This window comes from Streptomyces sp. 5K101 (genome assembly GCF_046506645.1).
Lineage (GTDB): Bacteria > Actinomycetota > Actinomycetes > Streptomycetales > Streptomycetaceae > Streptomyces.
In genome coordinates, this window is sequence record NZ_JBKFFO010000009.1 from 171,989 (window position 1) to 284,104 (window position 112,116).

The window sequence follows — 112,116 nt, forward strand, 5'->3', positions numbered from 1 at the left end:
AGCGCACGGGCGGCGGCCGCAGGGTCGTCGGCAGTGAAGTCCCCGGCGCGCACGCCCTCTTCGACGATCTGCCGCAGCTGGCCGACCAGGACCTCCAGGTGCCGGTCCACCACACCGCTGTTCTCGTCGATGAGCACGCCGTACGTGGCGAACAGCTCGGGGTCGTCGCCCGCCTTATGGCGCTTGGCCTCGAAGAGCGCGGACAGCCAGTCGGCGACCCTCTCGGGGCCGGTGCGGTCCGGAGCCTCGATGATCTCGGCGAGGGCGACCTCGGTACGGGTGAGCCAGCGGTCGGTCACCGCCTCACGCAGCGCCGCCTTCGTGCGGAAGTGGCGGTAGACGCTGCCGTGGGAGACCCCGAGGGCCCGCGCGACGTCGACCACCGTGGCCTTGGCCGGGCCGTAGCGCCGCAGCACCTCCTCGGTGGCTTCGAGGATGCGCTCGGCGGTCAGGGTCTCGGTGGGCATGGGGTCGACAGTACCCGGCGGGGCGGCGGGGTCAGCGCTCGCTGTCCAGGTGGGCCATCTGGGCCGCCGGATAGCGCTCGCCGGCCGCGGCGCCGGCCGGAACCGCCTGCTCGACGGCCGCCAGCTCCTCGGTCGACAGTGCGACGTCCAGCGCGCCCAGCGCCTCGGCGAGACGCGCGCGGGTACGGGCGCCGATCAGCGGCACGATGTCCTCGCCGCGCGAGAGCACCCAGGCGATCGCCGTCTGCGCCACGCTCACGCCCTTGTCGTCGGCCACCTTGCGCAGCTGCTCCACCAGATCCAGGTTCCGCTGGAGGTTGTCGCCCTGGAAGCGGGGGCTCATCCCGCGGAAGTCGTCGGGCGCGAGGGAGCGGTCCCGGGTGAAGTGGCCGCTGATCAGCCCGCGCGAGAGCACGCCGTACGCCGTGACCCCGATGCCCAGCTCGCGCACCGTGGGCAGGATCTCCTTCTCGATGCCGCGCGATATCAGGGAGTACTCGATCTGGAGGTCGGCGATCGGGGCGACGGAGTCGGCCCGGCGGATGGTCTCCGCACCGACCTCCGAGAGCCCGATGTGGCGGACGTGGCCGGCCTCGACCAGCTCGGCGATGGCGCCGACGGTCTCCTCGATCGGCACGTCCGGGTCCACGCGGGCGATCCGGTAGACGTCGATGTGGTCGGTGCCGAGGCGCTGGAGGCTGTACGCGGCGAAGTTCTTGACCGCGGCGGGCCGGCCGTCGTAGCCGCTGAAGCCGCCCTCGACGGTGCGCAGCGCGCCGAACTTGACGCTGATCAGGGCCTGTTCGCGGGCGGAGGGGGCGGCGGTGCGCAGGGCCTCGTTGATCAGCAGCTCGTTGTGGCCCATGCCGTAGAAGTCGCCCGTGTCGAGGAGGGTGACGCCGGCGTCGAGCGCGGCGTGGATGGTCGCGATCGACTCGGCCCGGTCGGCCTCGCCGTAGAGAGCGGACATGCCCATGCAGCCGAGGCCCAGGGGGAAGACGCGCGGGCCGGTGCTGCCGAGGGGCCGGGTGGGGTGCGGGACGGAGGTCATGGGGGCTCCCATTCGTCAGGTCGCGTACGGAAGGTCTTGCCACTGACGACTATGGCATGTCTGATGACAGATTTCAATATCTGTCATTCACCGACGATCGGTGGGAAAAACAGATGCCCCACGGCCGGCCGCGCGCTACCGTCCCTGCCATGTCTTCGTTCTTCCAGATCTACGAGTGAGACGGCGGCAGCCTGCCCGCCACCCGGAATCCGAGTCACTTCTCACCCCGACGGGAGAACCCCATGGCCAAGAGCCGGAACAACCTCCTCGGCGTCGGCGGACAGCGCAAGAAGCTGTCCCGCGCCGACCAGCACGGAAACGGGCCCGCCCGCACAGCGGACCGCAAGGCGGCCGCCGACCAGAAGCAGGAGCTGCTGCGCAAGATGCGTGAGCGCGCCCAGGGCCGCCACGAGCAGTCGCAGGAGCAGCCGCAGGAGGACGCGTCCTGATCGCATGAAGGGGCCCGGACCGCGCGCGAGGCGCGGCCGAGGCCCCTTTCAGGCGTCACCGGGCGGACGCGGGCCTTTCACGCGTCACCGGCAGGCGCGGGCGTCCGCCTCGGCCGCAGGGGCGAGGAGCCGGGCCGTGCGGCGAGCGGATTCCTGTGCACGCCGGCCGCTGGTGAGCCCCCCGACGACCAGTACGCACAGGCCGCAGCCGGCGATGATCCACCAGGCGGGCCGGCTCGCGGCGACGAAGCCCTCGGTGGGAGCGGAAGTGGGGACTCCGGCAGCGAGAACGGCCCCGATGACGGCGACGCCGAGCGTCTGGCCGATCTGGCGGCTGGTGGAGGCGACGGCGGCGGCGACCCCGGCCTGGGCGCGGGGCATGCCGGAGACGGCGGTGTTGGTGATCGGCGTGTTGACCATGCCGAAGCCCAGGCCGAACAGCACGAAGCCGGTGAACAGCAGCACCTGCGAGGTCTCGGCCTCGAACGCGGCGAACAGGACCCCGCTCGCGGCCATGGTGATGCCCGCGATCAGCAGCGGCAGGCGCGGGCCCCGGCTGCTGACGAGCCGTCCCGACAGGGGCGCGGACACGAGGGTGAGGCCCGCCATCGGCAGCATGTAGAGGCCGGCGTGCAGGGCGGAGTAGCCGCGCACGTCCTGCAGGTAGAGCGTGTTGACGAAGAGGAAGCCGGCGAGCGCCGCGAACGAGCACACCGCGATGACGGTGGCCCCGCTGAACGGCGCGCTGCGGAAGAAGCGCAGGTCGATCAGGGGTTCGCGGCGCCTCGGCTCGTAGAGCAGCAGACCGGCCAGGGCGAGGGTCGAGAGCACGGCGAAGGCGGGGTCGGCCTCGATGATCGCGTACGTGAGCGAGCCGAGCAGCACGATCACGAGGAGCTGACCCACGGGGTCGGCCCGGCGGGGCCGGGGAGCGCGGGACTCGGGGACGTAACGCCAGGTGAGCAGCAGGGCGACGAGGCCGACGGGGAGGTTGACCCAGAAGATGGACCGCCAGCCGACGGAGTCGACGAGCAGCCCGCCGACCAGCGGCCCCGCGGCCATCGAGATGCCGACGACGCCACCCCAGAGGCCGATGGCGCGGGCACGTTCGCCCGGGTCCGTGAAGGTGTTGGTGATGATCGACATGGCCACGGGGTTGAGCATCGAGCCGCCGACGGCCTGCACCATGCGGAAGCCGACGAGCAGTTCGAGGCTGGGCGCCAGCGAGCAGAGCAGGGACCCGAGGGTGAACAGCACGAGGCCGGCCTTGAAGACCCGGCGGCGGCCGAAGCGGTCGGCGGTGGAGCCGGCGAGCATCAGCAGGGAGGCGAGGACGAGGGTGTAGGCGTCGATCGTCCACTGCATGCCCGCCACGGAGGCGCCCAGCTCGTCGCGCAGGGAGGGCAGGGCGACGTTCAGCACGGTGTTGTCGAGGCTGACGATGAGCAGGCTCGTGCAGCAGATCGCCAGGATCAGGATCCGGTGACGGGGGCTGATCTCCTCCATGGGTGCATAGTACGGCTAACTAAGGACTGTGCCGGTGCGCGACAATGGGGCCCATGACCACGCTCGCCCCTGCTGCCGCCACGACGCTCCGGATCGGCCCGCACACCGTGCAGCCGCCGGTGGTGCTCGCACCCATGGCCGGAATCACCAACGCTCCCTTCCGCACCCTCTGCCGCGAGTTCAGCGGCGGGAAGGGCCTGTTCGTGAGCGAGATGATCACCACGCGGGCGCTGGTCGAGCGCAACGAGAAGACGATGCAGCTCATCCACTTCGACGAGACCGAGACCCCGCGCTCGATCCAGCTGTACGGAGTGGACCCGGTCACCGTCGGCAAGGCCGTGCGCATGATCGTGGACGAGGACCTGGCCGACCACATCGACCTCAACTTCGGCTGCCCCGTCCCCAAGGTGACCCGCAAGGGCGGCGGCTCCGCCCTGCCCTACAAGCGGCCGCTGCTGCGGGCGATCCTCAACGAGGCCGTGTCCAACGCGGGTGACCTGCCGGTCACGATGAAGATGCGCAAGGGCATCGACGACGACCACATCACCTATCTCGACGCGGGCCGTATCGCGGTCGACGAGGGTGTCACGGCGATCGCCCTGCACGGACGCACGGCAGCGCAGCACTACGGCGGCACGGCCGACTGGGACGCGATCGCGCGGCTCAAGGAGCACGTCCCGGAGATCCCGGTGCTCGGCAACGGCGACATCTGGTCGGCGGACGACGCGCTGCGGATGGTGCGCGAGACCGGCTGTGACGGGGTGGTCGTGGGGCGCGGCTGCCTGGGGCGGCCGTGGCTCTTCGGCGACCTGGTGGCGGCCTTCGAGGGACGCACGGACGCCTACGCGCGGCCGTCGCTGCGCGAGGTCGCGGACGTCATGCTGCGGCACGCGACGCTGCTGGGCGAGTGGATCGGCGACGAGTCGCGTGGGGTCATCGACTTCCGCAAGCACGTGGCCTGGTACCTCAAGGGCTTCGCGGTCGGTTCGGAGATGCGCAAGAAGCTGGCGGTCACGTCGTCCCTGGACGAGCTCGGCGCTCAGTTGAGCGAGCTCGACCTGGACCAGCCGTGGCCGGTGGGGGCCGACGGGCCGCGGGGCAGGACGTCGGGCAACAACCGCGTGGTGCTGCCGGACGGCTGGCTGAAGGATCCGTACGACTGCGCCGGGGTCGAGGCCGACGCGGAACTGGACACTTCGGGCGGCTGAGCGCGCGCCGGCACCCGTCGTGCCGGTCCGGATGATGGAATTCCGTCAGGTTTCCCGGCGTGATTCTCGCCACCCCTGATAGGGGGCGCGCTCAGATGAGCGATATTCGGACGGCTGCACCTTTCAAAGGATGGCACTGAGTGCCACCCTTTTGGTCTTCGCCTTCTGTGTCGACCCATCACGCTGCGTCGACGGAGATCGTCGACTTCGTCGCTTAGCGTACTGATGGCTTCAGAAGTTGAAGACAGTGGCTGCCGCCTGCGGACTCCGGTGACACTTTCGATCTGCTGGCGGACGAGTGGTTAAGGCCGTATGACGCGCAAGTGGACGTACCGAGGTGCCTTCGATCTGGGTATGTTCCTCGCCGTCAGGGCAGCCACCGAGTCCTCGAGGAGTCGAGACCCGTGTCGGAAAACAAAGATCAGAAGTTCGTCTACGACTTCACCGAGGGCAACAAGGACCTCAAGGACCTGCTCGGCGGGAAGGGTGCGAACCTCGCCGAGATGACCAACCTCGGTCTCCCGGTCCCTCCCGGCTTCACGATCACCACCGAGGCGTGCAAGGTCTACCTCGAGAGCGGCGAGGAGCCCCCGGCGCTCCGCGACGAGGTGAGTGCCCACCTCGACGCCCTCGAGCAGTCCATGGGCAAGAAGCTCGGTCAGGCCGACAACCCGCTGCTGGTGTCCGTACGCTCCGGCGCCAAGTTCTCGATGCCCGGCATGATGGACACCGTCCTCAACATCGGTCTCTCCGACGAGTCGGTGGCGGGCCTCGCCACGCAGGCCGGCGACGAGCGCTTCGCCTGGGACTCCTACCGCCGCCTCATCCAGATGTTCGGCAAGACCGTGCTTGGCGTCGAGGGCGAGCTCTTCGAGGACGCCCTCGACGAGGCCAAGGCCGCCAAGAAGGTCACCGTCGACACCGACCTCGACGCCGCCGACCTGAAGAAGCTGGTCAAGCAGTTCAAGAAGATCGTCAAGGCCGAGGCCGGCCGCGACTTCCCGCAGGACCCGCGCGAGCAGATGGACCTCGCCATCCACGCGGTCTTCGACTCCTGGAACACCGACCGCGCCAAGCTCTACCGCCGCCAGGAGCGCATCCCCGGCGACCTCGGCACCGCGGTCAACGTCTGCTCCATGGTCTTCGGCAACCTCGGCCCGGACTCCGGCACCGGCGTCGCCTTCACCCGCGACCCGGCCTCCGGCCACCAGGGCGTCTACGGCGACTACCTGCAGAACGCGCAGGGCGAGGACGTCGTCGCCGGTATCCGCAACACCGTGCCGCTCGCCGAGCTCGAGTCGATCGACAAGAAGTCGTACGACCAGCTGATGCAGATCATGGAAACCCTCGAGACGCACTACAAGGACCTGTGCGACATCGAGTTCACCATCGAGCGCGGCCAGCTGTGGATGCTCCAGACCCGCGTCGGCAAGCGCACCGCCGGGGCCGCGTTCCGCATCGCCACGCAGCTCGTGGACCAGGGCCTGATCGACGAGGCCGAGGCGCTCCAGCGCGTCAACGGCGCGCAGCTGGCGCAGCTGATGTTCCCGCGCTTCGACGACACGGCGAAGACCGAGCTGCTCGGCCGCGGTATCGCCGCCTCCCCGGGTGCGGCCGTCGGCAAGGCCGTCTTCGACTCCTACACGGCGGTCAAGTGGTCGCGGTCCGGCGAGAAGGTCATCCTGATCCGCCGCGAGACCAACCCGGACGACCTGGACGGCATGATCGCCGCCGAGGGCATCCTGACCTCGCGCGGCGGCAAGACCTCGCACGCGGCCGTCGTGGCGCGCGGCATGGGCAAGACCTGTGTCTGCGGCGCCGAGGAGCTGGAGGTCGACACCAAGCGCCGCCGGATGACCGTGGGCGACCGGATCATCGAGGAGGGCGACGTCGTCTCCATCGACGGCTCCACCGGCAAGGTGTACCTCGGTGAGGTCCCGGTCGTGCCGTCCCCGGTCGTCGAGTACTTCGAAGGCCGCATGCACGCGGGTGCCGACGACGCCGACGAGCTGGTCGCGGCCGTGCACCGGATCATGGCCTACGCGGACCGGGTCCGCCGGCTGCGGGTGCGGGCCAACGCGGACAACGCCGAGGACGCGCTGCGCGCGCGGCGGTTCGGCGCGCAGGGCATCGGCCTGTGCCGCACGGAGCACATGTTCCTCGGCGAGCGCCGCGAGATGGTCGAGAAGCTGATCCTCGCCGACACCGACGACGAGCGCGCCGCTGCCCTGGAGGCTCTGCTGCCGCTGCAGAAGCAGGACTTCGTCGAGTTGTTCGAGGCGATGGACGGGCTGCCGGTGACGGTGCGTCTGCTCGACCCGCCGCTGCACGAGTTCCTGCCCGACATCACCGAGCTCTCGGTGCGCGTCGCCCTCGCCGAGGCCCGCAAGGACCCGCACGAGAACGACCTGCGCCTGCTCCAGGCCGTGCATCGGCTGCACGAGCAGAACCCGATGCTGGGTCTGCGCGGTGTACGCCTCGGCCTGGTCATCCCCGGCCTGTTCACCATGCAGGTACGGGCGATCGCGGAGGCCGCGGCCGAGCGCATCGAGGCCAAGGGCGACCCGCGCGCGGAGATCATGATTCCGCTCGTGGGCACGGTCCAGGAGCTGGAGATCGTCCGCGACGAGGCCGAGCAGGTCATCGCGGAGGTGCAGGCGGCGACCGGCGTGGAGCTCAAGCTGGCGCTCGGCACGATGATCGAGCTGCCGCGTGCCGCGCTGACCGCCGGTCAGATCGCGGAGGCCGCCGAGTTCTTCTCCTTCGGCACGAACGACCTCACCCAGACGGTGTGGGGCTTCTCGCGGGACGACGTGGAGGCGAGCTTCTTCACGGCGTACCTGGAGAAGGGCATCTTCGGAGTGTCGCCGTTCGAGACGATCGACAAGGACGGTGTGGGCTCGCTCGTGCGCAGCGCGGTGGCGGCGGGCCGGGCGACGCGTCCGGACCTGAAGCTGGGCGTGTGCGGGGAGCACGGCGGTGACCCGGAGTCGGTGCACTTCTTCCACGAGGCGGGCCTGGACTACGTCTCCTGCTCCCCGTTCCGCATCCCGGTGGCGCGCCTCGAGGCGGGCCGGGCGGCGGCCCAGTCGACGGGCAGCGACTCGCGCTGACGCGGGCGGTGCTCGGCCGATGACGTCCGAGCACCCAGGCGTCCGAGCGCGGACACATACTCCGGGGCCGTCATCCGGGAGCGGGGCACGAAAACCCGCAGTCCGGAACCTCGACCCTCACCGGCATCCCGGTGGCGGTCCCGGAACCCCAGCGGAAGGGGCAGGCGCCCTGTGCGAGGCGCCTGCCCCTTCCGCTTCGTCGTCTGGCGGCCCCGTCCGGTGAGCGCGGTCCGATCGAGCGCGGTCCAGCCGAGCGCCGATCGTCGAGCACTGCTCGGCGAGCCGCTGTTCTCCGCCGGGCGCTGCCCGCCCCGCAGGAAAGTCGCCCCTGCTGACCAGTCGTTCAGTTGAATTCCGTACGTACAACGGGAATCGAATTCTCGACATTTTCCGTACGAAGAAAACCGGCGGAGCGCGGCCGGCGGATCCCCACCCGCCGACCGCACTCCATTACCCGTGCCGGACACGGAGCCGCAACCTCCGCCACCGCCGCCGGACGCGAAGGCCCCCCACGGTCCTTGCTGCGTCACATCGGTGAAGTAGGTTTCATGCCCGACGCCGTACAGCCTTTCGGTTGCCCCCATGCTCCCGCGAGGCGTTTCAACTGTGGCTGAAACACCGTGGTAACAACCTGTGATTGCATGCATACTCAGTGATGGGGGGCGATTGCGGATGCAACAAGTGGGGGTTCGGTGCTTCGAATTCACTTCAACGCGGACGACCTGGCGAAAGTGCGCATGGCCGCCAGGCCCGACGCATTGTGGGAATCCATTCTCAGCTTCCACCGATTGCGCGACCGCAGAGGCGCTCTCACCTTCGGTGAATGGCGCTCCGAGGCCCGGGCCCGGTTGAAAGGTGAAACACGCCTGCTCGCCCAGCTCGTGCCGCCTCGGGGGTATTTCCCGGACTTCCTGACGCCCCGGGAGGGCCGTGACGGCCTCGACGCCGGGCTGGAGGCGCTCCGCGCCACTGCGCCCGCGCGGCTGCACACCGAGTTGGCCCTCGCGGTCGCCCACCGCTCGCCCCTGCACGTGCTGCCCGCCCGGCTCCTCGCCCTCGCCGAGGGCCGCGCGGAGGCCGTCGCCCGTCTCGTGGCCGCCCTGCGTGCCTACTACCGGGCCGCCGTAGAGCCGTACTGGCCCCACATCCAGGCCCGCGTCGAGGCCGACCGCGCCGTGCGCGGCCGGGCGCTGCTCGACGGGGGCGCGGGCGAGCTCCTCGCCTCGCTGCCGCCCGTGCTGCGCTGGCGTGCCCCCGTGCTGGAGGCCGACTACCCGGTCGACCGCGAACTGCGCTTGGCCGGGCGGGGGCTGCTGCTCCAGCCGTCGTTCTTCTGCCGCGGCACACCGGTCGTGCTGCGCGACGCCTCACTGCCGCCGGTGCTCGTCTACCCCGTCTCGCACGGGGCCGAGCCGGCCTTCGGCGAGTCGGCGGGACCCTCCCTCGGCCGTCTCCTCGGCCACACGCGCTCCGCCGTGCTCCAGGCCATCCGCAACGGCTGCACCACCAGCGAACTGGCCCGCAGGGCGGGGGTCTCCCTCGCCTCCGCGAGCCAGCACGCAGCGGTCCTCCGCGAGGCGGGGCTCGTCGTGACGCTGCGCCACGGCAACGCGGTCCTGCACACGCTCACCCCGCTGGGCGCCGCGCTGCTGCGCGGCGCCTCGGCGGAGCCCTCAGGGGTCCCCGAGCCCTACGCGCGGAACGGTCCGGTCACCTCGTAGGTGATGCCGCCCGAGGAGCTGCCCGTGGTGCCGCGCTGGCTGGAGAAGTAGAGCCGGCGCCCGTCGGGCGAGAAGGCCGGGCCGCAGATCTCCGAGCTCGACTGGCCGGTGATGCGCAGGAACGGCGCTATGACGTCGTCCGGCGTGATCACGCAGATCTCCATGTTGCCGCCGTCCTCGGCGACGAAGAGGTCGCCGGAGGTGGCCCCGGTCATGTTGTCGACACCGGTCAGCGGGGCGCCGCCGCCTACGACGAGGGAGTCGTCGTAGGCGAGTTCGTAGGTGCTGTTGAGCAGGTTCAGCTGCCAGAGGCGGTTGTCGCCCTTGGTGGTGAACCACACGCTGTCGTTGGCGTAGTGGCAGCCCTCGCCGCCGTTGAACAGCTTGGCGCCGGACACCTGGTCGCGGGTGGGGGTCGGGGAACCGTCGGGGTCCGGCACGGTCCCCCACGTGAAGGAGCCGGAGGTGGCCGTTCCGGCCTTGAGCACCTGGAGCGTGCCGGAGGACAGGTCGCCCCAGGTGGTGGGGACGAACCGGTAGAGGCAGCCGTCGGACGCGTCCTCGGTGAGGTAGATCACCTTGCGCACCGGGTCGGCCGCGGCGGCCTCGTGGTTGAAGCGCCCCATGGCGGACCGGCGTACGGCGGCCTTCACGCCCCACGGGTCGGTCTCGTAGACGTAGCCGGTGCTGACCTCCTCGCAGGAGAGCCAGGTGTTCCACGGGGTGGCGCCGCCCGCGCAGTTGCGGTTGGTGTTGGAGAGGATGCGGTAGGCGCCGGTGATCGCGCCGGTCGACGAGAACTTCACGGCGCTCGCGCCGCCGGTGGAGGAGATCTCCGAGTTGGAGACGTAGATCCAGCCGGTGCCGTCGGCGAAACAGGCGCCGCCGTCCGGGGCGTTGTGCCAGGTGTAGGAGGTGGAGCCGACCGTCCGGCCGGACCGGGCGATCACCCGGCTGGTGAACCCGGCCGGGAGCTGGATGCCGTTCGCGTCGGCCGTACCGAGCGGCCCGTACGGGCCGGCGCCGGGCTGCGCCGGAGCCGCGGAAGCGGCCCCCTGCCACAGCGTGAAGCCGAATGCGGCGGCCGACGTGCCGACGACCGCGCCACGCAGGAAACTACGACGTTCCACTTGTCACTCCAGAGGGGGATGACCAGCCCCGTGGCACCGGCCGGCACCACGGGGTCGCGCAGTCGGAGAACCTAGGAGCGGTGCATTGACGCCACGGCAACGGACAATGGCCCGGAGGCGTCGACTCCAGGAGTACCGGCGCGTTCGTTACCGGCCGTCACAGGAGCCCCAGGAGAGGGCCGAAACTTTTCCACGCGCGAGCGATGAGTACGGACCACCGTCCTCGTCTACCCCTACGAAGGCACCGCACGGCGGAGCACGCGACCAGAGCCCACGAGAGAGAGACGGCCATGCCCCAGATGATCTTCGTGAACCTGCCCGTGAACGACCTGCAGACCAGCAAGGCCTTCTGGAGCAAGCTCGGCTACTCCTTCAACCCGCAGTTCAGCGACGAGAACGCCGCATGCCTGGTCATCAGCGACACCATCTTCGCGATGCTGCTGACCAAGCCCCGGTTCAAGGACTTCACCAAGAAGGAGATCGCGGACGCCGCCGGCTCCACCGAGGTGATCCTGGCCCTGAGCGCCGAGAGCCGTGAGAAGGTCGACGAGCTCGTGGACGCGGCCCTCGCCGCCGGCGGCTCGCCGGCCAACGAGCCGCAGGACTACGGCTTCATGTACGGCCGTTCCTTCCAGGACCCCGATCACCACATGTGGGAGGTCGCGTGGATGGACATGGAGGCGGCGGCGGAAGCCATGGCACAGGGCGACTGACTCCGGCGGGGGAGGCGGCGGGCCGGTCGTGACGACCGCGTCACGGCGGGCCCGCCCGTTGGTACAGCCCCGGTGTCACGCCGAAACAGCGCACGAACCACCGGTGGAAGTGGCTCTGGTCGGCGAACCCCACCGCGACGGCCGCGTCCGCCGCCGGCGTACCGGCCGCCAGCAGCCCGCGCGCCCGCCGCAGGCGCACCAGCCGCTGCCAGTCCGACGGCGACATCCCGTACTCGGCCCGGAAGGCCCGGTACAGGGCGAACCGGCTGCAGCCCGCCGCCTCGGCGAGCGCCTCGGCCGTCACCTTCTCCGCGTACGTCTCCTCCAGTAGCGCACGCGCCCGGCGCGCCGCGAGCCGGGCCGGCCCGTCGCGGCCCGGGACCCGCTCCCGGGGCGGGCGTGCCGTGCCGCGGGCGACCATCGCGGTGACCGCCGCCGTCAGAAGCTCGTCGCGCACCAGGGGGTCCGCGTCGCCGACGAGCGCGGTGTGCAGCCGCAGCAGGGCGTCGCGCAGCACCGGGTCGCTCAGCGCCGGTTCGGGGAACAGCGGCATGACCGCCCGCCCGCCGGCCATGTCCGCCAGCGCGTCGCGGACGACGTCGGGGCCGATGTGCACGATCCGGTACTGGTAGCCGACGTCGGCCGCCGCCTGCCCGTCGTGCGGCTCGTCCGGATTGAACGCCATCACCATGCCCGCGCCGCTGGTGTGCGCGCCGCCCCGGCAGTGGAATCGCTGGGCCCCCGCCTCGGTGATCCCGAACGAGTACGCGTCGTGGCTGTGGGGGTGGTAGACGTGGTCGAAGAAGTGGGCGCGCATGGCCTCCAGCGGACGGTCCGGGTCGCGCCAGTAGCGTGCCCAGCCCTCGCCGGGCGTCCCCGGTGAGCCGTGAGCGGTGTCCATCCCCTCATTGTGGTCCCCGCACGAACGTACAAGACGGGGGAGGGCGGGCGGGGCGACGCTGGTCGCATGACATCGGCCAAGACGGCGTACCCGGTCAAGGGCAAGGACAACCCGTATCTGCTGCTGACGGTGACGATGGTGCTGTGGGGCAGCGCCTTCAGCAGTTCCAAGGTGGTGGTGGAACAACTTCCCCACGGCGTCGCGGCGTTCCTCCGCTTCGGCGGCGGTGCGCTCGCCCTGCTGGTCGCCGTGCGCCTCTTCGGCCGGCGCGGCGTACGGGTTGCCCCGCGCGACCGATGGAGGGCGGCGCTCGCCGGACTGCTCGGCGTCTTCGCGTACAACCTGAGCTTCTTCTGGGGGCTCTCGATGGCGCCCTCGATGGACGCGGGTGTGATCGTCCCGGTCATGAGCCCGGTCCTGACGACCGCGTTCCTGCTGCTCACCCGCAGGGAGTCGGCGGCGCCCGCGCGTATCGCGGGGCTCGGCCTGGGCGTGGTGGGCGCGGTGGTCTTCTTCGTCGGGGCGGGCACGGGCGGCGGGGGCGCGACTCGGCTGACCGGGGACCTGTTGTTCCTGCTGAGCGCCGTCTGCTGGGCCTCGTTCACGCTCGCGGGACCGCGCGTGCTGGCCGGCATCGAACCGCTGCGGGCCACGACGTACGCGACCTGCGCCGGGGCCGTGGCCCTCGGCGTGTTCTCGGCCCCCGAACTGGGCGACGTGAGCTGGGGCGAACTGCCCTTCAGGACATGGCTGAACGTGGTGTTCCTCGCCGTCGGGCCGACCGCCCTCGCCAACCTGCTCTACTACCGCGGAGTCGGCGCGGTCGGCCCCGCCTCGGCTTCCGTGATGATGTTCCTCGTGCCCGTCTTCGGCAGTTCGGCGGCCATCGTCTTCCTCGGCGAGTCCTTCGGCGCCGTCCAGGCGGCCGGTGCCGCGGTGCTGCTCGCCGGCGCGCTGCTCGCCGTCACCCAGGGGCGCCTGCCGGGCCACCGGGGCCCGGCAGGAGAGGGTGCCGCTCACGCGCCGCGAAGAGTCAGGGCAGTGACAGACGACGCGTGAGCGGAGCCGGGGGAGTGACCGCCGTCAGTGGAGGCGGACCTCGTAGGCGGTCACCGAGACCGTCTCGTCGTCCAGGCAGCGCCCGGACGCCAGGTCGAACCGCTGCTTGAGCAGCGGCGACGCGACGAACGGCCGGCCCGCCGCGGTGCCGATCAGGCCGCGCGAGAGCACCTGCGCCCCGGTGAACGGGTCGCGGTTGTCGATCGCGTACGGCACGCCGTCGCGGTCCAGGAACAGCCCGGCCTGGCGGCCGTCCGGCAGCAGGGCGGCGACCCCGCGGCCCGGCGTGAGCCGGGACAGCGGGCACACGGTCAGCCACTCGTCGCCGATCCGGAGCTGGATCTGCATGTCCGTCGACAGCTGCGTCTTCTCAGGGGCGATGGTCATCGGGCGGCAGTACCTTCCAGGGCTTCGTCCAGGGGACGGATGGACAGCAGGGGCAGATCGGGCTTGACCTGGTCGCGCTCGGGCACGAACTTCACCGTCGGGTCCGGCACGTCGGGCGCGTTGACGAACGACACGAACCGCAGCAGCCGCTCCGGGTCGTTCAGCGTCTCGGCCCACTCGTCCCGGTAGCCGGCGACGTGGTCGGCCATCAGGGACTCCAGCTCGTCGCAGATGCCGAGCGAGTCGTGCACGACGACGTCGCGCACGTGGTCGAGGCCGCCCTCGATCCGCTCCAGCCAGGCCGCGGTGCGCTCCAGCCGGTCGGCGGTGCGGATGTAGAACATCAGGAACCGGTCGATCAGCCTGATCAGTTCGGCGTCGGACAGGTCCTGCGCCAGCAGGTCGGCGTGGCGCGGCGTCGCTCCGCCGTTGCCGCCGACGTACAGGTTCCACCCGTTGGCCGTGGCGATCACACCGAAGTCCTTCGACTGCGCCTCGGCGCACTCGCGCTGGCAGCCGGAGACCGCCGACTTCAGCTTGTGCGGCGAGCGCAGGCCGCGGTAGCGCAGCTCCAGGTCGATCGCCATGCGGACCGAGTCCTGCACGCCGTAGCGGCACCAGGTCTGTCCCACACAGGACTTCACGGTCCGCAGCGCCTTGCCGTACGCGTGCCCCGACTCGAAGCCCGCGTCCACCAGCCGTCCCCAGATCTGCGGCAGCTGGTCGACCCGCGCGCCGAACAGGTCGATGCGCTGGCCGCCGGTGATCTTCGTGTAGAGGCCGAAGTCGCGCGCCACCTCACCGATGACGATCAGCTTCTCGGGGGTGATCTCACCGCCCGGGATGCGCGGCACGATCGAGTACGAGCCGTTCTTCTGCAGGTTGGCGAGGAAGTGGTCGTTGGTGTCCTGCAGCGCCGCCTGCTCGCCCTCCAGCACGTAGCCGGAGGCGCCGATCGTGGGCGCCAGCGAGGCGATGACGGAACCGACGGTGGGCTTGCAGACCTCGCAGCCGTTCGTGCCGCGCGCCGCCTCCCGGCCGTGCCCGTCCAGCAGTTCCTGGTACGAGGTGATGCGCAGGGCGCGCACGATCTCGTACAGCTCCTGGCGGGTCTGGGAGAAGCAGCCGCACAGGCCCTTGTCGACCTCGACGCCCGCGGCCTCCAGCTCGGCGTTGACCAGCTGGCCCAGCACCTTGACGCAACTGCCGCAGCCGGTACCGGCCTTGGTGCACTTCTTGACCTCGGGGACGGTGGTGCAGGAGTGCTCGGTGACGGCCCCGCGGATCGTGCCCTTGGTGACGTTGTGGCAGGAGCAGACGACCGCGTCGTCGGGCAGGGCGGCCGGGCCGAGCGCGACCGGCGCACCCGAGCCGGCGGGCAGCACGAGTTGTTCGGGCGAGACGGGCGGCACCGAGCCGGTGAAGGCGCGCAGCGTGCCGTACGCCTCGGCGTCGCCGACCAGGATGCCGCCGAGCAGCGTGCCCTCGGGGTCGATGACGAGCTTCTTGTAGACACCGGCGCGGGAGTCCGAGTAGACGACGTCGAGGCAGCCCTCGGCCGTGCCGTGGGCGTCGCCGAAGGAGGCGACGTCCACGCCGAGCAGCTTCAGCTTGGTGGACGTGTCGGCGCCAGTGAACGAGGACACCTCGCCCTCCAGCGCGGCCGCCGCCGTCTCGGCCATCTCGTAGCCGGGCGCGACCAGTCCGTAGACCCGCCCGTCCGAGGCGAGCGCGCACTCGCCGATGGCGAACACGGCCGGGTCGGAGGTGCGGCACTGCTCGTCGACGACGATGCCGCCGCGCTCGCCGACGGCGAGGCCCGCGTCGCGGGCGAGCTGGTCCCTGGGCCGTACGCCCGCGGAGAAGACGACGAGGTCGGTGGGGAGGACCGAACCGTCCGACAGGGCCATGCCGTTCACGGCGCCGTTCTCGCAGGCGGTGACCTCCTGGGTGCCGACGCCGGTGTGGACGGCGAGCCCCATGTCCTCGATGGTGCGCAGCAGCGCGGCGCCGCCGCCCTCGTCGACCTGCACCGGCATCAGGCGCGGCGCGAACTCGACGATGTGCGTCTGAAGCCCGAGGTCCTTGAGCGCGCCCGCCGCCTCCAGACCGAGCAGACCGCCGCCGACGACCGCTCCGACGCGGGCCGTCTTGGCGTACTCCTCGATCGCGAGCAGGTCCTCGATGGTGCGGTAGACGAAACAGCCCTCGGCGTCCTTGCCCGGCACCGGCGGGACGAACGGGTAGGAGCCGGTCGCCAGCACCAGCGTGTCGTACGAGAGGGTCAGGCCGGAGCGCGCGGTGACCGTGCGGGCGGCGGTGTCGATCGACTCGGCCGGGTCGCCCAGGTGCAGTTCGATGCCGTGCTTCGCCATGAAGCCGTCCTCGACCATGGACAGGTCCTCGGGCGTGTTCCCGGAGAAGTACGAGGTGAGGCGGACCCGGTCGTAGGCGGGGCGGGGTTCCTCGCACAGCACGACGACCCGCGCCCGGCCGGTGACGCCGCGGTCGGCGAGGGCCTCCAGGAAGCGCTGGCCGACCATGCCGTGGCCGACGACCACGATGGTGGGGCTGATCGCGGGAGTGGACGTCGCAGCCATGTCAGAGGCCTCCATCATTGGTGAGCAGGTGGAGCAGGGGCACGGAGTCGGGAAGGGCCTCGTCGCCCTCCCAGGCTCGGGCGAGTGCGCCGACCGACGCGAGATCCCCGAGCAGCACCCCGCCGACGAGCCGGTCGCCGCGGACGACGACCTTGCGGTACGCGCCCCGGGTGGCATCGGCGAGCTGGACGACGTCGTCGCCGGGACGGGGTGTGGGGTCGCCGAAGGCGGCGAGGTCGAGCGGGCTCGTCGCCGAGGCGAGCGTGAGCCGGGTCAGGGCCCGGGTGCCGGTGTAGCGGGCGGTGGTGCCGGACCTGAGCACGGACGCGAGGACGTCGGCCTGTTCGATGGCCGGGCCCGCGAGGCCGTGGACCACGCCGTCGTGCTCGGCGCAGTCGCCGATGGCGTGGATGTACGGATCGGAGGTGCGCAGCTCGTCGTCGACGACGATGCCCCGGCGCACCGTGAGCCCCGCGTCCGCCGCGAGCCCGACGCGGGGGCGTACCCCGCAGGCCAGCACCACGAGTTCGGCGTCGAGCGCGAAGCCGTCGGCGAGCACCACGGCGCTCACCGCGTCGTCCGCGCCGGTGCGCAGTCCGCGCACCCGGCACTCGGTGTGCACCTCGACGCCCAGGGCCTCCAGGTGGCTGCGCAGCAGCGTGGACGCGGAGACGTCGAGCTGGCGCTCCATGAGGTGCTCGCCCTGCTGGGCGAGCACCACCTTGCCGCCGCGCTCGGCGAGCGCCCGGGCCGCGGAGACGCCGAGCAGCCCGCCGCCGACGACGACGGCCCGGGTGCCGGGGCGGACGGCCCGCGACAGGGCCGCGCAGTCGTCCAGGGTGCGGAAGGGGTGCACGCCCTCGGGGAGGCCGGGGCCGATGCCGCGCAGCGGCGGCAGTACCGGGTTGGAACCGGTCGCGAGGACCAGCCGGTCGTAGCCGACCGTCGTGCCGTCCGCGCAGTGCACGAGCCGGCGTTCGCGGTCGATGGACGTCGCCCGCACGCCGCGCCGCACGGGCACCTCGGGCAGGGCGATCACCTCGGGCCCGTACCGCCCCGCGAGCACCTCGGCGAGCAGCACCCGGTTGTACGGGGCGTGCTGCTCCTCGCCGATGACGGTGACGCGAACGCCCGTGCCCAGCTGCCGCGCGAGCCGCGCGCCTGCTGTCCCGCCGCCGATCACCACGATGTCCGAAGTCATGCAAGCAGCGTGCGTCGCCGGTGTTACCCGGCAGGTTCCCTTCTGTTTCCCGCGCGGAACGCTGCCCTCAGCGGGGGCGCCGGGCGGGTGTGAGGGGCCGCCGCTCACAGGCGGCTGCCCGCCCGTCACGCAAAGCTCAGCAGACGCTCAAGAAACAGAAGTCCGTTGGACGCTGCATGCAGCCCGTCCATAGGGTCACCATGTGCCCGACATATCACTGACCACGCTGGTCGTCCTCTGTCTCGCCGCCGCGGCGGCCGGCTGGATCGACGCGGTGGTGGGCGGCGGGGGACTGCTGCTCCTGCCCGCCCTGCTGCTCGGACTGCCGAACGTCTCGGCCGCCAACGTCCTCGGCACCAACAAGGCCGTCGCGATCGTCGGCACCACGGGCGCGGCCGTCACCTATGTACGCAAGGCGCCCGTGCAGGTGAAGACAGCCGTGCGGATCGGACTCGCGGCCGTCGCGGGCTCCATGGGCGGCGCCTTCTTCGCGGCCGGGATCAGCAGCGACGTCCTGCGCCCCGTGATCATGGTCGTGCTGCTCGGGGTGGCGGCCTTCGTGATGCTGCGGCCCACTTTCGGCACGGTGACCGACGAGGCGCGCCGCCGTGTGAGCCGGACCCGCACCGTCGCGGCGATCGTCCTGGTCGGCGGCGGTATCGGCTTCTACGACGGCCTGTTCGGGCCGGGCACGGGCACCTTTCTGGTCCTGGCGCTGACCGCCGTGCTCCACCTGGACCTGGTGACCGCCTCCGCGACCGCCAAGATCGTCAACGTCTGCACCAACGCCGGCGCGCTGGCGATGTTCGCGTACCAGGGCACCGTGCTGTGGCAACTGGCTGCGGTCATGGCGGTCTTCAACCTGGCCGGTGGCATGATCGGTGCCCGGATGGCCCTGCAGAAGGGCAGTGAGTTCGTGCGCGGTGTGCTGCTCGTCGTCGTCTTCTCCCTGGTCGCCAAGCTCGGCTTCGACCAGTGGAACGCGTAGGGCGGGCCGTCCCTCGGACCCTGCCGTCCCGGCGCGCCCTGCCGCTGGTCTCCCCTCCGGAAGCCGGCGGGGAGCCGTAAACGGCTCGCACCCCGCCCCCGTCGGCTCGGGGCCGGACGGGAGCGGGGGCTCGGGCGGTGCGGGATCCGGGGGAACCGGCCCGTCAGCTGTCCTGCGCGCCGCTCGCCCGGCGGCGCAGGAGCAGTGTCCCGCCGACGGCGGCCGCGGCGATGACCGCCGCGCCCGCCGCGATCTGGGTGGTGTCCGGTCCGACGCTGCCGCCGGCCCTGGTCGGCGGGGAGCCGAGACCTGTCGAGGCGACGACCGGCGCGGGGCCGGTCACCGGGCGGGCGATCGTGCGCATGGGAGTCCTCCGGGAGCGCGTGACGCGGAGTCCGTCTGTTTCGAGGTAATGGCCGGGCCGCGCCGCATGCCTGCTGATAGCGCATCAGATTCACCGGCCCGGAACGGTGTGTCGTGCTGGACGCGCCGCGTTGTCGCAGGTCACCGCCGGGGGCTGCGCATTCGGGTGGCATGCCCTCCGGGCGCGCTGAACGGGTGAGCCCCACGGCCGCTTGACCTCAACCCAACTTGAGGTACCACGCTCTTCCCCATGGACCTCAACACGCCTGAGAACACCGCCGTCACCTCTGCCGACCGGGCCCCGCTCCAGCTCGCCGTCATCGTCGGCAGCAACCGCGAGGGACGCTTCGGGCCCGTCGTCGCCGACTGGTTCCTCTCCCGTGCCGCCGGTCGCGAGGACTTCACCGTCGACCTCGTGGACCTCGCCGAGACGGCACTGCCCACGTCCCTGTCCTACAGCCCGTCGCCCGCCGTCACCGCCGAACTCGCCAAGGTCACGCCCAGGCTGGCCGCCGCCGACGCCTTCGTCGTCCTCACCCCCGAGTACAACCACTCCTTCCCCGCCTCTCTCAAGTCCCTCATCGACTGGCACTACGGCGAATGGCAGGCCAAGCCGGTCGGCTTCGTCTCCTACGGCGGCGTGTCCGGCGGGCTGCGTGCCGTCGAACACCTGCGGCAGGTCTTCGCCGAGCTCCACGCCGTCACCGTCCGCGACACGGTCTCCTTCCACAACGCCGGCGCCCACTTCGACGACGAGGGCAACCACCGCGACCCGGCCGCCCCCGACGCCGCCGCCAAGACGATGCTCGACCAGCTCGCCTGGTGGGGCACCGCCCTGCGGTCCGCCAAGGCCGCGCACCCGTACGCGGCCTGAGGAACGGACCGGGCGCGGGCGGGCGGCGCGAAGGGGACCGGGTGATGCGTACCGTGGCAGGCACGGGCGCGTCCCCGTGCCCCAGCCGCCTACCGAAGGAGCCCCCGCCGTGGAGCAACAGCCCGCCGCGCCTGAGCTGCTCGCCGTGCTGACCACCACCGACAGCGCCGAGAAGGCGCACGAGCTGGCGCAGGGCGCGGTGGAGGCCAGACTTGCCGCCTGCGCGCAGGTCTCCGCACCGATTACCTCCGTCTACCACTGGCAGAACGCCATCGAGCGCGCCGAGGAGTGGCAGATCCTCTTCAAGACCACCCCGGCCTGCTACGACGCCCTGGAAGCACACCTGACCGCCGCGCACGACTACGACACCCCGGAGATCATCGCCTTCCCGGTGGTCCGCGCGAGCGCCGCGTACACGGCATGGGTGCAGGCGGAGACGAAGACGCCGTGACCGAGCAGCTGCCCTTCTTCGTCTACGGCACCCTGCGGCCCGGCGAGCCCAACCACGACCTGTTCCTCGCCGGCCGCACCTGCGCCGAGGAGCCCGCGACACTGCCAGGCGCGCTGCTGTACGACGGGCCCGGCTACCCGTACCTGGTCGAGGACGGGCGGGAGGGCGGACAGGTCGCGGGCGCGTGCGTGACCGTCGCGCCCGGGGAGTACGACCGGCTGCTCCGGACGCTCGACCAGCTGGAGGACTTCATCGCCCCGGGCCACCCGCGCAACGTGTACGAGCGGGTGGCCCGCGAGGTGCTCCTCGCGGACGGCACCGCGCTGCCCGCCTGGGTCTACGTCGCCGCCGGAGGCGTGGCGCGCGACCTCGCGGCACGCGGCCGGCGCATAGCGGGCGGCGACTGGTGCGGCCGTGCGGGAGCGGCGGGGGTGTGAACGGGGCGGGTGACGGGTCGGCGCCGGTCGCCGGGGGCCGCGCGCACGGTGACCGGGCTGGTGCCGCGCCGACGGCGCGGACGCCGGACCGGGCGGACCTGAGAGGGACCGGCCCGCCGCCTCCGCAGGGACAGGGCGGACCTGCGGCCGGTCAGGCCGCCGCCTCCACGCGGACCGCGCAGACCTTGAACTCCGGCATCCGGGACGTCGGGTCGAGCGCCGGGTTGGTCACCGTGTTCGCCCGGCCCTCGCCGGGCCAGTGGAACGGCATGAACACCGTGTCCGGCCTGATCCCGTTGGTGATCCGGGCCGGCCCCACCGCGCGCCCGCGCCGCGAGACCACCGCCACCGGGTCGCCCTCCGCGGCGCCGATGCGCTCGGCCAGCTGCGGATGCAGCTCCACGAACGGGCCCGGCGCCGCCGCATTCAGCTCGTCGACGCGGCGCGTCTGCGACCCCGACTGGTACTGGGCGACCACCCGCCCGGTGGTCAGCAGCACCGGGTACTCGGCGTCCGGCTCCTCCGCGGCGGGCCGGTGTCCCACCGGCACGAACCGCGCCCGCCCGTCGTCCGTGGCGAAGCGGTCGAGGAACAGCCGCGGCGTCCCGGGATGCACCTCCGCCCCGTCCTGCGACGCGGGCGCCGGGCACGGCCAGAACACCCCGTCCTCCTCGGCGATCCTGCGGTAGCTGATCCCCGAGTAGTCCGCGAGACCACCCGCCGATGCCCGGCGCAGCTCGTCGAAGACCTCCTCCGGGTCGGCGGAGAAGCCCTTCTCGTGGCCCAGCAGTCCCGCGAGGGCGCCGAGCACCTGGAGATCGCTGCGCACACCGGGCGGCGCGTCGACCGCGCGGCGCCGCAGCAGCACCCTGCCCTCCAGGTTGGTCATCGTGCCGGTCTCCTCTGCCCACTGCGTCACCGGCAGCACCACGTCCGCGAGTGCGGCGGTCTCCGACAGGACCACGTCGGCCACGGCCAGGAAGTCGAGCGATGTCAGCCGCTCCTCGACGTGCGCGGCGCGCGGCGCCGACACCACCGGGTTCGAGCCCATCAGCAGCAGCGACTTCACGTCCGTGCCGAGCGCGTCCAGCAGCTCGTAGGCGCTGCGCCCCGGGCCCGGCAGCGTCTCGGGCGCCACACCCCACACCTCGGCGACATGGGCCCGGGCCGCCGGGTCGTCCAGCCTGCGGTAGCCGGGCAGCTGGTCGGCCTTCTGGCCGTGCTCGCGGCCGCCCTGCCCGTTGCCCTGCCCGGTCAGACAGCCGTAGCCGGACAGCGGCCGGCCGGCCCGGCCGGTGGCCAGGCACAGGTTGATCCAGGCGCTGACCGTGTCCGTGCCCTTCGACTGCTGCTCGGGTCCGCGTGCGGTGAGCACCATGCCGGTGGGCGCGTCGCAGAACATCCGTACCGCCTCGCGCAGCTGGGGCACGCCGACGCCGGTGATCCGCTCGACGAGCTCGGGCCAGTGCGCCATCGCCGCGGCGCGGGCGTCCGCCCAGCCGCTCGTGCGCTCCTCGATGAACTCCTCGTCCGTCCGCCCCTCGGCGACGACCAGGTGCAGCAGCCCGAGGGCGAGCGCCAGGTCGGTGCCGGGGCGGGGTGCCAGATGGAGGTCGGCCTGCTCGGCGGTCCGCGTGCGCCGCGGGTCGACGACGATCAGTGCGCCGCCGTTCTCCTTCAGTTCCGTCAGGTAGCGCAGCGCGGGCGGCATGGTCTCGGCGAGGTTGGAGCCGACGAGGATCACGCACCCGGTCCGCGGGATGTCCTCCAGCGGGAACGGCAGACCGCGGTCCAGGCCGAACGCCTTGTTGTGCGCGGCGGCCGCCGACGACATGCAGAAGCGGCCGTTGTAGTCGATCTGCGAGGTGCCGAGCACGACCCGGGCGAACTTGCCCAGTGTGTACGCCTTCTCGTTGGTGAGCCCGCCGCCGCCGAAGACGCCCACCGCGTCCGGGCCGTGGGCCTCGCGCGTGCGGCGCAGTCCGTCGGCGATCGTACGCAGAGCCTCCTCCCAGGTGGCCGGCTCGAGCCGGCCTGTGGCGTGGGATCGGATGAGCGGCTCGGTCAGGCGCACCCGGGAGGAGAGCAGGGCGGGGGAGGTGCGGCCCTTGCCGCACAGCGCCCCCCGGTTCACGGGGAAGTCCGGGCGTTCCACCACCTCGACGACCGCATCGGCCGCCGTGCCGCCGCGCAGATTCATGCCGCACTGCAGGGCGCAGTAGGGACAGTGGGTCGGGATGGTCTCGTCGCGCATGACGCCCAGCGTGGAACATCCTTGTTACGCCGACGGGCGCGGCGCATTACGACCGGGGTACGCCGCCCTCCGCACGCGCCACCGTTCCCGGTGAGGCCCGGAGGCTCCGATGCCCCGCGCCTGGGGCGCTGACACGCGGCATCGCCGGACGCTCGCATCCGCGCGCCGGGCGCGCGACAGTGAGCCGCATGACGAACGACGACGCGGCAGACCTCCTCGCCCGGCACTCCGAGGCGCTCGCCCTCTTCACCGACCGGGTGCACGCGGTGCGCAAGGACCAGTGGGACGATCCGACGCCGTGCACCGAGTGGACCGTACGCGACCTGGTCAACCACCTCACGGCCGAGCAGCTGTGGGTGCCCGACCTGGTCACCGACGGGGCGACCGTCGAGGACGTGGGCGACGCGTACGACGGCGATGTGCTCGGCGCGCGCCCGCGCGCCGCGTGGGATGCGGCCGCACGGGCGGCCCGCAAGGCGTTCGCCGCGGACGGCGCGCTGGAGCGGACCGTGCAGCTCTCGTATGGCGAGACACCGGCTGTCGCCTACTGCTCGCAGATGACCGCGGACGCGGTGGTGCACGCCTGGGACCTGTCCCGGGCGATCGGCGCGCCCGAGCGGCTGCCCGACGCGCTCGTGGCCTTCGCGCTGGAGGAGGTCACCCCGTACGCGGACCAGCTCGCCGCGTCGGGGCTGTTCGCGCCGCCGATCGAGCCGCCGCCGGGCGACAGCGCCCAGTCCCTGCTCCTGGCGATGCTGGGCCGCCGGGGCTAGTGCGCCCGGCCGCGCCCGGCCGCCTCCAGGGCCTCCCGTACGCCCGGCTCCTTCGCCCCGAGGAACGTCGGGTCGGGCCGCAGAAGGGCGTCGAGCGACCCCTTGCCCGCCGCGAACACCTCCCGGACCCCGCCGTAGTACCAGGTCACGTCGTGCGGCTCGGCGACCCCGACGCCGTACGACTCGACCCCGGCGGAACGGCACAGGGCGACGGCCCGGCGGATGTGGAAGCCCTGTGTCACCAGCACCGCGCGCTCGACGCCGAAGATTTCCTTCGCCCGGACGCAGGAGTCCCAGGTGTCGAAACCGGCGTAGTCGCTGACGATCCGCCCGTCCGGCACGCCGCGCTCCGTCAGATACGCGCGCATCGCGTCGGGCTCGTCGTACTCGACCCGGCTGTTGTCGCCGGTGACGAGGACGACCTTGACCTTGCCCGCGCGGTAGAGCTCGGCGGCGGCGTCGAGGCGGTGGGCAAGGTAGGGGGTGGGCCGGCCGTTCCACAGACCGGCCCCGAAGACCACGGCGACGTCCTGCGCGGGCACGTCGGCGACGGCGCGGACCCGGCTGTCGGCGACGGCGTGCATCCAGGTCGCGGGCGCGAGCGCGAGCACGCAGCCGAGCATGACGGCCTGGACGGTTCGCCGCTGAGCGCGGCGCGAGATCTTCCGGAAACCCCTCACGGGACGTCAGACGCGGGTCCCGGGAAAACGGTTCGCCCCGTGCCCTTCCTGTGGGCATGATCACCGCCGTGACGGACGACAGGGCGCTGCGAGCGGCCCACAACAACGCAGCCTGGTGCGAGACCATGTGCCGCGCCCACGGCCTGCCGGGCGCCTTCGCCCCGCGCGCCTGGACGAACCCCCGCAGGACGCCGCCGCTGTATCCGGACGCGGTGACACTGACCCCCGACGCATCCGCCGCCGACGCCCTCGCCGGCATCGACACCGCGTCGCCGGGCGCCTCGGTCAAGGACAGCTTCGCGTGCCTGGACCTGACGGCGGCGGGGTTCGAGTTGCTCTTCGAGGCACAGTGGCTGTACCGCCCGGCGGGCCTGCCCGCGCCCGCGGCGCAACAGGAGTGGTCCCCGGTGGCGACGGCCGCGGAACTGGCCGAGTGGGCGACGGCGTGGGACGGCGGCCGGGGTCTCGACGGCGTGTTCCGCACGGAGCTGCTGTCCGACCCGGCGACGACCGTCCTCGTGGCACGCGACGGGGACGGCCGGGTGAGCGCGGGAGCGGTGCTGAGCACGAGCCCCGGAGCGGCGGGGATCTCCAACCTCTTCACCTCGGACGACGACCTGGACGCGGCCTGGGCGGGCTGCGTGTCGGCGGTGACCGCACGCTGCCCGGACGTCCCGGTGGTCGGCTACGAACACGGCGACGACCTGGCAGCGGCGTTGGCCACGGGCTGCGAGCCCGCGGGCGACCTGCGGGTCTGGACACCTCGGCGGCAGCGCGCGAAGCGCGGTACGGCGCCGTGCCCGTCAGGCCACAGGGCCACGGGGTCTGCGGCGGAGCCCCATGCAACCCACCCGCGGCCGACAGGCCGTAGGGCGCGCGAAGCGCGGTACGGCGCCCGTGCCCGTCAGGGCACAGGGCCAGCGGGGCCTGGGGCGGAGCCCCGGTTTCGGGAAGGGGCGGGGTGGGGGACGGCCCCGCGCAGCGGCCCCCTGCGCACCGCCCCCACCCCCACCGTGAGCCCGGTGAAAACACCCGTCACCCCCGCGCAACACACCGGCAACCTACGGCCGTCACCATCGGTTCATGACGGAGCCGGAAGACCTTCGTGAGTCCCTGCCCCTCCAGCCCGCGATGCCCCGCGACAGCGCCGCGCAGTTCGACACCACCGCTCAGCTGCTGACGCGCATCACCGCTCAGCTCGGCACCCAGCTGAGTCACGTCCGACTGAACGGAACCCGCAGCGCATGCCCCAGGCCTACCAACGCCCGTCCGAATCCCACCCGGCCCAGCCCCGGCCGGCCCTCGTCGCCGTAGCCCACGGCAGTCGCGACCCGCGCGCCCTGCGCACCGTCTCCGCGCTGCTCGAACGGGTCCGCGAACTCCGGCCCGGTCTCGACGTCCGGCTCGGGCACATAGAGCTGAACGAGCCGCTGCTCCCCGACACCCTCGCCGGGCTGCGGGGCGCGCCCGCCGTCCTCGTGCCGCTGCTCCTCAGCCGCGGCTACCACGTGAAGCACGACCTGCCGCAGGCCGCCGCGGCCGCGCCCGGCGCCGGCGCGGACATCCGCATCGCCCGTCCCCTCGGCCCGCACCCCCTGCTGGTCGAGGCCCTGTACTCCCGGCTCACCGAGGCCGGCTGGCGCGACACGGACAGCAGCAGCCGCAGCACCGGCGTCGTCCTCGCCTCCGCCGGGTCGCGTGACCCCGAGTCCGCCGAGGACACCCGCCGCATGGCGCAGATGCTCGGCGAACGCCTCGGCGGCGTACCCGTCGTCGCCGCGTACGCCTCCGCGCTCGCGCCCACCGTCCCCGCCGCCGTCCGCGCGCTCACCGCCCGCGGCCGGCACCGGATCGCCGTCGCCTCCTACTTCGCCGCACCGGGCCTCTTCGCGGCCCGCAGCGCCGCCGCCGCACCCTGGATCGCCGCCGACCCGCTCGGCACACACCCGGCGCTCGCCCGCCTGCTGCTCCACCGTTACGACGAGGCGCGCACCCGCCCGTACGCCCTGCACGCCCAGGAGCTGTCCGCCGCCTGAGCAGCCGCCGGGGCGGCGGCCCGCGGCCTTCCTGGTCCCCTCTGTCGGCCCCGCCGGTTACCTTCGGTGCATGGATGGCACTGGCACCACCGGCACCAACGGCAACACCTGGCCGCCCGACCCCCAGGCACCCACCCCACACGCCCGCGAGACGCCCGCTCCGGGGACCGGGACCGGGATCAGGGCCAGGACCCCCGAGGCGTACGCCTCCGATTCCTCCGCACCCGACGGCTACGGCACCGCGGACGCCGAGCGCTTCGCGCCCGAGCCGGACAAGCGGCCCGGTCGCACGGCCTTCCAGCGCGACCGCGCCCGCGTCCTGCACTCGTCCGCGCTGCGCCGCCTCGCCGGCAAGACGCAGGTCGTCACCCCCGGCACCCGCAGCCACGCCTGGGACGCCAGTCCCCGCACCCGGCTGACGCACTCGCTGGAGTGCGCCCAGATCGGGCGCGAGCTCGGCGCGGCGCTCGGCTGCGACCCGGACCTCGTCGAGGCGGCCTGCCTCGCCCACGACCTGGGCCACCCCCCGTTCGGCCACAACGGCGAGCAGGCGCTCAACGAATTCGCCGAGGACTGCGGCGGCTTCGAGGGCAACGCCCAGTCGCTGCGGCTGCTCACCCGTATCGAGCCCAAGCGGTTCGTCCCCGTGGACGGCCACGACGAGCCCGTCAGCGTCGGGCTCAACCTCACCCGGGCCGCGCTGGACGCCGCCACCAAGTACCCCTGGCCGCGCGGCGGACACCCCACCGACCCGTCCTCGGGGAAGTTCGGGGTGTACGAGGACGACCTGCCGGTCTTCGCCTGGGTGCGCCGCGGCGCACCGGCGCACCGCAAGTGCTTCGAGGCGCAGGTCATGGACTGGTCCGACGACGTGGCGTACTCGGTGCACGACTTCGAGGACGGGCTGCACGCCGGGCACATCGACCCCAACTGCCTGCTGTCCCCGGCCGAGCGCGAGGGGATCTGGGCCGTCGCCGTGGGCCGTTACGTGTCGAAGGACACCGACCCCGAGGAGCTGTCGGAAGCGCTCGACCGGCTGATCGACGAGCCCTGGTGGCCGCACCACTACGACGGCTCGGCCGTCGCCCAGGCCCGGCTCAAGGACGCGACCAGCCAGCTCATCGGGAGGTTTGCGCTGGCCGCCGAGGGCGCCACCCGCCATGCGTTCGGCAGCGGCGGGCTCACCCGGTACGAGGCCGAGCTCGTCGTCCCGCCCGCCACGCGCAACGAATGCGCCGTCCTCAAGGCCGTCGCCGACCGCTATGTGATGCAGCGCGCCGAGCAGGAGGCGCTCCGCGCCGACCAGCGCATCGTGCTGGCCGAGCTGGCCGGCGCGCTCACCGCCCGGGCGCCGGAAGGACTGGAGCCGCAGTTCCGGGCGCTGTTCGAGGCCGCGCCCGACGACCGGGCCCGCAAGCGCGTGATCGTCGACCAGATCGCCTCGCTCACCGACGCCTCCGCCCGCACGCTGCACGCCCGCCTGCTCCTGCGCCGCTGACCCCGCCGACACCCGCACCCTGCACGCCCGCCTGCTCCTGCGCCGCTGACCCCCGCGACAGCGGCTCCCCCGAGTACGGTGATCGTTTGTCGATTCGTCCGGTTTGACACGCCCGAGGGGCACTCCCTCTTCCGCCGCCACGCTCGGTGCGGGACGCTCGCTGAAGGCCGAGCGGCGCAGAGACAAACAGTGCAGGGACTCTAGGAGGCATCACGTGGTCGACGCACATCGGACCTTCGTCATCGTCGGCGGTGGACTGGCCGGGGCCAAGGCCGCGGAGACCCTCCGCGCGGAGGGGTTCACCGGGCGAGTGATCCTCATCGGCGACGAACGCGACCACCCGTACGAACGGCCGCCGCTGTCCAAGGGCTTCCTCACGGGCAAGGAGGAACGCGACAGCGTCTTCGTCCACGAGCCGGGCTGGTACGCGCAGGCGGACGTCGAGCTGCACCTCGGCCAGCCGGTGGTGTCCATCGACCGCGCGGCCAAGTCCGTCCGCCTCGGCGACGGGGCCGTCGTCCACTACGACAAACTGCTGCTCGCCACCGGCGCCGAGCCGCGCCGCCTCCACATCCCCGGCACCGGCCTCGCCGGAGTCCACCACCTGCGCCGGCTCGCCCACGCCGACCGGCTGCGCGGCGTCCTCGCCGCGCTCGGCCGGGAGAACGGCCACCTGGTCATCGCGGGAGCCGGCTGGATCGGCCTGGAGGTCGCCGCCGCGGCCCGCGATTACGGCGCCGAGGTGACCGTCGTGGAACCGGAGGCCACCCCCCTCCACCAGGTCATCGGGCCCGAGCTCGGCCAGGTCTTCGCCGAGCTGCACCGCGAGCGCGGCGTCCGTTTCCACTTCGGCGCCCGCCTCACCGAGATCACCGGCCAGGACGGCATGGTGCTCGCCGTGCGTACGGACGACGGTGAGGAGCACCCCGCCCACGAGGTGCTCGCTGCGATCGGCGCCGCCCCGCGCACCGCGCTCGCCGAGGGCGCGGGGCTCGCGCTCGCGGACCGGGCGCACGGCGGCGGCATCGCCGTCGACGCGAGCCTGCGCACCTCGGACCCCGACATCTACGCGGCCGGTGACGTCGCCGCCGCCCAGCACCCGCTGATCGGCGCCCGCCTGCGCGTCGAGCACTGGGCGAACGCGCTGAACGGCGGCCCGGCCGCCGCCCGCGCCATGCTCGGCCGGGACGTCAGCTACGACCGCGTCCCGTACTTCTTCTCCGACCAGTACGACCTGGGCATGGAGTACAGCGGCTGGGCGCCCCCCGGGTCGTACGACCAGGTCGTGCTGCGCGGCGACGTCGGCAAGCGCGAGTTCATCGCATTCTGGCTGAGCGGGGGCCGGGTGCTGGCGGGGATGAACGTCAATGTGTGGGACGTCACCGAGACCGTCCAGCAGCTCATCCGGTCCAAGGCCCGCGTGGACGCCCAGGCGCTGGGCGACCCGAGCGTCCCGCTCGCGGAGCTCGGCGGCTGAGGGCGCTGTCCCCGCGCCACCGTAGAATTCACGCGTGGCAGGCAGGATCAACGATGACGACGTGAAGGCGGTGCGGGACGCGGTCCCGATCGACGCCGTCGTGTCCGAGTACCTCCAGCTGCGCAACGCGGGCGGCGGCAACCTCAAGGGGCTGTGCCCCTTCCACGACGAGAAGTCACCCTCCTTCCAGGTCAGCCCGAGCAAGGGACTGTTCCACTGCTTCGGCTGCCAGGAAGGCGGCGACACCATCGCCTTCGTGATGAAGATCGACCACCTGTCCTTCTCGGAGACGGTCGAGCGCCTTGCCGCCCAGGCGGGCATCACCCTGCGCTACGAGGAGGGCGGGTACAACCCCACCCACCAGCGCGGCGAGCGGATCCGCCTCGTCGAGGCGCACAAGATCGCCGCCGAGTTCTACGTCGGGCAGCTCGACGGCCCCGAGGCCGAGATCGGCCGGAAGTTCCTCGCCGAGCGCGGCTTCGACCAGGCGGCCGCCCAGCACTTCGGCGTCGGCTACAGCCCGGCCGGCTGGGACCACCTCACCCGCTACCTGCGCGGCAAGGGCTTCAGCGACAAGGAGCTCGTCCTCTCCGGCCTCTCCCAGGACGGCCGGCGCGGCCCCATCGACCGCTTCCGCGGCCGGCTGATGTGGCCCATCCGCGACATCACGGGCGAGGTCGTCGGCTTCGGCGCCCGCAAGCTGCGCGACGACGACAACGGCCCGAAGTACCTGAACACCCCCGAGACCGCGATCTACAAGAAGTCGCACGTCCTGTACGGCATCGACCTCGCCAAGAAGGAGATCGCCCGCACCAGCCGGGCGGTCGTCGTCGAGGGGTACACGGACGTGATGGCCTGCCACCTGGCGGGCGTCACCACCGCGATCGCGACCTGTGGCACGGCGTTCGGCGGCGACCACATCAAAATCTTGCGCCGGCTGCTGATGGACAACGCCACCGCCGAGGTGATCTTCACCTTCGACGGTGACGCGGCCGGTCAGAAGGCCGCGCTGCGGGCTTTCGAGGACGACCAGAAGTTCGCCGCCGAGACGTCCATCGCGATCACCCCCGGCGGCATGGACCCGTGCGAGCTGCGGCTCGCCGAGGGTGACGCGTCGGTGCAGAAGCTGGTCGAATCCCGCACGCCGCTCTTCGAGTTCGCCATCCGGCAGATGGTGGCCCGGCACAATCTGGAGACCCCCGCCGGGCGCGCCGCCGCACTCGACGAGGCCGCCCCCGTCGTCGCCGGCATCAAGAACATCGCGATCCAGCACGAGTCGGCCGTCCAGCTCGCCGGCATGCTCGGGATCCTCGACACGCAGTTCGTGGTCAAGCGCGTGGCGCAACTGGCTCGTTGGGCCCGAGAGCGCGGCCGCGGCGGCCCGGAGAGGCCTGGGCCCGCGCGGCCGCAGCAGCAGGTCCAGGCACCGTCGCCGCCCCAGCACGCGTCCGGGCCCGCGCTCAACCTGCGCAGCCCCGCCCACCGCACCGAGCGCGAACTGCTCAAGCTCGCCCTCCAGTACCCGGCCCTGGTCTCGCCGGCCTTCGACGCCTACGGGGTCGACGAGTTCACCGCCCCGCCCTACGCGGCCGTGCGCCAGACCATCGAGGACGCGGGCGGAGCCGAGCAGGGCGCCGGGGACACCCCCGGCTACCTGGCCCGCGTCCGCGACGCCGCGCCGAACGACACGGTGCGCGCCCTCGTCACCGAGCTCGCGGTGGAAGCGGTCCACGGCAGGACCGTCGACGAGGCGTACGCGGGCGAGCAGCTCGTCCAGGTCCGGCTGCGCGCGGTGGACCGCCGCATCCGCGACATCCAGGGCACGATGGCCCGCCTGGGAAGCACCCCCGACCCCGAGCGGTACGCGGCCGTGGCCAACGAGCTCTGGGTCCTCCAGCAGTACGCCCAGTCCCTCCGCAACCAGGGCGCGTCGGCGCTGTAGCAGCATCCACTCGGCCGGCTCGGCGAATCCGTCGGCGGAGAGTGACCCCGGCGGTCGGGCCGCCCTGGCCGGTCGTCCTCGGCCGACTCGCACGAGGTCCGTGTGCCCGCTCCTCGCGGCCGGTCCCGGAACGGGGCGCGACGTCAGGTTCCCCGCCGAGACGGCCCCAGGGGTTACCGTTCGTGCGCGAAGGTCGGGGCGAGCGCCGTCAGCAGCCGTTGCGCGTACACCCGCTCGTCGTCCGCGAACTGGGGATAGTCCGCGGCGAAGTGGTCCCACTCCACGTCGCGGACGGCTTCCTCGACGTCCTCGAACAGGACTGTCTTCCGGTACGGGTACGGCCATTCGCCGGTCAGCCGGAACACCTCGTGCAGCAGTTCGGGGCACAGCGGGTGGCGTTCCGCGAGCAGGGCGGCGTCGTAGAGGTCCTTGCCCTGCGCGTAGCAGTCGGTCAGCAGCCACTGGACCTTCCACGCCAGTGACAATTCCGGGCCGGCCGTCCGCAGCTCGGTGCCGGCGACCGTTGTGCGCACCGGCTCCTCGGGCAGGTGCTCGTTGAAGACGAAGTCGAGCTGCACCTGCCCGTCGGGCAGGCCCGGAACGGACCACGGCAGCACCATCCGGCGGCCCGGCACCCGGTCGTACGTCCAGATGTACTCGGACTCGGCGCCGCCCGCGTCGATCGTCAGCGGGCCGCCCCGCTCCTGGGCCGCGCGCTGGGCGGCCGACGCGATCCCGGCCAGCATGGTGCCGGTGCGCTCCTCTTCGATGTTCCAGTCGGCGGGCACGACCACGAAGTCGAGATCCTTCGGCTCGCGTGCCTCCCCCGGGAACCAGGCCGCCATCAGCATGCTGCCGCGCAGCACCAGCGAATCGGCCCACCCCGACCGGGAGACGGCGGCGAGGACCGTGTCGAGCGCGGCGCGCCGGGCCGACCGCCAGGCCGCGGCATCGGGCGTGACAGCGTCCAACGGCCGGAACGCCCTGGTGAAATGCTTGAGCGCCGGATCGAAGACCAGGTGCTGCGCGCCCTTGTGGTCCATGCCCACCCGCAGGGTGCGCGGCAGTTCCGTGGTGCGCCGCTCGATGTCCGCCCTGGACTCGGCCAGATCCTCCGGCCCACCCGGAATCGGCCGTCTGCCTGCCTGCGTCACTGTGCCGCCCCCTCCTCGATCCACCCGTCGTCCACCGACAGGTCACTGTCGTACAGCACGAACTCCCGCTCCTCGGAAAGGATGTCGTGACCCGCCGACCGCAACTCCGCGACCAGCGCGTCGCATGCCCCGCCCGCTTCCGCCGCGGACACCCCGTGACAGCGCTGCGTCACGAACCGCTCGTGCCGTCCGCCGCCGGACACCCTGCGCGCGTTCCACGACAGGTGCGCCCCGTGCCGCACGGCCAGCGCGGCGAGCGCCTCGCGGTCGAAGTCCCGGTCGAGCAGCAGCTTCACGTGGTGCTCGAAGTACCCGTCCGCGGCCGCCGCGACCTCCGGTGACCACGGCATGGTCTCGATCTTCACCCGCACCGGGGCGAAGCCGGCCGACCGCAGCCGTTCCACCAGCCGCTCCGCGGTGGCCCGTTGGGCCGCGAATCCGTCGTGGCCCTTCAGGGTCAGCATCGGCTGGGAGACCATCCGGCCCCGCGCCAGCTCGATGTGGGTCACCTTCAGCCCGGCGGCGTGCGCCCAGGCGTCCAGCCTCTCCTCCCCGCCGGCTCCGCAGCGCACGGTCACATGGGTCTCGTACTCACAGCTCTTGTGCACCGGCAGATACTCCCAGACTCCCGTACGCCGGGCACCCGAGTAACCGACCGGTCACGCACGGGTCGCAAAAAGTCACCGCACGCCCCTCGTGGCAGGGATGTGTCGTACCCCACACTGGGGGCGGTGCCTGAGCCCTCGGAGTTGCCGCACGCCCCCGGCCGGCAGCGAACACCCTGGAGGTCGCCCCCGTGCAGACCCAGACCCTGACCGAGACCGACGCCGCCGTGGCCGTCGCCACGGCCGCCGTCGAGCAGGTGCCCGTACAGGGCCGGCCGGCGCGGCACCCGGAGGCGGTGCCGGACCCCGCGGACGCGAGCGCGACCGCGGACGAGGCCCCCGGCGAACTCGAACTGCCCGAGCCGCCCCGGCCCGTGGCCCGCGCCGCCGAGGGGTCGGGGCCGTCCTCCGACCTGTTCCGCCAGTACCTGCGCGAGATCGGCCGCATCCCGCTGCTCACCGCGGCCGAGGAGGTCGAGCTGGCGCGGCGCGTCGAGGCGGGCCTCTTCGCCGAGGAGAAGCTGGCGAGCACGCCCGACCCGGACTCCCGGCTCGCGGTCGACCTCGACCGGCTGGTCGTCATGGGCCGGGTCGCCAAGCGCCGTCTGATCGAGGCCAACCTCCGCCTCGTCGTCTCCGTCGCCAAGCGCTACGTGGGCCGCGGGCTCACCATGCTCGACCTCGTCCAGGAGGGGAACCTGGGCCTGATCCGGGCCGTCGAGAAGTTCGACTACGCCCGCGGCTACAAGTTCTCGACGTACGCGACGTGGTGGATCCGCCAGGCCATGTCCCGGGCGCTCGCCGACCAGGCCCGCACGATCCGGGTGCCGGTCCATGTCGTGGAGCTGATCAACCGCGTGGTCCGCGTACAGCGCCGGATGCTTCAGGAGCGGGGCTACGAGCCGACGCCCGAGGAGGTCGCCGCCCAGCTCGACCTGCCGCCCGAGCGGGTCGGCGAGGTGCTGCGCCTCGCGCAGGAACCGGTGTCGCTGCACGCGCCGGTGGGCGAGGAGGACGATGTCGCCCTCGGCGACCTGATCGAGGACGGCGACGCCGCGTCGCCGGTCGAGTCGGCGTCCTTCCTGCTCCTGCGCGAGCACCTGGAGGCGGTGCTGTCCACGCTCGGCGAACGCGAACGCAAGGTGGTCCAACTGCGCTACGGCCTGGCCGACGGCCGCCCCCGCACGCTGGAGGAGATCGGCCGCCTCTTCGGCGTGACGCGCGAACGCATCCGCCAGATCGAGTCCAAGACCCTGACCAAACTCCGCGACCACGCGTTCGCCGACCAACTCCGCGGCTACCTCGACTGACGCGCCCCGCCCGCGCCCCTGCGTGTAGCGCCCCCCCGGGGGCCGCTGCCCCGAACCCGATGCCGCGTCGCCGCGCGGCCGCGACGTGGCCGGATCTCATACCCGGGGGTCGGGCGCATCCCACAGGGGCGAGCCGCGCCATCGGGGCCGCGGCGTTCCTGCCCGGCGGGACAGGCACTCCCACTGAGCCCGCGCAGCAAGGGCTCTCCGTGGGCAGCCGGGTCCGGGGCGGAGTCCCGGTTGTGGGGAGGGCCGGGATGGGGGCTACTCCACCTCGACCACCGCCTGCGCGAACTGCGCCGCGTACAGCCGCGCGTACGCCCCCTCCGCCGCCAACAGCTCCTCGTGCGTCCCCTGCTCGACGATCGACCCGTCCTCCATCACCAGGATCACGTCCGCGTCCCGGATCGTGGAGAGCCGGTGGGCGATCACAAAGCTCGTGCGGCCGTGGGCCAGGCGGGCCATCGCCTTCTGGATCAGCACCTCCGTACGTGTGTCGACCGAGCTCGTCGCCTCGTCCAGCACCAGGATCACCGGGTCGGACAGGAACGCCCGCGCGATCGTGATCAGCTGCTTCTCGCCGGCGCTCACCCCCGAGCCCTCGTCGTCGATCACCGTGTCGTAGCCGTCGGGCAGGGTGCGGATGAACCGGTCCGCGTGCGCCGCGCGAGCCGCCTCCTCGATCTCCTCCCGGGTCACCTTTCCCGAGGCGCCGTACGCGATGTTCTCCGCGATCGTGCCGCCGAACAGCCAGGTGTCCTGCAGCACCATGCCTATGCCCGACCGCAGGTCCTCGCGGGACATCTTGGCGATGTCGACCCCGTCGAGCGAGATCCGCCCGCCGGTCACCTCGTAGAACCGCATCAGCAGATTGACCAGCGTCGTCTTGCCCGCGCCCGTCGGGCCGACGATCGCGACGGTGTGCCCCGGTTCGACGGCGAGCGACAGGTCCTCGATCAGCGGCTTCTCCGGGTCGTAGCGGAACGCCACCTTCTCCAGCGACACCCGGCCCTGGGTCCGCTCGGGCCGCTCGACGGACGGCGCGTCCGGCTCCTGCTCCTGCGCGTCCAGCAGTTCGAAGATTCGCTCGGCGGACGCGACACCCGACTGCACCAGGTTCGCCATGGAGGCGACCTGTGTCAGCGGCATCGAGAACTGGCGCGAGTACTGGATGAACGCCTGCACGTCACCGATGGAGAGCGAGCCGGACGCGACCCGCAGCCCGCCGACGACGGCGACCAGCACATAGTTCAGGTTGGAGACGAAGAGCATCAGCGGCTGCATCATCCCGCTGTTGAACTGCGCCTTGAAGCCGGCCTCGTACAGCGCCTCGTTCTGCTCGGCGAAAGCCTGCGCCGACTCCTTCTGCCGTCCGAAGACCTTCACCAGCGCGTGACCGGTGTACATCTCCTCGACGTGCGCGTTCAGCGCGCCCGTCGACTTCCACTGGGCGACGAAGTGCGGCTGTGACCGCTTGCCGACCCGCGTCGCCACGTACACCGACACCGGCACGGTGACGAGCGCGACCAGCGCCAGCAGCGGCGAGATCCAGAACATCATCGCCAGCACGCCGACGATCGTGAGCAGCGAGTTGATCAGCTGGCCCATCGACTGCTGGAGGGTCTGCGAGATGTTGTCGATGTCGTTGGTGGCACGGCTGAGCACCTCGCCGCGCTTGGCCTTGTCGAAGTACGACAGGGGCAGCCGCGACAGCTTCGCCTGCACGTCCTCGCGCATCCGGTACACGGTCCGGTTGATCACCTTGATCGACAGCCGCGTCGACACCAGCATCAGCAGGCCCGCCGCCACGTACACGGCGAGGGCCGCCAGGAGCACGTTGCCCACGGCGGTGAAGTCGATGCCCTCGCCCGGGGTGAAGTCCACTTTGGAGAGCATGTCGGCGAGCCCGTCGTCGCCCTTCGCCCGCAGGCCCTCGACCGCCTGCTCCTTGGTCGTGCCGTCGGCCATCTCCCGGCCGACCACGCCGGCGAAGACGAGGTCGGTCGCCATGCCGAGGATCTTGGGCCCGATCACGTTCAGCGCGACGCTCAGCACACCGGCCGCCAGCATCCACCACAGCGCGGCCCGCTCGGGCGCCAGCTGTCGCAGCAGGCGTTTGCCCGAGCCCTTGAAGTCCATCGACCGCTCGCCGGGACTCTGGCCCGCCATCATCCGTGCAGCAGGTCCCCCGCTCATGCGGCCTCCGCCTCCGTCAGCTGCGAGAGCACGATCTCTCGGTACGTCTCATTGCCCTGCATCAACTCGTAGTGGGTGCCCGACCCCACGACCCGCCCCTCGTCCAGCACCACGATCCGGTCCGCGTCACGGATCGTCGACACCCGCTGGGCGACGATCACGACCGTCGCCTCGGCGGTCTCGCGCGCCAGCGCGGCCCGCAGCGCCGCGTCCGTCGCGTAGTCGAGCGCGGAGAAGGAGTCGTCGAAGAGGTAGATCTCCGGTCGCTGCACCAGGGTGCGGGCAATTGCAAGCCGCTGGCGCTGGCCGCCGGAGACGTTGGTCCCGCCCTGGGCGACGGGCGCGTTCAGCCCGCCCTCGAGGCCACGGACGAAGTCGGCCGCCTGCGCCACCTCCAGCGCCTGCCACAACTCGTCGTCCGTCGCGTCCGGCTTCCCGTAGCGCAGGTTGGTCGCCACCGTGCCGGAGAACAGGTACGGCTTCTGCGGCACGAGCCCGACCGTGCGCGCCATCAGCTCCTGGTCCAGCTCCCGCACGTCCACGCCGTCGACGAGCACCTCGCCGCCCGTCGCGTCGAACAGCCGCGGCACCAGCCCCAGCAGCGTCGACTTGCCGCTGCCGGTCGAGCCTATGATCGCGGTGGTCTCGCCCGGCCGCGCCACCAGATCGATGTCGCGCAGCACCGGCTCCTCGGCGCCGGGGTAGCAGAACTCCACGCCGCGCACCTCAAGACGGCCGCGGGCGCGCAGCTCACGCACGGGCGCGCTCGGCGGCACGACGCTGGAGTCGGTGTCCAGCACCTCCTGGATGCGCTCGGCGCACACCTCGGCACGCGGCACCATCATGAACATGAAGGTGGCCATCATCACGGCCATCACGATCTGCATCAGGTACGCGAGGAAGGCCGTCAGCGCGCCGATCTGGATGGCGCCGCTGTCGATGCGGTGCGCGCCGAACCAGACGACGGCGATGGAGGACACGTTCACCACGGTCATCACGGTGGGGAACATGAGCGCCATCAGCCGGCCGGTGGACATCGACACGTCCGTCAGCTCGTCGTTCGCCCCGCGGAAGCGCTCCTTCTCGTACGGGTCCCGGACGAAGGCACGGATGACGCGATTGCCGGTGATCTGCTCGCGCAGCACCCTGTTCACCGTGTCGAGCCGCTCCTGCATGGTGCGGAACAGGGGCCGCATCTTCTTGACGATCAGCGACACCGCGATGCCGAGGACCGGCACGACCGCCAGCAGCACGGCCGACAGCGGCACGTCCTGCCCCAGCGCCAGCACGATGCCGCCGACGCACATGATCGGCGCCGACACCATCAGCGTGAACGCCATCAGCACCAGCATCTGGACCTGCTGGACGTCGTTCGTCGTCCGCGTGATCAGGGACGGCGCACCGAAGTGGCCGACCTCGCGGGCGGAGAATCTCTGCACCCGCGCGAACACGTCGGCCCGCACGTCCCGTCCGAGGGCGGCGGCGGTCCGGGCCCCGTAGAAGACGGCCCCGATGTTGCACAGGACCTGGACCACGCTGATGCCGATCATCAGCGCGCCGACGGTCAGGATGTGACCGGTGTCCCCGGTGACGACACCGTTGTCGATGACGTCGGCGTTGAGGGTCGGCAGATAGAGGGTGGCGCTGGTCTGCAGCAGCTGCAGCGCCACCAGCAGGGCGATCGGTTTCTTGTACGGACTCAGATAAATCCGCAGCAGTCTTATCAGCACGTGCGGTCTCTCGGGCTCGGCAAGATCGGCGGTCACCTCATCTTCCGGCACCCGGTCGCCGAAACCCCAAGGGTTTTCCCCAAGCCCGAGTCAAAAGCGGATTGTCATACCGACGAGCTGAACGCCCCCGGGTGGATCTGGTCCCGCGTCGCCCCGTACTGCTGGCGCACCGCCTTGCCCACCGCGGCCTGCTCGCCCGCCTCGAAGACCTGCGCGGCAGCGCCCTGCCAGGCCGGCGGCGCCTGCGGGGACAGCGTCCCGCGTGCGGCCCCCAGCGCCCACGCCGCCTGCCGGGCCGCACCCAGGGCCGCGTAGTCCGCCGGCTGCGGCACGACGAGCTGCGTCCCGAAGATGGAGGGGGCGATGGCCTGGACGGCGGGCAGTTCGGCAGCCGCCCCGAGCAGGAACACGCGGCGCACGTCGACCCCGCGCCCGCGCAGCACGTCCAGCGCGTCGGCCAGCGAACAGAGCATGCCCTCGAACGAGGCCCGCGCCAGGTGCTCCGGCTTCATCGACTCACGCCGCAGTCCGCTCAGCGTGCCCGCCGTATGCGGCAGTTGGGGAGTGCGTTCGCCCTCCAGGTACGGCAGCAGCACCAGGCCGGACGAGCCGGGCGTCGACTTCAGGGCGAGCGCCGACAGCTCGGCGAGGTCGGCCGTGCCCAGCAGCTCGGCGGTCCCGCGCAGCGCCCGTACGGCATTGAGGGTGTGCACGACCGGCAGCTGCATCCCGGTCGCGTCGGCGAAGGAGGTGATCATGCCGGTCGGGTCGGCCAGCGCCTCGTGGTGCACGGCCATCACGGAACCGGACGCCCCCAGCGACACCACCGCGTCGCCGGTGCCGACGCCGAGCCCGAACGCGGCCGCCATGGTCTCCCCGGTGCCCGCCGAGATCAGCAGGCCCTCCGGCGTGGTCCCGGCGGCGTCCGCGGGGCCCAGCACCTCGGGCAGCGCACACGGGTGCCCGAGCGCGAGCTCGACGAGGTCGGAACGGTACGAGCCGGTGGCCGCTGACCAGTAGCCGGTGCCGGAGGCGCCGCCGCGGTCGGTGGTCCGGCGGGCGGGGCGGCCGAGCAGCTGCCACACCAGCCAGTCGTGCGGCTGCAGCACGGCCGCCACCCGCTGCGCGGCCTCCGCCTCGCTTCGGGCCAGCCAGCGCAGCTTGGCCACGGGCTGAGCGGCCTGCGGCACCGAACCGACGGCCTCCGCCCACGCCTGCCGCCCGCCGAGCGCGTCGATCAGATCGGCCGCCGCGACCTGCGCCCGCTTGTCGTTGCCGAGCAGCGCGGGCCGCACCAGGCCGCCCTGCGCGTCGAGCGTGATCAGGCCGTGCTGCTGGGCGGAGACACCGATGGCCTCCACGCCCTCCAGCAGACCCCCGCCGGCCGCCTCGCCGAGCGAGAGCAGCCACGCCTGCGGATCGATCTCGGTGGCCTTGGCCTCGACGGGATGCGGCGCGTACCCCTGGCGCAGCACTGCGCCTGTGTCCGCGTCGCAGACGACTATGCGTGTGAACGCGGACGAGCTGTCCAATCCGGCGACTATCCCCATGTCCGGAATTCTGCCGTACGCCGGGAGCGGTCTGGTCGTGTACCGCCGGTCCGGCGCCCGAAACGGGCGCTGCCGCCGGTTCTCCGGCGGCAGCGCGTGTCAGGTGTTGCTCGTTCCCCACTCGTCCTCGCCGCCGGAGCCCCGCTCCCGCAGCGCGCGCACCCGCTGGGCGACCGAATCCGGCACGCGGTCGCCGACCTTGTCGCTCACGGCGTGGAACGCCCTGCCCGCCGCCTCGCGTCCGTTGTGGGCCGCCGACTCGGCCGCGTTGCGCACCGCAGGGTTCTGGGAGAACTGCCGCACGGACCTCTTGAGCTGCTCGTAGCGCTCGCGGCCGGCCCGTGTGCCGATCACGTAGCCGATCGCCAGCCCCACGACGAACGTGAGCTTGTACCGCATGGGTGTCACCTTCCGTTGCGTCGGTGCTGCCCGCCTACCCGTCGAGGCCCGTGATCACCCGGTGCCGAACCGATTGGCGGAGCACCCCCCTGCTTGCGCTAATGTATGTGTCGCAGCGAGCGCACGCCCTCCGGAAGCACTGCCGGTAGGTGCGATCGGTGCACACGCAGCAATCCCCTGTAGCTCAATTGGCAGAGCAGCCGGCTGTTAACCGGCAGGTTACTGGTTCGAGTCCAGTCGGGGGAGCGCGATCCCCTGTAGCTCAATTGGCAGAGCATTCGGCTGTTAACCGGAGGGTTGCTGGTTCGAGTCCAGCCGGGGGAGCAGAGACGGAAGAGGGCCCCGACGAGGGTCCTTTTTCGCGTTCCGGGCCATTCCTCGTGTGATCCGGGCGACATCCGGAACCAGGCGGCACGCAGCGAAGTCCTCATGGTGGAGCGTTGCCGTCCGTGCGAGGCAGGAGATCGTATGACCGGCTATGCTGCGGCAGACGGCGCGCACAAATGTGCGCGACGCGCCGTTAGGGGCGGTAGCTCAGCCGGTTAGAGCAGCGGACTCATAATCCGTCGGCCGTGGGTTCGAGTCCCACCCGCCCCACCACTGAGTGGCATTGCGGTATCGTTCTGACCTGCATAAATGCAGGAGTGAGGGTCCTCGGTGAATCGCCGAGGACCCTCACTGTAGCCCCGAACCAAGATCAAGTGGACGCGCAGTGGACGCGGCGTGTCCGAAATGCAGTGAATGCCTGGTAGGTCGTGTATGGCCTAAGGGTGATCGGGATTGATGTCATCACGTGGCGGTCGAATCGCCGACCCAGCTTCTTTCGCTGACCCTCGCCGTGGAGCTCCCGCGATGAATGTTGGTGACGTACATCGGATATGTGCATGATGTCCCCAGAGTGGGTGGTGAGCATGTCCGTTACCCAGATCGACCTTGATGACGAGGCGCTGGCCGAGGCGATGCGCTTGATGGGCATGACGACGAAGAAGGAGACCGTCAACACGGCTCTGCGAGATTACGTGGCCCGTATCAAGAGGCTTGAGGCCGCGGAGAAGCTGGCCGAGCGGGGCGAGTTCGAGGAGGCCGCAGCTGCGTACGAAGCCGCTCAGCGCGCGCGTTGGGCGGCCTTTGAGTGATCACGTATCTCGTTGATACCTCTGCGCTGTGGCACCTGTTCCGTACCCCTGGGGCGCTGCGGCCCTGGGAGGGGCACATTGCTGCTGGGGTCTTCCATATCTGCGAGCCGACGCGCACCGCGTTTCTGTACTCGGCTACCAGCCCATCTCATCGCGACGAGTTGACCGGGGAGTTGGATGCTCTCTGCCAGCTCTCGCCGGTCCCGAAGAACGCGTGGCGCTGAGTCGATACCGTCCAGTACAAGCTCACCCAGCGCGGACAGCACCGTGCCGCTGGAGCCATCGATCTCCTGGTGTGCGCAACAGCGATCCACCACGGCCATACCGTGCTCCACGTCGACAACGACTTCGCCACCGTGGCGGCCGTGCTCAAGGAAGTGCAGCAGCGCGACGCCCGCGCCTGCCCAAGACAATAGCCACGGTGGTCGACCATGCCGCCGCCCGGCCGCATAACTCCCGCGCCACCTGGGATGTCTGCCAGGCAAGCCGCACCATGCGGCGCTGATGGCGCTCCAGCAGTCCGGGAATGTGCTCGCGGAAGGTCTGCCGCCAGCAACCCAGCACCGGACAGACCAGCCGCCGGACGCGCAGGTGGACGACGACCTGGCGGCCGTCGACCGGCACGTCCGTCACCGTCCGGCGGTGATACCCGTGCACCCTCACCGTCGGCGTCCGGCACACCGGACAACCGCCACATCCCGCGTGCGGGCCGAGACCACCACAGCGTCACCACCGTCCGCCACGTTCTCAACGACCAGCACCGACAGCCCGGAAATCACCATCCCCACAAGGGAGTTGACATCCATTACAAGATCGTGATCACGGACAGCTACGCGGCGTCACAACCGACTACAGGCCAGAGCCGATGACTGGAGAGGCCCGGGGCCGAAGTCGAAGCAGCGGGTCGGGTTGTCCACCAGGAGGTGGGTCCGGTCGGCTGGTGAGGGGGCGATGGTGGTGAGGAGGTCGACGAGGTCTCCATCGTCGGCGACGTAGCCGTGGGTGTTTGGGTGGGGGAAGTCCGAGCCCGAGACGGCCCGTTCGGGAGCGGTGCGGAACAGGAGGTGGGCCAGGGCGGCGGCGTCGGTCAGGTCGGGTGGGGTGATGGCGATGCGGTCGGCGCCGCTGAGCTTGACCCAGACGTGGCCGGTGTCCAGGAGTCGGCGGAGGGCTGTCACGGTGGGAGTGGAGGCCCTTGCGCAGGTCAGGGCGGCCCATGTGGTCGATGACGACGGGCAGGGGCAGGGAGCGGACGAGCTCTTCGTGGTCGGCGAGGCAGTCGCCGGTGACGTGCAGGGCGATGTGCCAGCCGTAGGGACGGACGAGGGCGACGACGGCCGCGATCTCCTGCGGGGAGGGTGCTTTGCCCAGGTGCGGGGCGAAGTGGACGCGGGTGCCGCGGACGCCGGCCTCGTGCAGGGCGGGCCACCTCGGCCGGGTCGGTGTCCGGGCGGATCAGGGCCACCCCCCGGTACTTCCGTTCTAGTGGTCGTCGCAACACCCCAGTTCAAGGGGGTGCGATGGACTCCGAGATCCGGGAGGAGCGGGGGAACTGCGGCCGCAAGCCTCTGGCCCGTGAGCGGGAGGAATACCTTCGGCTCGTGGATCTTGGGATAAGAAGGGTGCGGTGGATGTACGAGGGCAGGCCCATGGAGTCGGCCGTCGCCTATGACCTGCCAAGCATCGGGGAACGCAAGGATGTGGGCCGTCGACGGCACCTGGGAGCGGGTCTGCAGGCCGCACAGGCGCGGGGACGGCCCGCGACGGCGGGCGGGGTCGGGTGCGACAGTCCCGATGCGGAAGCGGCGGTCGCTTGACCTCCAGGTGGGGGCCTTACCCGCGTTGCGTCGAAAGCGTCGCATCGGTACACGCCCCCCGTCGCCGACTGCGTCCGTATCCCCCTGGTGCTGCACACAGAATCAGCACGGAGGGCGCCGTGTGGTCCGGCTCGGCGCCCTCCGCTGTCCGTCGTCGGTCTTTGCGCTATGACCAGGGCAGGACCAGGGCGCCCCAGGCAACGACGGGGCCGAGGGCCACGATTCCGCCGGTGTAGCCGATGACCTGGCGGTAGAAGCGGCGGGTGTCCACCCCACGGGCGTTACTGAGGACGAGTGCTCCGTTGGTCGAGAAGGGAGAGGTGTCGACGATCGTCGTGGAGACGGCGAGCGCGGCGATCAGTCCGGCGGGGGTGAGGTGGCTGGAGAGCAGCAGCGGTACGGCGATGGGGATGATCGCTGTGAGAATCGCGGTGGAGGAGGCGAAGGCGGAGGTGATGGCCACGGTGAAGCACAGCAGCAGGGCGACGAGGATCGGGGCGCCCAGGTTGGCGGCATGTTCGGAGATCTCCTCGATGATGCCGGCCTTCTCCAGCATCGCGATGTACGTCATCATGCCCGCGACCAGAAGCAGGGTGGACCAGCTGACACCGTCCACGGCCTTCTCCTGCCGCCTCATGTCCACCAGGGCCAGCAGGGCGCCGGCAGCCAGCGCAAGGAAGCCGATCTCCAAGTGGAAGCCGAGCGCGCCGACGACGAGGGCCACCAGAGAGGCGAGGGTGAGCCACTGCCGCCAATCGGGCCTGCCGGAGACGGCGAGGTCCTCGTCGTCGGTTGCCTCCGCGGCGCCCTCGACCAGCGGGGCGGGACGCTTGGCGAGCAGGGCGTAGGTGAGGATCGAGAGCACCAGGTTGATCACGAAGCTGGCGCTGAACAGCGCCACGGCGGAGACCTGAAGATCGGTCTTGTCGACGAGGCCGAGCACCAGCGCACCGGAGACGGCCAGCGGGGAGAACGCGCCCGCGTGCCCGCCGCTGATCACCATCATGCCGACGACCAGCGGGTTGAGCTTGTAGCGGTAGGCGAAGTTCATGCCGATCGGCGCGAGGATCGCGACCGCGGCCGGGGTGAACGTACCGAACGCCGTCAGCAGGGCGGCCACCAGGAACAGCACCCAGGGGATGAGCCCGACCTTGCCGCGTACCAGCCGCACCCCGGCCGAGACGAGCCATTCGATGGTGCCGTTGCGGCGGGCGACGGAGAACAGGTAGGTGACTCCGACGATGGTGACGAAGAGCTTGGCCGGGAACCCCTCGAAGATCTCGTCCTCGGTGAGGCCGAGCGAGGCGGTGCCGACCGCGAAGGTGGCGACGAAGGCGAGGATGCCCAGGTTGATCGGCAGCACGGTGCCGACCACGAACATCACCAGCAGGGCGCCTATGGAGATCACTTCAGCAGACATCTTTGTCCTTGGTGCGGTGGGGACGGGGGGCGCGCCCCGAGGGCGCGAGGGTATCCCGGTGCGGACGGCTGGGAGCCAGCCTGACCGAGGTGATGTTCGTCGCGGCTCAGGCGGCTTGCGGGCTGCCTGCTTCCGGTACGTAGATTCGGGCGTCGGCGAGCAGACGGGCCGCGCGCTGCACGGTGACCCGGTGCGGCAGGCCGTCCCTTACATCGGTGCAGCGGACCGCGACGACGCCGGCGGGCGTGCCGAGGCGCAACCACTCGTCGGTCGGGCCGCCCGCGGTCCGGCAGACCACGGACCCCTCCAGCAGCCCGGCCGCCGCGACGGCGACGGCGGAGGTCAGGCCGATCGCGGGGTGCGGGGCGTTCATGGTGAGCATGCGCACCGACACGTCGTAGTCCTCGGCACCGATCGGTTCACCGAGGGTGGTGGTGTACGGCACCGACGGGCCGACCAGGCCCACCTTGGGCACCGCGTCGCCCGGTTCCTCGCCCGGCTGGAGCAGCCCCATCAGGGGTGCGGCGGTATGACGGATGGTGCGCAGCCAGGGGACGTCTGCGCTCATCCGCTCCAGTGGCTCGGCACCGGTACGCCCGGCACTGGCGGCGTCGACAAGGACGACCGGAGCTCCTGCGGTCACCATGCTCACGCGTACCGGCTCGGCGGCGCCGACCCGCAGGTCCTGGGCGGCCTGGCCGGTGGGGAACGGGGAGCCGGTGGTGCCACTGGCCGGGTCGCGGAAGGTGAGGCCGACCGCGACCCCGCCGGCACGGGTGCCGGGTACCGTCTGGCGGCCGAAGTGGTGCACCACGCCTCCGGGGGTGTCGACGATCCCTTCGAGGACCGCGCCGGTATTGGTGTTGCGCATCACCACGCGCGTACGGTCGCCGGTGACCGGAACCATTCCTTTGGTCACCGCGTACAGGGCGACGCCGGTGGCGCAGTTGCCGCAGTTGCTCGTCCACTCCACCGAGCCCGTCCCGATGCCGACTTGAGCGAACAGGTAGTCGACGTCGACGCCAGGTTGGGGTGAGGCGCTGACCACGGCCGCTTTCGAGGTGGTGGGGGTTGCCCCGCCCACCCCGTCCAGCTCCACGGGGTCGGTGGCGCCGTACGCGGCGACCAGCAGCCTTTCGAGGTCGCCACGGTCGGAAGGGACTTCGACCTGGTTGAACAGCCAGCACTTGCTTGTGCCGCCACGCACCAGGGTCGCGGGAATGTGCACGTCTGAGGCTCTTCCTGGATCAACGGAGGTAGGGGGAAAGGGCCAAGGCAGCGGTTACGGGCGCATTGCGGGCCGGTGAACCGCTCGGCGATTGCGGAGACCTTCGCAGAGGCACGACTTTGAAACAATCGCAGTTCGCTTCACCTGGGTTTAGCTCAGCTAAAGTCGACGCCATGCTCAACGTGCGCCGTCTGCTGCTGCTCACCGAGGCCACCGAACGCGGTTCACTCACCGCCGCGGCGGAAGCCCTCGGCATGACCACCTCCGCCGCCTCCCAGCAGATGTCCCTGCTGGAGCAGGAGGCAGGGCAGCCCCTCATCGAGCGGCTGCCACGCGGTATCCGCCCCACCCCGCCGGGTGCCGCGCTGGCCGAACGCGGTCAGGCCATCCGCCGGGAGCTCCGTGCCGCCCAAGCCGACCTGGACTCCTTCACCGCCCTCGACCAGGGCACCTTGCGGCTCGGGTCCTTCCCCACGGCGAGCGCGTCCCTGCTGCCGCTGGCGCTCACGCGTTTCCGACGTCGCCACGCCGGCATCCGCATCGAGGTACGCGCCGGAGCCCTCGCGGAGCTCCGGGAGATGCTGCACACCGGCGAGGTGGAGCAGGGGCTGCTCTGGGACTACGAATGGAACCGCCTCGACGATCCGGCACTTGCCCTCACCCACCTGCTGGACGACCCCACGGTGCTGGTCGTCCCTGCCGACTCACCCCTGCGCACACATCCCTCCGTGCGCCTCGGCGACCTCGCCGACCAGGAGTGGATCATCCGCGCCGACAACCACCCCGTCGCCGACGTCCTGCGCCGAAGCTGCCGCCAGGCGGGATTCGAGCCGCGCATCGCCTACTCGTCGCACGACTACCAGGAGGCGCAGGCCATGGTCGCCGCCGGTCTCGGTATCGCGCTCGCACCCCGCCTGGCCCTCACCAGCCGACGCAGTGACGTACGCCTCCTGCCGTTCGCCTCCGACGTCCCGGCCCCCACCCGCCGCATCCTCCTCGCACGCGCCGCGGCAAGACCCGCCACCCCACCCGCCCAGGCGATGGCCCGCGTCCTGCGCACGGTGGCGCAGCGATTCACCGCCCCAGACCTGCACCGGGCCCAGCTCGGGGCGGTCCGGCGGGGCTGACGGTGCGCCACGAGCTGCGCCACCAGGCAGCGGTTCGCACTGGTCGTCGAGGAACGTCCGGGCGACTTGGCCGTTCGGCCGCCCAAGAACTGCACGCCCCTGACGGCCGCGGTGGAGACTCTGCCGATCCCGCGGGTTCAACTCCTCCTCCATGCCATGGCCGCAGCCTGCGTCGATGGCTTCGGTCTCACCCGTTCGAGTGCCGAGGGAAGGGGGCGAGTGGACCCGCAGTGGACACGCAGTGGACGGAAGGCCCCGGAAGGATCAGGAAGCCGGGGGAGGGGTCCGGAAGCGTCTAGCCTTTTGACCTGCGGAAACAGGCCGATCGGTGCAGGATCAGGAAGATCGCGGACGACCCGAAAAGGACTCATAATCCGTCGGCCGTGGGTTCGAGTCCCACCCGCCCCACCAGTGACGTGCCCTGACCTGCGGAAACGTCTCTTCAGTGCCTCTGAGTCACCTACTCGGCCCCAATGGAGAGAACCCGCTGCTCACAAGTACTGCCTGAGGTATCACGCCGGGTGTCTGGGCACCCTTGTCAAGGTTCTGACCTGCGGCAATAGAAACAAGCTCGGCTGCTGGGGGTTACGCAGTGAAGCCCAAAAGCAAGGTCCAGGGGACGCGCAGGGGACGCGAGGAAATGGAGCGGACCCGCAGGAAGCCGGGCGGCCTGACCGTCGGCGCCGTCGCTGTCCACCTCGCCCCCGCCTGCCGGGCCCCGCTCTCCGGTCACTGTTCGGCTTGAGGTGTCGAACGTCAAGCAGAGGGAGGTCGTCAGAGGCTCGGCCTGCCTTGTCGGGTATCAGATTCTCTGAGAGTATGAGGTCATGAGGACGATGACCGCTACCGAAGCGTCACGGAACTTCGCCTCCGTGCTGGACAGCGCGGAACGCGGCGAAACCATCGTGATCACCCGCGGGGGCAAACGCCTGGCCGTGCTCGGCCCGGCGCCCAAAGCCACGGGCCGTGCGGTGAAGGATGCTCTCCTGCCCTACGTCGACACCCTCGACGACGCCTTCGAGGGCGATGTGATGGCCACCCGTGATCTGCTGACCCTGGACGATCCGTGGAACGACTGATCCTGGACACCGGCGTATTGATCGCGGTCGAGCGCCGGAAAGTCGTCCTCGACCATGTGCTCGCGGACGATGACGATCCGGTGATCGCCGCCATCACGGCCGCGGAGTTGCTCCAGGGCGTCGAACTGGCCGACGACACCAACCGGCTTGCCCGCCAGTCATTCGTCGACGCCGTCCTCGCCACGGTTCCGGTCGAGGAGTACACCGTGGACATCGCGCGGGCTCATGCGCGACTGCTCGCCCACGTGCGCAGGGCCGGCCAGCCCAGAGGAGCCCACGATCTGATCATCGCGGCAACCGCCCTGGCCACGGCGCGCACAGTGGTCACCTACGGCAAACGAGCGCGCTTCGACGACCTTCCCGGTGTTCGTGTACGTCGGTTGTGACGGGCCCGGGCGAGCTGTCGTCAATTGTGCCTGTCGCGCCTGTCTCAGCCGCTGGCTGCCCACCGAGTGGCGGGAGTCATGGCATAGCAAGCGGAGTTGGGACGGGCTGAAGTGGGGGCGTGGTTCGTGTGTCGGCCTCCTGCCGCAGATCAGATGGTGCGGCTCGCCCGGCCCTGCCGCCCCGCGGTTGAATGCCGGTGTGGCACGGAAAGTTGTGGGGTTCGGCGAGGACGATCTGCGGTCGTTGGCCGGGGCTCGGTCCTTCGAACGGGGGCTGGGGTACCTGGATGCGGTGAGCGGTCTGGAGGTGGGGGACGGCTCGGTCACCGCCGTGGTGCACGGGACGGATTCCTACGAGGTGGAGCTCACCCTCGGCGGGGAGGACGGGCTCTCGGCATGGTGCGACTGTCCCTACGGGCAGGAGGGCAACTTCTGCAAGCACTGCGTGGCGGTGGGGCTGACCGTGCTGCGGCGGGCGAAGACGATCCCGCATCAGCGGGCCGCCGCACGGGCACGTGCCTCCGGCCTGGAAGCGTGGCTCACGGCGCTGTCCCGGGACGAACTCCTGGCGCTGGTGCGGGAGCAGATCGCCGAGGACCGCCGGCTGCGCCGACGCCTGGAGTTGCGGGCCGCCGCCGCTCGCTCCGACCTCGGTACGGTCCGGGACCGGATCCTGGCGCTGATCGACCCGAGGCCTTTCGCCCGGTACGGGTACATCGAGTACGCCGATGCCCCCGGGTACGCGCAGCAGGTGGCAGAGGCGGCGGCCGCGCTGCGCGCCCTGACCACCGACGGGCGGGCGGCGCAGGCGGTCGGTCTGGCCGAGGAGGCGATCCGGGTGCTGGGGGAGGCGTATGGGGAGATCGACGACTCCGACGGTGTGGTCGGTCAGGCCGCCGCCGCGGTGGCCGAGGCGCATCTGGAAGCGTGCGGAGCTGCGCGCACCGATCCGCAGCGGCTCGCCGAGTGGCTGGCCGGCCAGATGCTCGGCGACAGCAACGATGTGACGGACCTGGACCCGCTCGACTACGCCGACGTGCTGGGACCGAGCGGGCTTGCCCGCCTGCGGCAGTTGGCGGCCGAGGCGCTCAGGCGCAGGCCGTCCGGCTGGGCGGAGCGGTATCTGATGGAGCGCCTGGTCAAGGCGGAGGGTGACGTCGACGCGGTGGTCGCCCTTTACGCACAGGACCTCGACCCGTCAGGTGCCACGCATCTGCGCATCGCCGAGGAACTCGAATCGGCGGGCCGCGCGGACGAGGCGCTCGCGTGGGCGGAGCGCGGACTGCGGGACTGCGCCGCCGAGACGCACATCGATGGCCGCGTGGCCGACTATGTGTGTGCCCGTTACGCGAAGGCAGGGCGGCGCGCCGACGTGGTGGGGGTACGTCGGGACCGGTTCCGTGTCGAGCGGTCCCTGGCCGCCTATCAGCATTTGCGCTCCGCCGCCCAGGCGGATGAGTGCTGGGAGGCCGAGCGCGTGGCCGCGCTGGCCGCTCTGAGGGAAGACGCCCGCCGTGAGCGCGGCGGCCGGTACCACGGGCCCGTGCTGATCGACGCCCTGCTCGATGACGGCGATGTGGACGCGGCCTGGCGCGAGGCCGTCGGCTTCGCCGACGACCGGCAGTGGGAACAGCTCGCCGACCTGTCGCGCGAGACGCACCCGGCCGAGGCGCTCGCGGTCTATATGCGGCTGGTCGAGCGGCTGAAAGAACCGACCGGCGACCGTGCCTACGAGCACCTGGCGCGGCTGCTGCTGGGTGCCCGTGACTGCCATCGTGCGCTGGGGACGCAGGAGGCGTTCACCGACTATCTCGCCGACCTGCGGGCCGAACTGAAACGCCGGCGCAAGTTGATGAACATCCTCGACCGGTACGGGCTGTAAACGGGGTTGCGGGTGATCGTCTCGAAGTCGCGGTCGTGGTGGAGCAGCGTCAGCCCCGCCTCTTCCGCGGCGGCGACCAGCAGGTCGACGGGTCCGCACTGCGGTGCTCGCCCTCGGTGGTGAGCAGTTCCTGGACGACGCGTGCGCGTCGGTGGATGCCGTCGGGCATGGGGCACCAGGTGGAGTGTGCGTGCGCTTCACGTGGTCGTCCCACTCGGCCGTGGTAGGGCCGAGGAGGAGAGGGGCGAGGGCGGAGGTGTCGATCAGGTTGTCGGCGCCGGTCACGCATCCGCTTCTGCGTCGTGGACACCGTCCTGCCTGCTGGTGGGCCGGTACTTGCTCTTGTCGAGGAGGATGTCGATGTCCAGGGCGCCTTCGGCGGTCAGTTCGCGGGCTTCTCCGAGAGCGCGCCGTCGCCGGTAGCGGGCGGTGACCTTCCGCAGGGCGGTGTTGACGGTGGCGCGCTTGGTCGTGCCTGCCGAGCTCCTTGGCGGCGTCTCCAGCGCCTCGTCGTCGAGATCGATCACGGTGCGGCTCATGGCACTCCCGTGTATGTACGGCGACGTATTCCACATGCACACGGCACGCTCCGACATGCGTGAGCGAGTGGCTCCACGCGGAGGGGCATGGGCGGGGCTGACGCAGCGCAAGGGTTTGGCCTCGATTGCCACAGCAGCGGCCTCATTGGGAAGAATGCCAGGACGATGACGTCACGCCCTGCCGAACCGGACCGCATCGGCCCCGCCGAGGCCGCCCCATCCGCGGAGTCCTCCACGGAGACCTCATACGCCCCCTTCGCACACCTCACCGCACCCAACGCCGCCCTCTACCGCCAGGTGATGCGCGTGTTCCTGACGGCCAAGGAGCGGTTCGCGGTGCATCTGCGGCCCGAGGACGTGCACGCCGCGCTGCCGCCGGAGCAGCGCCCCGCCGGCCCGGACGCCGTCGTCAAGGCGCTGGACAGTCTCGTCGGGTGGGGCAATCTGCGGGCGGATCCGGACACCTCCCGGGTCACTGCGGTCGAGGACTTCTACCGCAAACGGTTCATCTACCAGCTGACCCGGGCCGGCGAAGCCGCAGAGCAGGCGCTGTCCGTGTACGACGAGGCGCTGGGGCGGCGCGGAGCACTCCAGGCGGTGGCGCTGCACGACATCGTCACGCACCTGCGGGCGCTGCTCGTGCACGCCGCGGAGGAGGAGCCGGACGCGGCCAAGGCGCATCTGTCGCTGTCCGCGCTGACGAGCCGGTTCGAGGCGCTGGCGGAGAACGCGCGGGCGTTCATGGGATCGCTGCAGCGCACCATCGACCTCCACGGCGTCGAGGTGGAGGTGTTCCTCGCCTACAAGGACCGGCTGATCCAGTACCTGGAGCGGTTCATTCAGGACCTGATCACTCTCGGCGGGCGGATCGCCCTGCTCATCGGGGAACTGGAGGGCCATGGCCGGGTGGGCCTGCTGCTGCGGCTGGCGGCCGTTCGGGAGGCCGCCGATGCCGCTCCGGACGAGGCGGACACCGCCGAAACGCAGGCGTACGAGCGGTGGGCGGGGCGCTGGGCCGGACTCGCCGCCTGGTTCGTGTCGGCGGACGGCCGCGAGTCCCAGGCCCGCCTGCTGCGCGGACGCGCGCTCGGCGCGATTCCACAACTCCTGGCAGTGGTAAGGCAGTTGAACGAGCGGCGGGCCGGGCGCTCGGACCGGTCGGCGGACTTCCGCACCCTGGCCCGCTGGTTCGCCGAAGCCCCGGACGACGGTGCGCGGCATCGGTTGTGGCGCGCCGCCTTCGGCCTCTACTCCGCCCGCCACCTCACCGTCGACGCCGACACTCTCGCCGAACGCGCGGCGCGCCCGGTGGCCCCCTCCACCCCCTGGGCCGAGGCGGAACCGCTGCGGATCAGCCCGCAGCTGCGCCGCACCGGAAGCTACGAGCGGCGCGGCAAACCCCGCAGAGTGCAGGACCGGTCCGAGCAGCGGCGGCAGCTGGCCGAGCTCGCCGAGAAGCAGGCCGAGGAGATCGCGGCCGCCCGCGCCCGGCTGGCCACGGACGGCATCACCCGTCTGTCCGCGCTCGGCGAGCTGGACCCGGTGGCCTTCGGCCTGTTCCTCCGGCTGCTCGGCGATGCCTTGGCCACCTGGCGGCCCGGCACGACCACGACCGTGGCGACCAGCAACGACGGCACGATGGAGATCCGCCTCACCGCCCTCGACGACGGGACGACGGCCGAGATCCGCACGCCGGGCGGGGTGTTCCGGGGCCCCGACCACACCGTCGAGATCACCGACCTCACGCAGAGCATCCCCGAGCGGGAGGCACGATGACCACATCCCTGGGCGAGGTGCTGGACAGCCGGCGCACCGCCGAGTTCCACAAGGCCGCCCGCGCCCTGCTGAAGGAGCCGCTGCTGCTCGCCCGTGGCCCCGGCGCCGAGGCCTACAGCTTGGTGCGCCGGTACGCCGCCGAGCTGCGCGACTGGTTCGACCGCAACACCGGCTGGTCGCTGCGGGTGGACGCGGAGTCCGCCCGGCTGCGCAGGACGCCCGGCACCCTGGCCGACGCGACCCACCCGGCGCGCGAGGCGTCCCGCGCCGGTGTGCCGTTCACCCGCCGCCGCTATGTCCTGCTGTGCCTGGCGCTGGCCGCACTGGAACGCGGGGAGGCCCAGATCGCGCTCGGCCGCCTGGCCGAACAGGTGGTGCTCGACGCCGCCGACCCACGTCTGGCCGCCGCCGGCGTGGAGTTCACCCTCGAGAGGCGCGAGGAGCGCCTGGACCTCGCCGCCGTCGTACGACTGCTGCTGCGGTACGGGGTGCTGCGCCGGGTGGCCGGGGACGAGGACGCCTACGTCAGCGGGTCGGGCGACGTGCTCTACGACGTCGAGCGCCGCGTCCTGGCCGGGCTGCTCGCCGCCCGCCACGGCCCGTCACTGATCGCCGCGGACGGCTTCGAGGAGCGGCTGGACGCACTCACCGCGGAGAGCGCCCTGGACAGCGACGAGTTGCGGTTCCGCGCGATCCGCCAAAAGCTCACCCGCCGCCTCCTCGACGATCCCGTGCTGTACTACGACGAGCTCACCGACGACGAGCTGGCCTACCTGACCCGCCAGCGTGCCTTCCTCACCACACGTGTCATCGAACTGACCGGCCTGGTGCCCGAGGTGCGGGCCGAGGGCATCGCCATGGTCGACCCCCACGACGACCTCACGGACGTACGCATGCCCGAACAAGGCACCCACGGGCACATCACGCTGCTGCTCGCCGAGCACCTCGCCGCCGCGGACGGCGAGGTCAGCCGGGATGAACTGGAGCGCCGAGTGCGGGAACTGGCCGAGGTCCACGGCGCGTTCTGGTCCAAGAGCGCCAAACAGCCGGGCACGGAGGGGGAACTGGTCGAGCAGGCGCTGGCCAGACTGACCGGGCTCGGCCTGGTGAAGCGCACACCCGCCGGCGTGGCCGCGCTGCCCTCGCTCGCCCGGTACGCGGTCGGCGAGACCGTCGTCGTGGAACCCGCACACCGCACCTCCCAGCGAAAGGCACAGCAACCGTGACGGCCCTGCCCCACCCCGTGCCCGGCCGGTGGCGGCCGCTGCGCATCGGCCTGGTCGACCTCTTCTACTACGACACCGAGGAGTTCTGGTTCCGCGACGGCCGCCTGCTGCTTCGCGGCAACAACGGCACCGGCAAGTCCAAGGTGCTCGCCCTCACGCTCCCGTTCCTGCTGGACGGCGACCTGTCGCCGCGCCGGGTGGAGCCCGACGCCGACCCGGGCAAGCGCATGGAGTGGAACCTGCTGCTCGGCGGGGAGCACCCGCACCCCGAGCGGCTCGGCTACACCTGGATCGAGTTCGGCCGTATCGAGGAGGACACCGGGCGCGCCCACTTCCGCACCCTCGCCTGCGGGCTGAAGGCCGTGGCGGGCCGCGGCATCGCCCGCCACTGGTACGCCGTCACCGACCAGCGCATCGGCCAGGAGCTGAGTCTGCTCGACGCGACCGGCACCGCCCTGTCGCGGGACCGGCTCGTGGAGGCTCTCGCCGGGCACGGCATGGTGTACGACACGGCCACGGCGTACCGGCGGGCCGTCGACGAGGCGCTGTTCGGCCTCGGCGAGCGACGCTACGCCGCCCTGGTCGACCTGCTCGTCCAGCTGCGCCAGCCGCAGCTGTCGAAACGGCCCAACGAGGCCGCCCTGTCCCGCGCCCTGACCGAGGCACTGCCGCCGATGGACCAGGCTGTGATCGCCGACGTGGCGGAGGCCTTCCGCTCCCTGGACGAGGAGAAGGAGGAGCTGCGGGCGGCGAGCGAGGCCGAGCGGGCCGCCTCCGCCTTCCTGGACCACTACCGGCGCTACGCCCGTGTGGCCGCACGCCGCCGCGCCCGGCTGCCTCGCAGCGAGCACGCCCGCTACGAGCAGCTGCACCGCGACCTGGCCCAGGCCCGGAATGAGCGGGAGCAGGCCGAGACGGACCGGGAGGCCGCGGCCGGGCGGTTCGCGGAGCTGGAGGAGAGGGCGACGCGGCTGAAGGCACAGCAGGCCGCGCTGCGCGAGGGCCCCGAGATGCGCAGTGCCCGGGAGCTGGAGCAGGCGGCGGCCGAGGCGCGCCGCACCGCCGAGGAGCTGAAGCGAGCCGAGGCCGACCGCCAGGACGCGGCCCACGTGCACACCCGGGCCCTGGGGCGCCTCGGCACGGCCGAGCGGCGCCTCGCGGCGGCCGGGGAACGCATCGCCGACCTGGCCGAGCGCGCCCGGGACACGGCCGCGGCGGCCCGCCTCGACGGTGACCTGCGTACGGATGATGCACCGGAGGCCGAACTGCGGCGGGCCGCCGAGGAGTCGGTGGCCCGCAGGCGGCGCACTGTCGAGCACGTGGAGGAGCTGGCGGACCGCGCCGACCGGACGGCCGCCGAGCGGCGCGCCGCCGCCCGCCGCCTGGACGAGGCCGACACCGAGGCAGGCCACACCGCGCGGCGGCAGGCCGAGGCGGAGGAAACCGCCGAGGCGGCGGGCACGGACCTCGTCACCCGCGTCCGCGCCCACCTGGACGCCTGCGACGAACTCGCCATACCCGATGCCGCCGGGCTGCTCGACGCGCTGCAGGACTGGGTGACCCACTGCCAAGGCCCCTACCCGGCGCGGGAGGCGACCGGTCAGGGCCATCGCGCACGAGCGGCGCAGCTGGCCGACCAGGCAGCCGTCCTCGGGCAGGAACTGGCCGGCCTTGAGGCGCGGCGCGCCGAGGCCGAGCGGGAGCTGGCCGAGCTGGAGGCAGGCGGCCAGCGCGGGCCGGCGGCGCCGCACACCCGTACCCCTGGGCTGCGCGAGCAGGTCCCGGGCGCGCCCCTGTGGCGGCTGGTCGAGTTCCGGGACCATGTCCCTGCCGGTGAACGGGCGGGTCTGGAGGCCGCGCTGGAGGCGTCCGGGCTCCTGGACGCCTGGGTGCGCCCGGACGGTACCGCCCTGCACGCGGACGGACACGACGTGTTGCTGTCGCCCGCAGGCCCGCTCGCCGGACACACGCTCGCCGACGTGCTCCGCCCAGCCGTGGACCACGGCGATCTCCGGGCCGCGGCGGTGGGTGAGCAGACCGTCGCCCACCTCATCGCCGGTGTGGGCCTCGGCTCGGGCGGTGACACCTGGGTAAGCGCGGACGGCCGCTTCCGTGTCGGCGCGCTGACCGGCACCTGGTCGAAGCAGACCGCCGTGTACGTCGGCGAGGGCGCCCGGGAGGAGGCCCGCCGCGCCCGAATCACCGCCCTGCGCGACGAACTCGCCGCATACGCCGAGGACATGGCACGCCTCGACGCCGAACGTGCCGCGGTCGTCCGGCGGCGTACCACCCTGGACGCCGAACTGACCAGCGTCCCCGACGATGCCGCCCTGCGCCACGCGCACGCCCTCGCCGCAGCGGCCTCGGACGCCGCGCACCGAGCCCGCGCCCGCCGCGACGAACACGCCGCCGAACTCGCCGAGGCTTCCCGGCAGGAGGCCGAGGCCGCCACCGAACTCGCCGACACCGCCGGCGCGGTGAACCTGCCCACAGGGCGGGCGGACCTCGCCGCCGTCCGCCAGGCCATGGCCGACCACACCGCCGTTCTCGCCGGGCTGTGGCCCGCGCTGCGCGAGCGGGCCGACGCGGCACGTGCCCTGGCCGACGAGCGCGCGGAAGCCCGGCGGGCCGAGGAGAAGGTGGCCGAGCTGGCCCGGCGCGCCGAGGAGACCGCCCGTATCGCGACCGCCGCCGACGAGCGCCATGCCACCCTGCGTTCCACCGTCGGCACCGCTGTGGCAGAGCTGGAGCGGCGCCTTGCCGACACCGCCGACGCGCTCATCGTGTGCGACCGCGAGCAGCGCCGCGCACGCGAGGACCACACGGCCGCGGACCGGCGCGCCCACCTGGCACTCGGCCACATCGAACGCCTGGAAGTGGACGTCCGCGAGGCCACCGCGGCCCGTGCCGAGGCCATCGCCGCACTCCAGCGGTTCGCGGCCACCGGGCTGCTCGCCGTCGCCTTGCCCGAGGTGGCCGTGCCCGACCTGGCCGCCGGGCCCTGGGCCGCCACCCCGGCCATCGCGCTCGCCCGCACGATCGAGAGCGACCTGTCCGGCACCGACGACTCCGACGGCGCCTGGGAGCGCGTGCAGAAGCGGCTCAGCGAGGAGTACAAGAAGCTCCAGGACGCTCTCTCCCGGGGCGGACACAGCGCCTCGGCCCGGATGACCGAGGACGGCATGGTCGTCGAGATCGTCTACCAGGGCCGTACGCGTGCCGTCCCCGACCTCGCCGAGGCCCTCGCCGTGGAAGTCGCCGAGCTGACCCGCATCCTGTCCGCGCACGAGCGGGAGATCCTCGAAACCCACCTGCTGACCGAGGTCGCCGGCACCCTGCAGGAGCTGGTCGGCAGCGCCGAACGCCAAGTACAGGCCATGAACGCCGAACTGAAGGAGCGGCCCACCTCCACCGGCATGAGACTGCGGCTCCTGTGGCGCCCCTCCCGCAAGGCGCCGGCCGGGCTCGCGCAAGCCCGCGAGCGGCTGCGCCAGTCCGCCGACGCCTGGACGGCCGAGGACCGGGCCGCGGTCGGCGAGTTCCTGCAGGCCGAGATCGCCCGCCGCCAGGCCGACGACACCGCGGGCAGCTGGCTGGAGGTGCTCACCGCGGCCCTCGACTACCGCGCCTGGCACGAGTTCGGCATCGAACGCCACCAGCACGGCAAATGGGTTCCCGCCACCGGGCCCGCCTCCGGCGGCGAGCGCGTCCTGGCCGTGAGCGTGCCGCTGTTCGCCGCGGCCTCCTCTCATTACGCCACGGCCGGGCCCGATGCCCCGCGGCTGGTCACCCTGGACGAGGCGTTCGCCGGCGTCGACGACGACTCCCGCGCCAAGTGCCTCGGCCTGCTGCACGCCTTCGACCTGGACGTGGTGATGACCTCCGAACGCGAATGGGCCTGCTACCCACAGGTTCCCGGCATCGCCATCGCCCAGCTCTCCCGCGTCGACGAGATCCCGGCCGTCCTGGTGACCCGCTGGGAGTGGGACGGCACCGCACGGGGCAGGGGCAGCGAACCGGCTCGCCTGACGAGGACCATCCCGGCGCAGACCGGTCCACGGACGACTCCGGACGCGGCCGAAACCGAGGACACGCTGTGGAGATGAGCGAATGGGGGACATGACCGAGCGGGCGGACACGAGCGAGCTCAGGGACCCCCAAGGACAGCCCGCGGCACCCCTCGACCGCGACCGCCTGACCCGGCTGCTCGGCGGCCCCGACCTCGCCTGGCTGATCGACCGCGTACGCCGCCGCATGGCGCGGGACGAACCCCTCACCGGCCCGGTCTCCCTGAGCGCCCCCACCGCCGCGCAGAGGGCCGCCGCCGAACGGCTGCTGGGCCGCGCCCCGGGCGCCGGACGTGCGCTGAGCGTCCGTCTCGACGCCGTGGACGCCGTCCTGCGCCGCTCCGGCATCAGCCCCGACGGCCTGGCAGCAGCCGTCACCGCCCTCACAGGACCGGTCGCCCGGCTGGCCGACGTACGCGAGCGGGAGGAGCGCGCCTGGCGGGACGCGTACGCCCCGCTCGACGAGCTCGTCCGCACCGGCAGGCCCGAACTGGCCGACTGGGCCGAGCGGATCGTCTCGGACGGCCTCGTGCGCCGGCTCGCCCGCACTCCACAGGCGGCGAAGAGCCTGCTGGGGGACACCGCCAAGGCACTGCGCCGGCTGCCGGCGGATCCCGCCGTGTCCCTGCCCGCCTTCGCCGTCGGCGCCTTCGGCGACGCGCATGCCCTCGACGACGGCACCCCGCTCGCCACCCTCGTCCTGTCCGGAGTCCGCACGCTGACCGGCTTCCCGGACGGCAGCGGCGCCGAGTGGCGCCGCGAGGCATGGACGTCGGCCGGGCTCCTCAAGGACGCCCTGTCCTCCACCGTCCTGACCCTGGGCCTGCGCGGCTCCCCCGCCCTCGACTGGTCGGCAAACGCGGGCGAACCCGCAGTCCTGACGCTGCGCCAGCTCACCCGCCACCCGCCGGGCATGGCACCGGCCGTCGTCCACGTGTGCGAGAACCCGGCCGTCCTGGCCACCGCGGCCGACACCCTGGGCACCGCCTGCCCGCCGCTGGTCTGCCTCCAGGGCCAGCCCTCGGCCGCCGCCCTCATCCTGCTGCGCCACCTGCACGCCCACGGAACCACGCTGCGCTACCACGGCGACTTCGACTGGGGCGGCCTGCGTATCGCCTCGGCCCTGCTGCGCCGCGTCCCCTGGCACCCCTGGCGCTACACGGCCGCCCACTACCGCAGCGCGGTCGCTGCCACCCCACTGGCCTCGCCCCTGGTCGGCACGCCGACCATCGCCGCGTGGGATCCGGACCTGCCCGCGGCCCTCACGGAACTCGGCGTGCGCATCGAGGAGGAGGCGGTACTCGACGACCTGCTGGCCGACCTCGGCCAGTGAGCGGGGCGACGGCGCCGTAGGCAAGTGATGTGGGGCAGAGGCCGGCCCTCGCCGACGGAAAGGGATTCCGCTGCGGGAGGTGCGAAAGGCGAGCACCCCCATTGTTCGACCTGGGCTGATGCAGCCGGACCTCCCCAGGCTCCTCCCATGGGAAGCCTCTCGGGGGACCGCCAGGGGACACGCAGGGGACGGAAGGACCCGGAAAGATCAGGAAGGCCGACGCAGAGCCAGCATGGCAAAACACCCCTGACTTGTGATTATAGGAAGATCATCCCGGACGTCGCGTGACCGGCGGTGCGCGTCCCCGACGCCGTCCTCGGGCACCTGCTCGCCCCAGGAGCTGAGCCAGCCGGACAGCGTCCTGATCTCCGGGTCCTGGGCCTTCCTGATCTCGGTCGCGAGCTGTCGCACCTCCGGGGACGCGGCGCGCGTGCCGACGAGGGCGGCCAACTCCACCGCCTGTCGGTGGTGCGGGATCATCCCCTGCGCGAAGGTGACGTCGGCGGCGTTGTCGCGCCCGGTGAGGCGGGGGCGGACGCGGTGAGCCCGGTGCTCGCGCTGTCGTGGCCGCCGTGTGCGGCACTGCCGGAGCCGGACCCGCAGGCCGCCAGGGCGAGAGCGGCGGCGACGGCGCTCGCGGCGCAGGTGATGTCCGCGTGCTCGATGTGGCCGCCGGTCCCGCCGTCCTCGTGCGCACGCTCCGTACGGCCGGCGTCGGCGGAAGCGGCCGGCTCCGCGCGGGCGTGGCTCGCGCACGACGGCTCGGGATGGGGTGCGGCCACGGGCGAGTGAGCCGGAACCGCGGGCGCGACGGAGCGGGACGGGCGCGTGTGGCGCCGGCACGACGAAGGCCCCGGGACGGGGCCTTCGGGACCGGGGAGGCTGGGGCGGGTCAGCCCTGCTGGCTGATGTTGACCATCCAGCCGACTCCGAACTTGTCCGTGCACATGCCGAAGACGTCGCCCCACATCTGCTTCTCCAGCGGGACCTGCACGTTGCCGCCGTCGGACAGCTTCTCCCAGTAGCCGCGGAGCTCGTCGGCGTCGTCGCCGCTCAGGCTCACGGCGAAGTTGTTGCCCTGCTTGTACTCCATGCCGGGCGGGTTGTCCGAGCACATCAGCGTGAAGCCCTTGTCGGTCTCCAGCATGCTGTGCATGACCTTGTCGCCGTATCCGGGGGGCGCCTCGGAGCCGAAGTCGCCGTACGTGTGGACCGACAGATTGCCGCCGAACACGCCTTTGTAGAACTCCATGGCTTGCTTCGCTTCGCCGGAGAAGCTGATGTACGGGTTGAGACGAGAAGCCACGGCTTGATCCTTTCGTAACCGTTTGTCAGGAGTGCAGACTAGCCCCGGACCGCTTCTGCGGCAGGGGGAAACCGTTCGTGTCCGCGGCCGTTCCGGAAGTGGCGATGTTTCGCTCGGTAACGTCGGTCTTGGCGGACCGATTTCGGGCATGCGTCAAGGAGTCGCGCGGCAATGACTCACCATTGTTGTCCTTACTCGTGTTCCAGAAAGCGGTGTCCTCCGGCCGGGAGATGGCTTGACTCATGCCTCCCTAATCGCGGGGCGATCCAGAACTCTTGTTCCTGCCAGGGAAGTTGTGCAAGGGTGAGCCACCTCATGTCCGAACAAACGCCATTCTGATCAACCGTTCGAATTGACTGTCGGCGAGCCCCTCCAAAAGAAGCGGCTTGGCCGCCGGATGGTATGGACCAACAGGTCCGCCGTTCCTTGTCGACGGCTGTCGGCACCCCTCGACCAGAGCCGAAGCCACTCAGCAACCCCCCACCGCAATGCCATGGATGGACAGACGCCCATGCAGCACCCCAGCACGCCCGGAAACGTGCCCTCCTCGCAGGCCGGCCGCATACCCGGGGTATCCGACGAGGAGCTTGCCGCCGCGCTGCACGCCGGGGGAGCGGGCCTGAACGCCCACCCCGTCGCCGCGCTGCTGGCCCGGCACTGGCAGCCCGTGTTCGACTACGCCGCATTCTGCGCGCCCTCGGCCAAAACCGCCTCGATGCTGGCGACGGCCGCATTCGCGCAACTCCTGGAGAATCTCACGGCAGGCGTCTCGGCCGGTGCGCTGCGGCCGCATCTGCTGGTGGCCACCCGTCATATCGCCAAGGGCTGGGCGGGTGACCAGCGGATCACCGCCATGCTGCCGGGGCTGTCGATTCCCGAACCGCCCGCCGAGAATAGGCAGCTGATCTCCCGGGCTTTCCACGCATTGCCGATGACCGCCCAGGTACTACTCTGGCATGCCGAGGTCGAGGCCGAAGGCATATCCATACCGGCCGGTTTGCTGGGTATTGATCCGCGCGTCGCCTCCGACCAACTCGATCAGGCGCGCGAACAGTTCCGGCAGGTCTGCGTCCGCGTGCACCGGGACCACGCACCCACCGGGGATTGCCGTCACTACAACCGTCTTCTCGACATATCGCTGCGCCGTGGCGGGGCGCTGATCCCCGACATCCAGGTGCACCTGTCGGAATGCCGTTACTGCCGTTACGCCGCCGACCAGTTGCGGCAGTCCGAGGGGCGGCTCGGCGTCCTGATCGCCGAGGCCCTGCTGGGCGGTGCCGCGCAGTCGTATCTCGAGTCCCGGCCGGGCCGTCGCCGCCACGCCCGCCTCAGGGACGGCCGGCCGGGGGCGCCCGGCGGCCGGGGGGCCGGGCGGCACTCACGGGGCGGCCGGGGCCTGGCCCTGCCGGCCCTGGTGCTGCGCGGCAGGCGGGCCGCCGCGGAGAGGGCGACACCGGCCGCCCTCGGCCTCGGCGCCGCCGTCGCCGCCACCGGGGTGCTGGCCGTCGCCCTCCTGGCCACCCTGTGGTCCGACGACAGCGACCACGCGGGACCGGCGGTGCCGAGCGGGGCGGTCACCGGCACGGCACCGTCCGTGCCCGGCGCGAGCGGGGCCGCGCCCTCCGTACCAGCCACGCCCGCTGCGCCCACGCCGTCCGCACCGGCACCGCAGCCCTCGGCCACCTCGGCGGGCCTTCCGAGCGGTCCGCTGACCACCAGACTGCGCAACGTCGAGGCCGGCCTCTGCGTCGACTTCGCCGGCAGCCGGGCGCAGAAGGACGTGGACGTCCTGATGGCGGCGTGCTCGTCGTCGTCCCCGACCCAGCAGTGGCTGTACGAGACCGACGGCAGGCTGCGCAGCGCGGCCGCGCCCGAGCTGTGCCTGAACTCGCGCGGGCTCGACGGCATCGTTGTCGCCTCCGCCTGCACGGGGCGCACGGCGCCCGACTCCGGCGACGTCCGGTACGACCTGACCATCCAGGGCCACGTCGTACCGCGCTGGAACGAACGGCTCGCGGTCGTCCCGGTGTCGACCGACCCCGGGTCGCCCGTGGTCGTGAAGGTACGGGACGACTCGCCGGGCCAGGTGTGGGCGACGGACAGCGTCCGCACCGGCCCCACGCAGCAGTCCGCTCCCTCCACAAAGGAGGTGCAAGGTCCGCCGCCCGGCCGTGAGCGCTGCGTCCCCGAGACCTGCGAGGCGCCCCCACCGGGCCGGGGGCCTTCGCGGCCGGCGGCGACGCCGGAGGCACGCTCCGAGGGCAGCCTCCGCCGGGCCGGTGACGACGCCCCGGTCGAGAAGCGGTCCCGTCCCGCGGTGGTCCCGGTGCTGCTCCCCGTGCAGGAGACTCCCGCACCTCCGGCCGGGGGCGAGCCGGAGGCCGAGGGGCCCTGACCGGCCGGCGACAGGCGGTGCCGCCCGCGGCACCGCCTGTACCCCTCAGCCGGGGAGCGCCCGCTTCATGATCTTGCCCATGTCGTTGCGGGGCAGGACGTCGAGGAACCGGACCTCGCGCGGCCGCTTGTGCGGGGCGAGCTGGGCCGCCACGTGTGCCGCCAACTCCTCTGCCGACGGGGGCATTCGGGGGTCGGCCGCCACGATCCACGCGACGATCCGCTCGCCGAGGTCCGCGTCCGGCTCACCCGTGACCGCAGCCTCGCGCACCGCCGGATGGTCCAGCAGGACGTTCTCGATCTCCCCGGCGCCGATCTTGTAACCGCCGCTCTTGATCAGGTCGGTCGCCTTGCGCCCCACGATCCGCACGTATCCGTCCGCATCGCGCACGGCCATGTCCCCCGTGCGGAACCAGCCCCCGTCGAACGCGGCGGCCGTCGCGTCGGGCCGGTTCAGGTACTCGGTGAACAGATGGTCGCCGTGCACCTGGATCTCGCCGATCGTCTCGCCGTCCGACGCCGTGATCTCCCTCCCGTCCTCCTCGACGAGCCGCAGCGAGACCCCGCGCAGCGGCACGCCGACCGTTCCCGGACGCGCCTCGCCGTCGGCCCGTACGCTCGTGTTCATCAGCGTCTCGGTCATGCCGTACCGCTCGATCACCCGCCGCCCGGTCGCCGCGGCGATCCGCTCGTGGTCCGGCAGCGGCAGCGCGGCCGACCCCGACACCAGCAGGCGTGCGTTCGCCAGCGCCTTGGCGAGGTCGGTGTCGTCGTCCAGCGCCTCGGCGAGCCGGTGGTACATCGTCGGTACGCCGAACAGCATCGTGCCGCCCCGGCCGAGTTCGCGGGCCACGCCCTCGGGGGTGAACCTGCCCAGGTGCCGCACCTCGCCGCCGCGGCGCAGCGGGCCGACGATGCCGAGGATCAGGCCGTGCACGTGAAACAGCGGCAGCGCGTGCACCAGGACGTCGTCGGCGCTCCACTGCCAGGCGTCCTGGAGCGCGTCCAGCGTCGTGGCGACCGCGCGGCGCGACAGGACGGCGCCCTTGGGCGGGCCGGTGGTCCCCGAGGTGTAGACGACGAACGCGGGCGCGCCGGGCCCCGGTTCACCGGCCGGCACCTCCCCCTCGCCCGTCACCGGTACGTCGACGCGCTCCAAGGTGCCCAGGGCGGCGGGCAGTTCGTCGCCGGGAGCGGCAAGCACCAGTGACGGCGCGCTGTCCGCCAGGATGTGCGCGAGTTCACGCTCACCGGTCTTCGGGTTCAGCGGTACGACGGGTACGCCGGCGAGCAGCGCGGCGACCGTGCCGACCGCGGTCTCCAGCGCCGGTGTGGCCCACAGCGCGACCCGCCCGCCGGGCGCCGCCGCGCCGATCCGGGCGGCCAGAGCGCCGGCGGCGCCGGCCAGTCGCGCGTAGGTCAGGGACCGTTCGCAGAACCGCAGGGCGACCCGGTCTTCGTGGTCGGGGCCGCCGGCCGTGGCTGTCAGCGCCGGGAACAGGGAACTCACTCGTCGACCTCCTGGTGTCCGTCCGTGCACGGCGGGCTCGTGGCAGTGCTTCCCGTCGCCTCATTGTCTCCCCGGCAAGATCCGAGAGCTCAGGGCAGCGGCAGCGCGATCTTCACGGCGTAGACGGCGACCAGCCCGAAGCCGATCCGGAAGGTCCACACGCGGGCGGCGCCCGAGATCCGGGCCCCGGCGTAACCCGCGGCCGCCACGAGGAACTGCTGCCACGCGAGCGAGGCGACGAGCACGCCGCCGACGAACACGGCCCCGGCCGTGCCGCCGCGGAGGGCCACGCCCTGGGCGGTGGTGAGGGCGGCGAAGTAGAGCGCGGTGGTCGGATTCACGGCGGTGAGTGCGGCGAACCGTACGAACACCCGGGCGTGCCGGCCCCGCGCCACCGCCTCGTCCGACTCGTCCGCTCCGCCCTGCGTCGCGTGCCCGTCCGCCGGGCCGTCTCCGCCCCGCGCGTGCCCGTCCGCCGGGCCGTCGCGCGGCCCCCGTACGGACGACCACAGGCCGTGGGCCGCGATGGCGGCCAGGATCAGCGCCGACGCCAGGCGCACCCACGCCTCCACGCCCGACAGCGCCGCCGCCACCAGCGGGCCCAGGGCCGTGGCCACCGCCGCGTACGCCATGTCGACCAGCGCCACCGCGGAGGCAGCGGCCACCGCAGTGGCCCGGTCGCGCATCGCCTCCTGGACCAGCAGTACGCCGATCGCGCCCACCGGTACCGCCACGCCCAGTCCGGCCACCGCTCCCGCGCCGGCCGTCGTCAGGATCTCCGTCATGGGCACACCGTGGTGCGTCCGTCGGTCCTGTCGCGGTCGTATTACGGTGCAGGCTGCGACAATCGCGGTATGGACGGCCTCGACAGGGAAATCCTCGGTGTGCTCCGGGAGGATGCGCGGATCTCCTACCGCGATCTCGGCGTCCGGGTCGGCCTGAGCGCCAACGCCGCCGCCGACCGGGTGCGCCGGATGGTCCGTGACGGGACCATCCGTGGCTTCACCACGATCGTCGACCCGACGGCCGGCCCCCGTCCCGGCCTCGTCGTCTTCATCGACATCACGCTGCGCCTCGACACGACGAACGAGGAGTTCGAGCGGGTCGTGCTGAAGCTGCCCGGCATCACCGAGGTCGTCCACGTCACGGGTGCGCACGACTATCTCGTACGGGCCACGGCGGCCGACGCCGCCGAACTCGACGCCCTGCTGAGGGCCCTCAAGCGGGACGCGGGTGTCGCGCAGTCCAGTACCCGTATCGCCCTGCGCGACGCGCGTGCGCCTACCGGCGGGCCCAGGTGACCGTGGTGTGCCGGCCGCCGTCCTTGCGCGGTCCGTCGTGGCGGCCCGCGGCCCTACGCCGGGCTACGCGCACGGGCCGCGTCTCAGCGGCCGGGGTCGCCAGGGATCGGGCCGTCGTCCGACTCCTCGTCCGCGCCGACCGTTCCGGTCGGGTACAGGCCGTGTGCGTACCTCGTCCCCCCGGAGGTCCGCGCGTCGGAGTCGAAGGGATCGGAGAGCGGGTCCAGCACCAGCGGCTGGATCGTGCCCTCCAGCATCGCGCCGAGCCCGAGCACCGTGCAGGTGTCGGGCCGTTCGGCGATCCGCACCGACATACCGGTGGCGTCCCGCAGCATCTGGTCGAGTCCCGGCAGCAGCGCGCTGCCGCCGACCATCATGATGCCGCTGTCGACGAGGTCGGCGACCAGGTCCGGCGGGCAGTGGCGCAGCACCTTGCCGATGCCGTCGATGACCGAGGTGAGGGGCGTGTGGATGGCCTCCCGTACGGCGGCGGTGTCGACCCGCACCGACCGGGCGAGCCCGGTGGCCACGTCCCGGCCGTGGATCTCGGTGGACGCCGGGCCCTGCGGGGTGAGGCCGTTGCCGCGCAGCGCCAGTTGCAGGGAGCGTACGGACTGGCTGGGCAGCATCAGTTCGTGCCGGTGCCGCAGGTGCTGGATCACCGCGTAGTCGATGGCGTTGCCGCCGATCGGGATGCGTTCGGCCGTGACGATCGAGCCGAGCGAGAGGACCGCGATCTGGGTGGTTGCCGCGCCGCACACCATGATCATGGTCGCGGTGGGCTGCTCGACCGGGAGCCCGCTGCCGACGGCCGCGGCGATCAGCGTGTCCACGAGCTCGACGCGACGGGCGCCGAGACCGACCAGCGTCTCCACGGTGGCGCGCTGCGCGAGCGGGTCGGAGTCGTGGGGCGTGCTCGCGGCGGCGCGCAGCCGGGGCTTGCGCCGCAGCCGGCGGCGGAGCTTCTCGCCGAGCAGGTGCCTCAGCATGCGCTGGGCCATCTCGATGTCGACGACGGTACCGCCGCTGACGGGCCGTACGACGCGGATGTAGTCGGGTGTCCGGCCCGTCATCTGCTCGGCGAGTGTGCCGACCGCGATCAGCGCGCCGGTACGGGTGTTCACGGCGGCGACGCTGGGCTCGTCGACGACGAGGCCGGTGCCCTTGACGAAGACACGCGTCTTGGCCGCGCCCATGTCCACGGCGACATGGCAACGGCGCAGCTGCTCAAGGCTGACGGTCACGACAGATCCTCCCGAGTGCGGTACCTGTTCGCATGGTGCGATCGCCCGGGGCCGTGCGCGCGCTGGGCTGCGCCGGTCGGGGGCACCACGGACCGGCACTCGGCCGGATGGGCAGGAGGCACCCGCCGGACGCGGGGCGCGTGCGCCCGGACATGCCGCCGGTGCTCACGCCCCGTCAGACGCGGGGCGCGTGTGCGCCGGGACATGCCGCCGGTGCTCACGCCCCGTCAGACGAGGCGCTGCAGAAGCCCCCACGTGAACTCCGCGATCCGCTCGTCCTCGCCGGGCGGCGTGAACGCCAGGCGCCATCGCGTCGGTGCCGACCCCTCCAGCGGCCGGGCCGGCGCGAACGCCCTCGCCACCTCGTCGACCGTGCACGACCAGGGCCGCAGGTCCGCCGTCGTCCGCAACTCGGGGCCGGCCGCTCCCGGAGCAAGTACGAGCCATTCGTTCCACACTGCCCCGTTCTGCGCGGCCAGGACCTCGAAGCGCAGGTCGGGCCGGAGCGGCACCGGCCACAGCAGCGCGTCGCACTCCAGGTCGCCGATGCGCCGCGGCTCGACCGACTCCGGTGTGCCGAGCACCGAGCGGTAGCGGCTCAGGGCACCGCGGGCTCGGGGCGAGCGCACCATGGCCTGCCAGCGGCGGTTCGCCTCCCGCATCTGAGCGAGCGAGACGCCGAGCTCGCGCCGGGCGTCGTCGACGAGGTCCGGCTGGTGGTCGGCCATCCGGCGCAGCAGCACCAGCTGGAAGTCGAGCGGTCCGAAGGGGGCGGTTGCACTCATGCCCGACATCCTGCCCGCGGGATGTGACAGCACAGGCGAGCGGGCACGCCGGGGAAGTGAAGATTCCACACAAGATCCTCACAGCCCGACCCACCGTGCGTACCCTGCTGCCGCATACTCTCCGGAGGCCATGGATTACTGCCACCCGTGCGGACGGCATCTCAACGGCGCGCTGGCCTGTGCCGGGTGCGGCACCCCCGTCGAGGAGCTCCGTCACCACTCCACCAGTGCGCCCGGCGCGGCCCACGTCTACGAGCTGGACGTGGAGCCCGAGCCGGAGCGCCCGAGCCCGCGTGCCGCGCGCCGTCAGGCGCCGTCGCGCCGCAAGCTCGCGCCCGCCGGACGCCGGGCGCGCAAGAGGCGTGGGCGCAAGGTGGTCCTGGGGGCGTTCGGTCTGGTGCTGGCCGCGGGGGCGCTGAGCCTCGCGGAGCTGGCGACCGAGGGCACGGTCGGTGACGGGGCGGCGACCAGGGTGAAGGAACAGGACGTCGTCGAGACGGAGACGATCGAGCCGTCGGCCCCGGAGGACACCCCGGACGGTCCGAGCGAGGTGAGCGAGAAGCCGGTGACCGGCTCCGCGCGCCCGACCGGGAGTGCCACGGGGACGACGAAGGGCACGGGCGCGCCTGGGGCGGGTGAGGCTACCGGGCGCGGCGACGACGAGGGCCCGGCGCCTTCCGTCTCCGCCTCGTCCGTCGCGGACGGGGCGTCCCCGTCCGCGACGCACGGCCCTCCGGACGACGCCGATCCCACCGACAGCGGCCGGCCGACCTCCGATACGGGCGACTCGAAGCCCCCGGAGGAGGAGGAGCCACCACCCCCGCAGCCCTCACCCACGGAGACCTGCGACCGCTTCCTGTGGTGGTGTCTGTGACGCACGCGCGGAGTCTCTGACGCGGCCCCGCCGGGGCGCGTCGGCCTGCGGCGTCTGTGACGCCGGCGCGCCCGGCGCGTCGGCACGCCGCGCCGGCCCAGACGTGCCGCGTCAGCCTCAGGGGCGGTCGCGCCGCACCCCTCCGCCCGGCGTCAGTGCTCCGGGCGCTCGCCCAGCATGCGTCTGAGCAGGTCCCTCAGTGCCGTTCGTTCGTCGGCGGACAACTCCGCAAGCGGCTCGCGCGCGAAGTCCAGTGACTCGCGCAGCCGCTTCGCCGTGCCGCGCCCCTCCTGCGTGGCCGCGGCCAGCTTCACCCTGCGGTCGCCCGGGTCGGGGCGGCGCTCCACGAGGCCGCGGGCCTCCAGGCGGTCCACGATGCCGGTGATGTTCGACGGCTCGCACTTCAGCTTGGTCGCGATGCGGCGCATGGGCAGGGGCTCCAGGGAGAGCAGCCCCAGCACCCGGGCCTGGGCGCCGGTGAGGGAGTGCGCGGCCGCGGCCCGCTCGTACTCGTCGTGGTAGCGAGCCACGACGGAGCCGATGAGCTCGACGACTTCGAGGGTGAGCGGGTCTGTTCCTGGGATGGCCATGGAGCTCAGGATACCCGGATACTTGACAACCTGAAATATCCAGGAGCATGGTTGTTTCAGGTAGTGAAGCATTCTTAGGAGGAACCAGCATGTCCGCTCTCCCCGCGTCCGGCCGCGAATGGCACCTCGTCGCCCGCCCGCACGGCTGGCCCAAGCCCGAGGACTTCGCCCTGCGCGAGGCGGAGGTCACCGAGCCGGGCGAGGGCCGGGTCCTCGTGCGCAACCTGTACTTCTCCGTCGACCCGTACATGCGCGGCCGGATGAACGACGTGAAGTCCTACGTCGCGCCCTTCAAGCTCGACCACCCCATGGACGGCGGCGCGGTCGGCGAGGTCGTCGCGTCGAACGCCGAGGGCTTCGCGGTCGGCGACCACGTCCTGCACGGCCTCGGCTGGCGGGAGTACGCGAGCGTGCCCGCGCAGCACGCCGTCAAGGTCGACGCGTCGGCGGCGCCGCTCTCCGCCTACCTCGGCGTGCTGGGCATGACCGGCCTCACCGCCTACGCGGGCCTGTTCGAGGTGGCGTCCTTCAAGGAGGGCGACGCGGTCTTCGTCTCCGGCGCCGCCGGCGCGGTGGGCAGCCAGGTCGGACAGATGGCCCGGATCAAGGGCGCCTCGCGCGTCATCGGCTCGGCGGGCTCCGACGAGAAGGTCAAGCGCCTCGTGGAGGAGTACGGCTTCGACGCCGCGTTCAACTACAAGAACGGACCGGTGGCCCAGCAGCTGAAGGAGGCCGCCCCCGACGGCATCGACGTCTACTTCGACAACGTGGGCGGCGACCACCTGGAGGCGGCCATCTCCTCCTTCAACGTCGGCGGCCGGGCCACCATCTGCGGAATGATCGCCCAGTACAACAGCACCGAGCCGGCCCCCGGCCCGCGCAATCTCGCCCTGGTCATCGGCAAGCGCCTGCGGCTGCAGGGCATGCTCGTGAACGACCACTCCGACCTCCAGCCGCAGTTCGTCCAGGACGTCGCGGGCTGGATCGCCTCCGGCGAGCTGAAGTACGACGAGACCGTCGTCGAGGGCATCGAGAACGGCTACGACGCCTTCGCGGGCCTGCTGCGCGGCGAGAACACCGGAAAGATGGTCGTTTCTCTCGCCTGAGGCGCCACCGGTTAGGCTCTTCCCCAGCCGTCGCGATCGTGGGCGCGAGTCGCGGCGAACCAGCAGGAGGAAGACTCCATGTCCATCCAGCAGTCCGAGGTGCTCTACACCGCTGTCGCCACCGCGGAGAACGGCCGTGACGGCCGTGTCACCACGAACGACGGCACCCTCGACCTCGTCGTGACCCCGCCCAAGGAGACGGGCGGCAGCGGCGCCGGGACCAACCCGGAGCAGCTGTTCGCCGCCGGCTACAGCGCCTGCTTCCAGCAGGCCCTCCTCGTCGTCGCCCGCCAGGAGAAGGCGGACGTCTCCGGGTCCACCGTCACCGCCGAGGTCGGCCTGGGCAAGAACGACGACGGCTTCGGCCTCATCGTGAAGCTCTCCGTGAGCATCCCGAACGTGGACGCCGCCACCGCCAAGGACCTCGTCGAGAAGGCCCACCAGGTCTGCCCTTACTCCAAGGCCACCCGCGGCAACATCACGGTCGACCTCGCCGTGTGACCCGCATGACCGAGGGCCGCACCCGCGCACGGGGTGCGGTCCTCGTCGCATGCCCGGCGGTCGCCCGCCGGTCGCGGTCAGCGGGTCAGCAGCGCCCGGCCGATCTGTGCGAACACGCCCTTGGGGTGCGCCCGGAACAGCGGCTCGGTGCCGAACAGCACCACCGGCGCGCCGGCCTTCGACGTACCCGAGACAACCGATGCCCGGCCCGCCGCGTCCTGCGGACCGCCCCTGCCGTCCTGCGCCGCACGCCAGTGGCCGGACACGAGCGGGTTCCCGGAGCCGTAGGACTGCTCGACGCGCACGCCGCTGCCGAGGCCGGTGAACCAGCCCGGGGAGTAGACGAACGTGTGCGCCGGGGCGCCGCCGGTGATCGGGCCGCCCGCGTTCACCACGCGGACCACGCCGTTGGCGTCGCCGTTGCCCGTCACCGCGGTCACGTCCAGCAGCGAGGCCGCGGTGTTGAACGCCGCTCCCTGCTCACCGAGCCCGACCACGCCGACGCCGCTCGCGTCGAACGCCGCACGGGCGGCCGGTGTGAGCTTCGCGTGGTCCAGGCCGGACGACACGAACAGGGCGTCCACCGTGGACCAGTCGAAGCCGGCGTTGAGCACCGCCGTCGACACCGGCACCACCGCGAAGCCCATCTCCCGTAGCGCGAACAGCTCGCCCGGGGTGACGGCCGCGGCGACCCGGGTCCGGCGCAGCGGCGCCGTGCCCTTCTCCTTCGTCGCCTCGAACACGACCCCGAGCCGGTCCGCCAGCACCCGTGCGGCACCCCGCGCCGAGCCCGGCACGACCGCAGCGCCGTCCGCCGTGCGCCGCACCTCGATCCCCTGCGCCAGCAGGGAGTTGAGGGCCGCGATCTCCTTCGGGTCGTCCAGCCGCAGCCGCAGGTCGCCGTGCGGGGCGACCCGGCCGGTCGGCGAGGCGGCGTGCACCGTGCGCGTCGGCACCCGCGGCGCGTGCGAGACGGACGTGTCCACCGTCGCGCCCCACAGCAGGCCCAGGCTCCAGCCCGAGATGTCGTACATGGCCGAGACGTCCGCGCTGATGTCGCGTCCCTCGGCGAGAATCACGTTGGCCAGTCCGCGCTTGGGCTGGTGCATGTCGACGACGTACGAACCGGCGGGGTAGGAGCGCCCCGCCAGCCGGAACGGCAGACGTGCCTGCTCCACCCGCACGTCGTTGGCGACCAGATGGTCCACCAGCCGGCCCGCCGCCACCGCCGACCTCTGCGAGCCGCCGGCCGGGATCACATAGGCACGTGGGAAGGTGGTCGTGTACACGTCCTCCGGACCGATGCCCGGCACGCCCGGCACGGTCTCCTCCGACACCGGCCGCTGCGCCTCGCCCGCCGCACCCCGCCGGAACGTCTCGATCTGGTCGGCGATCACCGACGTGCGGTGCGCGTGCGTGTAGTCCAGCGTCGCGCGCATGGCAGCGCCCGCGATGTCGGCGTTGATGACGGCACGGCGGCGCAGCTCGGCGACGGGCAGCGCGTCGTAGTCACGGTTGTTGACCCGCATCGGGAACTCGATGGTGTGCGAGGCCACCGCGCCCTGGAACGGCATGTACTGCGGGGTGAAGATGGGCGGCCAGTCGTCCCAGCCCTCCTTCTCGTCGCGGAACGGGATCACGGCGGGCCGCACCCCGTCCTTGTCGACCGTGTGGCCGAGGCCGTTGACGGCCTTCTCCATGCCGAGGGCGTTGGCGTACGCGTTCTTCAGGAAGAGGTCGTACTCGTAGTTCTCGCCGTGCGGCGGCGTCGTCGGCTCGATCAGCGTGCCGTTGACGTAGCCGTGCAGATCCAGCATGACGGCCGGCTGCTTGTCGATCGCGATCCGCCGGATGGCGCGCGACTCGGGCTGGGACGCGGTGATGAAGTCCCGGTTCAGGTCGAAGCCGCCGGAGTTGGCGCGGGTGCCCGCGATCCGGCCGTCCGGGTTGGCGGTCACGTTGAGGTAGATGCGGTTCTTCGCGAGCAGGTCGGCGGTGCGGGCGTCCTTCGCCTTCGCCAGCTCCTCGATGAGCTTCAGCGCGGCGTCCGTGCCCTCCCACTCGTTGCCGTGGATGTTGTTGTTGATGAACACGGGAGTCTTGTACGCCGCCTTGACGCGCGGGTCCTTGGCCGCGGCCGCCGGTGCGTTCTCGATCCGCTCGCGCATCCGCTCCTGCTCGCGCGCCTGCGCCGCGCTCTCCGGAGCCGTCACGGTGACCAGGTACAGCTGGTGGCCGCCCGCCGAGTGCCCCGCGACCTCGACGCTCACCCGGTCGCCCAGCTGCTGCAGGGCGTTGAGGCGCGGCGCGATCGAGTGGTACGGGACCAGGCCCAGCTTGATGGACTTGTCGTCCGGATTCGCCGGCGGGACGTCGAGCGTCGTCTCGCGGGGGTAGCCGCCGGCTGTCGTCCGCGGACCGGTCGCCGGGCCGGCCAGGGCATTGGCGGTGGCCGACGCGGGCGTGCGGGCCGCGCCCGTGTCACGGCCGCCGCCCTCCCGCAGCGGATGCGGCCGCGGATCGTCCCTGCTCGGGGTCGCGGTGGCGGCCGGCGGCACGAGCAGAGCGCCCGCGAGCGCGGTCGCGAGGGCGGCGGTGATCAGTACGGGTCGGGATGATCCCATGCGCAACGGACCTTTCCAGTGCCGGAAGCATCGATACGTGATCAGTACACGATCAGTACGCGAGGTCTACCGTTTCGGCTGCCGAACAACAAGAGCCCCACCGATAAGCTGTGCGCATGCGTGATCTCGGGGTGGGCTTCGGCTACTTGATGAGGGGCCAGCGCTGGGTGGGCGGGCACGGCCGCTGGTTCGGCTTCGGGCTGCTGCCCGGCCTGGTGACTCTGGTGCTGTACGCGGCGGCCCTCGCGGGACTCGCCTGGGGCGCGGACGACCTCGCCGCGTGGGCGACGCCCTTCGCCGACGACTGGTCCTCGCCGTGGCAGGGCGTCCTGCGCGGCACGCTGACGGCACTCACCTTCTTCTTCGGCCTCTTCCTCGCCGTGATCACCTTCACGGCGGTGACCCTGCTGGTCGGCCAGCCGTTCTACGAGTCCCTGTCCGAGCACGTCGACCGCACGGAGGGCGGCGAGGTGCCGACGTCCGGCCTGCCGCTGTGGCGCGAACTGTGGATCTCCGCACGCGACTCGGTGCGGATCCTGCTGCGTGTCGCGTTTTACGGAATGCTGCTCTTCGCCTGCGGCTTCATCCCGGTGATCGGTCAGACGGTCGTGCCCGTGGTCGGTTTCTGCGTCTCGGGCTTCTTCCTCACGGAGGAGCTGACCGCCGTCGCGCTCCAGCGTCGCGGCATCGAACTGAAGGAGCGGCTGGGCCTGTTGCGCGGCCGCCGACTGCTGACGCTCGGCTTCGGCGTGCCCCTGACGCTGGCGTTCCTCGTCCCCTTCGTGGCCGTGTTCCTGATGCCGGGCGCGGTGGCGGGCGCGACGCTGATGGCACGTGACCTGACGGCCCCGCGGGGCGGGGACGACACCGCGGGGGCGGCCCCGGCAGCACCCGCCCCCGGGCAGCCCCCGTACGGCTTCACCAAGTCCTGACCGGCGGCCCGGCCCGGCGTGCCGGGTCCGCGGGAAGCTCCAGGAGGGCGAGGCCCCGACCGCCCTCGCCCGCGTCCGCGAGCAGCGTGCCGTCCGGGCCCCACACCGCGCTGCCGCCCCGGCACTCACCCACCTCGCAGGTGCCGACCTGGTTGGCGAGCAGCACGTACAGGCCGTTGTCCCGGGCCCGCACCGGACAGACCTTCTCGAACGAGTCGTTGCCCGCTTCCAGCACCGAACTGGCCACGTACACCCGGCAGTCGTCCGCCTTCGCAGACACGGCCACCTCGGGGAACCGGTTGTCGTAGCAGATCGCGACCGAGAAGCGGACCCCGTCGAGCGCGAAACGGCCCGCCGCGGTGCCGGCCGTGAAGACCTCCAGCTCCTCCCCGTACAGGTGCGTCTTGTCGTAGCGGGTGAGCAGTCCGCCGTCGTGGCCGATCACCAGGGCCGAGATCGCCGGCCGGGCGCCGTCCGTACGGGCCGCGCAGCCGATCAAGGCCGCCGTCCCGGTCGTACGGCACGCCTCGCGCACCGGTTCGAGCCGGGGGTCGTCCTCGGCCAGCCACAGGCCGGGGTCCGACGCGATGGCCGCCAGGTCGTAGCCCTGCGCGGCCAGTTCGCAGAAGGCCACGAACCGCGCGCCCTGCCCGGCCGCCTCGCGGATCAGGCCCGCCATGCCGGCGATGTTGGCCTCGACGTCGCCGAGTACGGACGGGAACTGTGCTGCTGCGATCTTCATGCGGCCCATCATGGCCGTCCCGTCGTCCGAGAGAAAGGCCGGCCGGTCCGTGCGTCCAGGAGCCCGGGCTTCGCCCGCTGGGAAGGGCCGGGCGACGGCCGGATGCGGTCCGGCCGTCGCCCGGCTCGGCGTCAGCCGGCCGACTCCGCCGCCACGCGGATGATCGCCCGCACCTGCGCGACGATGTCCTGCCGGTTGCGTACGAACTCCGGGTCGGTGACCTCCGTCGTGTTCCCGGCCCCGAACTGCAGCACCGGGGTGTGCACATGGCCGCCCGGGATCACCAGTCCCAGCCGGTCGCGGAGCAGCGTGGCGCGGTAGGCGATTTCGTTCGAGAGGTAGTTGCCGCCGCCCCCGGCGCGCGCCGTCGAGCCGGGTGTCGGCCCCTCGGGCCGTACGACCGCCGAGCCGCCGCCCGCCGGTACCTCGGTGACCGACGTGTTGTCGTAGACCGGGAAGCGGCCCGTGTCGGCGGCCGTGATCGCGGTGTACGGGAGCGTGGTCGTCGTCCACTGGGGCTGCGTGGCCGGGTCGTCGACCGGCACCGTCTCCGTACGGGAGAGGTTGTCGTTGTCCGGGAACCCGCCACGCCAGGCGCCGTTGAACCGCTCGATGTCGATCCGGCCCACCCGGCCCTGGCTCACCGTCGTGAACAGGTCCGCCTCCGGCAGCAGCGGCCGCAGCGTCCGTTCGACCGTCCCGTCGGCGAAGTCCTGCCAGCGCACCGGGAAGACGGCCGTCTCGATCCGCGCCGGCCCGTCCGCCGTACGGATCCAGGTGCCGTCCAGGGCGAGCGCGGTGGCGCCGGACGGGTTGCTGATCCGGATGTCGCGGTCCAGCGTGAACGGGTCGAAGCCCGTCATCACGACGCGCTTGACGCCCTTGCCGGCGGGGAGGTCCATCGAGTCCTGGCCGCGCGAGCTGCGCTCCAGACGGTTTATCAGGCGCGCCCGCGCTTCGTCGTCGAGACCGAACGACGGCTCCCACTGACGCAGATGCGCCGTCATGCCGAGCCGGGCCCAGTACAGCGGCCGGTCGTCGTCGCGGCTCAGGTCGCCCCGCGCGGGCCCGCGCCCCTGCGCCCGGTCCACGGCACGCTCCCACAGCGCCGCTCCCTGACGGGCGACGGTCCGCTCCGCCTGCCCGAAGGACCTGGCCCTGGCCAGCGCCCGGGTGAAGGCGGGCGCCACGTCGTCGAATCCGCCGCGCCGCAGGATCTCCTGCGGAACGGCGCGCTCCAGGCGCCGCTCCTCGACGGTGAGGGGCTGCGCCTGAGCGGCCCGTGCCGTGTCGGCGCCTTGCGCCGCGGCGGTCGGCGAAGCGGTGAGGGCGAGCGAAGCGGACGCGAGCAGGGCGACGCCGAGCACGTCCAGGCGGGCGCGTATCCGGGACACGGGAATCCTTCCGTCGGGTGGGCGGAAGTATCGCGGCCCGGGCGCTGCCCTGGCTACCGCGCGCCGCCCTCGGCCTGCCCGCCCAGGCGCCCGGTCGGCGGCTGGACGGCCGTGACGTTGCGGTACGCGATCTCGGCCAGCCGCTCCTGCCCGTAGCGGCTGGGATGGAACCAGTCCCAGCGGCTCAAGTGCTCCCCGCTGAACCGGTAGTCGAACACCGCGCCGCCGTCGTAACGGCAGCGGTCGTCGTCGGCACACACGTCCTCGAGGACCTCGTTGTACGCGACGATCCGCTCCCGGACGGTGTCCCGGCGCTGCTGCGCCGACAGGCTGTCGTCCTCCGCGTCGCCCAGCATGGACGAACAGACGCCCAGCTTCCAGATCTGACTGCCCAGCGGATCGGCGCGGCCGGCCGACCACAGGCGCTTGAGGTCCGGCACGCTCGACACGTACACCTGGGCCTTGGGCGCGTCCTTGCGCAGCCGGGCCATCGACGTCTCGAACGACGCGCGGAACCTGTCGACGGGCGTCATGCGCTCCACGGTGTCGGCGCAGGCGTCGTTCGCGCCGACCATCACCGTGACCAGCTCCGGCTTGTGCGCGGCCGCCCGGGCCATCTGCGCGGGCAGGTCGGCGACATCGGCGCCGGACCGGGCGTGGTTCCAGCTGCGGGCCGCGGCGCCGGCCGGTCCGAGCAGCCGCAGCGCGAGGCTGTTCACCCTGGCGTCGGTGCCGGTGGCCCACGACACCTCGGGACAGTCGGCCAACAGCGAGCAGGCGTCGAAGCCGCGCGTGATCGAGTCGCCGACCGCGGCGAGGGAACGCGGAGTGCGGTCCCAGTCCGGGGTGGGGCTGGGGCTCGGCGTGGGCCGGGAGGCCGAGCCGGAACGTCCGCCCTGCTGTGACGAGGAGTCACATGCCGTCAGCACGGCGGCGGAGAGGGCGGCGAGGGCGGTCAGGGTCACCGCGACGCCCCGTGCCCCGTGCCGGCGGTACGTCCTCGCGCGCTGCCGCATCCCCGTCTTTCCCCTTCTGCGACCCGGCGGTCGGACTCCTGCCGAGTGAAAGCTTCGTGCGTACGGGCCCAGGACCGACAGTACGCCACCTCTGGGGTGTCCCCGCACGGTAGCTTTTTCCCGTCGACCCAGAGGCAGCCCCCTGCCCATCGGCGCCAGTAAATTACATCACGTCACATGCTGTCCGTTTTGCGGAGTTCCAGTCCCGATGCTGTTTACTGAGGCCGCTGGGAAGGTGATCCTCGTCCCACACTGGAGGTCCCGGTGACGACACGTGGCGTTCTGTACGTTCACTCCGCACCGCGCGCGCTGTGCCCCCACGTCGAGTGGGCGGTCGCGGGAGTGCTCGGCGTACGGGTCCAGCTCGACTGGGTCCGCCAGCCCGCATCGCCCGGGACCTGGAGAGCGGAGTTCTCCTGGCGCGGCGAGGCCGGGACGGCCTCCAAGCTGGCGTCGGCGCTGCGCGGCTGGCACCTGTTGCGCTTCGAGGTGACGGCGGAGCCGTGCGCGACGGCGGAGGGCGAGCGCTACAGCGCGACCCCGGATCTGGGCATCTTCCACGCGGTCACCGGCATGCACGGCGACATCCTGGTCCCGGAGGACCGCCTGCGGGCCGCGCTGGCGCGGTCGTCGCAGGGGGAGACGGAGCTGGAGGCGGAGATCGCGAAGCTGCTGGGCAAGCCGTGGGACGACGAGCTGGAGCCCTTCCGCTATGCGGGGGAGGGCGCGCCGGTGCGGTGGCTCCACCAGGTGGTGTGACGGGGGCCTGCGCTGCGGGTCGGGCGTGTCCGCTGCGCGGGGCCGTTTCCCCACCCCGCCCTCCCCCTACGGCCGCCAGGCCGTAGGGGGAGGGCGGGTAGGGGAAAGCAGAAGGCCCGCACCCCCAACAGGGGCGCGGGCCTCGCACGCAATCGCGACGTCACACCGTGCGGAACGCCAGCACCACGTTGTGGCCGCCGAAGCCGAACGAGTTGTTGATCGCCGCGATCGTGCCCTCCGGCAGCGCCCGCGGCTCGTCGCGGACGATGTCCGCGTCCACGCTCTCGTCGAGGTCGTCGACGTTGATCGTCGGCGGGGCCGTGCGGTGGTGCAGCGCGAGCACCGTCGCCACCGTCTCGATACCGCCCGCGCCACCCAGCAGGTGACCCGTCATCGACTTCGTGGCGGAGACCGCCACATGGTCGAGGTCGTCCCCGAGGACCGAGCGCAGCGCCTTGATCTCCGCGACGTCGCCCTGCGGCGTCGAGGTGGCGTGCGCGTTCAGGTGCACGACCTCGGACGGCTTGAGGTCCGTCGTCTCCAGCAGGTTCCGCAGCGCGGCGGCGATCCCGCGGCCCGTCGGCTCCGGCTGCGCGATGTGGTGGCTGTCCGCGGACAGGCCCTGGCCCAGCACCTCGCAGTAGACCCGCGCGCCGCGCGTGGCCGCGTGCTCGGCCGACTCGAGGATGACGACGCCCGCGCCCTCGCCGAGGACGAAACCGTCCCGGGCCGTGTCGTACGGGCGCGAGGCCTTCGCCGGCTCGTCGTTGTTCTTGGACATCGCCATCATGTTGGCGAACGCGGCGATCGGCAGCGGGTGGATCGCCGCCTCGGTGCCGCCCGCGACGACCACGTCGGCACGGCCGGTGCGGATCATCTCGACGGCGTAACCGATCGCCTCCGCGCCCGACGCGCACGCCGAGACCGGGGTGTGGACGCCCGCCTGGGCGTTCACCTCCAGGCCGACGTTGGCGGAGGGGCTGTTCGGCATCAGCATGGGGACGGTGTGCGGGGAGACGCGGCGTACGCCCTTCTCCTTCAGCACGTCGTACTGGTCGAGCAGGGTCGTCACGCCGCCGATGCCGGAGGCGATCACGGTGCCCAGCCGGGCCGGTGCCACCGTGGCGTCCTCGCCCGCGGGGGAGGTGAAGCCGGCGTCGGCCCACGCCTCGCGCGCCGCGATCACGGCGAACTGCGCGGAACGGTCCAGCTTGCGGGCCAGCGGGCGGGGCAGGACCTCGCCCGGGTCGACCGCGGCCGCCGCGGCGATGCGCACCGGGAGGTCGGCGAAGCGCTCGCCCTCCAGGAGCTGCACGCCGGAACGGCCGGCGACCAGGCCCTCCCAGGTCGATGCGCTGTCGCCACCCAACGGTGTGGTTGCGCCGATACCGGTGACGACCACGGTGCGATTGGTCGAGTTCACAGGAATTCTTTCTCCACGTGTAGGGGGTGCGGAATGTGCACGGCGCCACCGCTGGGCGGCGACGAGCGCGTCAGTCTCAGGCCTGGTGCTTGAGGATGTAGTCCGCGGCGTCGCCGACGGTCTTCAGGTTCTTGACGTCCTCGTCCGGGATCTTGACGTCGAAGCGCTCTTCGGCGGCGACGACGACCTCGACCATGGACAGCGAGTCGACGTCCAGGTCGTCGGTGAAGGACTTGTCCAGCTGGACGTCCTCGGTCGGGATACCGGCGATCTCGTTGACGATCTCGGCGAGACCTTCGACGATCTCTTCCTGCGTGGCGGCCATGTTGGCGCTCCTTCGGTGTGTATCAGAGGATGTGGCTGCAGCCGTCCGGAAGATCCGTACGGGTGCCTAGGGGAGGGTAACGACCGTCGCGGCGTAGACGAGACCCGCCCCGAAGCCGATGACGAGCGCGGTGTCGCCGCTCTTCGCCTGTCCGGTCGCCAGGAGCCGCTCCATGGCGAGCGGGATCGAGGCGGCGGAGGTGTTGCCGGTGGTCTCCACGTCACGGGCGACCGTGACGTGCTCCGGCAGCTTCAGCGTCTTCACCATCGAGTCGATGATCCGCATATTGGCCTGGTGCGGGATGAAGACGTCCAGGTCGGCCGCCGTGATGCCGGCCGCGTCGAGCGCCTGCTGGGCGACCTTCGCCATCTCGAAGACGGCCCAGCGGAACACCGCCTGGCCCTCCTGCGTGATGGCGGGGAACTTTTCGACGGACCCCTCGCGGTAGTCCGTCCACGGCACGGTCTGCTTGATGGTCTCGGACTTGTCGCCCTCCGAGCCCCACACGGTCGGGCCGATCGCCGGCTCCTTCGCCGGGCCCACGACGACCGCGCCGGCGCCGTCGCCGAACAAGAAGGCCGTCGCACGGTCCTCCAGGTCGGTGAGGTCGCTGAGGCGCTCCACGCCGATGACGAGAACGTGCTCCGCCGAGCCTTCCACCACCATGCCCTTGGCGAGCGTGAGCCCGTAGCCGAAGCCCGCGCAGCCCGCGGAGATGTCGAACGCGGCCGGCTTGACCGCACCGATCCGGTCCGCGATCTCGGTGGCGACGGCCGGGGTCTGCTTGAAGTGCGACACGGTGGAGACGATCACGGCGCCGATCTGCTCCGGGGTGATCCCCGCGTCGGCGATCGCCTTGCCGGACGCCTCGACCGACATCGCGGTCACGGTCTCCTCGGGGGAGGCCCAGTGGCGCGTGGCGATGCCCGAGCGCGAGCGGATCCACTCGTCCGACGAGTCGATCGTCTCGAGGATCACCTCGTTGGGCACGACGCGGGTCGGACGGTAGCCGCCGACGCCCATGATGCGTGCGTACGGGGCGCCCTGGCTGGGCTTGATCTTCGACATGCGCTACGGCTCCTTGTCAGGCTGCTGAATGCTCGGCGACGAGCGTGCGGGCCGCGTCGAGGTCGTCGGGGGTCTTCAGCGCGAGCGTCTCGACGCCCTTGAGGGCGCGCTTGGCGAGACCGGTGAGGGTGCCGCCGGGGCACACCTCGATGAGGGCGGTCGCCCCGAGCTCGGCGAACGTCTCCATGCACAGGTCCCAGCGCACCGGGTTGGCGACCTGGCCGACCAGGCGCGAGACGACCTCGGCGCCGGTGGCGACGGTCTGCCCGTCCTTGTTGGAGACGTAGGGGAAGGCCGGGTCGGCCGGGGACAGCTCCTGCGCGGCCGCCTCCAGCTTCGCGACCGCGGGGGCCATGTGGTGGGTGTGGAACGCGCCGGCCACCTTCAGCGCCACGACCTTGCGGACGCCTTCCGGCTTGTCCGCCTCCAGCGCGGCCAGCTGCTCCATCGTGCCGGCGGCCACGATCTGGCCGGCGCCGTTCACGTTCGCCGGGGTCAGACCGAGCTTCTCCAGGTGCGGGACCGTCACCTCGGGGTCGCCGCCGAGCAGCGCCGACATGCCGGTCTCGGTGACCGCGGCGGCCTCGGCCATCGCGAGGCCCCGGGCACGTACGAGACGCAGCGCGGCGGTCTCGTCGACGACGCGGGCGAACGCGGCCGCCGTGATCTCGCCGACGCTGTGGCCGGCGACCGCGCCGGGGGAGACGTCCCCGAGCGCCGACGCGGACAGCAGTCCGGCGGCCACGAGCAGCGGCTGGGCGACGGCCGTGTCGCGGATCTCGTCCGCGTCCGCCTTCGTGCCGTAGTGGGCAAGGTCGAGCCCGATGGCGTCGGACCAGGCCGCGATGCGGTCGGCGGCGCCGGGCAGTTCGAGCCAGGGAGTCAGGAAGCCGGGCGTCTGGGCGCCTTGGCCGGGAGCGACGAGTACGAGCACCCTCACACTCTCTCTTGTGGACGGCCGTACCCGCCCGTGGGGACAGGGACGAAGAACCGTCAGGGGAATTGTCGGTGTTCAACAAAAGTCTATGGCTGGCTGTCCCCCTCGGCCAGACGCCCGAGAATCAGGGCGATCCGCAGAGTGAACGCCGAGCGGACATCAGAGGGTGACCACCCGGTGACGTCGGTCACACGTCGGAGCCGGTAGCGCACGGTGTTGGGATGGACGAACAGCATCCGCGCGGCGCCTTCGAGGCTGCTGGCCTGCTCCAGATAGACACTCAGAGTCTCCAGCAGCGCCGAGCCCGCCTCCTCCAGCGGTCTGTAGATCTCCTCCACCAACTGTTCGCGTGCCGCGGGGTCCGACGCGATCGCGCGCTCCGGCAGCAGATCGTCCGCGAGGACCGGCCTCGGCGCGTCCTGCCAGGCGGAACACGCCTTGAGGCCCGCCGCGGCGGCCTGCGCGGACCGGGTCGCGGCCAGCAGGTCGGGCACGATGGGGCCGGCGACCACGGGTCCGGCCGCGTACGGGCCGATCAGCGACTTGGCGACGTGCAGCGGGTTGTCGCTGCCGCCCGCGATCACCACGAGCCGGTCGCCGAGCACGCCGGTCAGCACCTGGAGCTTGGCGTGCCGGGCCGCCCTGCGGATCGCCTCCACCGTCAGCTCGCTGTCCCCGTCGGGGGCGGTGCCGAGGATCACACACACGTGCTCGGGCGAGTTCCAGCCGAGCGCGGCCGCCCGGGACACCGCGCCCTCGTCGGCCTCTCCGGACAGCACCGCGTTCACCACGAGGGATTCGAGCCGGGCGTCCCAGGCGCCCCGCGCCTCGGCCGCCTGCGCGTACACCTGGGCCGTGGCGAACGCGATCTCCCGCGCGTACACCAGCAGCGCCTCGCGCAGCACCGACTCGTCGCCGGGGGCCGCGACCTCCTCGATCGCCGCCTCCATCACCTCGATGGTGGTGCGCACCATCTCCACGGTCTGGCGCAGCGTGATGGCACGTGTCAGCTCGCGCGGCGCGGTGCCGAAGACGTCGGTCGAGATCGCCTGTGGGGTCTCGGGGTGCCGGAACCACTCCGTGAACGCGGCGATACCGGCCTGCGCGACCAGTCCGATCCAGGACCGGTTCTCCGGGGGCATGGCCCGGTACCAGGGCAGCGACTCGTCCATGCGGGCGATGGCGTTCGCGGCCAGCCGGCCGGAGGACTGCTCAAGGCGCCGCAGGGTCGCGGAGTGCGGATGGGAGGCGTTCGCTGCAGGTTCGGGCACGGGACAAGACTGCCTTATCAGGACGCGTGGGCTAAGTGCCGGGGTTCCCCTGATCGCGGCGTGTGCCACCGCGGCCCCGCTACGGTGTCCGCGTGACAGCCATCCGGACCTCCATCCGGCGCTCCGCCGACCGCTACCCGGGAGGCGACCCGGCGGCCGGGATCGAGTCCCGGCACGCCTTCTCCTTCGGGCGCCACTACGACCCCGACAACCTGCGCTTCGGTGCGATCCTCGCCTGCAACGAGGAGCGCCTCGCGCCCGGCGCCGGGTTCGACGAGCATCCGCACAGCCACACCGAGATCATCACCTGGGTCGTCGAGGGCGAGCTGACCCATCGCGACTCCGCCGGCCACGCCACCGTCGTGCGCCCCGGCGACGTCCAGCGTCTCAGCTCGGCGGGCGGCGTCCGGCACGTCGAACGCAACGACGGGCCGGACCCGCTGGTCTTCGTGCAGATGTGGCTCGCACCGAAGGACCCGGGCGGCGAGCCGTCGTACGAGATCGTCCGCGGCATCGCCGACTCCACCCCGTACGCCCTTCCCGAGGCCGGGGCGATGCTCCACGTCCGCCGCCTCGTCCCCGGCGAGCGGACCGCCGTCCCCGACGCGCCGTTCGTGTACGCGCACGTGGTGCGGGGCGAAGTGGCGCTGGCCGGAGAGCAGTTGGGACCGGGAGACGCGGCGCGGCTCACGGGCGCGGAGGGGCTGGAGATCGTGGCGGCGGGGGCGGCGGAGGTGCTGATGTGGGAGATGGCCGCCGGCTGACGCGTCCGGTCCGGTTCGGCCCACGCGTCCCTACGGCGAGGTCGGCCGGGTGTGTCGGACCTGCCTGCCATGATCCGCCCATGGATCTCGCACATGCACTCGACGGTCTCGACACACACCCATGGGCCGACACCACACATGCCTACGGCAGCGCCGAGGACCTGCCGGAGCTGCTGCGGGCCCTCGCCGGGGACGATGAGGAAGCCGCGGACGAAGCGGTGTCGGAGCTCTACGGCAGCATCCTGCACCAGGGGACCGTCTACGCGGCCACTGCCGACGTGGCGCCCTTCCTCGCCCGGATCGCGGCGGCCGGCCACAAGTCCGCCGATCTGCTGAGGCTGCTCGGCGACATGGCCGGGAGCGACGACGAACACGGGGTGGAGCCGGGCACCGTGCGCAGGGCCGTCGCCGCGCAACTGCCACTGATCACGCCGTCGCTGGGTGATTCCGATCCCGCGGTGCGTCAGGCCGCAGTGTGGGCCGTTGCGCGGACGCGCGCTGCCGACACGGTGCTGTCCGCGCTGCTGGGCCGGTGGGACACGGAGCGCGAACCGCTCGTGCGGGCTGAACTCCTCGGAGCCATCGCACGGTTGGACCCGGCGGCCGGTGCCGCCCTTGCGCAGGCGGCCCTTGGGCCGGAACACCCCGCGCACCTGCGGCTCGCCGCCGTGTTCGCCCGCCTGGACGCGGGCGAGGCGTGGGACGCCGCACACCACCGGGCGATGCTGTTGTCGCTGCCCGCGAGCCCGCTCGGCCGGGAACGCCTCGACCTGGACCGGGCCGAGCCGTTGTGCGCCGTCGTCGAGGAGCTGCTGCAGCGGGGGACCGACGCGGACACCACGGCGGCCGGGGACCTGCTCGACGCCGCCCTGCGGGACGAGCGGGCCGATGTGCGGGCCGAAGCCGCGTGGGCCGCCGACCGGGCCTGCCAGATGTCCCGCAGCGCCCCGGAGCGGCTGCTGCCCGCACTGCTGCCGCTGGTCACGGCGGGCGACGCGCGGGGCGTACTGTCCCTGCTCGGGAAGCTGGGACCGATCGCGGCGAAGGCCGCGCCCGCCCTGGCCGCACTCGCGGAAGCCGGCCACGACGAGGATCTCGCGGACCGCGCGCTCGGCGTGCTTGCCCTGGTGGCGCCGGACCGGGCGGCCCCGCTGCTCGCCCGCGGCCTCGGGAAGCGCCCCTGGGGCCTGGACGCCGCCGCCGGGTTCCGGGCACCGCAAGACGTGCCCTTCCCCTTCCACCCCGAGCTGTTGACCGCGGTACGGGCCAGGCTGGCGGAGGACGACCTCACCGGGAACGAGCCCAGCCAACTGATGCGCCTGCTGCGGCAGTGGGGCGGACGGGCCGCCGACGCGCTGCCCGGGCTGTACGGACTGCTCACCCGGTTCCCGCTGCCGGCGGCCCCGGCCGTCGCCGCTGTCGCCGCCGAGTGCCCGCTCGACGAACGTCGGCGCGCGGCCCAGGCGTTGCGGGCGCAGGCGCCCGACGGCCCGCTCCCGGTGGCGGAGGCCCACTTCGAACTGACCGGTGAGACAGACGTTCTCCTGGCGAGACTCGCCAAGGAGCTTTCGGACGCATCAGGCGACGCGGCCTGGGCGGCCCAGGTGGCGGGCCGACTGGGTGCGGCGGCAGCGGGGTTGGCTGAGGGATTGCGCGGCGCCCTCAGCGGCGCGGACGCCCCGGACACCTCGCCCGTGCTCGACGCGGACGTGGCGCTGGCCGACGCCCTGTGGCGGATCACCGGGGACGCCGAGACCGTGGTCGCCGTGCTGGACTCGGTGTTCACCCGTGCGTCCGGTGAGTACTGGTTCCGCTGGACCGCGATACGCGCCGCCCGCGCGGCCGCACTGCTCGGCCCGGCCGGCCGGCCCCTGGTGCCCCGGCTCACAGCGCTGCTCGATGATCCGGCGCAGGCGCCGGCGGCTGTGCTCGCCCTGGTGGCCGTCGCCGACCCGGACACCCTCGACCGCCCGGCCCTGGCTGACACCGTGCTGACGTCCGCCGAGCAGAAGGCGGGCGCGCTGGAGGCGTGCGACGCCCTGCTCGCCCTGGGCGCCGGCGCGTTGTCCGCCGATCACCTGCGCCGGCTGACGGACCTCGCGGAACGGGACCTGCGGGTGATCCGGTCGGGCACCGAGAGCGAGATCGTCCGCGCCGACGAACGGCTCCGGGCCCGCGCCCGCGAGGTGCTCGCCGCGCTCCGCCCGGACCCGACCGGCTGAACGCGCAGCCGACCGGTGTCGTGCGGCGCTACCGCAGGCCGTCCACCAACGCCCGCCACGCGCCTGCGCCGACGACGACCACGGGGCCGTCCGGGTTCTTGCTGTCCCGGACGGGGACGGCGCCGACGGGGCAGCCGTCGGCGATCTCGACGCAGTCGCCGCCGGTGCTTCCGCTGTACGTGGAGGTGCGCCACGTGGCGCGTGGTGTGGGGAATCATGCAACTGGTGTGTGCAGCGCGCTCTTCGCCTTCCAGTCGTCCCAGGAGAGGTTCCACGCGCCGAAGCCGTTGCCGGGGGCGGGGACGCCCTTGGTGTCCTTGCCCGTGATCTCGAACGGGTCGCCGGGGCGGACCTGGGCGTAGAACCAGGCGGCGTTCGCGTCACTCATGCCTATGCAGCCGGAGCTCTTGTTGGCCCGGCCCATCCACTTGTCGTTCCAGGGCGCCGCGTGGGCGTACATGCCCGACCAGGTCAGGCGCATCGAGTAGTCGACCATCTTGTCGTAGGCGTCCGCGAGGCCGACCGTCTCGGAGTTCATGTTGATCGTCCCCTCCTTGGACATCAGCACCGTCGTGCCGCGCCAGGAACGCTTGTCCCCGCCCGGAGTTCCGCCGGAGACGGGGATCGTCCGCACGGTGCGGCCGTCCCGCTCCAGCGTCAGCTTGTGGTGGTCGAGGTCGACCTTGACGATCTGGCGCGCGCCGACCGTGAACGACGTCGAGTAGTCGCGGACGAACCAGCCGCCGCCCGCGCCCGAGTCGGTGCCGTTCAACCGGGCGTCGAGGGTGACCTTCGTGCCGGACTTCCAGTACGCCTTCGGCCGCCAGTCGATACGGTCGCGGCCCGACCAGTCCTTCAGCCAGCCCCAGGAGCCCTCGGTGCCGTCGGAGGTGGTGACCTTCAACTGCCGCTCGACCTCCGCCTTTTCGGTCACCGGGTGGTCGAAGACCAGGGACAGGGGCTGCGCGACGCCGACGGTGGTGGCCGCGCCGGGCCGCCAGTCCACCTTGTTGACCTTGCCGGCCGGTGCGGTCGTGAACGAGGTGGACGTGGTGCGCTCCGTGCCGCCCGCGGTGCGCGTCGTGGCCTTCACCGTGTACGTGGCACCGGGGACGGCCTTGCGGTCGGACTGCCAACTGTCGCCGTCGCCCGTGCCTTTCAGCGTGCCGCCCGCGGAGTCGGTGACCGACACGGAGGTGAGGGTGCCGCCGGACGCGGTCACCTTCACCGGCTGACCGGCGCGCACCGCGCGCCCGTTCGGCGTGACCGTCACGGTCGCCGGGCGGTCGTCGGCGGCGCGGGCACCGGGCTTCGCGTCATCGGCCGGTGCGTCCGTGGAGCCGGGGGAGCAGGCGGCGAGCGGGGCCAGCAGCACGGCGGCCGCCGCGACGCGCACGGGTATACGGCGCGCGGGGGCACGTCTCACAGACATCAACAAATCCTCCGTGGTCGCGGAAGGTGGTGGGATGCGACGAGCGTAGGACGCAGAAATCGCAGGTGAGGGGCTGTGGGGCGATGTGACGGCGGTTGGGGCCGAACGGTCATGGTCCGGTCACATTCGCCGCGTGGACCGGTCATGGGCGGCTGTGAGCATCCACGGCATTCCGCGACCACAGAGAGGTCCCACACCGTGTCTGCGCTGCTCGTGCCGGCCGACCGCGGCCAGGAAACACCGCTCGGCCCCATCACCGAGGAGGCTTACCGCGCCTTCCTCGCGTCCCGTTCCGGGAGTGCTCTCGGCCCCGGTTTCCTGCAGTGCCCGTCGTGGGCGGAGGTGAAGGAGGGCTGGCGTTCGCTGCTCGTCGGCTGGGGGCCCCGGCCGGAGGCGGGGGAGCTCAGTGGCGTGGCCCTCGTGCTGCTGCGCCAACTCCCGGGTACGCGCAAGTACTTCGCGTACCTGCCCGAGGGGCCGGTCGCCGACTGGGCCGATCCCGGCATGGACGCCTGGCTCGGCCCGTTGCTGAGGCTGTTGCGGACCGCGGGGGCGTTCGCCGTACGGATCGGTCCGGCACCGGACCACCGCAGCTGGGACGCGGCGCGGCTGAAGGCGGCCGCGGGGCCGGACCGGCGGCTCGCGGACGTGCTCGCCCGTGAGGTCGACCCCCTGGGGACGGCCGTCGCCGAACGGCTGCGCGCCCGTGGCTGGCACCGGTGCGGGGGCGAGGAGGACGGGGACGCGCAGCCCCGCTACGTGTTCCGCGTGCCGCTCGTCGGGCGGACCGTCGACGACCTGTGGTCCGGCCTGAACCAGGAGTGGCGGCGCAATGTGCGGCGGGCGCGGAAGGAGGGTGTGGAGACGGTGGTGGGCGGTGCGGCGGATCTGCCGGAGTTCTACCGGCTGTTGCGCATCACCGAGGAGCGCGACGGCTTCCGGCTCGGGCGCTCGCTGGCGTACTACGAGCGCCAGTACGCGGCGCTCAACGCCGAGGAGCCGGGGCGGATGACGCTGTACCTGGCGCGCCACCGGGGCGAGATCCTGGCCGCGCACACCATGATCCGGGTGGGCCGGCGTGTCTGGTACCAGACGGGGGCGTCGGCGGACCACCGCCGTGAGGTGCGGCCGTCCAACCTGTTGCAGTGGCGGATGATGCAGGACGCCCACGCCCTCGGCGCCGACGTCTACGACATGCGCGGGGTACCCTCCACCCTCGACCCCGGCGACCGCGGGTACGGACTGCTGCGCTGGAAGCTCGGCACCGGGGGAGAGGTCGTCGAGACCCTGGGGGAATGGGAGAGGCCGTTGGACGGCACCGCGAACCACGCGCTGTACCGGGCGTTCCAGGCGTACCTGGCCCGCCGATGACGCGCGACGCGCGCATGCCCGCCGCCGACGTGCCCGCGCCCGCGGCGTCCGTGGCCGGCGACCGGGCCGGGCGCGATCCGGCCGACTCGGCCGGGGCCGCGGGTCGTGACGAAGGCGGGTCACCCGTGCGCAGTGGGGTCGTCATGGCCGTCGGGTCCGTCGTGTCGCGGGGCACCGGGTTCGTGCGCGCCGCCGTCGTCGCCGCCGGGCTCGGGGTCGGGGCTGTCGCCGACGGGTACGCCGTCGGCAACTCCGTACCCACCATCGTCTACATGCTCCTCCTCGGCGGCGCGCCCGTCACCGTGGCGCTTCGGACCACGACGGCGGAGGACGGCACGCCGCTGCTGGTCACCGAGGTCAGCGACGGCGGGCCCGGCATCCGCCCGGACGTGCTGCCGCACATCTTCGACCGCTTCTACAAGGCGGACGCCGCCCGTGCCCGGTCGGCGGGCAGCGGGCTGGGGCTCGCGATCACCCAGGAGAACGTACGGCTGCACGGCGGCGTCATCCGCGCCGCTAACGGGCCGGGCGGCGGCGCGGTGTTCACCGTCGAGATCCCCGCGCACCACGGAACGGCCGAGATCCCCGCGGGCCACGGAAGGGCCGAGATCCCCGCGGACAACGCATGGGCCGAGATCCCCGCGCACCACGGAAGGCGAGGGTGACGGCATGAGGACGAGGAAGCGCCTGCGCACCGCCCTGGCGAGCCTGGTGGGCCTGGCGGCCGCGGCGTCGCTCACGGCGTGCGGCATCCAGGAGTCCGACGTCATCGAGGCAGGCCGCCCGGCCGCCATCGACGTGCTTCCCGCGCGTGAGGTACGGATGCTCCTGTTCTTCCACTCACCCGAGGGCACCCTGATGCCGGTGAGCCGTTACACGGGCGCGGCCTTCGGCGACGACGCCGTCGAACGCACCCGGCCGCCCACCGCCAAGACCCTGGCCGCGCTGCTGAACGGCCCGAACGCGGAGGAGGCCGGATACGGACTCCGCAGCGCCGTCACCCTGCCCGCCTCCGGATCCGAGCCGAAGGTCGAACCGGGCCGGGGCACGGTGGTCGTCACGATGGCCGCCCGCGTCCGCGACCTGACCGGCCCCGCGCGACGGCAGCTCGTCTGCACGATCGCCTACGCCGAGGACGCCGACGGGCGGACGGAGGTGACCCTGCGGGGGGTGGACGGCACGCTCGACCCCGCCCGATGCCGCGCCGGATCGGGCCCGGCGCCGGACGACGTGCTGCGCGTACCGGCCCCCGAACCGGAGCGGACCCCGGGGGCTCGGTCCGCCGGAGCCCGCCCGCCGGCGTGACCCCCGCGGCCACCACCCCTAGCGACGCAGCTCCGCCAGCACGGCGTCCGTGAACGGCGGCCACGCCTCGATCGCCCACGGGCCGAAGGCCCGGTCCGTGAGCGCCACGCACGCGGCCTGCGCGTCCGGGTCGATCCACAGGAAGGTGCCGGACTGGCCGAAGTGGCCGAAGGTGCGCGGCGAGGACGAGGCGCCCGTCCAGTGCGGCGACTTGGAGTCGCGGATCTCGAAGCCGAGGCCCCAGTCGTTGGGCTTCTGGTGGCCGTACCCGGGCAGGATCCCGGACAGCCCGGGGTGCACGACCGACATGGCCGCGAGGACCGTGCGCGGGTCCAGCAGCCGCGGCGCCTGTACTTCCGCCGCGAACCGCACGAGGTCGTCGACCGTCGAGACGCCGTCCTTGGCCGGGGAGCCCTCCAGCGTGGTGGACGTCATGCCGAGCGGCTCCAGCACGGCCTGGTGCAGGTACTCGGCGAACGGGATCTCGGTCGCCTTGGCGATGTGGTCGCCGAGCGCCTCGAATCCCGCGTTCGAGTAGATCCGGCGCGTGGCGGGCGCGGCCATCGCCCGGTGCTCGTCGAAGGCGAGCCCCGAGGTGTGGGCGAGCAGGTGACGGACTGTCGCGCCCTCGGGCCCGGCCGGCTCGTCGAACTCGATCGCGCCCTCCTCGTACGCCACCAGCGCCGCGTAGGCCACGAGCGGCTTGGTGACGGAGGCGAGCGGGAAGCGGCGGTCGGTCGGGCCGCGGGACCCGGCCACTGTCCCGTCGGCGCGCACGACGGCGGCCGCCGCGGTCGGTACCGGCCAGTTCTCGATCATCGCCAGGCTCTGCATGCGTACGAGCCTAGACGGTGCTACAGGCTGAGCCGCATGGCCGGGTCCGGAGTGCGGACGAAGCCCAGCGACGCGTACAGCGGCTCGCCGTCGGAGGAGGCGCGCAGGTCGATCCTGCGCACGTCCCGGTCGCGGAACCAGCCGAGCAGACCCTCCATGCAGGCGCGGGAGAGCCCGCGCCGGCGCATGTCCTCGTCCGTGGCGACGCTGAACACGTAGCCGGTGGTGCCCTGCGGGTTGCCAGGGCCGCCGAGCCGGTACTCGATCGTGCCCACCGCACAGGCGGCGAGCCCGCCGCCGGGCCGGTCGACGACGTACGCCGCCAGGCTGCCGGACGGGTCCGCCAGCCGCTCGCGCAGCGTCGCCACGGCGGCGGGCTGCCAGCTGACGTCCGGATGCGGGCCGTGGCAGGAGTCCTGCATCACCTTGCGGAGACGGACCAGTTCCTCGGCGTCGGCGGGGACGGCGGGGCGTGCGGCGGCGGGGCTCATGGGCCGGAGGCTAGCGGCGGCTCCTCCCGCGTCGCCACAGGATTGTGCTTGCTTCGAGTGCACTCCAGGGTTCTAGCGTGGAGCGCATGACGGTGATCGACAGCACGACCCCGACCGCCCGGACCGATCTCTGCAAGGCCGCACCTCCCGCGCATCCGCGCCCCGACGGCCAGGACCGCTACACGATCAGCGAGGTCGTCGTCTTCACCGGACTGAGCGCGCACACCCTGCGCTGGTACGAGCGGATCGGACTGATGCCGCACGTCGACCGCTCGCACACCGGGCAGCGCCGCTTCAGCAACCGCGACCTGGACTGGCTCGCCTTCGTCGGCAAGCTCCGGCTGACCGGGATGTCGGTCGCGGACATGGTCAGGTACGCCGAGCTGGTCCGTGAGGGCGAGCACACCTTCGAGGCCCGCGCGGCCCTGCTGGAGCGCACCCGGCGCGACGTCGTCGACCGGCTCACCGAACTCCACGACACGCTCGCGGTGCTGGACCACAAGATCCAGTTCTACGCGGACGCCCGCACGACGGCGACTGTGCGGGAGTGACGGGGGCGTATCCCGGGGCAAGCCCCGGCCCCCTGTGAACTCAGTCCGCTGCCGGCGCCCCCAGCCACTCCAGCCGGGGGGCCAGCAACTCCGCCGCCCTGCGCCCGTGTTCCCCGCTGAGAGCCAGCGAACCGGGCAGCCACGCACGGTCGCCCCACCGGAAGCCGGGGTCGCCCGCGTCGGTCAGCTCCTGAGGGGTGAAGGGGCGGGCCAGCGGCAGCGTGGAGCGGCCCAGCGGGTCGGAGTCGTACGGGTAGGCACCCCAGGCAGCGGCCTCGGCGGGGGTCGGGCGGGTCCAGAACCCCCGGAGCACGGACGAGAGGATGGGGCGGATGTCCTCAGTCGCCGACTCGGTTTCCAGGGCCTCGGTGAAGGCCCGGACCGTGGCCCGGTAGACGTCGAGACCCCACTTCGTCACCGCCGCGTTGCTCTCCTTCAGCTCCGCGGTGATCGTCCCCGCCGCGGTCTCCCGGTAGCCGGAGACGATGCTGTGGTCGGACATGCAGAAGGTCTCGATGATGTACGGGCAGTCCGGGACGCGCCACTGGACGCCCGGCTCGCCCGCGGTGTTGTACATGTAGGGGCTGACATGCTCCGGTGCCACGCCCCCCGCCTTGCGCCGCTCGTGCCCCCAGAAGTAGGCGTGCCGCCTCCTTGCGGGCGGCAGCCGTTTCGTCCGTCTGAAGGCGCTCGCGCGCGAAGACCCGCAGCAGGTCGTGGAAGCGATAGCGGTAGTTGCCCAACGGGTCGACGCCGGCGGTCTCCAGCAGCTCCAGGTCCAGCAGGCCCTCCAGGTGCCGCTCCGCGCTCTCGGTGGGCAGATCGGCGAGGGCGCCGAGGGTGACGGCCGAGAAGTCCTGGGTCTTGACGGTGCCGAGCAGCCGGAAGCAGCGTTTCAGCTCGTCGCCGCAGGCTTCGTGGCTGAGTGAGAAGTTGGCGCGGACGGCGAGGTCGCCCACCTCGAGCAGGTCCAGTCTCCGCCGCTCGTCCCGCAGCCGGGTGGCGAAGGTCTCGATCCGTTCCATGGGACGGGAGGAGAGGCGCGCACCGGCTATCCGCAAGGCGAGCGGCAGCATTCCGCACAGTTCGGCGACCTCTTCGGTCTCCCGTGGCTCGGCCCGCGCCCGTTCCGCGCCGACGAGGGTGTTCAGCAGTGCGACGCCGTCCTCGCGGGTCATCACGTCGACCTGATGCATATGTGCTCCGGACAGCCCGGCCATCCGTGCACGGCTGGTGATCAGCACCGCGCACTCGACACCGCCGGGCAGCAGCGGCCGGATCTGGGCCTCGCTGCCGGCGTTGTCCAGCACCACGAGCACCCGGCGCTCGGCGAGCTGTGCCCGGTAGATCCTGGCCCGGTCGTCCACCGACTCGGGGATGCTGTCGGAATCGACGCCGAGTTCGTTGAGGAAGCGGGTCAGCGCCACAGCGGGGTCCAGCGGGCGCGATTCGGCTCCGCGCAGATTGACGTAGATCTGCCCGTCGGCGAAGTGCGAGCGCACCCGGTGGGCGACGTGCACGGCCAGCGTCGTCTTGCCCACCCCGCCCTTGCCGTACAGGGCGACGATCGGTACGGCCGTGTCGGAGTGCCTGTTCAACAGTGTCGCGGCGAGTTCGGCGGCCTGCTCGGAGTGGCCGGTGAAGTCCTCGATGTCCGGCGGCAGCTGGAAGAGGTTGCTGGTGCCGGGGAGGTTGCGCGCGTTGCTGTCGCGGATGCCCGTCAGGCGCCGCGGGTCGATCTGCGCCTTGACCTGCCAGTAGGCGAGTCCGCCCGACAGGACACCGGCCAGTGTGGCGAGGGAGAGCTGCATCGGGGTGAGCTCCGCGCCCGAGTCCTGTCCCGCGATGATGCCGAAGAAGATCGCCGCAGTGGTGACGCAGAAGGCCACAGTCGGAATGGCGTAACGGAAGCGCTGTGTCGAGGTCACCGCGGGGGATCCGTCCCTCCGTGTCCTGGCCGGGGTAGCAGGATCATAAGTGAACACCCCTGATGGCGAACCGGTTTACGAGATGCCGCAGCACCAACTTCAGCCATTCGAGGCACGGTTGTGGACGTGACGGCACGATCTGCGCATGCGGCGGTCGATGGTTACACCGGCTCGCCGAGGAGCATGCTGGGCAGCTGTGCGAGGGTGCTGATGCGCCGTATCCCGGTGGGCGCCGGGACGGTGCCGCAGCGGTCGAGCCAGATGCCGGTGAGCCCGGCGGTGGTGGCGGCCAGGGCATCGGTGTCCGGACGGTCACCGACGTACGCGGCTTCGTCCGGCCGTACGCCCAGCGCCTCACATGCGGCGTGGAAGGCATCGGGGGCGGGTTTGGAGAGCCCCAGCTCATCGGCGCACAGCACGGCATCGAAGCGGTCGTGGATACCGAAGGCGCGGAGCTTGCGTTCCTGGTCGCGCAGGCCCGAGTTGGAGAGGATGCCGTGCCGGTAGGCGGGGGTGAGGGCGTCGAGGGCGGGGATGACGTCGGGGAAGATCCGCCAGGCCGCCTCGTAGCGCAGTTCGTAGCGGGTGTACCACGCATCGGCTTCCTCGCCGGTCAGCCGCAGGCCGGGCCGGGCCACGGCGAGAACGGTGCGGACACGTTCGCGGCGGTGCTCCGCGAACGTGATCTCGTGGGCGAGGAAACGGCCGAATACCTGCTCCATGACGGCCCGCCAGTGGGCGAAGGCCGCCTCGGGCGAGGCATACGCGGCGAGGTACCCCTCGGCCTCCAGATGGCCGAGGGCCGCCTCGCGGTCTGCGCTGTCGTAGTCGAAGAGGGTGTCGTCGATGTCCCAGATCACGGCGCGGATCGGCATAGGGAACACCGTACGTCGCCCGGCCACCGTGGCGTCGGGGGCACGGGCGACGTCGGGATCGCTCACCGGGGTGTGGCGGGTCCCGGGCTCCCGGCCCGAGGGTCGCGGCCGCGCCCGAGGCGGCATGCTCAGAGTTCCGCCAGCAGTTGCGCCTTCTTCTGCGTGAACTCCTCGTCCGTCACCAGCCCCGCCTGGTGCAGGTCGCCCAGGTGGCGTATTCGGTCCGCGATGTCCGCCGGGTCGCGGCGGGCAGGGGGTGCCGTCAGCGCGGGAGCGGGGGACTGGGCGCGGACGGACTCCAGGACCGCCGCCGCGAACGGCAGCGACTCGTGCACCGGGCCGTAGCCCAGCCCGAACACCACCGTCGCCGGATCCTGGTCCGCCTGCGAGGCGGGCGGGGCGGCGGGGGCGCACGCGCCGGGGCGCGGCAGCAGGCGCAGGTAGCCGTCGAACGCCTCCGGGGAGCGCCACTCCACCCCCGTCAGCTCCGACACCGCGAAACTCTGGTCCCCCGCGTTCCACTTGGCCGTCGACGCCGCCGTGCGCGACCAGCGGAATCTCACGCGCGAGCCGTCGAAGGACGCCTTCCCGTCGTACGCCTTGAAGCCCAGCGGCGCCTGGGGGCCGGCGACCGTGTACCGCTCGGCGGGACGGTCCGCGTCCGGGCCGAGCGCGTCGCGCAGCGCGTCCGCGTAGTACTCGGCGAGCGTCTCGCGGTCCGCCGGCAGCACCAGCCGGTACGGATCGCTGGCGTCCTTGAGCTGGCCCGCCGCCGCGTCCATGAGCGGGTCGGCCCCGGGTCTCGGCACGGCGTGCAGGACGACGGTCCCGGTCTTGCCGGGCGTGAGTGTCACCGTGGCCAACGCCTCGTAGGGGATGCGCCGTTCACGCAGGGCGGAGAAGAGCTTCGGCCTGCGGACCCCCCGATCGAAGCGGATGAGCACGGAGTCGGTCTCGAACTCCCAGGTGGCTTGAATTCCGGCCAGCACATCACCCATGTGCCTCATCGTATGCGGCCGACGCCTGTCCGTCGCCCCTCGGTCACAAGCCCGTCCCCCGACGCTCTACGCGCGTTGGCCCGCTTCCTCACCGTCAATACCACTGCGGCACGTGTCGGTGTCGCCTGCGCAGCTGACGCCCTCGTACGAACCCACGCCGATCGCCGCGAAGTTGTCGACGCTCTCCGTGCCCGGCTCGAAATAGCCGGTGTGTCCGATCGCCCGCTCCGCGGAGACGACCCGCGCCCCGAACTCCGGTGTCACCGGGTCCTCGCCGTGTCCGAGCCCGCCGACCGCCAGGTGCGGCACGTCCTGGATCCAGTCGTCGCTGTCGCGCGTGGCCCAGACGCGGGCGCTGGTGCCGAGCTCGGCGACGTTCTGGGCGCGCAGGCCGGGGCTGCCGGCGACCGCGATGTCCTCGACCCGGGCCGGCAGCTTGCGGGCGGCGACGCCGCAGACCACGGAGCCGTAACTGTGGCAGAACAGCGCGACCTTGGAGTCGCCGGGCAGTGCCTCGGTGAGGGCGTTCAGCCGCACCGCGCCGCCCTCGGCGAGCCGGCCGATCGCGGAGTCCATGCCGACGCCGACCGGCGAGGTGTAGTCGGCCCAGGCGATGACGGCGGTACGCACTCCGGGCGCGGCGGCCCGTTCGGCGGCGTACAGCGACTGCGCCATGCCGACCGGCGCGCTGTACTTGCGGGCCGTCCTCTGGAACGTGAGCAGGTTGGTGTCGACGCCGGGGACAATCACCGACACCCGCTCGGCGCGGTCGAGGTCGCCGAAGACCTCGGCGACCCGGCCCGGCCCCGTCGGGTCGAAGGCGAGGATCTGGCGGTCGGTGTCCATCAGCGCGTGGAAGCGGTGCATGCGCCGGACCGCCTCGTGACGGCCGTCCGCGGTGAGGTCCGTGTCGGCCACGCGCAGCCGCTCGGCGGCCAGGGAAGCGGCGAGCGCCTGGCGGTTGGCCCAGTAACGCAGGGTGACGGGTGCGCCGTTGAGGTTGCCCACGACGTGGGGGAAGTCGGCGGCGAGCCGCTTGCCCCGGGCGCTGCCGATCGACGCGAAGAACGCCGCGAGCCGGCCGGGCGCGGAGTCCGGCGCGGGCAGCGCCTCGGCTCCGATCCGGGCCTTGCGCCAGGCGGTCAGCTCGGCGGCCAGAGCGGTGCGCGGGCCGCCCTGATCTCGTATGGCGGTCCATCCGGTGGTCGCGAGCATCATGAAGACCACCGTCAGGGCGAGCAGGGCACGCCAGACGGTCGGGGCGGGAGAGGCGTCGAAAGAAGTCACTGCGGGACACCCTAGGAGACGGGCGGCCGGGGGCGCGAAGAGGGTGAGGGAGATCACGTGTGAAGGGGGGAATCGGGGGGCATGAGGGTGACGCTCCGCGCACACGGCGTACGCATCACCCACCTGCGCGCGCCCGCGCGTGTATTCGCGGAGCCGCGCCGAGTGCGGCTCCGCGCGCGCGTTGCGCGGGGCGCGGTCCCGCCGTCCTGGCGTGTCCCGGGCGCCGCCCCGCAACTCGCCGCCGTTCGGGCCGCGCGAGGCCCCGCGCGTCGCCGGTGTGCCGCCGGATGTCGCGTGCACCGAGGCGCCCGTGTGACGCGCGCGGCGTCACGGGCCTGGACGCCGGCGGTCCGCCGGGCCGCGCCCCGCGCCGAACCACGCGCACCCCGCCTGCCGCGCCCCCGCGGCGAACCACCAGCCCCGCCCCCGCACCGCCACCCCGCCCGCGCCCCGCCCCGCGCGGCCGGCCGCAGCGGCACCGCGCGCGCGAGCCGCGCGTCAGGCCTCGTCCCGCCAGTCGGCCGCCAGCGCCGGGCCCAGGTGGTCGAGGTAGGTCTCCGTCAGGGCGCGGATCGCCGCCACGCTCGGGTCCTTGCCGCGGCCCCACAGGCGGCCGGTCACCCGCATCACCCCGCCGAACGCGGCCACCGCCATCGGCCTCCACGTCCAGGCCCTCGCGTTCGGCGATCAGGCGGGCGAGCAGTTCCTCCACGTCCGCGGAGCGCCGCAGGTGCGCCGCGAGCAGCGCCGGGGTCGACTCGATCATCTGGAAGCTGCGCATGTGCAGGTCGAGCGGGACGATCTCCTCGATCGCGACCTCGATGGTGTCCCAGGATTCGAGGACGGCATTGTGCAGCGCCTCGAACGGGCCCTCCTCCGCGGGCCGTTCGCGCAGCACGGCGATGTAGTGGGACTCCGCCAGCTCCTGGACGGCGAACGCGAGGCGCCGGGTATGACGCCGGATCTGGTCACCCGGATCGGTGACGTCATCCATGACACGTTCATGTCCGGCATGGGCCTGGCGTTCACCGTCGCCGGTGTCGTCGCGGTCGTCGCCGCCCTGGTCGCGACGCTCACCAAGCGCGGCGCGAACGCGGAGGCCGGTGCGGGCGGCGCCCACATCTGACGTCAACACGGCACCCGCGAGAGCCCCGCCGGGCGCCCCCGGCGGGGCTCTCGCCTATCCGGGTGATCATGCGACCGCCCCCTTCCGCGGAGGTGTCACCGCAGGTCAGGCTGCGGCCAAGTGATCCACACGACACGGGGGACGATTCCGTATGCGTACGACTGTGTTCGCGGCGGCCGCACTGGCCGCCACCGCCCTGCTCGCACCTGCCGCCGCGTCCGCGGCCCAGGAGGCCCCGCCACCGCGCCTCGGGGCGTGTGCCGCCGGGGAGTTGTGCCTCTGGCCGAAGAGCGGCTTCCAGGGCGCCCGCACGGCCCATGAAATCGCCGGCACCGACATCGACAGCTGCGTGCCGCTCCCGGCCGGCACCACCGCGGTCTCGCTCGCCAACCGGACGGGCCGCCCGGTGACCACGTACCAGTCCGCGGAGTGCGCGGAGACGGGCGAGTTCGAGACGTACCCCGGCGGCGGCACGTGGGTGCCCGAATCGCCGTACCGGGTACGGGCGTTCAAGATCTGGGAGAACTAGATCCGGAGAAACCGAGGCGAACCGAGTCTCAATGATCAGCCTGCCCGGGCACGGACGCGTCCGCCTCCGTGCCCGACAGGCGTGCCACCTCCGCGCGGAGCTGCTTCACCTCGGCCGTCAGCGCCTCCAGCAGCGCCGTCTGCCGGCGCTCCTCGGCGTCGTCCCGCTCGAAGCGGGCGATGAACCAGGCCGCGATGTTCGCCGTCACCACACCGAGCAGGGCGATGCCCGAGATCATCAGCCCCACTGCCAGCAGCCGGCCGAGGCCGGTCGTCGGCGCGTGGTCCCCGTAGCCGACCGTCGTCATCGTCGTGAACGACCACCACACCGCGTCGCCGAGCGTCTTGATGTTGCCGCCCGGCGCGTCCCGCTCCACCCGCAGCACCGCGAGCGAGCCGAACATCATCAGCCCCACCACGGCGCCGCCCACATAGGTCGTCAGCGTGATCTGCGGGGCCATCCGGGCCCGCCGTCCCACAAGCAGCAGCGTGGAGACCAGCCGCAGCAGCCGCAGCGGCTGTATCAGCGGCAGGACCACCGCGAGCAGGTCCAGCGGATGGCTGCGCACGAACAGCCACCTGGCCGGGGCCAGGGCCAGCCGTACGAGATAGTCCGCCGCGAACGCCGCCCACACGGCCCACTCGGTCAGCGTGCACACGCGGTGCACCCACGCGTCCGCGTCGGGCGCCACGATCGGCACCGCGTACGCGACCGCGAACGCCACGGCGAGCGCCAGCAGCGGCCCCTGGGTGCGCGTCTCCCAGCGCATCTGCGCCGTTCGTTCCGTCATGGGGCCGCATCGTAAAGGGGGCGCGCGGGGACGAACCCCGCACACCCCCTTGAACGGGAGCGGCTACGCGTCGCCGCCGGCCGCGCCGGGGTCCGCCGCCGACACGTCGAGCAGCTGGTAGCGGTCCACCGCCTGCTTCAGCGCGCTGCGGTCCACCTTGCCCTCACGCGCCAGCTCGGTGAGCACCGCCAGCACGATCGACTGCGCGTCGATGTGGAAGTACCGGCGGGCCGCACCGCGCGTGTCCGCGAAGCCGAAGCCGTCGGCGCCCAGCGAGGTGTACGTGCCGGGCACCCAGCGGGAGATCTGGTCCGGTACGGAGCGCATCCAGTCCGAGACCGCGACGAACGGGCCCTCGGCGCCGGACAGCTTCTGCGTCACGTACGGAACGCGCTGCTCCTCCTCGGGGTGGAGCAGGTTGTGCTCGTCGGCCTCGACGGCGTCGCGCCGCAGCTCGTTCCACGACGTCGCCGACCACACGTCGGCGCGCACGTTCCACTCCTCGGCGAGGATCCGCTGCGCCTCGACGGCCCACGGCACGGCCACACCCGACGCCATGATCTGCGCCGGGATCGCGCCCTGCTCGCCGCGGCTGAAGCGGTGGATGCCCTTGAGGATGCCCTCCACGTCCACGTCGGCCGGCTCGGCCGGGTGCTGGATGGGCTCGTTGTAGACGGTGAGGTAGTAGAAGACGTCCTCGCCGTGCGGGTGCTCGGCGTCGCCGCCGTACATCCGGCGCAGACCGTCCTTGACGATGTGCGCGATCTCGAAGCCGAAGGCCGGGTCGTAGGCGACACAGCCCGGGTTGGTGGAGGCCAGCAGCTGCGAGTGGCCGTCCGCGTGCTGCAGGCCCTCGCCGGTCAGCGTGGTGCGGCCGGCCGTCGCGCCCAGCACGAAGCCGCGCGCCAGCTGGTCGGCCATCTGCCAGAACTGGTCGCCGGTGCGCTGGAAGCCGAACATCGAGTAGAAGACGTAGACCGGGATGAGCGGCTCGCCGTGCGTCGCGTAGGCCGAACCGGCCGCGATCAGGGAGGCCGTGCAGCCCGCCTCCGAGATGCCGTCGTGCAGCATCTGCCCGGTCGGCGACTCCTTGTACGCGAGCAGCAGCTCGCGGTCCACGGCCTCGTACTGCTGGCCCAGCGGATTGTAGATCTTCGCGCTCGGGAAGAACGAGTCCATGCCGAAGGTGCGGTACTCGTCGGGCGCGATCAGCACGAAGCGCTTGCCGATCTCCTTGTCCCGCATGAGGTCCTTCAGCAGCCGGACGAACGCCATGGTGGTGGCGATCGACTGCTGGCCGGAGCCCTTCTTCACGGCCGCGTACGTCTTGTCGTCCGGCAGCACGAGCGGCTGGGAGCGCACGACGCGGGTGGGCACGTAACCGCCGAGCGACTTGCGGCGGTCGTGCATGTACTGGATCTCCTCCGACTCCCGGCCCGGGTGGTAGTACGGCGGCAGGCCGGACTCCAGCTGGGCGTCGGTGATCGGGATGTGGAGACGGTCGCGGAAGCCCTTGAGGTCGTCGACCGTGAGCTTCTTCATCTGGTGCGTGGCGTTGCGGCCCTCGAAGTTCGGGCCGAGTGTCCAGCCCTTGACCGTCTGGGCGAGGATCACGGTCGGCTGGCCCTTGTGCGCGCGCGCCGCCGCATACGCCGCGTAGATCTTCCGGTGGTCGTGACCGCCGCGGCCCAGCATGAGGATCTGGTGGTCGGTCATGTTCTCGACCATGGCGCGCAGTCGGTGGTCGTCACCGAAGAAGTGCCGGCGGATGTACGCGCCGGTCTCGGTGGCGTACGTCTGGAACTGGCCGTCGGGCGTGATGTTCAGCTTGTTGACCAGCACGCCGTCGCGGTCCTGCGCGAGCAGCGGGTCCCAGGTGCGGTCCCAGACCAGCTTGATCACGTTCCAGCCGGCGCCGCGGAACTGCGACTCCAGCTCCTGGATGATCTTGCCGTTGCCGCGGACCGGGCCGTCGAGGCGCTGCAGGTTGCAGTTGACGACGAAGGTGAGGTTGTCCAGGCCCTCACGGGCGGCGATGGACAGCTGGCCCAGGGACTCGGGCTCGTCCATCTCGCCGTCGCCGAGGTAGGCCCACACGTGCGAGTCGGAGGTGTCGGCGATGCCGCGGGCCTCCATGTAGCGGTTCATCCGCGCCTGGTAGATCGCGCCGAGCGGGCCGAGACCCATCGAGACGGTCGGGAACTCCCAGAAGTCCGGCATCAGCCGCGGGTGCGGGTAGCTGGACAGGCCGTACGGCGCCTTCGACTTCTCCTGGCGGAACGCGTCGAGCTGCTGCTCGGAGAGCCGGTCCAGCAGGAACGCGCGGGCGTAGATGCCGGGGGAGGCGTGCCCCTGGAAGAAGATCTGGTCGCCGCCCTTGCCGTCGTCCTTGCCCCGGAAGAAGTGGTTGAAGCCCACGTCGTACAGGGAGGCGGAGGACGCGAACGTGGCGATGTGGCCGCCGACGCCGATGCCGGGGCGCTGCGCGCGGGAGACCATCACCGCGGCGTTCCAGCGGGTGGCGTTGAGGATCCTGCGCTCGATCTCCTCGTTGCCGGGGAAGAACGGCTCGTCCTTGGTGGCGATGGTGTTGACGTAGTCCGTGCTGCGCATCTCGGGCACGGCCACGCGCTTCTCGCGCGCCCGCTCGATCAGGCGGAGCATCAGGTAGCGGGCGCGCTCGCGGCCCCGCTCGTCGACGGCGGCGTCGAGAGAGTCCAGCCACTCCTTGGTCTCTTCAGGATCGAAGTCCGGGACCTGGCTGGGAAGGCCGCCAATGATGATCGGGTTGCGATCGGATCCGGAAGCCACGCTATTCCTTCGCTGTTCGGGGGTCTGCCGCGACGGGATGACGGGAAGACGCGCTGACGTGATGTCGGGGAAGCTGTCGCACCGCCTCCATCGTGTACCGCAGGGAGGCGTACGTCACCTCTACCGAGGGGTAACCCCCCGGACTTCGTGACATCGGGCCCGGACCTCGGGTACCGGCCCGGCCAAATCGCAACCATACGCTCAACCCGACCATGCGTTCCGTTCGGCCGTTCGGTTCCGATGCGGAGGATCGGGGGTAGATATGCCGCGAAGACGGCCAAAAAGCATGACCTCCTTCACGCAGAGGTCACCGGGCGCTGCGTGGAGTTGCGCCGAGACGGCCGCAAACGTCACCGTTTCGGCGGTCCGTACGGCCGGGTACTTGCGCGATCCGTCCCGCCCGTGTGGACTACGGCCAATGCCACGCGTGCGCGCGTGGCCTCAAGGCATTCCCAAAGAACAAGATCAGGAGGCAAGCCGTGAGCGCGACCGCGGACCACGCGGAGACGAACCTGGCCGCAAGGCTGGGTTTCCAGCCCGACCAGGTGGTCCAGGAGATCGGCTACGACGAGGACGTCGACCAGGAGCTCCGCGAGGCCATCGAAGAGGTCACCGGCACCGAGCTCGTCGACGAGGAGTACGACGACGTGGCCGATGCCGTGGTGCTCTGGTTCCGGGAGGACGACGGGGACCTGACCGATGCGCTGGTGGACGCCATCGCGTACATGGAGGAAGGCGGCCAGATCCTGCTGCTGACACCCAAGACCGGTCGCGACGGCTACGTCGAGCCCAGCGAGATCGGCGAGGCCGCCACCACCGCGGGCCTGTCGCAGACCAAGAGCGTCAGCGCCGGCAAGGACTGGGCGGGCACCCGTCTGGTGACGCCGAAGGCCGCGGCGAAGAAGCGCTAGCCGCGAGGCAGCGCCGGCAACCGCACCGGGTGCGGTCCGACAGCATCGCGAGGCCCCCGCCGACCTTCGGCGGGGGCCTCGCGCATGGGCCCGCCGCTTCTGCGTAGGCTGGTCGTTCACCTGATCGGCTCACAGAAGGGATGCGTTTTCCATGGCCATCGAGGTCGGTGACAAGGCTCCGGAGTTCGAGCTCAAGGACAACCACGGGCGCACCGTCACGCTGTCCGAGTTCCGCGGCGAGAAGAACGTCGTGCTCCTCTTCTACCCCTTCGCCTTCACCGGCGTGTGCACGGGCGAGCTGTGCGCCCTGCGCGACGAGCTGCCGACGTTCGTCAACGACGACACCCAGCTCCTCGCGGTCTCCAACGACTCGATCCACACCCTGCGCGTCTTCGCCGAGCAGGAGGGCCTCGAGTACCCGCTGCTGTCCGACTTCTGGCCGCACGGCGAGACCTCCCGGGCCTACGGCGTCTTCGACGAGGAGAAGGGCTGCGCGGTGCGCGGCACCTTCATCATCGACAAGGAGGGCGTCGTGCGCTGGACCGTGGTCAACGCCCTGCCCGACGCGCGCGACCTGAACGACTACGTCGAGGCCCTCGGCGCGCTCTGAGGCCCTCCGCGCGGGCCGGCCACCGCGCACCGCGGGGTTTCCCGGGGATCGCCCGGAAATAGCACAGCGGCCGGGAACCGGTCACTAGGATCCTTTCGTTGATCCCAACAGCAACGAACGACGGGGGCGCTGCCCCTGAACATCCAATGGAGGGACTCGTGGGAGTCAGCCTCAGCAAGGGCGGCAACGTCTCGCTGACCAAGGAGGCCCCTGGCCTGACCGCCGTCACCGTCGGTCTGGGCTGGGACGTTCGCACCACCACCGGCACCGACTTCGACCTCGACGCCAGCGCCATCCTGGTCAACGCGCAGGGCAAGGTCCGCAACGACCAGGACTTCGTGTTCTTCAACAACCTGAAGAGCGCCGACGGCTCGGTCGAGCACACCGGTGACAACCTCACCGGCGAGGGCGAGGGCGACGACGAGCAGGTCAAGGTGAACCTGGCCGGCGTCCCCGCCGACGTCGACAAGATCGTCTTCCCGGTGTCGATCTACGACGCCGAGACCCGCCAGCAGTCCTTCGGCCAGGTCCGCAACGCGTTCATCCGCGTGGTGAACCAGGCCGGCGGCGCCGAGATCGCGCGGTACGACCTCTCCGAGGACGCCTCCACCGAGACGGCGATGGTCTTCGGCGAGCTCTACCGGCACGGCGCGGAGTGGAAGTTCCGCGCGGTCGGCCAGGGGTACGCCTCGGGCCTGCGCGGCATCGCGCAGGACTTCGGCGTGAACGTCTGAGTTCAGCAGTTCCCCGTCCGGCGCCGCACTCCTTCTGGTGCGGCGCCGGACGTGCCTCGCAACCAAGCCCACCCAGGGGAGGACTCACCATCATGGGCGTCACGCTCGCCAAGGGAGGCAATGTCTCCCTCTCCAAGGCCGCACCCAACCTCACGCAGGTCCTCGTCGGGCTCGGCTGGGACGCGCGCTCCACCACCGGAGCACCCTTCGACCTCGACGCCAGCGCCCTGCTCTGCCAGAACGGCCGGGTCCTCGGCGACGAGTGGTTCGTCTTCTACAACCAGCTCGCGAGTCCCGACGGCTCCGTCGAGCACACCGGGGACAACCTCACGGGTGAGGGCGACGGCGACGACGAGTCGCTCCTGGTGGACCTCTCCAAGGTGCCGGCCACGGTCGACAAGATCGTCTTCCCGGTCTCCATCCACGACGCCGACAACCGCGGCCAGACCTTCGGCCAGGTGAGCAACGCCTTCATCCGCGTGGTCAACCAGGCCGACGGCCAGGAGCTCGCCCGCTACGACCTCAGCGAGGACGCCTCGACGGAGACCGCGATGATCTTCGGAGAGCTCTACCGCTACGGGCAGGAGTGGAAGTTCCGGGCGGTGGGACAGGGGTACGCGTCGGGCCTGCGGGGCATCGCTCTAGACTTCGGGGTCAACGTTTCGTAAAGCCGCGTGCGGCGCGGGGGAGACCCTCCCCCGGGCATCGCCCGGGGGACCATTACACGATTGGGTAGCCAGTGGTTCTGAAAACCTTCGGCTGGTCGTTCGCCGTCACGGCGCTCGGCCTCGCATTCGCCGCCTGGCAGTGGGGCTGGGAGGCGTTCGGGATCGTGCTGATCCTGTCGATCCTCGAGATCTCGCTGTCCTTCGACAACGCGGTCGTCAATGCCGGAATCCTCAAGAAGATGAACGCCTTCTGGCAGAAGATCTTCCTGACCATCGGCATTCTGATCGCCGTCTTCGGTATGCGACTGGTCTTCCCCGTCGTGATCGTCGCCATCAGCGCCAAGGTCGGACCGATCGAGGCCGTCGAGCTGGCCCTGGACAACCCCGGTCGGTACGAGGCCCTCGTCACCGACGCGCACGCGGCCATCGCCGCGTTCGGTGGCATGTTCCTGCTGATGATCTTCCTGGACTTCATGTTCGAGGAGCGCGAGCACAAGTGGCTGTCCTGGCTGGAGCGCCCGGTGGCCAAGCTCGGCAAGGTCGACATGCTCTCGGTCTGCATCGCGCTGATCGTCCTGCTGGTCACCGCCATGACCTTCGCCACCCAGGCGCACACCAGCACCGGGCACGCCGACAAGTCGGCCACCGTGCTCCTGTCCGGCGTCGCCGGCCTGATCACGTACCTCATCGTCGGCGGCCTCTCCGGGTACTTCGAGAACAAGCTCGAGGAAGAGGAGGAGCGCGAGCACGAGGAGGAGGAGCAGGCCAAGAAGGCAGGCAAGCCCGTCTCCGCGGTCGGCCTCGCCGGCAAGGCGGCGTTCTTCCTCTTCCTGTACCTGGAAGTCCTCGACGCGTCGTTCTCCTTCGACGGCGTCATCGGCGCCTTCGCCATCACCAACCAGATCTTCTGGATGGCGCTGGGTCTCGGCATCGGCGCGATGTACGTCCGGTCGCTCACCGTCTACCTGGTCCGCCAGGGCACCCTCGACGACTACGTCTACCTGGAGCACGGCGCCCACTACGCGATCGGTGCCCTCGCCGTCATCCTGCTCATCACCATCCAGCACGAGATCAGCGAGATCGTCACCGGCCTCGTCGGTGTGTTCCTGATCGCCGCCTCCTTCTGGTCCTCCCTGCGGCGCAACAAGGCGCTCGCCGCGGCCGAGGGAAAAGCTGACTCCTCGGACGACAAAGCCGGAGTGTCGTCCGGGGTGTGACACCCTCCGCGAGGAGGGAACGCTCTGAACGGGGCGGTCACGAGGTTCTCGAGCCTCGGGACCGCCCCGCGGCATGACCGGGGACGTAACGACCGAGTGTGGGGTGGGGCATGGCCTTCTGGGACAACCTGTTTCGGGGGAGCGCGGCGCAGTTCGATTCCGGCAGCGCCGCCACCAACTCCATAGAGCTCACCAAACGGCGCCCGACGGTCTCGCTCACCAAGCAGGGCGCGGCCACCGGCAATCTGCGCGTCAACCTCTCCTGGCGGATGCGCACCTCGGACATCGAGGGGCGCTCACGCCAGGGCGGCCGGCTCCTGCGCCACCCGTTCAAGCTCTTCCAGCCCGACGTGGTCCAGGCCCACACCCAGGGCGTGGTCAACGTGGACCTGGACCTCGGCTGCCTGTACGAGCTGACGGACGGCAGCAAGGGCGTGGTGCAGCCGCTGGGCAGCTTCTTCGGCAGCCTGAACGAACCGCCGTACGTACGCCTCAGCGGCGACGACCGGTTCGGCGCGCCCTCCGGCGAGACGATCTTCGTCAACCTGGACCACCGGGACGACATCAAGCGCCTGCTCTTCTTCGTCTACATCTACGACCAGACGCCCGCCTTCGACCGCACGCACGCGCACTGCACGCTCTACCCGAGCAACGGGCCGCGCGTGGAGATCGAGCTCGACGAGCGCGCGCCCCAGGCCCGCTCCTGCGCGGTGTTCTCCGTGGAGAACGTCAAGGGAGAGCTGATCGTGCGCCGCGAGGTGAAGTTCGTCTACGGCTTCCAGGCCGAGCTCGACCGGCTGTACGGATGGGGGCTGCAGTGGGGCCGGGGCTACAAGAGCCGGGTCTGACCGGGGGAGCCGGGCGGACGGCGGTCTTCCGGACGCTGCCCGCGGTGTGCCGAAGCGGCCGCGGAGGCGGCCGAGAGGCCCGGGCCGGGGGCCGGGGCTGCCCCGGCGGCCCTGGGCGAGGGGCCGGGCGAGCGGGGGAGCCGGGTCTGACCCGGCGCGCGAGGGGGGCGCGCCCGGCGCGGCGCCGGGCGCGCGGGTGGGCGCCCGCGGCCGGGCCCCGGTGGCTACGGACGCAGGAACTGCGGGCCCATCGGCGGCAGCCGGAAGTTCGGGTCGGGCGCGTGCGCGGCCAGGGGAGCGGGCTGCGGATAGCCGTACCCGGAGGCGGGCGGCGCGGTCTGCGGCGGCGTCTGCGGCGGAGGCGGGACGCTGTGCGGGTAGCCGTACGCGGGCCGGGTCGCGTCCGACTGCGGATAGCCGTATGCGGGCTGCGCCGGCAGGGGCGGGGCCGCCTGGGTCGCTGCCTCGGGCTCCGCGGAGGGCTCGGCGGCCGGCTCCGCGGCCGCCTCCGCCTCGTCCACCGATATGCCGAACGCGGTCGCGAGCCCCACGAGGCCCGTCGGGTAGCCCTGTGCCACCGCGCGGAACTTCCAGCCGTCCCCGCGCCGGTACAGCTCGCCGCAGATGATCGCGGTCTCCTCGCCGGTCTCCGGCTTCACGTCGAAGACGGCCAGCGGATCCGTCTCGGGCGCGGCCGCGTCGTGGAGCAGTATGCGCAGATCCCGTACATGCTCGAAGGTGCCGCCGTCCGAGGAGGCGGCGATCACGACCTGGTCGACGGAGGTGTCCAGTGCCCCCAGATCCGCCTCGACGGTGTCCGTCAGGTGCTCGCCGATCCGCTTCTTCGACAGCCGGCGCACCAGGCCCGAGGGATGGCGCGGCTGGTTGTAGAAGACGAAGTCCTCGTCGGAGCGCACACGGCCGCCGGCGCCGAGCAGCAGCGCCGATGCGTCCACGTCCGGCACCCCGGTGCCCGGGGTCCAGCGCAGCACGGCCCGTACGGCCGTGGCATCGAGAGGGACGTTCGAGCCCTTCAGCATGGCGTGCGTCATGCCCGTCATCCTGCCTGCCCGAGTGCGCCCGGGACAACGCGGGGGCCGGTTGCCGGCTCTCCTCGGTCCTTGTCCGGCAGCCCGGGCGACACGGGTGCGAAGCGGACGAGTTACCTGCATTTCATGCAGATGGGGAACTCTCGACACCCGCGCTTACGTACTATTACCGGCCACATGTTGTCAGGGCCGTCGAGGCAGTACGGGGGATGTAGATGCGTCATTTCGGGCAGATCCCGCCTGCGGTCCAGGCGAGACTCTTCCATCAGCAGCCGAGCGAATTCGACGCCGGCTCCCCGGCCAGGATGCTCGCCGCCGCCCTCGGCGCCACGCTCTACAGCCCCGCCACCCGCCCCCGGCTCGCCGACGACGTGGTCAAGCAGGTCGGCCGGGGCGTCGTCTCCATGGTGCTGTGCCTGGAGGACTCCATCGACGACGCGGACGTGGAGGCGGCCGAGGCCAACCTGGTCCGCCAGTTCGCCGAGTTGGAGGCACGCGGCGGCGAACTGCCCCTGCTGTTCGTCAGGGTCCGCTTCCCGGAGCAGATCACCGACCTCGTGAAGCGCCTGGGGCCCGCAGGACGCCTGCTGACCGGATTCGTCCTGCCCAAGTTCACCGAGGAGCGCGGCGTCCCCTTCCTGGAGGCGCTCGCCACCGCCGAGGCCGCCTGCGGGCGCCGGCTCTTCGCGATGCCCGTCCTGGAGTCGCCCGAGCTGCTCTACCTGGAGACCAGGACCGAGACGCTCGTCGGCATCTCGCGCACCGTCGACAAGTACCGCGACCGGGTCCTCGCCCTGCGCCTCGGCGTCACCGACTTCTGCTCCGCGTACGGACTGCGCCGCTCGCCCGACATGACGGCGTACGACGTACGGATCGTCACCTCCGTCATCGCCGACGTGGTCAACGTGCTCGGCCGATCCGACGGCACCGGCTTCACCATCACCGGCCCGGTGTGGGAGTACTTCCCCACCCAGGAGCGCATCTTCAAGCCACAGTTGCGCCGCAGCCCCTTCCTCGAAGGGCGGGCCGAGGAGCTGCGCACCGCGCTCATCGAGCACGACATGGACGGCCTGCTGCGCGAGATCGAGCTCGACCGGGCCAACGGACTGCTCGGCAAGACCTGCATCCACCCCTCCCACGTGCTGCCCGTCCACGCCCTGTCGGTGGTCAGCCACGAGGAGTACAGCGACGCCTGCGACATCCTGCGCCCCGAGCGCTGTGGCGGCGGCGTGCTGCGCTCCGCGTACACGAACAAGATGAACGAGGTGAAGCCGCACCGCGCCTGGGCGGAGCGGACGCTCCAGCGCGCCGAGGTCTTCGGCGTCGCCAAGGAGGACATCGGCTTCGTGGACCTGCTGCGGGCGGGAGTCACGGACTCATGACGGAGGAGAAGGACAGCGTGGTGTGGTCGGGCAGGTGGGTCGCGGACCGGCTCGGAGTCGGACTCGACGGTGACGAACGGCTGCCCGAGCTGCTGGGGCTCGCCCTGCGCCGCAACCCCAAGCGGGCCCACCTGCTGGTGTCCAACGTGCTGGGCAAGCACGTCCCGCAGAACCCGCGCGTGGTGTGGCAGTGCGGGTACGACCTCGGCCGCCGCGTGCGCGAGCTGCTCGGCGACGCCGCGTCGCGCCGCGCGGTCGTCCTCGGCTACGCGGAGACCGCGACCGGCCTCGGCCACTCCGTCGCGGACGGCGTGGCCCTCGCGCCCTATCTGCACTCCACCCGCCGCCCGGTCGACGGCGTCGCCCGCGCCGGCGGGTTCGAGGAGTCCCACTCGCACGCCACCACGCACCTGCTGCTGCCGGAGGACCCCCGGCTGCTGGCGGGCGACGGCCCGCTGATCCTCGTCGACGACGAGTTCTCCACGGGCAACACCGTCCTCAACACCATCCGCGACCTGCACGAGCGCTTCCCGCGCAAGCAGTACGTGATCGTCGCGCTCGTCGACATGCGCGCCGAGGCGGACCGGCGGCGCTTCACCGCCTTCGCGGACGAGATCGGCGCTCGCGTCGACCTCGTGTCCCTCGCCTCCGGCACCGTCCGCCTGCCGGAGGGCGTCCTGGAGAAGGGGCAGGCGCTCGTCGCCGAGCACGAGCCCACGGCCCCCGCCGCGAGCCCGGCCCCGGCGCCTGCCGGCCGCCTCACCCGCATGGATCTGGACTGGCCGGCCGGCGTCCCCGACGGCGGGCGCCATGGCTTCACCCCGGAGCACCGGCGCGCCCTGGAGACCGAGCTGCCCGCCATGGCGCAGCGCATCGCCGACGCGCTCGGCGAGTCCTGCCGCACGGGCCGCCGCGTGCTCGTCCTCGGCTTCGAGGAGCTGATGTACGCGCCGCTGCGGATCGGCGTCGCCCTGGACCAGTACGCCGACGCCGACGTGTCCTACTCCACCACCACCCGCTCGCCCGTCCTCGCCGTCGACGACCCCGGCTACGCGATACGGACCCGGCTCGTCTTCCCGGCCCACGACGACCCCGCCGATGGCCCCGGCGAGCGCTACGCCTACAACGTGGCGGGCGGCGGCTTCGACGCCGTCGTCGCGGTGGTCGACTCGACCGCCGACACCGCCGAACTGCACGGCCCCGACGGCCTGCTGGCCCGCCTCGCGGCCCACACACCGCACGTACTCCTCGCGGTGGTCCCCTCGTACGTCCCCCCGACACCGCCTGCATCCCCGGCATCCCCGGCACCCGAAAGGGCCTCCATGCTGCCCGAGCCGCTCCGCGGACCCGCCTTCTCGTCCTACGCGCCCGAGGAGGTCGGCTGGCTGCTCCAGGACCTGTCGGACGTCGAACTGGAAGCGCCCACGGAGGAGCGCGAGGAGGCCATCCAGAGCGGCGGCGCGCACTACGCCGAGTCCCTGCCCGTCGAGTACCAGCCGAGCGAGCAGTACCAGGCACTGTTCAAGGCCGCGCTCGAGACGTCCGCGGCCCGGATCGCGCGGGCCGTCGGCACCGTCACCGAGACCGTCCTCGCCGAGCGGTCGCCCCACCCCGTGCTCGTCTCCCTCGCCCGCGCCGGCACGCCCGTCGGCGTCCTGATGCGCCGCTGGGCACAGCACCGGCACGGCATCGACCTCCCGCACTACGCCGTGTCCATCGTGCGCGGCCGCGGGATCGACGCCAACGCGCTGCGCTGGCTGGCCGCCCACCACGACCCGGCCGACGTCGTGTTCGTCGACGGCTGGACCGGCAAGGGCGCCATCACCCGCGAACTGGCCGAGGCGCTGCGCGAGTTCGACGGCTTCGACCCCGAGATCGCCGTCCTCGCCGACCCGGGCGGCTGCGTGCGCACCTACGGCACCCGCGAGGACTTCCTGATCCCCTCCGCCTGCCTCAACTCCACCGTCTCGGGCCTCATATCCCGTACCGTGCTCCGCGCGGACCTGGTGGGACCCGACGACTTCCACGGCGCGAAGTTCTAC

General features: G+C 72.1%; 96 protein-coding genes, 3 tRNA genes and 9 pseudogenes (2 of these 108 only partly in view). 54 read left to right on the top strand and 54 right to left on the bottom strand.

The window, feature by feature from the left end; genetic code table 11:
* Positions 1-467: the 5' portion of a TetR/AcrR family transcriptional regulator gene (locus ACLB9X_RS19155; RefSeq protein ID WP_410361595.1), read on the bottom strand. Its footprint begins 118 nt before the window's first position; 467 of the gene's 585 nt are visible here — the first part of the coding sequence; the start codon lies at positions 465-467; its stop codon lies off the left edge, out of view.
* A 31-nt stretch (positions 468-498) separates the two neighbouring features.
* On the bottom strand, positions 499-1,518 hold the full coding sequence (locus ACLB9X_RS19160) for an aldo/keto reductase (RefSeq protein ID WP_410361596.1): 1,020 nt from the start codon (positions 1,516-1,518) through the stop codon (positions 499-501).
* A gap of 242 nt (positions 1,519-1,760) precedes the next feature.
* Between ACLB9X_RS19160 and ACLB9X_RS19165 the strand changes: the two genes are divergently transcribed.
* Positions 1,761-1,967: a DUF6243 family protein gene (locus ACLB9X_RS19165; protein ID WP_410361597.1), complete on the top strand. Its 207-nt coding sequence runs from the start codon at positions 1,761-1,763 to the stop codon at positions 1,965-1,967.
* An 84-nt stretch (positions 1,968-2,051) separates the two neighbouring features.
* Here ACLB9X_RS19165 and ACLB9X_RS19170 read toward each other — a convergent pair whose 3' ends face one another.
* On the bottom strand, positions 2,052-3,473 hold the full coding sequence (locus ACLB9X_RS19170) for an MFS transporter (RefSeq protein ID WP_410361598.1): 1,422 nt from the start codon (positions 3,471-3,473) through the stop codon (positions 2,052-2,054).
* Between the two features lie 53 nt (positions 3,474-3,526).
* Here ACLB9X_RS19170 and dusB point away from each other — a divergent pair, with 53 nt between their 5' ends.
* From dusB to ACLB9X_RS19185, 3 genes are all read left to right on the top strand, one after another.
* Entirely contained in the window at positions 3,527-4,681 is a 1,155-nt protein-coding gene (gene dusB, locus ACLB9X_RS19175; RefSeq protein WP_410361599.1) for a tRNA dihydrouridine synthase DusB, read from the top strand.
* 404 nt (positions 4,682-5,085) lie between these two features.
* On the top strand, positions 5,086-7,794 hold the full coding sequence (ppdK, locus tag ACLB9X_RS19180; protein WP_410361600.1) for a pyruvate, phosphate dikinase: 2,709 nt from the start codon (positions 5,086-5,088) through the stop codon (positions 7,792-7,794).
* Positions 7,795-8,486: 692 nt separating this feature from the next.
* Positions 8,487-9,515, top strand: coding sequence for an ArsR/SmtB family transcription factor (locus ACLB9X_RS19185; RefSeq protein ID WP_410361601.1), 1,029 nt, complete (start codon positions 8,487-8,489; stop codon positions 9,513-9,515).
* Here the strand turns inward: ACLB9X_RS19185 and ACLB9X_RS19190 are convergent.
* Entirely contained in the window at positions 9,485-10,645 is a 1,161-nt protein-coding gene (locus ACLB9X_RS19190; RefSeq protein ID WP_410361602.1) for an alkaline phosphatase PhoX, read from the bottom strand. The two genes, ACLB9X_RS19185 and ACLB9X_RS19190, sit on opposite strands and share 31 nt — an antisense overlap.
* Positions 10,646-10,935: 290 nt before the next feature.
* Here ACLB9X_RS19190 and ACLB9X_RS19195 point away from each other — a divergent pair, with 290 nt between their 5' ends.
* On the top strand, positions 10,936-11,358 hold the full coding sequence (locus ACLB9X_RS19195) for a VOC family protein (protein ID WP_410361603.1): 423 nt from the start codon (positions 10,936-10,938) through the stop codon (positions 11,356-11,358).
* Between the two features lie 40 nt (positions 11,359-11,398).
* Here ACLB9X_RS19195 and ACLB9X_RS19200 read toward each other — a convergent pair whose 3' ends face one another.
* Entirely contained in the window at positions 11,399-12,259 is an 861-nt protein-coding gene (locus tag ACLB9X_RS19200; RefSeq protein ID WP_410361604.1) for an AraC family transcriptional regulator, read from the bottom strand.
* A gap of 66 nt (positions 12,260-12,325) precedes the next feature.
* Here ACLB9X_RS19200 and ACLB9X_RS19205 point away from each other — a divergent pair, with 66 nt between their 5' ends.
* The gene (locus ACLB9X_RS19205) at positions 12,326-13,318 is read left to right on the top strand and encodes a DMT family transporter (RefSeq protein ID WP_410361605.1); all 993 of its coding nucleotides are present in this window, start codon (positions 12,326-12,328) and stop codon (positions 13,316-13,318) included.
* 24 nt (positions 13,319-13,342) lie between these two features.
* Here the strand turns inward: ACLB9X_RS19205 and nirD are convergent, their stop codons facing one another.
* From nirD to ACLB9X_RS19220, 3 genes are read right to left on the bottom strand one after another with little or no spacing between them, the layout of a single operon-like run.
* Positions 13,343-13,705 carry a nitrite reductase small subunit NirD gene (gene nirD, locus ACLB9X_RS19210; RefSeq protein ID WP_410361606.1) on the bottom strand — a complete coding sequence of 121 codons (363 nt, stop codon included), beginning with the start codon at positions 13,703-13,705 and terminating at the stop codon, positions 13,343-13,345.
* Positions 13,702-16,305, bottom strand: a complete 2,604-nt coding sequence (nirB, locus tag ACLB9X_RS19215; protein WP_410361607.1) for a nitrite reductase large subunit NirB — start codon at positions 16,303-16,305, stop codon at positions 13,702-13,704. The genes nirD and nirB overlap by 4 nt, the downstream gene beginning before the upstream one ends.
* 1 nt (position 16,306) lies before the next feature.
* Entirely contained in the window at positions 16,307-17,506 is a 1,200-nt protein-coding gene (locus tag ACLB9X_RS19220; protein WP_410361608.1) for an NAD(P)/FAD-dependent oxidoreductase, read from the bottom strand.
* A 202-nt stretch (positions 17,507-17,708) separates the two neighbouring features.
* Here ACLB9X_RS19220 and ACLB9X_RS19225 point away from each other — a divergent pair, with 202 nt between their 5' ends.
* Positions 17,709-18,494 (top strand): sulfite exporter TauE/SafE family protein, encoded by a 786-nt coding sequence (locus ACLB9X_RS19225; protein WP_410361609.1) that lies wholly within the window; start codon positions 17,709-17,711, stop codon positions 18,492-18,494.
* A gap of 163 nt (positions 18,495-18,657) precedes the next feature.
* On the opposite strand, the gene ACLB9X_RS19230 is transcribed toward ACLB9X_RS19225, so the two are convergent.
* Positions 18,658-18,858 carry a hypothetical protein gene (locus tag ACLB9X_RS19230; RefSeq protein WP_410361730.1) on the bottom strand — a complete coding sequence of 67 codons (201 nt, stop codon included), beginning with the start codon at positions 18,856-18,858 and terminating at the stop codon, positions 18,658-18,660.
* 249 nt (positions 18,859-19,107) lie between these two features.
* Between ACLB9X_RS19230 and ACLB9X_RS19235 the strand changes: the two genes are divergently transcribed.
* The 3 genes from ACLB9X_RS19235 to ACLB9X_RS19245 all read left to right on the top strand — a co-directional run bounded on the left by ACLB9X_RS19235 (position 19,108) and on the right by ACLB9X_RS19245 (position 20,619).
* Positions 19,108-19,731 (top strand): NADPH-dependent FMN reductase, encoded by a 624-nt coding sequence (locus ACLB9X_RS19235; protein WP_410361610.1) that lies wholly within the window; start codon positions 19,108-19,110, stop codon positions 19,729-19,731.
* A gap of 109 nt (positions 19,732-19,840) precedes the next feature.
* Positions 19,841-20,182: a divalent-cation tolerance protein CutA gene (cutA, locus tag ACLB9X_RS19240; RefSeq protein WP_410361611.1), complete on the top strand. Its 342-nt coding sequence runs from the start codon at positions 19,841-19,843 to the stop codon at positions 20,180-20,182.
* Positions 20,152-20,619 (top strand): gamma-glutamylcyclotransferase family protein, encoded by a 468-nt coding sequence (locus tag ACLB9X_RS19245; protein WP_410361612.1) that lies wholly within the window; start codon positions 20,152-20,154, stop codon positions 20,617-20,619. The genes cutA and ACLB9X_RS19245 overlap by 31 nt, the downstream gene beginning before the upstream one ends.
* A 151-nt stretch (positions 20,620-20,770) precedes the next feature.
* Here the strand turns inward: ACLB9X_RS19245 and ACLB9X_RS19250 are convergent, their stop codons facing one another.
* Positions 20,771-22,873, bottom strand: coding sequence for a molybdopterin oxidoreductase family protein (locus ACLB9X_RS19250; protein ID WP_410361613.1), 2,103 nt, complete (start codon positions 22,871-22,873; stop codon positions 20,771-20,773).
* A gap of 188 nt (positions 22,874-23,061) precedes the next feature.
* Between ACLB9X_RS19250 and ACLB9X_RS19255 the strand changes: the two genes are divergently transcribed.
* Positions 23,062-23,646, top strand: coding sequence for a TIGR03086 family metal-binding protein (locus tag ACLB9X_RS19255; protein WP_410361614.1), 585 nt, complete (start codon positions 23,062-23,064; stop codon positions 23,644-23,646).
* Here ACLB9X_RS19255 and ACLB9X_RS19260 read toward each other — a convergent pair.
* The gene (locus ACLB9X_RS19260; protein WP_410361615.1) at positions 23,643-24,326 is read right to left on the bottom strand and encodes a vancomycin high temperature exclusion protein; all 684 of its coding nucleotides are present in this window, start codon (positions 24,324-24,326) and stop codon (positions 23,643-23,645) included. The two genes, ACLB9X_RS19255 and ACLB9X_RS19260, sit on opposite strands and share 4 nt — an antisense overlap.
* Positions 24,327-24,382: 56 nt before the next feature.
* On the opposite strand from ACLB9X_RS19260, the gene ACLB9X_RS19265 reads away from it, so the two are divergent.
* From ACLB9X_RS19265 to dnaG, 5 genes and pseudogenes are all read left to right on the top strand, one after another.
* Positions 24,383-25,435 carry a hypothetical protein gene (locus tag ACLB9X_RS19265; protein WP_410361616.1) on the top strand — a complete coding sequence of 351 codons (1,053 nt, stop codon included), beginning with the start codon at positions 24,383-24,385 and terminating at the stop codon, positions 25,433-25,435.
* A pseudogene (locus tag ACLB9X_RS19270) lies at positions 25,410-26,362 on the top strand (sirohydrochlorin chelatase). Before ACLB9X_RS19265 ends, ACLB9X_RS19270 begins: the two are co-directional and overlap by 26 nt.
* Before the next feature lie 70 nt (positions 26,363-26,432).
* Positions 26,433-27,860 carry a deoxyguanosinetriphosphate triphosphohydrolase gene (locus ACLB9X_RS19275; protein WP_410361617.1) on the top strand — a complete coding sequence of 476 codons (1,428 nt, stop codon included), beginning with the start codon at positions 26,433-26,435 and terminating at the stop codon, positions 27,858-27,860.
* 214 nt (positions 27,861-28,074) lie between these two features.
* Positions 28,075-29,337 carry an NAD(P)/FAD-dependent oxidoreductase gene (locus ACLB9X_RS19280; RefSeq protein ID WP_410361618.1) on the top strand — a complete coding sequence of 421 codons (1,263 nt, stop codon included), beginning with the start codon at positions 28,075-28,077 and terminating at the stop codon, positions 29,335-29,337.
* Positions 29,338-29,371: 34 nt separating this feature from the next.
* Positions 29,372-31,279, top strand: a complete 1,908-nt coding sequence (dnaG, locus tag ACLB9X_RS19285) for a DNA primase (protein ID WP_410361619.1) — start codon at positions 29,372-29,374, stop codon at positions 31,277-31,279.
* A gap of 173 nt (positions 31,280-31,452) precedes the next feature.
* Here dnaG and ACLB9X_RS19290 read toward each other — a convergent pair whose 3' ends face one another.
* Both ACLB9X_RS19290 and ACLB9X_RS19295 read right to left on the bottom strand, forming a co-directional pair.
* Entirely contained in the window at positions 31,453-32,433 is a 981-nt protein-coding gene (locus ACLB9X_RS19290) for a nucleotidyl transferase AbiEii/AbiGii toxin family protein (protein WP_410361620.1), read from the bottom strand.
* Positions 32,430-33,041, bottom strand: coding sequence for a hypothetical protein (locus ACLB9X_RS19295; RefSeq protein WP_410361621.1), 612 nt, complete (start codon positions 33,039-33,041; stop codon positions 32,430-32,432). Before ACLB9X_RS19295 ends, ACLB9X_RS19290 begins: the two co-directional genes overlap by 4 nt.
* A gap of 203 nt (positions 33,042-33,244) precedes the next feature.
* On the opposite strand from ACLB9X_RS19295, the gene ACLB9X_RS19300 reads away from it, so the two are divergent.
* Positions 33,245-34,348 carry an RNA polymerase sigma factor gene (locus ACLB9X_RS19300; RefSeq protein WP_410361725.1) on the top strand — a complete coding sequence of 368 codons (1,104 nt, stop codon included), beginning with the start codon at positions 33,245-33,247 and terminating at the stop codon, positions 34,346-34,348.
* A 264-nt stretch (positions 34,349-34,612) separates the two neighbouring features.
* Here ACLB9X_RS19300 and ACLB9X_RS19305 read toward each other — a convergent pair whose 3' ends face one another.
* The 4 genes from ACLB9X_RS19305 to ACLB9X_RS19320 all read right to left on the bottom strand — a co-directional run bounded on the left by ACLB9X_RS19305 (position 34,613) and on the right by ACLB9X_RS19320 (position 40,223).
* Positions 34,613-36,520 (bottom strand): ABC transporter ATP-binding protein, encoded by a 1,908-nt coding sequence (locus ACLB9X_RS19305; protein WP_410361726.1) that lies wholly within the window; start codon positions 36,518-36,520, stop codon positions 34,613-34,615.
* Between the two features lie 20 nt (positions 36,521-36,540).
* The gene (locus ACLB9X_RS19310; RefSeq protein WP_410361727.1) at positions 36,541-38,274 is read right to left on the bottom strand and encodes an ABC transporter ATP-binding protein; all 1,734 of its coding nucleotides are present in this window, start codon (positions 38,272-38,274) and stop codon (positions 36,541-36,543) included.
* Positions 38,275-38,378: 104 nt separating this feature from the next.
* Entirely contained in the window at positions 38,379-39,824 is a 1,446-nt protein-coding gene (locus ACLB9X_RS19315) for an FGGY family carbohydrate kinase (RefSeq protein ID WP_410361622.1), read from the bottom strand.
* 99 nt (positions 39,825-39,923) lie between these two features.
* Positions 39,924-40,223: a YtxH domain-containing protein gene (locus ACLB9X_RS19320; protein ID WP_410361623.1), complete on the bottom strand. Its 300-nt coding sequence runs from the start codon at positions 40,221-40,223 to the stop codon at positions 39,924-39,926.
* A 173-nt stretch (positions 40,224-40,396) separates the two neighbouring features.
* On the opposite strand from ACLB9X_RS19320, the gene ACLB9X_RS19325 reads away from it, so the two are divergent.
* The 5 genes and pseudogenes from ACLB9X_RS19325 to ACLB9X_RS19345 all read left to right on the top strand — a co-directional run bounded on the left by ACLB9X_RS19325 (position 40,397) and on the right by ACLB9X_RS19345 (position 41,775).
* Positions 40,397-40,469: transfer RNA gene (locus tag ACLB9X_RS19325), tRNA-Asn, on the top strand.
* Positions 40,470-40,474: 5 nt separating this feature from the next.
* Positions 40,475-40,547, top strand: a tRNA-Asn gene (locus ACLB9X_RS19330).
* 199 nt (positions 40,548-40,746) lie between these two features.
* A tRNA-Ile gene (locus tag ACLB9X_RS19335) sits at positions 40,747-40,823 on the top strand.
* A gap of 311 nt (positions 40,824-41,134) precedes the next feature.
* Positions 41,135-41,359: a type II toxin-antitoxin system VapB family antitoxin gene (locus ACLB9X_RS19340; RefSeq protein ID WP_410361624.1), complete on the top strand. Its 225-nt coding sequence runs from the start codon at positions 41,135-41,137 to the stop codon at positions 41,357-41,359.
* A pseudogene (locus ACLB9X_RS19345) lies at positions 41,356-41,775 on the top strand (PIN domain nuclease). The gene ACLB9X_RS19340 and the pseudogene ACLB9X_RS19345 overlap by 4 nt, the downstream one beginning before the upstream one ends.
* Before the next feature lie 16 nt (positions 41,776-41,791).
* Here ACLB9X_RS19345 and ACLB9X_RS19350 read toward each other — a convergent pair.
* The 3 genes and pseudogenes from ACLB9X_RS19350 to ACLB9X_RS19360 all read right to left on the bottom strand — a co-directional run.
* A pseudogene (locus ACLB9X_RS19350) lies at positions 41,792-42,138 on the bottom strand (transposase family protein); the annotation flags it as partial.
* Positions 42,139-42,198: 60 nt separating this feature from the next.
* Positions 42,199-42,537 carry an amidohydrolase family protein gene (locus ACLB9X_RS19355; protein ID WP_410361625.1) on the bottom strand — a complete coding sequence of 113 codons (339 nt, stop codon included), beginning with the start codon at positions 42,535-42,537 and terminating at the stop codon, positions 42,199-42,201.
* 22 nt (positions 42,538-42,559) lie between these two features.
* Positions 42,560-42,778: pseudogene (locus tag ACLB9X_RS19360) on the bottom strand (amidohydrolase family protein); the annotation flags it as partial.
* 101 nt (positions 42,779-42,879) lie between these two features.
* On the opposite strand from ACLB9X_RS19360, the gene ACLB9X_RS19365 reads away from it, so the two are divergent.
* Entirely contained in the window at positions 42,880-43,176 is a 297-nt protein-coding gene (locus ACLB9X_RS19365; protein ID WP_410361626.1) for a hypothetical protein, read from the top strand.
* Between the two features lie 166 nt (positions 43,177-43,342).
* Here ACLB9X_RS19365 and ACLB9X_RS19370 read toward each other — a convergent pair whose 3' ends face one another.
* Both ACLB9X_RS19370 and ACLB9X_RS19375 read right to left on the bottom strand, forming a co-directional pair.
* Complete coding sequence (locus ACLB9X_RS19370) at positions 43,343-44,596, bottom strand: SLC13 family permease (protein WP_410361627.1); 1,254 nt, start codon at positions 44,594-44,596, stop codon at positions 43,343-43,345.
* 106 nt (positions 44,597-44,702) lie between these two features.
* Positions 44,703-45,824 carry a PrpF domain-containing protein gene (locus ACLB9X_RS19375; RefSeq protein ID WP_410361628.1) on the bottom strand — a complete coding sequence of 374 codons (1,122 nt, stop codon included), beginning with the start codon at positions 45,822-45,824 and terminating at the stop codon, positions 44,703-44,705.
* A gap of 173 nt (positions 45,825-45,997) precedes the next feature.
* Between ACLB9X_RS19375 and ACLB9X_RS19380 the strand changes: the two genes are divergently transcribed.
* From ACLB9X_RS19380 to ACLB9X_RS19395, 4 genes are all read left to right on the top strand, one after another.
* Positions 45,998-46,951 (top strand): LysR family transcriptional regulator, encoded by a 954-nt coding sequence (locus ACLB9X_RS19380; RefSeq protein WP_410361629.1) that lies wholly within the window; start codon positions 45,998-46,000, stop codon positions 46,949-46,951.
* A gap of 836 nt (positions 46,952-47,787) precedes the next feature.
* Positions 47,788-48,030, top strand: a complete 243-nt coding sequence (locus ACLB9X_RS19385) for a type II toxin-antitoxin system Phd/YefM family antitoxin (protein WP_410361630.1) — start codon at positions 47,788-47,790, stop codon at positions 48,028-48,030.
* Positions 48,018-48,416 carry a PIN domain-containing protein gene (locus ACLB9X_RS19390; protein WP_410361631.1) on the top strand — a complete coding sequence of 133 codons (399 nt, stop codon included), beginning with the start codon at positions 48,018-48,020 and terminating at the stop codon, positions 48,414-48,416. The genes ACLB9X_RS19385 and ACLB9X_RS19390 overlap by 13 nt, the downstream gene beginning before the upstream one ends.
* Positions 48,417-48,615: 199 nt before the next feature.
* Positions 48,616-50,298 (top strand): SWIM zinc finger domain-containing protein, encoded by a 1,683-nt coding sequence (locus tag ACLB9X_RS19395; RefSeq protein WP_410361632.1) that lies wholly within the window; start codon positions 48,616-48,618, stop codon positions 50,296-50,298.
* A gap of 8 nt (positions 50,299-50,306) precedes the next feature.
* On the opposite strand, the pseudogene ACLB9X_RS19400 reads toward ACLB9X_RS19395, so the two are convergent.
* Together ACLB9X_RS19400 and ACLB9X_RS19405 are read right to left on the bottom strand one after the other, a co-directional pair.
* Positions 50,307-50,583: pseudogene (locus tag ACLB9X_RS19400) on the bottom strand (VapC toxin family PIN domain ribonuclease); the annotation flags it as partial.
* Positions 50,580-50,837, bottom strand: coding sequence for a type II toxin-antitoxin system VapB family antitoxin (locus tag ACLB9X_RS19405; protein WP_410361633.1), 258 nt, complete (start codon positions 50,835-50,837; stop codon positions 50,580-50,582). The gene ACLB9X_RS19405 and the pseudogene ACLB9X_RS19400, both read right to left, overlap by 4 nt.
* A gap of 165 nt (positions 50,838-51,002) precedes the next feature.
* Between ACLB9X_RS19405 and ACLB9X_RS19410 the strand changes: the two genes are divergently transcribed.
* Genes ACLB9X_RS19410 through ACLB9X_RS19425 form a run of 4 tightly spaced genes read left to right on the top strand, consistent with a single transcriptional unit; the run spans position 51,003 to position 59,239 of the window.
* Positions 51,003-52,613 (top strand): TIGR02677 family protein, encoded by a 1,611-nt coding sequence (locus tag ACLB9X_RS19410; protein ID WP_410361634.1) that lies wholly within the window; start codon positions 51,003-51,005, stop codon positions 52,611-52,613.
* Positions 52,610-53,839, top strand: a complete 1,230-nt coding sequence (locus tag ACLB9X_RS19415; RefSeq protein WP_410361635.1) for a TIGR02678 family protein — start codon at positions 52,610-52,612, stop codon at positions 53,837-53,839. The genes ACLB9X_RS19410 and ACLB9X_RS19415 overlap by 4 nt, the downstream gene beginning before the upstream one ends.
* A complete protein-coding gene (locus tag ACLB9X_RS19420; RefSeq protein ID WP_410361636.1) occupies positions 53,836-57,945 on the top strand; it encodes a TIGR02680 family protein in 4,110 nt (1,369 codons plus the stop codon). Before ACLB9X_RS19415 ends, ACLB9X_RS19420 begins: the two co-directional genes overlap by 4 nt.
* Positions 57,946-57,949: 4 nt before the next feature.
* Positions 57,950-59,239, top strand: coding sequence for a TIGR02679 family protein (locus ACLB9X_RS19425; protein ID WP_410361637.1), 1,290 nt, complete (start codon positions 57,950-57,952; stop codon positions 59,237-59,239).
* Positions 59,240-59,446: 207 nt separating this feature from the next.
* On the opposite strand, the gene ACLB9X_RS19430 is transcribed toward ACLB9X_RS19425, so the two are convergent.
* From ACLB9X_RS19430 to ACLB9X_RS19440, 3 genes are all read right to left on the bottom strand, one after another.
* Positions 59,447-59,719 carry a DUF305 domain-containing protein gene (locus tag ACLB9X_RS19430; RefSeq protein WP_410361638.1) on the bottom strand — a complete coding sequence of 91 codons (273 nt, stop codon included), beginning with the start codon at positions 59,717-59,719 and terminating at the stop codon, positions 59,447-59,449.
* Complete coding sequence (locus tag ACLB9X_RS19435) at positions 59,716-60,021, bottom strand: hypothetical protein (protein ID WP_410361639.1); 306 nt, start codon at positions 60,019-60,021, stop codon at positions 59,716-59,718. Before ACLB9X_RS19435 ends, ACLB9X_RS19430 begins: the two co-directional genes overlap by 4 nt.
* Before the next feature lie 110 nt (positions 60,022-60,131).
* On the bottom strand, positions 60,132-60,545 hold the full coding sequence (locus ACLB9X_RS19440; protein ID WP_410361640.1) for a VOC family protein: 414 nt from the start codon (positions 60,543-60,545) through the stop codon (positions 60,132-60,134).
* Between the two features lie 511 nt (positions 60,546-61,056).
* Here ACLB9X_RS19440 and ACLB9X_RS19445 point away from each other — a divergent pair.
* Positions 61,057-62,940 carry an RICIN domain-containing protein gene (locus tag ACLB9X_RS19445; protein ID WP_410361641.1) on the top strand — a complete coding sequence of 628 codons (1,884 nt, stop codon included), beginning with the start codon at positions 61,057-61,059 and terminating at the stop codon, positions 62,938-62,940.
* Positions 62,941-62,985: 45 nt separating this feature from the next.
* Here the strand turns inward: ACLB9X_RS19445 and ACLB9X_RS19450 are convergent, their stop codons facing one another.
* Entirely contained in the window at positions 62,986-64,449 is a 1,464-nt protein-coding gene (locus ACLB9X_RS19450; RefSeq protein ID WP_410361642.1) for an acyl-CoA synthetase, read from the bottom strand.
* Positions 64,450-64,538: 89 nt separating this feature from the next.
* The gene (locus ACLB9X_RS19455) at positions 64,539-65,234 is read right to left on the bottom strand and encodes a hypothetical protein (protein ID WP_410361643.1); all 696 of its coding nucleotides are present in this window, start codon (positions 65,232-65,234) and stop codon (positions 64,539-64,541) included.
* Positions 65,235-65,303: 69 nt separating this feature from the next.
* Here ACLB9X_RS19455 and ACLB9X_RS19460 point away from each other — a divergent pair, with 69 nt between their 5' ends.
* Positions 65,304-65,750 carry an Lrp/AsnC family transcriptional regulator gene (locus ACLB9X_RS19460; RefSeq protein ID WP_410361644.1) on the top strand — a complete coding sequence of 149 codons (447 nt, stop codon included), beginning with the start codon at positions 65,304-65,306 and terminating at the stop codon, positions 65,748-65,750.
* Positions 65,751-65,833: 83 nt separating this feature from the next.
* Here the strand turns inward: ACLB9X_RS19460 and ACLB9X_RS19465 are convergent, their stop codons facing one another.
* Positions 65,834-66,994, bottom strand: a complete 1,161-nt coding sequence (locus tag ACLB9X_RS19465) for a rod shape-determining protein (RefSeq protein WP_410361645.1) — start codon at positions 66,992-66,994, stop codon at positions 65,834-65,836.
* A 227-nt stretch (positions 66,995-67,221) separates the two neighbouring features.
* Positions 67,222-67,779 (bottom strand): hypothetical protein, encoded by a 558-nt coding sequence (locus ACLB9X_RS19470; RefSeq protein ID WP_410361646.1) that lies wholly within the window; start codon positions 67,777-67,779, stop codon positions 67,222-67,224.
* 130 nt (positions 67,780-67,909) lie between these two features.
* On the opposite strand from ACLB9X_RS19470, the gene ACLB9X_RS19475 reads away from it, so the two are divergent.
* On the top strand, positions 67,910-68,653 hold the full coding sequence (locus ACLB9X_RS19475; protein ID WP_410361647.1) for a hypothetical protein: 744 nt from the start codon (positions 67,910-67,912) through the stop codon (positions 68,651-68,653).
* A gap of 152 nt (positions 68,654-68,805) precedes the next feature.
* Here the strand turns inward: ACLB9X_RS19475 and ACLB9X_RS19480 are convergent, their stop codons facing one another.
* Positions 68,806-69,243: a MarR family winged helix-turn-helix transcriptional regulator gene (locus ACLB9X_RS19480; protein ID WP_410361648.1), complete on the bottom strand. Its 438-nt coding sequence runs from the start codon at positions 69,241-69,243 to the stop codon at positions 68,806-68,808.
* Between the two features lie 89 nt (positions 69,244-69,332).
* On the opposite strand from ACLB9X_RS19480, the gene ACLB9X_RS19485 reads away from it, so the two are divergent.
* Complete coding sequence (locus tag ACLB9X_RS19485) at positions 69,333-70,349, top strand: NADP-dependent oxidoreductase (protein WP_410361649.1); 1,017 nt, start codon at positions 69,333-69,335, stop codon at positions 70,347-70,349.
* Between the two features lie 78 nt (positions 70,350-70,427).
* Positions 70,428-70,850: an organic hydroperoxide resistance protein gene (locus ACLB9X_RS19490; RefSeq protein ID WP_410361650.1), complete on the top strand. Its 423-nt coding sequence runs from the start codon at positions 70,428-70,430 to the stop codon at positions 70,848-70,850.
* Between the two features lie 77 nt (positions 70,851-70,927).
* Here the strand turns inward: ACLB9X_RS19490 and ACLB9X_RS19495 are convergent, their stop codons facing one another.
* A complete protein-coding gene (locus ACLB9X_RS19495; RefSeq protein WP_410361651.1) occupies positions 70,928-73,474 on the bottom strand; it encodes a M14 family zinc carboxypeptidase in 2,547 nt (848 codons plus the stop codon).
* A 116-nt stretch (positions 73,475-73,590) separates the two neighbouring features.
* Here ACLB9X_RS19495 and ACLB9X_RS19500 point away from each other — a divergent pair, with 116 nt between their 5' ends.
* Positions 73,591-74,406 (top strand): EI24 domain-containing protein, encoded by an 816-nt coding sequence (locus ACLB9X_RS19500; protein ID WP_410361652.1) that lies wholly within the window; start codon positions 73,591-73,593, stop codon positions 74,404-74,406.
* Here the strand turns inward: ACLB9X_RS19500 and ACLB9X_RS19505 are convergent.
* The 3 genes from ACLB9X_RS19505 to ACLB9X_RS19515 all read right to left on the bottom strand — a co-directional run bounded on the left by ACLB9X_RS19505 (position 74,393) and on the right by ACLB9X_RS19515 (position 77,558).
* Complete coding sequence (locus ACLB9X_RS19505) at positions 74,393-75,148, bottom strand: carbon-nitrogen hydrolase family protein (protein WP_410361653.1); 756 nt, start codon at positions 75,146-75,148, stop codon at positions 74,393-74,395. The genes ACLB9X_RS19500 and ACLB9X_RS19505 overlap by 14 nt on opposite strands.
* A gap of 131 nt (positions 75,149-75,279) precedes the next feature.
* Positions 75,280-76,542 carry a pyroglutamyl peptidase gene (locus ACLB9X_RS19510; RefSeq protein WP_410361654.1) on the bottom strand — a complete coding sequence of 421 codons (1,263 nt, stop codon included), beginning with the start codon at positions 76,540-76,542 and terminating at the stop codon, positions 75,280-75,282.
* A 53-nt stretch (positions 76,543-76,595) separates the two neighbouring features.
* The gene (locus ACLB9X_RS19515; RefSeq protein WP_410361655.1) at positions 76,596-77,558 is read right to left on the bottom strand and encodes a GDSL-type esterase/lipase family protein; all 963 of its coding nucleotides are present in this window, start codon (positions 77,556-77,558) and stop codon (positions 76,596-76,598) included.
* A 264-nt stretch (positions 77,559-77,822) separates the two neighbouring features.
* Between ACLB9X_RS19515 and ACLB9X_RS19520 the strand changes: the two genes are divergently transcribed.
* A complete protein-coding gene (locus ACLB9X_RS19520) occupies positions 77,823-78,317 on the top strand; it encodes a DUF3145 domain-containing protein (protein ID WP_410361656.1) in 495 nt (164 codons plus the stop codon).
* Between the two features lie 160 nt (positions 78,318-78,477).
* Here the strand turns inward: ACLB9X_RS19520 and ACLB9X_RS19525 are convergent, their stop codons facing one another.
* The 5 genes from ACLB9X_RS19525 to ACLB9X_RS19545 form a co-directional block, all read right to left on the bottom strand.
* Positions 78,478-79,740 carry a beta-ketoacyl-[acyl-carrier-protein] synthase family protein gene (locus ACLB9X_RS19525; RefSeq protein ID WP_410361657.1) on the bottom strand — a complete coding sequence of 421 codons (1,263 nt, stop codon included), beginning with the start codon at positions 79,738-79,740 and terminating at the stop codon, positions 78,478-78,480.
* 76 nt (positions 79,741-79,816) lie between these two features.
* Complete coding sequence (locus ACLB9X_RS19530; RefSeq protein ID WP_010987188.1) at positions 79,817-80,065, bottom strand: acyl carrier protein; 249 nt, start codon at positions 80,063-80,065, stop codon at positions 79,817-79,819.
* Between the two features lie 66 nt (positions 80,066-80,131).
* Positions 80,132-81,133 (bottom strand): ketoacyl-ACP synthase III, encoded by a 1,002-nt coding sequence (locus tag ACLB9X_RS19535; RefSeq protein ID WP_410361658.1) that lies wholly within the window; start codon positions 81,131-81,133, stop codon positions 80,132-80,134.
* Between the two features lie 16 nt (positions 81,134-81,149).
* Positions 81,150-82,067, bottom strand: coding sequence for an ACP S-malonyltransferase (locus ACLB9X_RS19540; protein WP_410361659.1), 918 nt, complete (start codon positions 82,065-82,067; stop codon positions 81,150-81,152).
* Positions 82,068-82,156: 89 nt separating this feature from the next.
* Positions 82,157-83,341 (bottom strand): PucR family transcriptional regulator, encoded by a 1,185-nt coding sequence (locus ACLB9X_RS19545; RefSeq protein ID WP_410361660.1) that lies wholly within the window; start codon positions 83,339-83,341, stop codon positions 82,157-82,159.
* Between the two features lie 92 nt (positions 83,342-83,433).
* On the opposite strand from ACLB9X_RS19545, the gene ACLB9X_RS19550 reads away from it, so the two are divergent.
* Positions 83,434-84,105, top strand: coding sequence for a pirin family protein (locus tag ACLB9X_RS19550; protein WP_410361661.1), 672 nt, complete (start codon positions 83,434-83,436; stop codon positions 84,103-84,105).
* An 80-nt stretch (positions 84,106-84,185) separates the two neighbouring features.
* On the top strand, positions 84,186-86,327 hold the full coding sequence (locus ACLB9X_RS19555) for a hypothetical protein (RefSeq protein ID WP_410361662.1): 2,142 nt from the start codon (positions 84,186-84,188) through the stop codon (positions 86,325-86,327).
* Positions 86,328-86,355: 28 nt separating this feature from the next.
* On the opposite strand, the pseudogene ACLB9X_RS19560 reads toward ACLB9X_RS19555, so the two are convergent.
* Both ACLB9X_RS19560 and ACLB9X_RS19565 read right to left on the bottom strand, forming a co-directional pair.
* A pseudogene (locus ACLB9X_RS19560) lies at positions 86,356-86,514 on the bottom strand (DUF397 domain-containing protein); the annotation flags it as partial.
* A 27-nt stretch (positions 86,515-86,541) separates the two neighbouring features.
* Positions 86,542-87,759: an Ig-like domain-containing protein gene (locus ACLB9X_RS19565; RefSeq protein WP_410361663.1), complete on the bottom strand. Its 1,218-nt coding sequence runs from the start codon at positions 87,757-87,759 to the stop codon at positions 86,542-86,544.
* Between the two features lie 198 nt (positions 87,760-87,957).
* Here ACLB9X_RS19565 and ACLB9X_RS19570 point away from each other — a divergent pair, with 198 nt between their 5' ends.
* The 3 genes and pseudogenes from ACLB9X_RS19570 (at position 87,958) to ACLB9X_RS19580 (ending at position 90,435) form a co-directional block, all read left to right on the top strand.
* Positions 87,958-89,130 (top strand): lipid II:glycine glycyltransferase FemX, encoded by a 1,173-nt coding sequence (locus ACLB9X_RS19570; RefSeq protein WP_410361664.1) that lies wholly within the window; start codon positions 87,958-87,960, stop codon positions 89,128-89,130.
* A 284-nt stretch (positions 89,131-89,414) separates the two neighbouring features.
* A pseudogene (locus ACLB9X_RS19575) lies at positions 89,415-89,795 on the top strand (ATP-binding protein); the annotation flags it as partial.
* 4 nt (positions 89,796-89,799) lie between these two features.
* The gene (locus tag ACLB9X_RS19580) at positions 89,800-90,435 is read left to right on the top strand and encodes a hypothetical protein (RefSeq protein WP_410361665.1); all 636 of its coding nucleotides are present in this window, start codon (positions 89,800-89,802) and stop codon (positions 90,433-90,435) included.
* Positions 90,436-90,453: 18 nt separating this feature from the next.
* Here ACLB9X_RS19580 and ACLB9X_RS19585 read toward each other — a convergent pair whose 3' ends face one another.
* Both ACLB9X_RS19585 and ACLB9X_RS19590 read right to left on the bottom strand, forming a co-directional pair.
* The gene (locus ACLB9X_RS19585; RefSeq protein WP_410361666.1) at positions 90,454-91,269 is read right to left on the bottom strand and encodes a serine hydrolase domain-containing protein; all 816 of its coding nucleotides are present in this window, start codon (positions 91,267-91,269) and stop codon (positions 90,454-90,456) included.
* Positions 91,270-91,289: 20 nt separating this feature from the next.
* Positions 91,290-91,760 carry a GNAT family N-acetyltransferase gene (locus ACLB9X_RS19590; protein WP_410361667.1) on the bottom strand — a complete coding sequence of 157 codons (471 nt, stop codon included), beginning with the start codon at positions 91,758-91,760 and terminating at the stop codon, positions 91,290-91,292.
* Positions 91,761-91,846: 86 nt separating this feature from the next.
* Here ACLB9X_RS19590 and ACLB9X_RS19595 point away from each other — a divergent pair, with 86 nt between their 5' ends.
* Positions 91,847-92,311 carry a MerR family transcriptional regulator gene (locus tag ACLB9X_RS19595; RefSeq protein ID WP_410361668.1) on the top strand — a complete coding sequence of 155 codons (465 nt, stop codon included), beginning with the start codon at positions 91,847-91,849 and terminating at the stop codon, positions 92,309-92,311.
* A gap of 40 nt (positions 92,312-92,351) precedes the next feature.
* Here the strand turns inward: ACLB9X_RS19595 and ACLB9X_RS19600 are convergent, their stop codons facing one another.
* The 6 genes and pseudogenes from ACLB9X_RS19600 to ACLB9X_RS19625 all read right to left on the bottom strand — a co-directional run.
* Positions 92,352-92,729 carry a hypothetical protein gene (locus tag ACLB9X_RS19600; protein WP_410361669.1) on the bottom strand — a complete coding sequence of 126 codons (378 nt, stop codon included), beginning with the start codon at positions 92,727-92,729 and terminating at the stop codon, positions 92,352-92,354.
* A complete protein-coding gene (locus tag ACLB9X_RS19605) occupies positions 92,650-94,239 on the bottom strand; it encodes an NB-ARC domain-containing protein (protein ID WP_410361670.1) in 1,590 nt (529 codons plus the stop codon). Before ACLB9X_RS19605 ends, ACLB9X_RS19600 begins: the two co-directional genes overlap by 80 nt.
* Before the next feature lie 161 nt (positions 94,240-94,400).
* The gene (locus ACLB9X_RS19610) at positions 94,401-95,114 is read right to left on the bottom strand and encodes an HAD family hydrolase (RefSeq protein ID WP_410361671.1); all 714 of its coding nucleotides are present in this window, start codon (positions 95,112-95,114) and stop codon (positions 94,401-94,403) included.
* A gap of 128 nt (positions 95,115-95,242) precedes the next feature.
* Entirely contained in the window at positions 95,243-96,112 is an 870-nt protein-coding gene (locus ACLB9X_RS19615; protein WP_410361672.1) for a DUF4429 domain-containing protein, read from the bottom strand.
* 66 nt (positions 96,113-96,178) lie between these two features.
* Positions 96,179-97,399, bottom strand: coding sequence for an alpha/beta hydrolase (locus tag ACLB9X_RS19620; protein WP_410361673.1), 1,221 nt, complete (start codon positions 97,397-97,399; stop codon positions 96,179-96,181).
* A 498-nt stretch (positions 97,400-97,897) separates the two neighbouring features.
* A pseudogene (locus tag ACLB9X_RS19625) lies at positions 97,898-98,342 on the bottom strand (TetR family transcriptional regulator); the annotation flags it as partial.
* On the opposite strand from ACLB9X_RS19625, the pseudogene ACLB9X_RS19630 reads away from it, so the two are divergent.
* Positions 98,337-98,525: pseudogene (locus tag ACLB9X_RS19630) on the top strand (MFS transporter); the annotation flags it as partial. The pseudogenes ACLB9X_RS19625 and ACLB9X_RS19630 overlap by 6 nt on opposite strands.
* Positions 98,526-98,676: 151 nt before the next feature.
* Positions 98,677-99,054 (top strand): peptidase inhibitor family I36 protein, encoded by a 378-nt coding sequence (locus ACLB9X_RS19635; RefSeq protein ID WP_410361674.1) that lies wholly within the window; start codon positions 98,677-98,679, stop codon positions 99,052-99,054.
* A gap of 28 nt (positions 99,055-99,082) precedes the next feature.
* On the opposite strand, the gene ACLB9X_RS19640 is transcribed toward ACLB9X_RS19635, so the two are convergent.
* Positions 99,083-99,844: an ion channel gene (locus ACLB9X_RS19640; RefSeq protein ID WP_410361675.1), complete on the bottom strand. Its 762-nt coding sequence runs from the start codon at positions 99,842-99,844 to the stop codon at positions 99,083-99,085.
* Positions 99,845-99,907: 63 nt separating this feature from the next.
* Positions 99,908-102,655, bottom strand: a complete 2,748-nt coding sequence (aceE, locus tag ACLB9X_RS19645; protein WP_410361676.1) for a pyruvate dehydrogenase (acetyl-transferring), homodimeric type — start codon at positions 102,653-102,655, stop codon at positions 99,908-99,910.
* A 479-nt stretch (positions 102,656-103,134) separates the two neighbouring features.
* Here aceE and ACLB9X_RS19650 point away from each other — a divergent pair, with 479 nt between their 5' ends.
* The 6 genes from ACLB9X_RS19650 (at position 103,135) to ACLB9X_RS19675 (ending at position 107,643) form a co-directional block, all read left to right on the top strand.
* Positions 103,135-103,566 (top strand): DUF3052 domain-containing protein, encoded by a 432-nt coding sequence (locus ACLB9X_RS19650; protein WP_410361677.1) that lies wholly within the window; start codon positions 103,135-103,137, stop codon positions 103,564-103,566.
* Positions 103,567-103,717: 151 nt separating this feature from the next.
* The gene (locus ACLB9X_RS19655) at positions 103,718-104,176 is read left to right on the top strand and encodes a peroxiredoxin (RefSeq protein ID WP_365990303.1); all 459 of its coding nucleotides are present in this window, start codon (positions 103,718-103,720) and stop codon (positions 104,174-104,176) included.
* Between the two features lie 158 nt (positions 104,177-104,334).
* Positions 104,335-104,910 (top strand): TerD family protein, encoded by a 576-nt coding sequence (locus ACLB9X_RS19660; protein ID WP_365990302.1) that lies wholly within the window; start codon positions 104,335-104,337, stop codon positions 104,908-104,910.
* 92 nt (positions 104,911-105,002) lie between these two features.
* Positions 105,003-105,578 (top strand): TerD family protein, encoded by a 576-nt coding sequence (locus tag ACLB9X_RS19665; protein WP_410361678.1) that lies wholly within the window; start codon positions 105,003-105,005, stop codon positions 105,576-105,578.
* A gap of 71 nt (positions 105,579-105,649) precedes the next feature.
* Positions 105,650-106,795, top strand: coding sequence for a DUF475 domain-containing protein (locus ACLB9X_RS19670; protein WP_410361679.1), 1,146 nt, complete (start codon positions 105,650-105,652; stop codon positions 106,793-106,795).
* Positions 106,796-106,905: 110 nt separating this feature from the next.
* Positions 106,906-107,643 carry a Tellurium resistance gene (locus tag ACLB9X_RS19675; RefSeq protein WP_410361680.1) on the top strand — a complete coding sequence of 246 codons (738 nt, stop codon included), beginning with the start codon at positions 106,906-106,908 and terminating at the stop codon, positions 107,641-107,643.
* Positions 107,644-107,867: 224 nt separating this feature from the next.
* Here ACLB9X_RS19675 and ACLB9X_RS19680 read toward each other — a convergent pair whose 3' ends face one another.
* On the bottom strand, positions 107,868-108,695 hold the full coding sequence (locus ACLB9X_RS19680; protein ID WP_410361681.1) for a TerD family protein: 828 nt from the start codon (positions 108,693-108,695) through the stop codon (positions 107,868-107,870).
* Positions 108,696-108,907: 212 nt separating this feature from the next.
* On the opposite strand from ACLB9X_RS19680, the gene ACLB9X_RS19685 reads away from it, so the two are divergent.
* The gene (locus ACLB9X_RS19685) at positions 108,908-110,074 is read left to right on the top strand and encodes an HpcH/HpaI aldolase/citrate lyase family protein (protein WP_410361682.1); all 1,167 of its coding nucleotides are present in this window, start codon (positions 108,908-108,910) and stop codon (positions 110,072-110,074) included.
* Positions 110,071-112,116, top strand: partial view of a phosphoribosyltransferase gene (locus tag ACLB9X_RS19690; RefSeq protein WP_410361683.1) — the 5' portion only. 423 nt of this gene lie beyond the right edge of the window; 2,046 of the gene's 2,469 nt are visible here — the first part of the coding sequence; its start codon is at positions 110,071-110,073; its stop codon lies off the right edge, out of view. The genes ACLB9X_RS19685 and ACLB9X_RS19690 overlap by 4 nt, the downstream gene beginning before the upstream one ends.

What these genes read in the sequence shown, in the direction of transcription:
- ACLB9X_RS19460 (WP_410361644.1), top strand. Translation starts at nt 65,304, where the DNA reads ATGGACGGCCTCGACAGGGAAATCCTCGGTGTGCTCCGGGAGGATGCG.
- ACLB9X_RS19555 (WP_410361662.1), top strand. Translation starts at nt 84,186, where the DNA reads ATGGATCTCGCACATGCACTCGACGGTCTCGACACACACCCATGGGCC.
- ACLB9X_RS19470 (WP_410361646.1), bottom strand. Translation starts at nt 67,779, where the DNA reads ATGAGTGCAACCGCCCCCTTCGGACCGCTCGACTTCCAGCTGGTGCTG.
- ACLB9X_RS19495 (WP_410361651.1), bottom strand. Translation starts at nt 73,474, where the DNA reads ATGGGATCATCCCGACCCGTACTGATCACCGCCGCCCTCGCGACCGCG.
- ACLB9X_RS19230 (WP_410361730.1), bottom strand. Translation starts at nt 18,858, where the DNA reads ATGCGCACGATCGCCCGCCCGGTGACCGGCCCCGCGCCGGTCGTCGCC.
- ACLB9X_RS19235 (WP_410361610.1), top strand. Translation starts at nt 19,108, where the DNA reads ATGGACCTCAACACGCCTGAGAACACCGCCGTCACCTCTGCCGACCGG.
- ACLB9X_RS19165 (WP_410361597.1), top strand. Translation starts at nt 1,761, where the DNA reads ATGGCCAAGAGCCGGAACAACCTCCTCGGCGTCGGCGGACAGCGCAAG.
- ACLB9X_RS19455 (WP_410361643.1), bottom strand. Translation starts at nt 65,234, where the DNA reads ATGACGGAGATCCTGACGACGGCCGGCGCGGGAGCGGTGGCCGGACTG.
- ACLB9X_RS19370 (WP_410361627.1), bottom strand. Translation starts at nt 44,596, where the DNA reads ATGTCTGCTGAAGTGATCTCCATAGGCGCCCTGCTGGTGATGTTCGTG.
- ACLB9X_RS19535 (WP_410361658.1), bottom strand. Translation starts at nt 81,133, where the DNA reads ATGTCGAAGATCAAGCCCAGCCAGGGCGCCCCGTACGCACGCATCATG.
- ACLB9X_RS19490 (WP_410361650.1), top strand. Translation starts at nt 70,428, where the DNA reads ATGTCCATCCAGCAGTCCGAGGTGCTCTACACCGCTGTCGCCACCGCG.
- ACLB9X_RS19305 (WP_410361726.1), bottom strand. Translation starts at nt 36,520, where the DNA reads ATGATGGCGGGCCAGAGTCCCGGCGAGCGGTCGATGGACTTCAAGGGC.
- ACLB9X_RS19655 (WP_365990303.1), top strand. Translation starts at nt 103,718, where the DNA reads ATGGCCATCGAGGTCGGTGACAAGGCTCCGGAGTTCGAGCTCAAGGAC.
- ACLB9X_RS19685 (WP_410361682.1), top strand. Translation starts at nt 108,908, where the DNA reads ATGCGTCATTTCGGGCAGATCCCGCCTGCGGTCCAGGCGAGACTCTTC.
- ACLB9X_RS19475 (WP_410361647.1), top strand. Translation starts at nt 67,910, where the DNA reads ATGGATTACTGCCACCCGTGCGGACGGCATCTCAACGGCGCGCTGGCC.
- ACLB9X_RS19615 (WP_410361672.1), bottom strand. Translation starts at nt 96,112, where the DNA reads ATGGGTGATGTGCTGGCCGGAATTCAAGCCACCTGGGAGTTCGAGACC.
- nirB (WP_410361607.1), bottom strand. Translation starts at nt 16,305, where the DNA reads ATGGCTGCGACGTCCACTCCCGCGATCAGCCCCACCATCGTGGTCGTC.
- ACLB9X_RS19500 (WP_410361652.1), top strand. Translation starts at nt 73,591, where the DNA reads ATGCGTGATCTCGGGGTGGGCTTCGGCTACTTGATGAGGGGCCAGCGC.
- ACLB9X_RS19405 (WP_410361633.1), bottom strand. Translation starts at nt 50,837, where the DNA reads ATGAGCCGCACCGTGATCGATCTCGACGACGAGGCGCTGGAGACGCCG.
- dusB (WP_410361599.1), top strand. Translation starts at nt 3,527, where the DNA reads ATGACCACGCTCGCCCCTGCTGCCGCCACGACGCTCCGGATCGGCCCG.
- ACLB9X_RS19665 (WP_410361678.1), top strand. Translation starts at nt 105,003, where the DNA reads ATGGGCGTCACGCTCGCCAAGGGAGGCAATGTCTCCCTCTCCAAGGCC.
- ACLB9X_RS19680 (WP_410361681.1), bottom strand. Translation starts at nt 108,695, where the DNA reads ATGACGCACGCCATGCTGAAGGGCTCGAACGTCCCTCTCGATGCCACG.
- ACLB9X_RS19610 (WP_410361671.1), bottom strand. Translation starts at nt 95,114, where the DNA reads ATGCCGATCCGCGCCGTGATCTGGGACATCGACGACACCCTCTTCGAC.
- ACLB9X_RS19515 (WP_410361655.1), bottom strand. Translation starts at nt 77,558, where the DNA reads ATGCGGCAGCGCGCGAGGACGTACCGCCGGCACGGGGCACGGGGCGTC.
- ACLB9X_RS19430 (WP_410361638.1), bottom strand. Translation starts at nt 59,719, where the DNA reads ATGATCCCGCACCACCGACAGGCGGTGGAGTTGGCCGCCCTCGTCGGC.
- ACLB9X_RS19485 (WP_410361649.1), top strand. Translation starts at nt 69,333, where the DNA reads ATGTCCGCTCTCCCCGCGTCCGGCCGCGAATGGCACCTCGTCGCCCGC.
- ACLB9X_RS19580 (WP_410361665.1), top strand. Translation starts at nt 89,800, where the DNA reads ATGAGGACGAGGAAGCGCCTGCGCACCGCCCTGGCGAGCCTGGTGGGC.
- ACLB9X_RS19530 (WP_010987188.1), bottom strand. Translation starts at nt 80,065, where the DNA reads ATGGCCGCCACGCAGGAAGAGATCGTCGAAGGTCTCGCCGAGATCGTC.
- ACLB9X_RS19160 (WP_410361596.1), bottom strand. Translation starts at nt 1,518, where the DNA reads ATGACCTCCGTCCCGCACCCCACCCGGCCCCTCGGCAGCACCGGCCCG.
- ACLB9X_RS19380 (WP_410361629.1), top strand. Translation starts at nt 45,998, where the DNA reads ATGCTCAACGTGCGCCGTCTGCTGCTGCTCACCGAGGCCACCGAACGC.
- nirD (WP_410361606.1), bottom strand. Translation starts at nt 13,705, where the DNA reads ATGACCATCGCCCCTGAGAAGACGCAGCTGTCGACGGACATGCAGATC.
- ACLB9X_RS19675 (WP_410361680.1), top strand. Translation starts at nt 106,906, where the DNA reads ATGGCCTTCTGGGACAACCTGTTTCGGGGGAGCGCGGCGCAGTTCGAT.
- ACLB9X_RS19275 (WP_410361617.1), top strand. Translation starts at nt 26,433, where the DNA reads ATGGATGGCACTGGCACCACCGGCACCAACGGCAACACCTGGCCGCCC.
- ACLB9X_RS19255 (WP_410361614.1), top strand. Translation starts at nt 23,062, where the DNA reads ATGACGAACGACGACGCGGCAGACCTCCTCGCCCGGCACTCCGAGGCG.
- ACLB9X_RS19170 (WP_410361598.1), bottom strand. Translation starts at nt 3,473, where the DNA reads ATGGAGGAGATCAGCCCCCGTCACCGGATCCTGATCCTGGCGATCTGC.
- ACLB9X_RS19635 (WP_410361674.1), top strand. Translation starts at nt 98,677, where the DNA reads ATGCGTACGACTGTGTTCGCGGCGGCCGCACTGGCCGCCACCGCCCTG.
- ACLB9X_RS19385 (WP_410361630.1), top strand. Translation starts at nt 47,788, where the DNA reads ATGACCGCTACCGAAGCGTCACGGAACTTCGCCTCCGTGCTGGACAGC.
- ACLB9X_RS19445 (WP_410361641.1), top strand. Translation starts at nt 61,057, where the DNA reads ATGCAGCACCCCAGCACGCCCGGAAACGTGCCCTCCTCGCAGGCCGGC.
- ACLB9X_RS19195 (WP_410361603.1), top strand. Translation starts at nt 10,936, where the DNA reads ATGCCCCAGATGATCTTCGTGAACCTGCCCGTGAACGACCTGCAGACC.
- ACLB9X_RS19590 (WP_410361667.1), bottom strand. Translation starts at nt 91,760, where the DNA reads ATGAGCCCCGCCGCCGCACGCCCCGCCGTCCCCGCCGACGCCGAGGAA.
- ACLB9X_RS19365 (WP_410361626.1), top strand. Translation starts at nt 42,880, where the DNA reads ATGGACTCCGAGATCCGGGAGGAGCGGGGGAACTGCGGCCGCAAGCCT.
- ACLB9X_RS19340 (WP_410361624.1), top strand. Translation starts at nt 41,135, where the DNA reads ATGTCCGTTACCCAGATCGACCTTGATGACGAGGCGCTGGCCGAGGCG.
- ACLB9X_RS19480 (WP_410361648.1), bottom strand. Translation starts at nt 69,243, where the DNA reads ATGGCCATCCCAGGAACAGACCCGCTCACCCTCGAAGTCGTCGAGCTC.
- ACLB9X_RS19250 (WP_410361613.1), bottom strand. Translation starts at nt 22,873, where the DNA reads ATGCGCGACGAGACCATCCCGACCCACTGTCCCTACTGCGCCCTGCAG.
- ACLB9X_RS19245 (WP_410361612.1), top strand. Translation starts at nt 20,152, where the DNA reads ATGGGTGCAGGCGGAGACGAAGACGCCGTGACCGAGCAGCTGCCCTTC.
- ACLB9X_RS19595 (WP_410361668.1), top strand. Translation starts at nt 91,847, where the DNA reads ATGACGGTGATCGACAGCACGACCCCGACCGCCCGGACCGATCTCTGC.
- ACLB9X_RS19425 (WP_410361637.1), top strand. Translation starts at nt 57,950, where the DNA reads ATGGGGGACATGACCGAGCGGGCGGACACGAGCGAGCTCAGGGACCCC.
- ACLB9X_RS19415 (WP_410361635.1), top strand. Translation starts at nt 52,610, where the DNA reads ATGACCACATCCCTGGGCGAGGTGCTGGACAGCCGGCGCACCGCCGAG.
- ACLB9X_RS19315 (WP_410361622.1), bottom strand. Translation starts at nt 39,824, where the DNA reads ATGGGGATAGTCGCCGGATTGGACAGCTCGTCCGCGTTCACACGCATA.
- ACLB9X_RS19265 (WP_410361616.1), top strand. Translation starts at nt 24,383, where the DNA reads ATGATCACCGCCGTGACGGACGACAGGGCGCTGCGAGCGGCCCACAAC.
- ACLB9X_RS19220 (WP_410361608.1), bottom strand. Translation starts at nt 17,506, where the DNA reads ATGACTTCGGACATCGTGGTGATCGGCGGCGGGACAGCAGGCGCGCGG.
- ACLB9X_RS19320 (WP_410361623.1), bottom strand. Translation starts at nt 40,223, where the DNA reads ATGCGGTACAAGCTCACGTTCGTCGTGGGGCTGGCGATCGGCTACGTG.
- ACLB9X_RS19205 (WP_410361605.1), top strand. Translation starts at nt 12,326, where the DNA reads ATGACATCGGCCAAGACGGCGTACCCGGTCAAGGGCAAGGACAACCCG.
- ACLB9X_RS19200 (WP_410361604.1), bottom strand. Translation starts at nt 12,259, where the DNA reads ATGGACACCGCTCACGGCTCACCGGGGACGCCCGGCGAGGGCTGGGCA.
- ACLB9X_RS19640 (WP_410361675.1), bottom strand. Translation starts at nt 99,844, where the DNA reads ATGACGGAACGAACGGCGCAGATGCGCTGGGAGACGCGCACCCAGGGG.
- ACLB9X_RS19410 (WP_410361634.1), top strand. Translation starts at nt 51,003, where the DNA reads ATGACGTCACGCCCTGCCGAACCGGACCGCATCGGCCCCGCCGAGGCC.
- ACLB9X_RS19565 (WP_410361663.1), bottom strand. Translation starts at nt 87,759, where the DNA reads ATGTCTGTGAGACGTGCCCCCGCGCGCCGTATACCCGTGCGCGTCGCG.
- ACLB9X_RS19505 (WP_410361653.1), bottom strand. Translation starts at nt 75,148, where the DNA reads ATGAAGATCGCAGCAGCACAGTTCCCGTCCGTACTCGGCGACGTCGAG.
- ACLB9X_RS19585 (WP_410361666.1), bottom strand. Translation starts at nt 91,269, where the DNA reads ATGCAGAGCCTGGCGATGATCGAGAACTGGCCGGTACCGACCGCGGCG.